101 protein-coding genes, 2 tRNA genes and 1 pseudogene (1 of these 104 only partly in view) are annotated in these 115,343 nt (G+C 69.7%); 53 read left to right on the plus strand and 51 right to left on the minus strand.

Annotated features, from left to right (window positions below):
- Positions 1–127: 127 nt before the first annotated feature.
- The 3 genes from ACIHAO_RS15625 to ACIHAO_RS15635 form a co-directional block, all read right to left on the minus strand.
- Positions 128–1,795, minus strand: coding sequence for a serine/threonine-protein kinase (locus tag ACIHAO_RS15625; RefSeq protein ID WP_396558284.1), 1,668 nt, complete (start codon positions 1,793–1,795; stop codon positions 128–130).
- On the minus strand, positions 1,792–2,574 hold the full coding sequence (locus tag ACIHAO_RS15630) for a hypothetical protein (protein ID WP_396558286.1): 783 nt from the start codon (positions 2,572–2,574) through the stop codon (positions 1,792–1,794). The genes ACIHAO_RS15625 and ACIHAO_RS15630 overlap by 4 nt, the downstream gene beginning before the upstream one ends.
- A 171-nt stretch (positions 2,575–2,745) precedes the next feature.
- On the minus strand, positions 2,746–2,913 hold the full coding sequence (locus tag ACIHAO_RS15635; RefSeq protein ID WP_396558288.1) for a hypothetical protein: 168 nt from the start codon (positions 2,911–2,913) through the stop codon (positions 2,746–2,748).
- Between ACIHAO_RS15635 and ACIHAO_RS15640 the strand changes: the two genes are divergently transcribed.
- Complete coding sequence (locus tag ACIHAO_RS15640) at positions 2,903–3,538, plus strand: hypothetical protein (RefSeq protein WP_396558290.1); 636 nt, start codon at positions 2,903–2,905, stop codon at positions 3,536–3,538. The two genes, ACIHAO_RS15635 and ACIHAO_RS15640, sit on opposite strands and share 11 nt — an antisense overlap.
- Positions 3,539–3,649: 111 nt before the next feature.
- Here the strand turns inward: ACIHAO_RS15640 and ACIHAO_RS15645 are convergent, their stop codons facing one another.
- The 5 genes from ACIHAO_RS15645 to ACIHAO_RS15665 form a co-directional block, all read right to left on the minus strand.
- On the minus strand, positions 3,650–4,633 hold the full coding sequence (locus tag ACIHAO_RS15645; protein ID WP_396558292.1) for a TerC/Alx family metal homeostasis membrane protein: 984 nt from the start codon (positions 4,631–4,633) through the stop codon (positions 3,650–3,652).
- A 156-nt stretch (positions 4,634–4,789) separates the two neighbouring features.
- Complete coding sequence (locus tag ACIHAO_RS15650; protein WP_396558294.1) at positions 4,790–5,593, minus strand: LLM class flavin-dependent oxidoreductase; 804 nt, start codon at positions 5,591–5,593, stop codon at positions 4,790–4,792.
- Between the two features lie 204 nt (positions 5,594–5,797).
- The gene (locus tag ACIHAO_RS15655) at positions 5,798–7,048 is read right to left on the minus strand and encodes a glycosyltransferase (RefSeq protein ID WP_396558296.1); all 1,251 of its coding nucleotides are present in this window, start codon (positions 7,046–7,048) and stop codon (positions 5,798–5,800) included.
- Positions 7,045–7,878: an SDR family NAD(P)-dependent oxidoreductase gene (locus ACIHAO_RS15660; RefSeq protein ID WP_396558298.1), complete on the minus strand. Its 834-nt coding sequence runs from the start codon at positions 7,876–7,878 to the stop codon at positions 7,045–7,047. Before ACIHAO_RS15660 ends, ACIHAO_RS15655 begins: the two co-directional genes overlap by 4 nt.
- Positions 7,875–8,909: an alpha/beta hydrolase gene (locus ACIHAO_RS15665; protein ID WP_396558300.1), complete on the minus strand. Its 1,035-nt coding sequence runs from the start codon at positions 8,907–8,909 to the stop codon at positions 7,875–7,877. The genes ACIHAO_RS15660 and ACIHAO_RS15665 overlap by 4 nt, the downstream gene beginning before the upstream one ends.
- A gap of 447 nt (positions 8,910–9,356) precedes the next feature.
- Here ACIHAO_RS15665 and ACIHAO_RS15670 point away from each other — a divergent pair, with 447 nt between their 5' ends.
- The 6 genes from ACIHAO_RS15670 to shbA all read left to right on the plus strand — a co-directional run bounded on the left by ACIHAO_RS15670 (position 9,357) and on the right by shbA (position 18,943).
- Positions 9,357–10,025, plus strand: a complete 669-nt coding sequence (locus ACIHAO_RS15670; RefSeq protein ID WP_396558302.1) for a hypothetical protein — start codon at positions 9,357–9,359, stop codon at positions 10,023–10,025.
- A gap of 152 nt (positions 10,026–10,177) precedes the next feature.
- Positions 10,178–11,920 carry a fatty acyl-AMP ligase gene (locus ACIHAO_RS15675; protein WP_396558304.1) on the plus strand — a complete coding sequence of 581 codons (1,743 nt, stop codon included), beginning with the start codon at positions 10,178–10,180 and terminating at the stop codon, positions 11,918–11,920.
- Entirely contained in the window at positions 11,917–16,119 is a 4,203-nt protein-coding gene (locus ACIHAO_RS15680) for a beta-ketoacyl synthase N-terminal-like domain-containing protein (protein WP_396558306.1), read from the plus strand. Before ACIHAO_RS15675 ends, ACIHAO_RS15680 begins: the two co-directional genes overlap by 4 nt.
- Positions 16,116–17,612 carry an MFS transporter gene (locus ACIHAO_RS15685; protein ID WP_396558308.1) on the plus strand — a complete coding sequence of 499 codons (1,497 nt, stop codon included), beginning with the start codon at positions 16,116–16,118 and terminating at the stop codon, positions 17,610–17,612. The genes ACIHAO_RS15680 and ACIHAO_RS15685 overlap by 4 nt, the downstream gene beginning before the upstream one ends.
- A 73-nt stretch (positions 17,613–17,685) precedes the next feature.
- A complete protein-coding gene (locus ACIHAO_RS15690) occupies positions 17,686–18,213 on the plus strand; it encodes an RNA polymerase sigma factor (RefSeq protein ID WP_396558310.1) in 528 nt (175 codons plus the stop codon).
- A gap of 181 nt (positions 18,214–18,394) precedes the next feature.
- Entirely contained in the window at positions 18,395–18,943 is a 549-nt protein-coding gene (gene shbA / locus ACIHAO_RS15695; RefSeq protein ID WP_396558802.1) for an RNA polymerase sigma factor ShbA, read from the plus strand.
- 31 nt (positions 18,944–18,974) lie between these two features.
- On the opposite strand, the gene ACIHAO_RS15700 is transcribed toward shbA, so the two are convergent.
- Positions 18,975–19,394, minus strand: a complete 420-nt coding sequence (locus tag ACIHAO_RS15700) for a VOC family protein (RefSeq protein WP_396558312.1) — start codon at positions 19,392–19,394, stop codon at positions 18,975–18,977.
- 89 nt (positions 19,395–19,483) lie between these two features.
- Here ACIHAO_RS15700 and ACIHAO_RS15705 point away from each other — a divergent pair, with 89 nt between their 5' ends.
- Positions 19,484–20,068, plus strand: coding sequence for a TetR/AcrR family transcriptional regulator (locus ACIHAO_RS15705; protein ID WP_396558314.1), 585 nt, complete (start codon positions 19,484–19,486; stop codon positions 20,066–20,068).
- A 71-nt stretch (positions 20,069–20,139) separates the two neighbouring features.
- Here the strand turns inward: ACIHAO_RS15705 and ACIHAO_RS15710 are convergent.
- The 7 genes from ACIHAO_RS15710 to ACIHAO_RS15740 all read right to left on the minus strand — a co-directional run bounded on the left by ACIHAO_RS15710 (position 20,140) and on the right by ACIHAO_RS15740 (position 29,257).
- Positions 20,140–20,211 (minus strand) — tRNA-Val (locus ACIHAO_RS15710).
- A 35-nt stretch (positions 20,212–20,246) separates the two neighbouring features.
- Positions 20,247–20,321, minus strand: a tRNA-Val gene (locus ACIHAO_RS15715).
- A 79-nt stretch (positions 20,322–20,400) separates the two neighbouring features.
- Complete coding sequence (locus ACIHAO_RS15720) at positions 20,401–22,242, minus strand: serine/threonine-protein kinase (protein ID WP_396558316.1); 1,842 nt, start codon at positions 22,240–22,242, stop codon at positions 20,401–20,403.
- 9 nt (positions 22,243–22,251) lie between these two features.
- Positions 22,252–24,135: a serine/threonine-protein kinase gene (locus ACIHAO_RS15725; RefSeq protein ID WP_396558318.1), complete on the minus strand. Its 1,884-nt coding sequence runs from the start codon at positions 24,133–24,135 to the stop codon at positions 22,252–22,254.
- A 46-nt stretch (positions 24,136–24,181) separates the two neighbouring features.
- Entirely contained in the window at positions 24,182–26,410 is a 2,229-nt protein-coding gene (locus tag ACIHAO_RS15730; RefSeq protein WP_396558320.1) for a heavy metal translocating P-type ATPase, read from the minus strand.
- A 428-nt stretch (positions 26,411–26,838) separates the two neighbouring features.
- Entirely contained in the window at positions 26,839–27,954 is a 1,116-nt protein-coding gene (locus ACIHAO_RS15735) for a DUF6801 domain-containing protein (RefSeq protein ID WP_396558322.1), read from the minus strand.
- Between the two features lie 73 nt (positions 27,955–28,027).
- Positions 28,028–29,257 (minus strand): DUF6801 domain-containing protein, encoded by a 1,230-nt coding sequence (locus ACIHAO_RS15740; RefSeq protein WP_396558324.1) that lies wholly within the window; start codon positions 29,255–29,257, stop codon positions 28,028–28,030.
- A 487-nt stretch (positions 29,258–29,744) separates the two neighbouring features.
- On the opposite strand from ACIHAO_RS15740, the gene ACIHAO_RS15745 reads away from it, so the two are divergent.
- The 3 genes from ACIHAO_RS15745 to ACIHAO_RS15755 are packed head-to-tail and all read left to right on the plus strand — an operon-like array spanning position 29,745 to position 32,127.
- Positions 29,745–30,317 carry a hypothetical protein gene (locus tag ACIHAO_RS15745; protein WP_396558326.1) on the plus strand — a complete coding sequence of 191 codons (573 nt, stop codon included), beginning with the start codon at positions 29,745–29,747 and terminating at the stop codon, positions 30,315–30,317.
- A 54-nt stretch (positions 30,318–30,371) separates the two neighbouring features.
- On the plus strand, positions 30,372–31,586 hold the full coding sequence (locus ACIHAO_RS15750) for a lipase family protein (protein WP_396558328.1): 1,215 nt from the start codon (positions 30,372–30,374) through the stop codon (positions 31,584–31,586).
- A gap of 7 nt (positions 31,587–31,593) precedes the next feature.
- Positions 31,594–32,127, plus strand: coding sequence for a GtrA family protein (locus ACIHAO_RS15755; RefSeq protein ID WP_396558330.1), 534 nt, complete (start codon positions 31,594–31,596; stop codon positions 32,125–32,127).
- A 128-nt stretch (positions 32,128–32,255) separates the two neighbouring features.
- On the opposite strand, the gene ACIHAO_RS15760 is transcribed toward ACIHAO_RS15755, so the two are convergent.
- Positions 32,256–33,452 (minus strand): helix-turn-helix domain-containing protein, encoded by a 1,197-nt coding sequence (locus ACIHAO_RS15760; protein WP_396558332.1) that lies wholly within the window; start codon positions 33,450–33,452, stop codon positions 32,256–32,258.
- A gap of 282 nt (positions 33,453–33,734) precedes the next feature.
- On the opposite strand from ACIHAO_RS15760, the gene ACIHAO_RS15765 reads away from it, so the two are divergent.
- From ACIHAO_RS15765 to ACIHAO_RS15780, 4 genes are all read left to right on the plus strand, one after another.
- Entirely contained in the window at positions 33,735–34,955 is a 1,221-nt protein-coding gene (locus tag ACIHAO_RS15765) for a helix-turn-helix domain-containing protein (protein ID WP_396558334.1), read from the plus strand.
- 342 nt (positions 34,956–35,297) lie between these two features.
- Complete coding sequence (locus ACIHAO_RS15770) at positions 35,298–36,287, plus strand: alpha/beta fold hydrolase (protein ID WP_396558336.1); 990 nt, start codon at positions 35,298–35,300, stop codon at positions 36,285–36,287.
- 339 nt (positions 36,288–36,626) lie between these two features.
- A complete protein-coding gene (locus tag ACIHAO_RS15775; RefSeq protein WP_396558804.1) occupies positions 36,627–37,817 on the plus strand; it encodes a helix-turn-helix domain-containing protein in 1,191 nt (396 codons plus the stop codon).
- Between the two features lie 35 nt (positions 37,818–37,852).
- The gene (locus tag ACIHAO_RS15780) at positions 37,853–39,097 is read left to right on the plus strand and encodes a helix-turn-helix domain-containing protein (RefSeq protein ID WP_396558338.1); all 1,245 of its coding nucleotides are present in this window, start codon (positions 37,853–37,855) and stop codon (positions 39,095–39,097) included.
- 236 nt (positions 39,098–39,333) lie between these two features.
- Here the strand turns inward: ACIHAO_RS15780 and ACIHAO_RS15785 are convergent, their stop codons facing one another.
- The 12 genes from ACIHAO_RS15785 to ACIHAO_RS15840 all read right to left on the minus strand — a co-directional run bounded on the left by ACIHAO_RS15785 (position 39,334) and on the right by ACIHAO_RS15840 (position 51,275).
- The gene (locus ACIHAO_RS15785; protein ID WP_396558340.1) at positions 39,334–39,984 is read right to left on the minus strand and encodes a hypothetical protein; all 651 of its coding nucleotides are present in this window, start codon (positions 39,982–39,984) and stop codon (positions 39,334–39,336) included.
- An 11-nt stretch (positions 39,985–39,995) separates the two neighbouring features.
- Positions 39,996–40,499, minus strand: coding sequence for a hypothetical protein (locus ACIHAO_RS15790; RefSeq protein ID WP_125787053.1), 504 nt, complete (start codon positions 40,497–40,499; stop codon positions 39,996–39,998).
- A gap of 5 nt (positions 40,500–40,504) precedes the next feature.
- The gene (locus ACIHAO_RS15795) at positions 40,505–41,605 is read right to left on the minus strand and encodes an MCE family protein (RefSeq protein ID WP_396558342.1); all 1,101 of its coding nucleotides are present in this window, start codon (positions 41,603–41,605) and stop codon (positions 40,505–40,507) included.
- Positions 41,605–42,582 carry an MCE family protein gene (locus ACIHAO_RS15800; RefSeq protein ID WP_396558344.1) on the minus strand — a complete coding sequence of 326 codons (978 nt, stop codon included), beginning with the start codon at positions 42,580–42,582 and terminating at the stop codon, positions 41,605–41,607. The genes ACIHAO_RS15795 and ACIHAO_RS15800 overlap by 1 nt, the downstream gene beginning before the upstream one ends.
- Complete coding sequence (locus ACIHAO_RS15805; protein WP_396558346.1) at positions 42,579–43,583, minus strand: MCE family protein; 1,005 nt, start codon at positions 43,581–43,583, stop codon at positions 42,579–42,581. The genes ACIHAO_RS15800 and ACIHAO_RS15805 overlap by 4 nt, the downstream gene beginning before the upstream one ends.
- Positions 43,583–44,593 (minus strand): MCE family protein, encoded by a 1,011-nt coding sequence (locus ACIHAO_RS15810; RefSeq protein ID WP_396558348.1) that lies wholly within the window; start codon positions 44,591–44,593, stop codon positions 43,583–43,585. Before ACIHAO_RS15810 ends, ACIHAO_RS15805 begins: the two co-directional genes overlap by 1 nt.
- The gene (locus tag ACIHAO_RS15815; RefSeq protein WP_396558350.1) at positions 44,590–45,603 is read right to left on the minus strand and encodes an MCE family protein; all 1,014 of its coding nucleotides are present in this window, start codon (positions 45,601–45,603) and stop codon (positions 44,590–44,592) included. The genes ACIHAO_RS15810 and ACIHAO_RS15815 overlap by 4 nt, the downstream gene beginning before the upstream one ends.
- On the minus strand, positions 45,600–46,823 hold the full coding sequence (locus ACIHAO_RS15820; protein WP_396558352.1) for an MCE family protein: 1,224 nt from the start codon (positions 46,821–46,823) through the stop codon (positions 45,600–45,602). Before ACIHAO_RS15820 ends, ACIHAO_RS15815 begins: the two co-directional genes overlap by 4 nt.
- Entirely contained in the window at positions 46,820–47,659 is an 840-nt protein-coding gene (locus tag ACIHAO_RS15825; RefSeq protein WP_125787047.1) for an ABC transporter permease, read from the minus strand. Before ACIHAO_RS15825 ends, ACIHAO_RS15820 begins: the two co-directional genes overlap by 4 nt.
- Positions 47,660–47,663: 4 nt before the next feature.
- Positions 47,664–48,467, minus strand: coding sequence for an MlaE family ABC transporter permease (locus tag ACIHAO_RS15830; RefSeq protein ID WP_396558354.1), 804 nt, complete (start codon positions 48,465–48,467; stop codon positions 47,664–47,666).
- Positions 48,468–48,469: 2 nt separating this feature from the next.
- Positions 48,470–49,243, minus strand: coding sequence for a hypothetical protein (locus ACIHAO_RS15835; protein ID WP_396558356.1), 774 nt, complete (start codon positions 49,241–49,243; stop codon positions 48,470–48,472).
- A gap of 448 nt (positions 49,244–49,691) precedes the next feature.
- Positions 49,692–51,275: a DUF6801 domain-containing protein gene (locus tag ACIHAO_RS15840; RefSeq protein WP_396558358.1), complete on the minus strand. Its 1,584-nt coding sequence runs from the start codon at positions 51,273–51,275 to the stop codon at positions 49,692–49,694.
- 283 nt (positions 51,276–51,558) lie between these two features.
- Here ACIHAO_RS15840 and ACIHAO_RS15845 point away from each other — a divergent pair, with 283 nt between their 5' ends.
- Positions 51,559–52,503: an ATP-binding cassette domain-containing protein gene (locus tag ACIHAO_RS15845; protein WP_396558360.1), complete on the plus strand. Its 945-nt coding sequence runs from the start codon at positions 51,559–51,561 to the stop codon at positions 52,501–52,503.
- Complete coding sequence (locus ACIHAO_RS15850) at positions 52,500–53,357, plus strand: ABC transporter permease (protein WP_396558362.1); 858 nt, start codon at positions 52,500–52,502, stop codon at positions 53,355–53,357. Before ACIHAO_RS15845 ends, ACIHAO_RS15850 begins: the two co-directional genes overlap by 4 nt.
- 492 nt (positions 53,358–53,849) lie before the next feature.
- Here the strand turns inward: ACIHAO_RS15850 and ACIHAO_RS15855 are convergent, their stop codons facing one another.
- From ACIHAO_RS15855 to ACIHAO_RS15875, 5 genes are read right to left on the minus strand one after another with little or no spacing between them, the layout of a single operon-like run.
- Positions 53,850–54,983, minus strand: coding sequence for a glycosyltransferase (locus tag ACIHAO_RS15855; RefSeq protein WP_396558364.1), 1,134 nt, complete (start codon positions 54,981–54,983; stop codon positions 53,850–53,852).
- Positions 54,980–55,765, minus strand: coding sequence for an alpha/beta fold hydrolase (locus ACIHAO_RS15860; RefSeq protein WP_125787039.1), 786 nt, complete (start codon positions 55,763–55,765; stop codon positions 54,980–54,982). The genes ACIHAO_RS15855 and ACIHAO_RS15860 overlap by 4 nt, the downstream gene beginning before the upstream one ends.
- A gap of 4 nt (positions 55,766–55,769) precedes the next feature.
- Entirely contained in the window at positions 55,770–56,069 is a 300-nt protein-coding gene (locus ACIHAO_RS15865) for a phosphopantetheine-binding protein (protein WP_101608575.1), read from the minus strand.
- Between the two features lie 16 nt (positions 56,070–56,085).
- Positions 56,086–60,108 carry a beta-ketoacyl synthase N-terminal-like domain-containing protein gene (locus tag ACIHAO_RS15870; RefSeq protein WP_396558806.1) on the minus strand — a complete coding sequence of 1,341 codons (4,023 nt, stop codon included), beginning with the start codon at positions 60,106–60,108 and terminating at the stop codon, positions 56,086–56,088.
- A gap of 23 nt (positions 60,109–60,131) precedes the next feature.
- Positions 60,132–66,455 carry an SDR family NAD(P)-dependent oxidoreductase gene (locus ACIHAO_RS15875; RefSeq protein WP_396558367.1) on the minus strand — a complete coding sequence of 2,108 codons (6,324 nt, stop codon included), beginning with the start codon at positions 66,453–66,455 and terminating at the stop codon, positions 60,132–60,134.
- A 303-nt stretch (positions 66,456–66,758) separates the two neighbouring features.
- Between ACIHAO_RS15875 and ACIHAO_RS15880 the strand changes: the two genes are divergently transcribed.
- Both ACIHAO_RS15880 and ACIHAO_RS15885 read left to right on the plus strand, forming a co-directional pair.
- The gene (locus tag ACIHAO_RS15880; RefSeq protein WP_396558369.1) at positions 66,759–67,559 is read left to right on the plus strand and encodes an SDR family oxidoreductase; all 801 of its coding nucleotides are present in this window, start codon (positions 66,759–66,761) and stop codon (positions 67,557–67,559) included.
- 2 nt (positions 67,560–67,561) lie between these two features.
- Complete coding sequence (locus ACIHAO_RS15885) at positions 67,562–68,527, plus strand: aldo/keto reductase (protein ID WP_396558371.1); 966 nt, start codon at positions 67,562–67,564, stop codon at positions 68,525–68,527.
- Positions 68,528–69,081: 554 nt separating this feature from the next.
- Here ACIHAO_RS15885 and ACIHAO_RS15890 read toward each other — a convergent pair.
- From ACIHAO_RS15890 to ACIHAO_RS15905, 4 genes and pseudogenes are all read right to left on the minus strand, one after another.
- On the minus strand, positions 69,082–69,432 hold the full coding sequence (locus tag ACIHAO_RS15890) for a hypothetical protein (RefSeq protein WP_396558373.1): 351 nt from the start codon (positions 69,430–69,432) through the stop codon (positions 69,082–69,084).
- A gap of 27 nt (positions 69,433–69,459) precedes the next feature.
- Positions 69,460–69,642: pseudogene (locus tag ACIHAO_RS15895) on the minus strand (TetR/AcrR family transcriptional regulator); the annotation flags it as partial.
- On the minus strand, positions 69,639–70,844 hold the full coding sequence (locus tag ACIHAO_RS15900) for an MFS transporter (RefSeq protein WP_396558375.1): 1,206 nt from the start codon (positions 70,842–70,844) through the stop codon (positions 69,639–69,641). The gene ACIHAO_RS15900 and the pseudogene ACIHAO_RS15895, both read right to left, overlap by 4 nt.
- Before the next feature lie 50 nt (positions 70,845–70,894).
- Positions 70,895–72,313 carry an FAD-dependent monooxygenase gene (locus tag ACIHAO_RS15905; protein ID WP_396558377.1) on the minus strand — a complete coding sequence of 473 codons (1,419 nt, stop codon included), beginning with the start codon at positions 72,311–72,313 and terminating at the stop codon, positions 70,895–70,897.
- Between the two features lie 80 nt (positions 72,314–72,393).
- Here ACIHAO_RS15905 and ACIHAO_RS15910 point away from each other — a divergent pair, with 80 nt between their 5' ends.
- The gene (locus tag ACIHAO_RS15910; protein WP_396558379.1) at positions 72,394–73,041 is read left to right on the plus strand and encodes a TetR/AcrR family transcriptional regulator C-terminal domain-containing protein; all 648 of its coding nucleotides are present in this window, start codon (positions 72,394–72,396) and stop codon (positions 73,039–73,041) included.
- Between the two features lie 155 nt (positions 73,042–73,196).
- On the opposite strand, the gene ACIHAO_RS15915 is transcribed toward ACIHAO_RS15910, so the two are convergent.
- Together ACIHAO_RS15915 and ACIHAO_RS15920 are read right to left on the minus strand one after the other, a co-directional pair.
- Entirely contained in the window at positions 73,197–73,652 is a 456-nt protein-coding gene (locus tag ACIHAO_RS15915; RefSeq protein WP_396558381.1) for a hypothetical protein, read from the minus strand.
- A 7-nt stretch (positions 73,653–73,659) separates the two neighbouring features.
- Entirely contained in the window at positions 73,660–74,481 is an 822-nt protein-coding gene (locus ACIHAO_RS15920; RefSeq protein ID WP_125789995.1) for a hypothetical protein, read from the minus strand.
- Between the two features lie 362 nt (positions 74,482–74,843).
- Between ACIHAO_RS15920 and arc the strand changes: the two genes are divergently transcribed.
- Positions 74,844–76,646 (plus strand): proteasome ATPase, encoded by a 1,803-nt coding sequence (arc, locus tag ACIHAO_RS15925; protein ID WP_396558383.1) that lies wholly within the window; start codon positions 74,844–74,846, stop codon positions 76,644–76,646.
- A 54-nt stretch (positions 76,647–76,700) separates the two neighbouring features.
- On the opposite strand, the gene ACIHAO_RS15930 is transcribed toward arc, so the two are convergent.
- The gene (locus tag ACIHAO_RS15930) at positions 76,701–77,612 is read right to left on the minus strand and encodes a DMT family transporter (protein ID WP_396558385.1); all 912 of its coding nucleotides are present in this window, start codon (positions 77,610–77,612) and stop codon (positions 76,701–76,703) included.
- Positions 77,613–77,754: 142 nt separating this feature from the next.
- On the opposite strand from ACIHAO_RS15930, the gene ACIHAO_RS15935 reads away from it, so the two are divergent.
- From ACIHAO_RS15935 to ACIHAO_RS15945, 3 genes are read left to right on the plus strand one after another with little or no spacing between them, the layout of a single operon-like run.
- Positions 77,755–78,099, plus strand: a complete 345-nt coding sequence (locus tag ACIHAO_RS15935) for a hypothetical protein (RefSeq protein WP_125678154.1) — start codon at positions 77,755–77,757, stop codon at positions 78,097–78,099.
- Positions 78,096–79,049 (plus strand): aldo/keto reductase, encoded by a 954-nt coding sequence (locus ACIHAO_RS15940; RefSeq protein WP_396558388.1) that lies wholly within the window; start codon positions 78,096–78,098, stop codon positions 79,047–79,049. Before ACIHAO_RS15935 ends, ACIHAO_RS15940 begins: the two co-directional genes overlap by 4 nt.
- A gap of 55 nt (positions 79,050–79,104) precedes the next feature.
- Complete coding sequence (locus ACIHAO_RS15945) at positions 79,105–79,710, plus strand: hypothetical protein (RefSeq protein WP_396558390.1); 606 nt, start codon at positions 79,105–79,107, stop codon at positions 79,708–79,710.
- Here ACIHAO_RS15945 and ACIHAO_RS15950 read toward each other — a convergent pair.
- Positions 79,707–80,225: an NUDIX domain-containing protein gene (locus ACIHAO_RS15950; RefSeq protein WP_396558392.1), complete on the minus strand. Its 519-nt coding sequence runs from the start codon at positions 80,223–80,225 to the stop codon at positions 79,707–79,709. The two genes, ACIHAO_RS15945 and ACIHAO_RS15950, sit on opposite strands and share 4 nt — an antisense overlap.
- A 43-nt stretch (positions 80,226–80,268) precedes the next feature.
- Between ACIHAO_RS15950 and dop the strand changes: the two genes are divergently transcribed.
- The 4 genes from dop (at position 80,269) to prcA (ending at position 83,771) form a co-directional block, all read left to right on the plus strand.
- Positions 80,269–81,771, plus strand: coding sequence for a depupylase/deamidase Dop (gene dop / locus ACIHAO_RS15955; RefSeq protein WP_396558394.1), 1,503 nt, complete (start codon positions 80,269–80,271; stop codon positions 81,769–81,771).
- A gap of 97 nt (positions 81,772–81,868) precedes the next feature.
- Positions 81,869–82,063, plus strand: coding sequence for a ubiquitin-like protein Pup (locus ACIHAO_RS15960; RefSeq protein WP_037319666.1), 195 nt, complete (start codon positions 81,869–81,871; stop codon positions 82,061–82,063).
- A 73-nt stretch (positions 82,064–82,136) separates the two neighbouring features.
- Complete coding sequence (gene prcB, locus ACIHAO_RS15965) at positions 82,137–82,973, plus strand: proteasome subunit beta (RefSeq protein WP_396558396.1); 837 nt, start codon at positions 82,137–82,139, stop codon at positions 82,971–82,973.
- 51 nt (positions 82,974–83,024) lie between these two features.
- Complete coding sequence (gene prcA / locus ACIHAO_RS15970) at positions 83,025–83,771, plus strand: proteasome subunit alpha (protein WP_396558397.1); 747 nt, start codon at positions 83,025–83,027, stop codon at positions 83,769–83,771.
- A gap of 314 nt (positions 83,772–84,085) precedes the next feature.
- On the opposite strand, the gene ACIHAO_RS15975 is transcribed toward prcA, so the two are convergent.
- Positions 84,086–84,724 (minus strand): RICIN domain-containing protein, encoded by a 639-nt coding sequence (locus ACIHAO_RS15975; protein WP_396558398.1) that lies wholly within the window; start codon positions 84,722–84,724, stop codon positions 84,086–84,088.
- 285 nt (positions 84,725–85,009) lie between these two features.
- Here ACIHAO_RS15975 and ACIHAO_RS15980 point away from each other — a divergent pair, with 285 nt between their 5' ends.
- Positions 85,010–85,984 carry an ArsR/SmtB family transcription factor gene (locus tag ACIHAO_RS15980; protein ID WP_396558399.1) on the plus strand — a complete coding sequence of 325 codons (975 nt, stop codon included), beginning with the start codon at positions 85,010–85,012 and terminating at the stop codon, positions 85,982–85,984.
- On the opposite strand, the gene ACIHAO_RS15985 is transcribed toward ACIHAO_RS15980, so the two are convergent.
- Positions 85,981–87,459: a bifunctional phosphatase PAP2/diacylglycerol kinase family protein gene (locus ACIHAO_RS15985; protein WP_396558401.1), complete on the minus strand. Its 1,479-nt coding sequence runs from the start codon at positions 87,457–87,459 to the stop codon at positions 85,981–85,983. The two genes, ACIHAO_RS15980 and ACIHAO_RS15985, sit on opposite strands and share 4 nt — an antisense overlap.
- Positions 87,460–87,606: 147 nt before the next feature.
- On the opposite strand from ACIHAO_RS15985, the gene pafA reads away from it, so the two are divergent.
- From pafA to ACIHAO_RS16025, 8 genes are all read left to right on the plus strand, one after another.
- A complete protein-coding gene (pafA, locus tag ACIHAO_RS15990; protein WP_037319655.1) occupies positions 87,607–88,965 on the plus strand; it encodes a Pup--protein ligase in 1,359 nt (452 codons plus the stop codon).
- 89 nt (positions 88,966–89,054) lie between these two features.
- Complete coding sequence (locus tag ACIHAO_RS15995) at positions 89,055–89,777, plus strand: hypothetical protein (RefSeq protein WP_396558404.1); 723 nt, start codon at positions 89,055–89,057, stop codon at positions 89,775–89,777.
- Complete coding sequence (locus ACIHAO_RS16000; RefSeq protein WP_125794107.1) at positions 89,777–90,100, plus strand: hypothetical protein; 324 nt, start codon at positions 89,777–89,779, stop codon at positions 90,098–90,100. The genes ACIHAO_RS15995 and ACIHAO_RS16000 overlap by 1 nt, the downstream gene beginning before the upstream one ends.
- 281 nt (positions 90,101–90,381) lie before the next feature.
- A complete protein-coding gene (locus ACIHAO_RS16005) occupies positions 90,382–90,888 on the plus strand; it encodes a hypothetical protein (RefSeq protein WP_396558406.1) in 507 nt (168 codons plus the stop codon).
- Positions 90,828–91,448: a hypothetical protein gene (locus tag ACIHAO_RS16010; protein WP_396558408.1), complete on the plus strand. Its 621-nt coding sequence runs from the start codon at positions 90,828–90,830 to the stop codon at positions 91,446–91,448. Before ACIHAO_RS16005 ends, ACIHAO_RS16010 begins: the two co-directional genes overlap by 61 nt.
- A 76-nt stretch (positions 91,449–91,524) precedes the next feature.
- Complete coding sequence (locus ACIHAO_RS16015; RefSeq protein ID WP_396558410.1) at positions 91,525–92,565, plus strand: WD40/YVTN/BNR-like repeat-containing protein; 1,041 nt, start codon at positions 91,525–91,527, stop codon at positions 92,563–92,565.
- Positions 92,566–92,768: 203 nt separating this feature from the next.
- Positions 92,769–93,110 carry a helix-turn-helix transcriptional regulator gene (locus ACIHAO_RS16020; protein ID WP_125787707.1) on the plus strand — a complete coding sequence of 114 codons (342 nt, stop codon included), beginning with the start codon at positions 92,769–92,771 and terminating at the stop codon, positions 93,108–93,110.
- 71 nt (positions 93,111–93,181) lie between these two features.
- Complete coding sequence (locus tag ACIHAO_RS16025) at positions 93,182–94,045, plus strand: TIGR03620 family F420-dependent LLM class oxidoreductase (RefSeq protein WP_396558412.1); 864 nt, start codon at positions 93,182–93,184, stop codon at positions 94,043–94,045.
- Here the strand turns inward: ACIHAO_RS16025 and ACIHAO_RS16030 are convergent.
- From ACIHAO_RS16030 to ACIHAO_RS16040, 3 genes are all read right to left on the minus strand, one after another.
- A complete protein-coding gene (locus tag ACIHAO_RS16030) occupies positions 94,042–94,740 on the minus strand; it encodes an SDR family oxidoreductase (protein WP_396558415.1) in 699 nt (232 codons plus the stop codon). The genes ACIHAO_RS16025 and ACIHAO_RS16030 overlap by 4 nt on opposite strands.
- Positions 94,741–94,899: 159 nt before the next feature.
- Positions 94,900–95,349, minus strand: a complete 450-nt coding sequence (locus tag ACIHAO_RS16035) for an SRPBCC family protein (RefSeq protein ID WP_396558417.1) — start codon at positions 95,347–95,349, stop codon at positions 94,900–94,902.
- Positions 95,350–95,386: 37 nt separating this feature from the next.
- The gene (locus ACIHAO_RS16040; protein WP_396558419.1) at positions 95,387–96,325 is read right to left on the minus strand and encodes an NADP-dependent oxidoreductase; all 939 of its coding nucleotides are present in this window, start codon (positions 96,323–96,325) and stop codon (positions 95,387–95,389) included.
- 103 nt (positions 96,326–96,428) lie between these two features.
- On the opposite strand from ACIHAO_RS16040, the gene ACIHAO_RS16045 reads away from it, so the two are divergent.
- The 7 genes from ACIHAO_RS16045 to ACIHAO_RS16075 all read left to right on the plus strand — a co-directional run bounded on the left by ACIHAO_RS16045 (position 96,429) and on the right by ACIHAO_RS16075 (position 101,381).
- The gene (locus tag ACIHAO_RS16045) at positions 96,429–96,860 is read left to right on the plus strand and encodes a winged helix-turn-helix transcriptional regulator (RefSeq protein ID WP_396558421.1); all 432 of its coding nucleotides are present in this window, start codon (positions 96,429–96,431) and stop codon (positions 96,858–96,860) included.
- A gap of 9 nt (positions 96,861–96,869) precedes the next feature.
- Entirely contained in the window at positions 96,870–97,850 is a 981-nt protein-coding gene (locus ACIHAO_RS16050; protein ID WP_396558423.1) for a helix-turn-helix transcriptional regulator, read from the plus strand.
- Positions 97,847–98,824, plus strand: a complete 978-nt coding sequence (locus tag ACIHAO_RS16055; RefSeq protein WP_396558425.1) for a helix-turn-helix transcriptional regulator — start codon at positions 97,847–97,849, stop codon at positions 98,822–98,824. Before ACIHAO_RS16050 ends, ACIHAO_RS16055 begins: the two co-directional genes overlap by 4 nt.
- Before the next feature lie 9 nt (positions 98,825–98,833).
- Positions 98,834–99,043 (plus strand): bacteriophage holin, encoded by a 210-nt coding sequence (locus tag ACIHAO_RS16060; RefSeq protein WP_125787713.1) that lies wholly within the window; start codon positions 98,834–98,836, stop codon positions 99,041–99,043.
- Between the two features lie 38 nt (positions 99,044–99,081).
- Complete coding sequence (gene tatA, locus ACIHAO_RS16065; protein WP_396558427.1) at positions 99,082–99,414, plus strand: Sec-independent protein translocase subunit TatA; 333 nt, start codon at positions 99,082–99,084, stop codon at positions 99,412–99,414.
- Positions 99,415–99,526: 112 nt separating this feature from the next.
- Positions 99,527–100,498 carry a twin-arginine translocase subunit TatC gene (tatC, locus tag ACIHAO_RS16070; protein WP_396558429.1) on the plus strand — a complete coding sequence of 324 codons (972 nt, stop codon included), beginning with the start codon at positions 99,527–99,529 and terminating at the stop codon, positions 100,496–100,498.
- A gap of 7 nt (positions 100,499–100,505) precedes the next feature.
- The gene (locus ACIHAO_RS16075; protein WP_396558431.1) at positions 100,506–101,381 is read left to right on the plus strand and encodes a diacylglycerol/lipid kinase family protein; all 876 of its coding nucleotides are present in this window, start codon (positions 100,506–100,508) and stop codon (positions 101,379–101,381) included.
- Here ACIHAO_RS16075 and ACIHAO_RS16080 read toward each other — a convergent pair.
- On the minus strand, positions 101,365–101,952 hold the full coding sequence (locus ACIHAO_RS16080) for a hypothetical protein (RefSeq protein ID WP_396558433.1): 588 nt from the start codon (positions 101,950–101,952) through the stop codon (positions 101,365–101,367). The two genes, ACIHAO_RS16075 and ACIHAO_RS16080, sit on opposite strands and share 17 nt — an antisense overlap.
- A 112-nt stretch (positions 101,953–102,064) precedes the next feature.
- Here ACIHAO_RS16080 and ACIHAO_RS16085 point away from each other — a divergent pair, with 112 nt between their 5' ends.
- The 5 genes from ACIHAO_RS16085 (at position 102,065) to ACIHAO_RS16105 (ending at position 109,045) form a co-directional block, all read left to right on the plus strand.
- The gene (locus ACIHAO_RS16085) at positions 102,065–104,842 is read left to right on the plus strand and encodes a DEAD/DEAH box helicase (protein WP_396558435.1); all 2,778 of its coding nucleotides are present in this window, start codon (positions 102,065–102,067) and stop codon (positions 104,840–104,842) included.
- Between the two features lie 475 nt (positions 104,843–105,317).
- Positions 105,318–106,106 carry a DUF4333 domain-containing protein gene (locus ACIHAO_RS16090; protein ID WP_396558437.1) on the plus strand — a complete coding sequence of 263 codons (789 nt, stop codon included), beginning with the start codon at positions 105,318–105,320 and terminating at the stop codon, positions 106,104–106,106.
- A gap of 41 nt (positions 106,107–106,147) precedes the next feature.
- Entirely contained in the window at positions 106,148–107,347 is a 1,200-nt protein-coding gene (locus ACIHAO_RS16095) for a GNAT family N-acetyltransferase (protein ID WP_396558439.1), read from the plus strand.
- Positions 107,348–107,381: 34 nt separating this feature from the next.
- Positions 107,382–107,780 carry a DUF4333 domain-containing protein gene (locus ACIHAO_RS16100; protein WP_125794088.1) on the plus strand — a complete coding sequence of 133 codons (399 nt, stop codon included), beginning with the start codon at positions 107,382–107,384 and terminating at the stop codon, positions 107,778–107,780.
- Positions 107,781–107,824: 44 nt separating this feature from the next.
- Positions 107,825–109,045, plus strand: coding sequence for a GNAT family N-acetyltransferase (locus ACIHAO_RS16105; RefSeq protein WP_396558441.1), 1,221 nt, complete (start codon positions 107,825–107,827; stop codon positions 109,043–109,045).
- 465 nt (positions 109,046–109,510) lie between these two features.
- Here ACIHAO_RS16105 and ACIHAO_RS16110 read toward each other — a convergent pair whose 3' ends face one another.
- From ACIHAO_RS16110 to ACIHAO_RS16120, 3 genes are all read right to left on the minus strand, one after another.
- Positions 109,511–110,488, minus strand: a complete 978-nt coding sequence (locus ACIHAO_RS16110; protein ID WP_396558443.1) for a pirin family protein — start codon at positions 110,486–110,488, stop codon at positions 109,511–109,513.
- Entirely contained in the window at positions 110,485–111,429 is a 945-nt protein-coding gene (locus tag ACIHAO_RS16115) for a 5'-3' exonuclease H3TH domain-containing protein (RefSeq protein ID WP_396558445.1), read from the minus strand. The genes ACIHAO_RS16110 and ACIHAO_RS16115 overlap by 4 nt, the downstream gene beginning before the upstream one ends.
- A 76-nt stretch (positions 111,430–111,505) precedes the next feature.
- Positions 111,506–112,042, minus strand: coding sequence for an NADPH-dependent FMN reductase (locus ACIHAO_RS16120; protein WP_396558447.1), 537 nt, complete (start codon positions 112,040–112,042; stop codon positions 111,506–111,508).
- A 118-nt stretch (positions 112,043–112,160) separates the two neighbouring features.
- Between ACIHAO_RS16120 and ACIHAO_RS16125 the strand changes: the two genes are divergently transcribed.
- The 4 genes in view from ACIHAO_RS16125 to ACIHAO_RS16140 are tightly spaced (at most 10 nt apart) and all read left to right on the plus strand, a layout consistent with a single transcriptional unit that may run on beyond the window.
- Positions 112,161–112,739: an ArsR/SmtB family transcription factor gene (locus tag ACIHAO_RS16125; protein ID WP_396558449.1), complete on the plus strand. Its 579-nt coding sequence runs from the start codon at positions 112,161–112,163 to the stop codon at positions 112,737–112,739.
- Positions 112,736–113,986, plus strand: a complete 1,251-nt coding sequence (locus tag ACIHAO_RS16130) for an MFS transporter (protein ID WP_396558451.1) — start codon at positions 112,736–112,738, stop codon at positions 113,984–113,986. The genes ACIHAO_RS16125 and ACIHAO_RS16130 overlap by 4 nt, the downstream gene beginning before the upstream one ends.
- A gap of 10 nt (positions 113,987–113,996) precedes the next feature.
- Positions 113,997–115,139, plus strand: coding sequence for a M24 family metallopeptidase (locus tag ACIHAO_RS16135; RefSeq protein ID WP_396558453.1), 1,143 nt, complete (start codon positions 113,997–113,999; stop codon positions 115,137–115,139).
- Positions 115,136–115,343, plus strand: the 5' end (the start) of a protein-coding gene (locus ACIHAO_RS16140; protein WP_125787729.1) for an Lrp/AsnC family transcriptional regulator. It continues 245 nt past the right edge of the window; 208 of the gene's 453 nt are visible here — the first part of the coding sequence; it begins with the start codon at positions 115,136–115,138; the stop codon falls past the right edge of the window. The genes ACIHAO_RS16135 and ACIHAO_RS16140 overlap by 4 nt, the downstream gene beginning before the upstream one ends.

The following is a 115,343-nucleotide window of genomic DNA, read 5'->3' on the forward strand; positions in this document are numbered from 1 at the left end:
GGCCCCGCGCACCAGACGATCTCCGGCACGGTGCCCACGCACCAGGTCTAGGTCACGGACGCCGCGGGCAAGCACCGCAAGTAGTGACCGGGCGCGGGGGCGGCCGTCGACGGCCGCCCCCGGGGTTTCAGCGTGCGCGCCGGGCGCGGGCGGCGGCGACCACGAAACCCGTCGCCACCGCGCCCGCGATCGAGCAGCCGGCGCCGAACGACACCGCGGGCTCGTGCACTCGCAGCACCGAGACGCACAGCCACGCCGTCGCGCCGAACAGCAGGCCGAGGATCGGCCCGCTGACGAGCGCGCCCCGCCACCGATGGCCGTTGCGAATCGTCCGGAGCCCGGATTCCAGGTACGCCAACGCGAACAGGGCGAGGATCAGGCTGCCCGCGCCGAGCGCGCTCGCGAGCGGATGCTGCCGGGTGACGACCGTGAAGGCCCGCGGGACGCCGTCCGCCGTCATCGTCGCGGTGACGGCACCACCGACGATCCAGCGGGTGAGCCCGGGAAACCGCAGGTCGGCACGGAAACCGTCACCGTCGGGTTTCGGCACCGCCGACGCGGATCCGAGCGGTATCCCGGCGGCCGAGAGGTCCAAAGTGACCTGCTTCGGGCTGCCCTCACCAGTCACGGTCACCGTCTTGCTGAGGTCCACGGGCGCCGACGAGGCGGCTGCACCGTCGATTCTCACCGTTGTGGCCTCGTGCGGCAGCCGTTCCGGCGTGAGCAGAGTGAGCACCACGAGCGCGATCGCGGCGGCCGCCGCGGCCAGCCGGAACCAGAGCACCGCACCGGGCCGGGAGCCTGGCCGGAAGTTCGCGCGGGTCGCCGACAGCGTCGGATCCGGTGTGGCGCGGTGAACCGGCCGTGTCGGGCCGTCCCCGGCCGGGGACGGCGTGCTGAGCGCGGAGATCACCCGCGGGGTGAGGTGCCGGACCGGCACGCGGGAGCGTTCCAGCCAGCCCTGCCCGTACACGGCGGTCGCGGCCGACGCGTGGTCGGCCGCGAACGTCTCCGCATCGCGGTAACGGGAGTCGAGTTCGCGCGCGAGGCTGCGCATGACGACGTCGGCGAGCGGTGACGGCACGCCCTCGATCGGGCGCGGATCGGTGAACATGTGCTGGCGCATCATGCTGATCGCGCCGCGGGTGTTGTCGAACGGCAGTTTCCCGGACAGCAGTTCGTAGAGCACCGTGCCCGTCGAGTAGACGTCGGCGGCCGGGCTCAGCGCGTTGCCCATCGCCTGTTCGGGTGCGATGTAGGCGGGTGTGCCGAGGACTTCGCCGCCGTGCGTGACGAGGGTGGCGCCTTCGCTGATCACCTTCGCGATGCCGAAGTCGGCCACCTTCATCACGCCTTGCGTGGTGAAGAGCAGGTTCTTCGGCTTGACGTCCAGATGCAGCACGCCCGCTTCGTGCGCCGCGTGGAGTCCGGCGAGCGTCGCCAGCCCGATCGCGCAGGCTTGTTCCCCGCTGATCGACCCGCTTCGGAATCGGCTGTGCACCGTGCCGCCGTCGAGGCGTTCCATCACCATCAGATGCTCGCGGCCGGTGCGCACGTAGTCGTAGACGGGCACGATGTGCGGGTGGTCGAGGCTGGCCAGCACCCGCGCTTCACGGTCGAAGAGTTCGCTGCTGACGGCGTGGTTCAGCACGTCCCACGGCAGTTGTTTGATGGCGACGTCACGGCGCAGCGAACGGTGGACACCGGCGAAGACGACCCCCATCCCGCCCTGGCCGATCGCGGCCCCGATCTCGTACTGCGGCAGTGCGGCGACGACCTCGGCGGGTGCGCTCATCGGTTGAATTCCTTGGTGGCATCGGGAAAACGCACCGTGTCGTCGGCACCGGGCGCCGGATGCGGGGTCAGATAACCGAGCAGGAACGCGAGGACTGCGGCGCCGAGGACCACCGGGATCTCGATCGACGGCTCCGGCGGGACGAGCCGCAGCACCGACAGCGAGACGACGGCCACGAGTCCGGTCCCGAAACCGGCGGGCAGGAAACGCAGGCCGCGGCGCCACCGGTTGGCGGGGAGGCGGTGGCGGGCGAGCGCGAGCAGGGCGGTCAGCCACGCCAGCACGGTGAGCACGAGCATCGCGAGCCCGAAGGCGCCGTAGACGGACCAGAATGATCCACGGATGTCGGCGACCGTGGACGCCTCGCCGAGCGTGCCCCGCTGGGCGTCCAGCAGTTCGATCGTCGACGGGAGCAGGCCGATCGCCTGGCCGGACAGGTCGGCCATGTCCAGCACGAAGGTCCGGGTGACCCGGCTGCGCGCGGGGACTTCGAACGGTGCCGTGGTGTCGTAGGCGAAGAACGTCAGGGCGAGCGCGACGCCGGACACCCGCACGCTGCGGACCTTGACCGAGGTCCCGCCGCTGTTGGTCGCCGTGACGGTGAGTTCGATCTGCTTCACCGGATCGATCACGACCGTGGCGTTGGTGATCGGCCGGTCGTCGAGGGTGACCGCGAGATCGAGCCTGGCACTGCCGTCACCGTCCGCACTGGCCGGTGGTGAGCCGAGGAGGATCGCGCACAGACCCAACGCAACCCCTGCCGCGATGACACGTCCCATTTTGCGCATCCCCTGTTTGCGTATTCCGACTGGTCCGGAATGCTACAGCGAGTACTTACCGGAGAGGGACGTCCCAATGCGTATCGTGGTTCGCCTGATATTCGGCACCGTGACCGGGTTGTTGTTCCTGGTTTCCCAGGTGGGAGCGGGAAACGCGCAGCAGTCCCCTTATCAGTCGACGGTTGGTTTGAAACCTTCGAGCGGACCCGCGGGGAGTTCTTTCACCATTTCCTGGAATTTCTCCCCGTGCAAAGGACCGATTTCTTTCACGTGGGACGGGGCGGCCATTACTTCGGTCAGCGCCCCCAGCGGACAGGTTGCGGCGACGGTGCCGGGCAACGCGACACCCGGCAGTCACACCGTCTCGGGCACCTGCACGAACGCGCGGACCGGTCAGCCGCTGACCGGCGCCGCGAACTTCCGGGTGACCGGGACCGTGACCACGGCACCGCCGACGACGAAGGTGCCTCCGACGACGAAGCCGACCGTCCCGGTGACCACACCGACCCGGCCGGGGACGACCACCACCCCGGTCACCACTACCGCCCCGCCCACGACGACACCACCGTCCACAACGGACACTCCCCCGCCGACCGGCGTCCCGTCGTCGAGCAGCAGCACGCCGCCGGGGCCGAACGACCTCGTCCTCGACCGCCCGAGCGTGCAGCCCGGCGACCGGCTGTCCGCGACGGGCAAGGGCTGCACGCCCGGCGAACGCGTCACCCTGACGTCGGACGGCGAGCGCGTCGGCGGCGCCTACGCCGACGGCACCGGCGCCTTCACCGCGAATGTGGAGTTCACGCGGATCGAGGCGGGCAAGCACACCGTCGTCGCGGACTGCGGCGTGCGCTTGACCGGCGCCGTCGAGCAGGTCGTGACCAGTTCGTCCGGCGGGCACAGCGGCACCATGGTGGTGCTGGTGTTCTTCGTGCTGGCCGGGATCACCGTGATCCGCTTCCCCTGACCCTCAGCGCGGTGGCCGCATCGCCGCGAAGACCAGCAGCAACGCGGCGAGGAAGAGGGCGGCGGCCGCCACGTCGATCAGGAAGCCGACGACGAGTCCGGTGATCATCGCTCACTCCTTCGCCGTCCGGGCGGCTTCGCGACGCCGTGCGTACACGCTGGTGAACGAGACCGTGACGAGGACAGCGACGATCACGCCCAGCGAGACCGGGGTCGGAACCTGCGGCACGCCCGGCCAGATCCCGTGTGCCCAGTGCAGGACCAGCTTCACCCCGATGAAGGCGAGGATGATCGCGAGGCCGTGGTTGAGGTGGACCAGCTTCGCGAGCGCCGAATGGAGCACGAAGTACAGGGCACGCAGGCCCATCAGGGCGAAGGCGTTGGTGGCGAACACGAGGTACGGGTCTTCGGTGATGCCGTAGACGGCGGGCACCGAGTCGACCGCGAAGACGACGTCGGTGGCGAAGACCGCGACGACCACGACAGCCAGCGGAGTGAGCGCGCGGCGCCCGTGTTCACGCACGGTCAGCCGGGTGCCGCGGTAGTCGTCGGTGACCGGCATCAGCCTGCGCAGCAACCGGACCGACCGCAGCTGCGAGAGATCCATCTCGACCGGGCCGTCGGACATGGCCTCACGCAGGATCTTGATCGCCGAGACCAGCAGGATCACGCCGAAGACGAGGAACGCCCAGGTGCCGGCCGACAGCATCGCGGCACCGGCCGCGATGAACACGCCGCGGAGCACCAGCGCGCCCACGATGCCGTACAGCAGCACGCGTTGCTGCACGGCGGGCGGGACCGCGAAGGCGGCGAGCAGCAGCATGAAGACGAACAGGTTGTCCACCGACAGGGACTTCTCGACGACGAAACCCGTCATGAACTCGAGCGCCTGGCCGCCACCGAACTCGAGCCACAGCCAGAGCCCGAACACGACCGGGAGCGCGAGGTAGAAGACCGACCAGCCGGCTGCCTCCCGCATCGACACCTCGTGCGGACGGCGGGTGACGGCGAAATCGGCGACGAGCAGTCCCAGCAGGACGGCGATGCTGATCGCCCACAACCCCGGCGATCCCACGGTTGCCACGGACTCGGGCATGAAGCCTCCTCGAACTCGAAGTTCGAGGTCTCCTTCACCCGATGGGCGGCCTCCCGGGGACACAGCGGAGTGTCCGTATTGACCGGGCAGACCCTTGGGAAGTACTCCCCTCGCCGGTCCAGTATCGCACTTGGTAAAGAGTTATTAAAGGGCGGGTCAAGCGGGGCCCTCCCGCAGCACGCCGCGTACCGCGTCGACGGACAGGTCGTCCCACGGGAATTCGGCCATCCACCAGGTCGCCCCCGCCCGCTCGTACGGCGCGACATCCGTGCCCGCGGGGACGCCGATGGCGAAGTCGTACGGCTTCTCCGCGTCCTCGCGCCACCCGGTGATCGTCTCGACCACTTCGGCGAACTCGTCCGCGTGCGGCAGGTGCACCGGGAAGAACCCGTCGTACCGCGCGGCCCTGCGCATCGGCTTCGTCTTCCCGGGGAAGCCCGCCAGCCAGACCGGGATCGGGCGCGCGGGACGAGGCAGGAAGGTGATGTCGTCGACCGTGTAGTGCGCGCCGTGATGCCGCACCGGCTCACCGGACCAGGCGGCGGTGAGGATCGCGAGCGACTCGTCCAGCATCTCGCCGCGTTTGCGGTCGTCCGGCTCGTCGCCGGTCTTCGAGAACTCGCCGCCGAAGCGGTCGCTGCCGAGGCCCGCGCCGAGGATCAGCCGTCCGTCACCCAACCGGTCCAAGGTGGCCGTCTCACGGGCGAGCTTGACCGGACGACGGCGGGCCAGCGGCGTGACCATCGGACCGAAGACGAGGTTCTCGGTGGCCGACGCTACGGCGGCGAGGGTGATCCACGGATCGGCGACGGCACGCACCGGCTCGCGCCAGCGGACGTGGTCCCAGACGAACAGACCGTGCCAGCCCGCCTCCTCGGCCTCGGCGGCGAGGCGCGCGATGATCACCGGATCGGCCAGTTCGTCGAAGATCGGCAGCCAGAGTGCTGAGCGCAGGTTCATGCCCGCGACCGTACGAGGAAATCCCCCGCCGCGGCGTGCTCGAAGACGGAACACGCGTGTCTCCAGCCGGAACTCGCGTGATTGAAGGCGTAACTCGCGTGTGCGGAGCCGGAAGACTCGTGCGGTCCGGCCTCGGGTGAGTTCCGCCTCCAATCACGTGAGTTACGTCTTCAATCACGTGAGTTCCGTGTCCGGACACGTGAATCACGCCTTCCGGTGGAGAAGGGGAGAACCTTCCTGCAGCACCTCCCGGGCTCGCGCCACCCCGTCCTCCTCGCGCAACCGGCCGGCGACGTACTGCGCGCCGCGGCGGAACAGGAGGTTGCCGGACAGTTCCAGCAGCCGCGCGGTCGAGGAGTCCTCGGTGAGTTCCCGTAACGGGAGCGGACGTGGTCCGGCGCCGAGCCGGGAGACCCGGTCGCCCCAGTAGGGCTGGTCGGAGAAGACCGGGCAGACCAGCGACGGGACGCCCGCGCGCAACGCCGCCGCGGTCGTGCCCGCGCCGCCGTGATGCACCACCGCGGCGGTGCGCGGGAAGAGCCACGCGTGCGGGACGTCCCCGATCGTCAGCAGATCGTCTTCGCCGGCCACGGCATCGGTGCCGAGCAGGCCGCGCAGCCCCACGCGGCGCAACGCCGTGCGGACTGCGGCGAACGTCCGTTCCGCCTCCGACGGCCGCATGCTGCCGAAACCGACGTACACCGGAGGCGGCCCGGAGGCGAGGAAGTCCCGCAAGCGCGGGTCCGGCCGCCAGTCTGCGGGGGTGTCGAGAAACCAGTACCCGGTGACGTGGACCCTGGCGGGCCAATCCTTCGGCCGGGGCACCACGGCGTCGGAAAATCCGCACAGCACCGGGGTTTCCGTCCGCCGGGGCCCGCGTATGCCTGCCGCGGGCAGGCCGAGCGACCGCTCCCGCCACCGATCCACTTCGGGACGCAGCACCTGCCACGCGACGGTGTCGACGGCGCGAAAGCTCAGCCGGCGGCCGCACGGCCCGGTCTTGGCCGCCCACGGCAGCAGCGGATGCGCGAACGCCCCCGTCGGCACGCTGGGCTGATAGTGCAGCTCGACGTCGGGGACGCCGAGCGAGGCACCCAGATGCGCGCCGAGGAAGCCCAGCGTCGGGGCGAGGACGAGGTCCGCGCCCTCCGCTCCTCGGTGGACGTCGGCCAGCAGGCGCTCCAGCACCGGGGCCAGCGCACCTCGCAGCCCGCGCAGGAAGGTCGCGGGATTGCGTCCGCCCTCGGTCCATTCGCGTCCACCGGCCGACCCGAGGACTTCGCCGGGATCGGCCGAGAGCGGCGCGAAGTCCAGGCCGTGCCCGGTCACCAGTGTCCGGAACCGCTCGGCCGCCAGCACCCGCACCCGATCGCCGTCGAGACCACGACCCAAGGCGATACACGGCTGGACGTCACCCCGCGAACCGGGAGCGACGATCACGACGAGCCGGGTCACCGCTTCGCCGCCGTCAGCCGGTAGCGGAGGCGGAACGGCAGGTTCGCCAGCACCGCCGCGACACGCGCGTCCCGGCCGACCAGGTATCGCGGCGCGGGACGGCGTGCGGTGAGCGCGTGGACCACGACCCGCGCCGCCCGCTCGGGCGGTACACCGTTCCGAGCGGATCGCTCCGCGCTGCGTTCGGCTTCCTCCAGTTGCGCCCCATACCTTTCCCGCGCTGCCTCCGGAAGGGCGGCGCGCACCTCCTCGGCGGCGGCTCGGGCGCGCGGCCAGATCGACGTGGTGACCGCGCCGGGCTCCACGAGGACGACGCCGATCCCGGACGGTGCCAGTTCGGCGCGCAGGCTGTCGGTCAAGCCGACCAGGGCGAACTTCGAAGTGTGATACGGCCCGACCATCGGCCCCGCGATGCGCCCGCCCATCGATCCGACGGTCACCACCCTGGCGGCGGACGCGGCACGCAGTGCGGGCAGCATCGCCTGCGTGACGGCGAGCTGACCGGTGACGTTGACCTCCAGCTGCTGCCGGAAATCCGCGAGCGGCACGTGTTCCAGCGGTCCGGGCCTGGCCATCCCGGCGTTGTTCACCAGTCCGCACAGCGGCCCCGCCGCCGCGACCTTCTCCCCGCAGGCCGCGATCGACGCCGCGTCCCGGAGGTCCATTCGCAGCACGGTGACCGCTTCGCCGTACGTGCGAGCAAGTTCCGTTTCGTCCGCATCGGTGCGCACACTGGCCCAGACGTGCGCGCCCCTCCGGACGAGTTCGGTCACGCAGGCGCGGCCGATCCCACTCGACGCACCGGTGACCACAAAGGACGGACGGGTCACGACGCCTCCCCCGTCTTCACCGGCGCTGAGAGCGCGCTCAGCATCCGCGGCCAGGTCTTGTGCAGCTGGTCCTGCCAGTACGCCCAGTGATGCGTGCCGGGCCCGTAGAAATCCGTCTTGACCGGGACGCCGAGACGGTTCAGCCGGTCCGCCATCGCGGTGGTCTGGCCGGCGCAGAGGAATTCGAGCAGCATCGCGCCGGGCAGCACGTCGACCGGGAGTTTCCCGTCGAACGGTCCCGGCAGGCCGTTGCCCGTCGACAGGTACAGCTCGGTGCCGCGCAGGCGGTCGGCGTTCACCAGCGGATCGTGCGCGTCCCAGCGGGACGCCTCGCGCCGCCGGTCGCCCCAGAGCGCTTCGGGATCCTGCCGGGCCGAGGCGACGATCGCGCTGGTCAGCAGCTCGCCGTACGGACCGGTGGGGTTGAGATTGCCGCTGAACGATCCGGCGAAACGGAACACCCCCGGCCGCCGGGCGGCGAGTTCCACCGCGCCGTATCCGCCGAGGGAGAGCCCCGCCGCGACCCGCCTCCCGTCCCCGCGATAGCCGCGGTCGATCAGCTGCGGGATCTCGACCGCGGTGAACGTCTCCCACTGGTTGAGCACGACGTCCTTGCCGTAATTCCACCAGTCGGAAAAGAACCCCGCGGAACCGGAACCCGGCATCACCACCATCACGCCGGCGTCGTCGGCGAGTTTCCGGATGTCGGTGTTGGCCGTCCAGCCGCGATAGTCCTGCAGCCGCGTCTCCCCGGCGAGCAGGTACACGGCGGGCCACTTGCGGTCCGGTTCGGCGGCCCACCGCGACGGCAGGATCAGCCTGACCATCGCGTAGCTCCCGACGCCGATCGAGCGCACGGTGAGATCCAGCGTCCGCGGATCACCGTCCACTGTGGTCTGGGCGACGACGTGCGAGCCGTCGTCGGCGCGGACGTCCGGGACACCGCCCTCGGCCCGTGCCGGGGCGGGCAGCAAACACGCCACGGCCGCCAGCGACGCCACGGCCCGCAGCCGCCTCGAAGTAGTGCGCATACGCAATCCTTTGTCCCGGTCGTCCGATCGAATTCGAAAATGTGACGGCGATTACTCACAAAAGAAATCCGGAGGTGTCGACACATTAAGCGGACGGGCCCCTTCCAGGCAATTGTCCTGCCCACAATCCGGGAGGACAATGTGAATGCCAGGGAAACAAGAAATGCGTCCGCCTCCCCCATCAGGGTGACCCGCCACTCACGGACAGTGAGCGAGTGTGGCACGGTGGTACCAAACTGGCTCGCGCACCAGCGAAAATCCTGGAACTCGCAGGTCACGCCCTGTACACGAAGGACATTTACGTTCTCTTGACGCCTTCCGGTATTCGATTTCCCGTCGTAGCCTTCGTCGTGCCGCCCGGGTTCGGCGTCCACTGACGTGACCCCGGCGCCTGCGTCCCACCGAGGGGACCGCGACTCCATCAGGACCCTTCCGAAAGGGCTATTCATGGCTGCCCGAATTCGTGCGTTCGTCGTCTCCGCCGCCGCGGTGGCGACCATTTCCGGAGCACCGGGAGAATCGATACAGGCGGCCGCGACGCCGCCCGCACCCGCCGTTCCGCCCGCGGCGGTCCTGCCGCCGGAAGCCGTCCCGCACGCGTCCGCGCGGGACGGCTTCGACCTCCGCACAGCACTGTCCACTTCGGACTCGAAGGCGCGGAAGGAGAGCCGGATCGACGTCGACGGCTGCGAGGACGTCGTCCACGGCAGGCTGGTCGGCGCCGACGCCGCCGGCCAGGGTTTCCAGTCCGCCGTACCCGGCGGTCAGGTCTCCGAACTCGTCGCGCGCACGACGAACCCGCCCGACCTGACGGCTTGGGCCGCGCAGGCCGGGCGGTGCTCGAAGGTGACGGTCGACGACGCGGCCGGTACCGCGGTGTCGACCGTCACCGTCCATCCCGCTCCCGTCGTTCCGGGCGCGAAAACCCTTTCCTACCAACAACTCCTGACGCTCCCCGGACAGCCCCCCGAACTGCCGGGACTGCGTCTGCGCACTGTCGCCATCGCCGCCGACGACGTACTGGTCGTGCTTCGTGACGCCGGGACCACCGGCCTCGATCTCGACGCCCTGGCCGTCGCCGCCTGGCGGCACGCCGCCGGACCACTCGGCCGCTGAATCCCCCGAACACCCCCGAACCCGCCCGGCCGAAGGCCCCGCTATCGCGGTGGCGGGGCGCCTAGGCCGCCACCGTGACGTAGCCGACCAAGCAGCGCCCTGCCGACGTCGATCGCGGTCGCGGGTTCACCATCAGACACTGAGGAGACGCCATGTCCCTGGCCCCCGAAAACCTGCCCGTCACGGCCGGCCCCACCCTCCCCGCCTGCCTCCGGCATTGGGCGGACACCGACGGCGACCGGCCCGCGGTGACCTTCACCGACTTCGCGACCGACCGCGCCGGGCGGCGGCGGACCCTGACCTGGAAGCAACTCCAGGAGCGCGTCGACGCCGTCGCGGGGGCGCTGCCCGTCCGGCCCGGTGACCGGGTGGCGGTGCTGTGCCCGCAGAGCGCCGAGTACGTCGTCGCGTTCCTCGGCGCGATCACCGCGGGCGCGATCGCCGTTCCGCTGTTCGACCCCGGGCTGCCCGGGCACGCCGGACGGCTCGCCGCGGTGCTGACCGACTGCTCCCCCACCGCGGTGATCACCACCACCGCGGCCGAGGACGCGGTCCGCGAGTTTCTGGCAGGCCTCCCCGGCGGCGAACGCGTCGCCGTCGTCACGGCCGACAAGCCCGCCGCGGGCCCGGTCCGCGCGTGGCCCGTCCCGGCGCCGGCGCCGGACGAGGTGGCGTACCTGCAGTACACGTCCGGCTCGACCCGCAGCCCGGCGGGAGTGGTGCTGACCCACGCCAACGTGCTGGCCAACGTCAGCCAGGCGGTGCACGGGCTCGGCATGGACCCGGCGGGGACCACGGTGTCGTGGCTGCCGCTGTTCCACGACATGGGTCTCGTACTCGGCCTGATCACGCCACTGGCGTTGGGCATGAGGTCGGTGCTGATGGATCCGCTGGCCTTCATCGAGCGCCCGGTGCGCTGGCTGGAGCTGCTCGGCGACCACAACGGAAGCTGGAGCGCGGCCCCGAACTTCGCGTTCCACTACGCCGCGAGCCGGGTGCGCGAGGAGGACCGCGCCAAGCTCCGTCTCGACCGGGTCGCCGCGATCGTCAACGGCGCGGAGCCGATCAACGCGGGCGTCCTCGACCGGTTTCACGCGGCCTTCGCCGACTCCGGTTACCTGCCGGAGAAGACGCGTCCCGCGTACGGGCTGGCCGAGGCGACGGTCTTCGTCACCACCGGCCCCGCCGCTCCCCCGCGTGTCACGACGTTCGACCGTGCCGCGCTGGGCGCGGGGACGGCGCGCCAGGCGGACATCGGTCTCCAGCTGGTCGCCTGCGGCGTCCCGGTGGGTCAGCACGTCGCGTTGGTCGACCCGGAAACCGGTGTCGCGCTGGAAGACGGCTCGGTCGGCGAGATCTGGGTCCACGGGCCCAACGTCGGCACGGGCTACTGGCAGAAGCCCTTGGAGAGCACCGACACCTTCGGCGCCCGGCTGACCGGGGAGCACAGTGGGCTGCCCGACGGGCCGTGGCTGCGCACCGGCGACCTCGGCGTCCGGCACGACGGCGAGGTCTACATCGCGGGCCGGATCAAGGATCTGCTCATCGTCGACGGCCGCAACCACTATCCGCAGGACGTCGAAGCGACGGCGGCGTCGGCCGACCGCGACATCCGTCCCGGCAGTGTCGCCGCGTTCGCCGTCGAAGGCACCGACACCGAAGCCGCGGTCGTCGTCGCCGAACACCGTGCTCACACCGCACTGACCACCGAGGACGAACGGGCGCTCGCCGCGGTGATCCGGCGGCTCGTCTCCGACGCGCACGGCCTCGCGCTGCGCGACGTCGTGCTCGTCCCGGCGGGACTGGTCCCGCGGACCTCCAGCGGCAAGATCGCGCGCGCCGCCTGCCGCGACCGTTACCTCGCAGGCGACTACGGAAAGGCCTTGGTGCGATGAGAAACCCGACGCTCGACACGCCCGCACTGCGCCGCTGGCTGCTCGACACCGTCGCCGGACACCTCGGCGTCGACCCGGCGCGGCTCGAAGCCGATCGTCCGCTCAGCGACTACGGCCTGTCCTCCCGTCAGGCCGTCGGTATCGCCGGCGATCTCGAAAACCTGCTGGGCACCCCGCTCCCGGCGACCCTGCTGTGGGAAAGCCCGACCCTCGACCACCTTGCCCGCTCCCTGACCGGCGGTGCCGAACCGGAGCCGGAATCGCCGGGCACCGACCGGCGCCGGACCGACCCGATCGCCGTCGTCGGCCTCGGCTGCCGCTGGCCGGGAGCGGACGGCCTCGACGAGTTCTGGGACCTGCTGCGCAGCGGACGGGACGCCGTCCGGACCGCGCCGCCGGGCCGGTGGAACGCCGACGCGGCGCCGATCGTCGGCGGTTTTCTGGACGACGTGGCCGGTTTCGACGCCGAGCACTTCGGCATCACCCCACGTGAAGCGTCCACAATGGACCCTCAACAGCGGATGCTGCTGGAAGTCACCTGGGCGGCGCTGGAACACGCCGGGATCGCCCCGGCCTCGCTGCGCGGCAGCCGGACCGGCGTGTTCACCGGGATCTCGACCCACGACTACGGGCATCTCACGATGGCGGGCGGCGGGGTCGATCTGTGGACGGCGACCGGTGCGGCCGGAAGCATCTCGGCCAACCGGCTCTCCTACGTCTACGACCTGCGCGGGCCGAGTATGGCGGTGGACACCGCCTGCTCGTCGTCGCTGGTCGCGGTGCATCACGCGGTGCGCGCGCTGCGCGACGGCGAGGCGGATCTGGCGCTGGCGGGCGGGGTGAACCTCATGCTGCTGCCCGGACCGACGGCCGCCTTCGCCGCCGCGGGACTGCTGGCCGGGGACGGCCGGTGCAAGACCTTCGCCGCGGGCGCCGACGGCATCGCGCGTGCCGAAGGCTGCGGCGTCGTCGTGCTCAAGCGGCTGGCGGACGCCGAGTACGACGGCGACCGGGTGCTGGCGGTGATACGTTCGACCGCGGTCAACTCCGACGGCCGCTCCCAGGGCATGGCGGCGCCGAACCCCGTCGCCCAGCAGGACATGCTGCGCACGGCGTACCACGGCGCCCGGCTCGATCCGTCCACTGTGGACTACATCGAGGCGCACGGCACCGGCACCCTGCTCGGCGACCCGATCGAGGCCCGCTCCCTCGGCGCCGTCCTCGGCAAGGACCGCCCGGCCGACGGCCCGCTGCTGATCGGCTCGGTGAAGACCAACATCGCGCACGCGGAGGCGGCGGCGGGGATCGCCGGGCTGATCAAGGTCGTGCTCGCGATGACCCATGACGAACTGCCGCCCCAGCTGCATTTCACCGCCCCCAACCCGCACATCCCGTTCGACGACCTGCGCCTGAAGGTGGTGACCGAACCGACGCCGTGGCCACGCCGGTCCGGCCGCGCCACGGCGGGGGTGTCGGCGTTCGGGTTCGGCGGGACCAACGCGCATGTCGTCCTCGAACAGGCCCCTGCCTTGGAACCGGCCCCACACCGCGGGGACGTCCGGATCGGGCTGCTGTCCGCCCGTACCCGCGACCGTCTCACCGAACGCGCGACCCAGCTGGCGAACTGGCTGGAGTCCTCGGCCACGCCGCCGCTTTCCCTCGCCGACGTCACCCACACGCTGTTCCGGCGCGACAACGGCGGACCGCATCGCGCCGCCGTCGTCGCCGGGGACATCGCCGAGCTCGCGGTGCTGCTGCGCGCCGTCGGCACCGGCGCCGACCCCCTGCCCGCGGGCGCTGTCGCCGGCACCACGCGGAGCGGCGACGACCCGGTGTTCGTGTTCTCCGGCCACGGCTCCCAATGGGCGGGGATGGGACGCGGACTGCTGGCCGCCGAGCCCGCCTTCGCCGCCCAGGTCGACAAGCTCCACGACCTGTTCACCGAGCACACCGGCCGATCGCTGCGTGCCCTGCTCACCAGCGCCAAGCCGCTTTCGCTGCCCGGAACCCAGGCCGTCATCTTCGGGACGCAGATCGCGCTGGCCGCTCAGTGGGAGGCGCTCGGGGTCCGGCCCGCGGCCGTCGTCGGGCACTCGCTCGGCTCCGCCGCGGCCGCCGTGGTGAGCGGCGTGCTCACCCCCGACGAGGCCGTCCACCTGGTCGCGACCCGCGCCCGGCTCCTGGGCACCCTCGGCCCAGGAGGGGCGATGGCCGCGGTGGAACTGGCGCCGGAGGAACTCGACCTGTACCCGGACATCGAACTCGCCGTCGAATCGGCGCCGGGTCAGCTGACCGTCGCCGGCGACGCGACCGTGCTCGAATTGCTCGTCGCGGAACTCGAAGCCGCCGGGCTGACCGCACGGCTGCTGCCGGTCGAGGTCGCCGGGCACTCCGCCCGCGTCGACCCCATCCTGCCCGCGCTCCGGGAGGCGCTCGACGAGTTGGGTGGCCGCCGTCCGACAGTGCCTTGGTACGACACGGTTCTCCCCGATCCACGGGAGCTGCCGGACTTCGACGCCGGGTACTGGGCCGCGCATCTGCGCCGTCCGGTGCGGTTCCGGCAGGCCGTGGCGGCCGCCGCCGCGGACGGGCACCGCGTCTTCCTCGAGGTGTCGCCGCATCCGATCCTGCGGGGTTCGGTGGCGAGGACACTCGCAGCCGAGGGAATCCACGACGCCGTCGTCACCGGAACGCTGCGCCGGGGCCAGGACGAGGTCCGCGCGCTGGGCGCCGCGGCGGCCGAACTGTACTGCGCGGGTACCCGGATCACCCCGGCCGATCCGGACGACGGCGCCCGCCTGGTCGACGTCCCGCCGATGCCGTGGCGGCACGAACGGCACTGGTACACCGCTGCCGGGGAACCGCCTTCGTTCGCGGCGCGCACGCCGGAACCCGAACCCGTACGGAGCGGCGGAGGTGACCGGCTGACCGAGATCGTCGCCGCCGTCATGGGACTGCGGCCCGACCGTATCGACGCCGACGTCCCGCTGGTGGAACTCGGACTGGACTCCCTGATGGCGAACCGGATCCGGGAGGCCGTGCGCCGGGAGTTCGGCACCGAACCCGACGCCGTCAGCGTGCTGCGCGGTGCGACTCTCGCGGATCTCAGCCGCGATCTCACGCCGCGAGAGGACGAAGAACCGCTCCCGGCCCGCGGCCGTGCCTGGGACGCGGCCGACCGCCTGGTCCTGCGGCTGTGGCAAGAGCACACCGGGACCGACGCGGGCGGCACACAGGTCCGATTGACCGAGACCGGCACCCCGGACCGGCTGGCCGAACTTCTCGCCGAGGGGCTCAGCGCCGAACTCGACACGCCCGTCGACGCCGCCGAACTCCGGCGGCACGACTCCCTCGCGGCCATCGCCGACGTCGCCCGCGCCGTCCTCGACACGAGGGAGGAGCGGGGGCCGGTCCACGTCCTCGCCCGTGGTGAAACCGGGGTCGCGCCGCTGCTGCTGTTCCACCCCGGCGGCAGCACCTGCACCGTGTACCGGCCGCTGCTGGACCGGCTGCCCACCTCGGTGCCGTGCGTCGGATTCGAACGCGTTCCCGGTGTCAGCATCGAGGAACGCGTCGAACAGCTCCTGCCGTTGGTACGGGAACAGGGTCGCGACCGGCCGTACCGGCTGGCGGGCTGGTCGTTCGGCGGGGCGCTGGCCTACGGCGTCGCCGCGCGACTCGCAGAGGAAGGCGAAGAGGTCGAGTTCGTCGCGCTGATCGACACCATGCTCCCGCTTCCGGAGCCGGATCTCGATCCGCGCGCGTCGTCCGCCCGGCGGTTCCTGCGATTCACCGGCTACGTCGAAGGAACTTACGGCCGCGAAGTGCGGCTCGGGCACGAGGAGCTGGCACCGCTGCCCGAAGAGGAGCAGATCGAGCTGACCATGCGGCGGGTCGCCGAAGCGGGTCTGCTCAGCCCCGGCGTGCTCCGGCACCAGCGTCAGTCCTTTTTGGACACGCTGGCGGCCGAACGCGGTACGCCCCGCCGCTACGACGGCCGGGTCGTGCTCTACCGGGCGATCGAGCAGTACGCGGCCGGACTGGCGATGGAACCCCGGTATTCCCGCACGGATCTCGCGGCGGGCTGGGCGGAGTTGTGCCCGGGGCTGGAGATCGTGCCGGTCGAAGCGCATCACCTGTCGGTGGTCGACCCGCCTCACGTCGACGTCGTCGCGAGGCATCTGACGGGGCTCCTGTGACCACGGCCCGGGCCGAGCGAGCGGTCATCCGCGCCTGGCCGCTGCTGGCGGTGCTCGGTGCCGGGCTCTTCCTCGTGGCGGTGGACGCGACCGTGCTGCACGTCGCGTTGCCCGACCTCGTCCGGCAGTTGCGGCCCGGCGCGGCGGCGCAGGTGTGGATCGTGGCGATCTACCCGCTGACCGCCGCGCCGCTGCTGCTGCCGTTCGGCACCCTCGGCGACCGGTACGGGCGACGGCGGGTGCTGGTCTCCGGGTACGTCGTGTTCGGGGTCGCGTCACTCGGCTGCGCGTTCGCGGCGAACGTCCCGGTACTGCTGGGTTTCCGCGCACTGCTCGGCTGCGGCGGCGCGATGATCATGCCGGTGACGATGTCGCTGCTCCGCGAACTCTTCCCGGAGCAGCGGCACCGCCGCACGGCGATCGCGGTGTGCAGCGGGATCGCGGGCACCGGCTCGGTGTTCGGGCCGATCCTCGGCGGGGTGCTCGTCGAGGCATGGGGCTGGCGGGCCACGTTCCTGCTGAACCCGCCGGTGATCCTGGCGGCGGTGGTCCTGGCGCTGCGGTGGCTCCCCCGCAACCCGCCGGGGCGGCGGCCGTGGGACGCGCTCAGCGCCGCCCTCGCGGCGGGCGGTGTCCTCGGCATCGCGTTCGCCGTCGGGCAGCCGGGTTCCTGGACGACGGCCGCTGTTTCGGGCGTGACCGGCTGTGTCCTCATCGGACTGTTCCTGCGCCGCCAGCGCCGGACCGATCCGCCGCTGCTGGACCTCACCCTGTTCCGCCGGCCGGGAGTGCGGGCCGCGGTCGGCGGGGTGCTGCTGGTGATGAGCACGCTGGTCGGGCTCGGTCTGCTGTTCGCCCAGTACCTCCAGGTGGTGCTCGGTCTCTCGCCGACCGCGGCGGCGTCCCGGCTGCTCCTGGTGCTGGGCGCGTCGGCCGTCGGCAGCGTCGTGGCCCCTTCACTGCTGGGACGGTTCGGCAACACGCGGGTCCGCACGGCCGGCTTCGCGGTGACGGCGGTGTCGTTGGTGGTCCCGGCGGCGGGATCGGCCGCACTGACGTCGCCGATGCTGCTCGGCATCGGCATGACGGGACTGGGGCTGGGTATGGCGCTCGCGCTCACTTCGAGCACCGACACCCTCCTTTCGGCGACCTCGGCGGACCAGGCGGGCGGCGCCGCGGCGGTGGAGAAGACGGGCTACGAACTCGGCGCCGGTTTCGGGACGACGGTCTTCGGTTCCCTGGCGGCCGCGGTGTACGCGGGGCACCTGGCCGTCCCGCCGGGGGTGCCCGAACCGGCGCGGGTGCTCGCCTTGTCGGGGCCCGCTCAAGCCGAAGCGGCCGCCGCGGGCCTGACGTCGCGTTTAGCCGGCGAAGTGCTCGACGCCGCTCGGATCGCTTGCACCACCGGGTTGCAGGTGTCCGCGGGCGTCGCTTGCGGGTTATTCGTCTTGGCAGTGCTCTTCTCCGGAGCTTTCCGACAGCGCGCGGTCTGACGTTGCACGAAGCAAGACGCTCGCTACACCTACTGGTGAGATACGACCGTAGGGGAGGGAGCGGTGATGTTCGGTGAACCAGCACTCGGACTTCGACGAGTTCTTCAAGCACGACTTCGCACCGTTAGTGGGATTCCTGTGCAAGGCCGGCTTCGACCTCGAGACCGCGAGGGACGCTGCCGCCGACGCGATGGTCCAGGCCTTCGAACGCTGGAGCACCCTTGAGCACCCACGTGCTTGGGTGCGCAAGGCCGCACCTCGCATCGCCAGAGCGCAGCTTCATCGAACAGAAGAGGGTGTCCGCCGGGCGGTCAAAGGCGACTGGTCTCAGCCGGTGGATCGGGAAACCGAGCGATTGATCTCCTTCCTCGATGAGACGGCATGGGTCGCGGACCTGGTGAACCAACTTCCGACGCGGCAGCGTGACGTCATCGTCTGGGCGCTCGACGGGTTCTCTCCCACCCAAATCGCGGATCACCTTGGCTTGCCGACGGTGACCGTCCGGTCCAACCTGCGTCACGCCCGCAGGCGGCTGGAGCGGCTCTATCGGCAGCAAAGACCGGTACAGGGCCTGACAGAAGGAGGCAACGACAGTGACTGATACCCGCGCCGTGCCCGCCTGGCTGTCCCAGGCCAACGATGCCTACAACGACTCCCTCAACCGAGGCTTGGACATCGACAAGACCCTGGCACAGGTCAAGAGCCGCGTGCTGACGCGCCGGTTGATCGCCGTGAGCCAGACGACCTTCGTGTCGACGGCGCGCGGCCTCGTCGATGATCCGATCGCGCCGGTCGCCGCTGCTGTTGAGGGTGATCCTCAAGCGGTCGAACGGTTGCTGGCGGCCATCCGTCCTTTGGTAGTGCGGTACTGCCGCGCTCGGGTTGGCAGGCAGGAGCGTTCGTTCGCTTCCGCAGACGACGTTGCTCAGGAGGTGTGTCTCGCGGTGCTCACGGCATTGCCTTCGTACCGTGATCAGGGCCGCCCGTTCCTGGCCTTCGTCTACGGGATCGCCCAGCACAAGGTGGCCGACGCGCATCGCGCCGCGGCCCGTAACCGTGCCGAGCCGGTCGCTGAAGTCCCCGACGAGATCGAGGGCGGCGTCGGCCCCGAGCAGCGTGCCCTCCAGGGCGAGCTGAACGAGCGCATGTCGCAGCTGCTGCGCGTACTTCCCGACAAACAGCGTGAGATCGTGGTCCTGCGGGTGGTCGTGGGATTGTCCGCCGAAGAGACGGCCGAGGCCGTGGGGTCCACCCCCGGCGCCGTCCGGGTGGCCCAGCATCGCGCCCTCGCGCGCCTACGTAAGGTTCTGGCCGCTGAGGAGGTGAGCTGAGTGAGCCACGCGTTCGTGGCGGCCGTCCTCGTCAGTGCGGGCGGGCGTCGTCGGTGAACTGCTCCGCGAACTCGGCGGTCGGCGGGATCTCCTGGATCACGTCGATCAGCACGCCGTTGGGGTCGGCGACGATGAAGTGCCGTTGCCCGAACTCCTCGCTGCGCAAGGAAAGTGCCTCGGGCAACCCCGCCTCCACGACCAGCCGCCGGTGTTCGGCGTCGACGTCTTCGACCTCGAAGTTCAGCAACAGTCCCTGCACGGGTTTGCCCGCCCCCGCGGGAATGGTGTCGTGCCCGGGAGCGAGGATCGCGAGCTCCCACTCGTCGCGTTTGAGGCTGACGTACCAGTCAGCCTCGAAGGTGAGCTCGAAGCCGAAGTGGCCGCAGTAGAAGTCCCGAGTCTCGGTGATCTTCTCGGTCATGAGAACGGGGTAGAAGCTGGTCAGACGCATGATGCCGCCTTGTCTCGCGAACAATACCGACCGTCGGTTTGTTTTGTCGAAGTTAGCCAACCGACGGTCGGTATGTCAAGATTCCGGTCATGGCCCGCACGAAACAGCAGCAGCGCGAAGAGACGATGGAGGCGTTGACCGCCACCGCCCGGCGAATGTTCGCCGAGCACGGATACGGCAAGGTCGGGCTGGAGACCATCGCGCAGACCGCGGGCGTGAGCAAAGGCGCGCTCTACCACCATTTCAGCAGCAAGGCGGACCTGTTCCGGCACGTGCTCGGCGTCGTCCAGCACGACGTCGGCGAGCAGATCGCGCGAGCCGCGGACGCCGCGCCGGACTCGTGGGCGGGGCTGCTGGCCGGATGCCGCGCGTTCCTCGCCGCGGCGACCGATCCGGAGATCCAGCAGATCATGTTGCTGGACGGTCCTTCGGTGGTCGGCTGGCAGGACTGGCGCGAACTGGACGCCGAGTCCTCCGCCCGGCACCTCGCCGAAGCACTGACCGGACTGATGACCGAAGGCGTCTTGGCGAAGCGGCCCGTGGAACCGTTGGTACGCCTGCTTTCCGGCGCGATGAACGAGGCCGCCGTCTGGCTCGCCCACTCCCCCGACCCGAAGGCCGACCTCGCCGCGACGATGGACACGCTCACACCGATGATCGAGTCGCTGCGCTGAGCTCTTATGCCGTGAAGGGCCCCCGCAACGCGAAAAGGCCCCACCCGAGCCGGGTGGGGCCTTCACTGCGGTGGGCGATACTGGGATCGAACCAGTGACCTCTTCGGTGTGAACGAAGCGCTCTCCCCCTGAGCTAATCGCCCGCGGTACGAACTCCGGTTCACCGGGGAAGTGAACCTGGTGCGCGATACTGGGATTGAACCAGTGACCTCTTCCGTGTCAGGGAAGCGCTCTCCCGCTGAGCTAAACGCGCGTGGTGAAGTTGTTCGTACTGAAGCTAGTTTAGCGGACCCGTTTCCGGGCGCGCACAGGGGTTCCCCTTCTCGATCGGCTCAGGGTTTCGGCAGCTTGGAGGCGACCGAGACCGCGATCTCCTTCGCCCGGTCACAGGGGCTTCCGCCCTCGCGCGCGAGCAGCCGGACGGCGACGTGTTCGGCCTCGCGGTCCGACAGCGGACGGTGCTGCCACGTCACGGCGCAGTTCGAGCCGCCGAACTCCCGGATGTCGCCGGTGACTCCGCCGCCGAGGTCCACCGGCGAACCTTCGGGCGCGTACGCACCCCGCTGGAACTCGACGGTCAGCGTGTCCCCGCCGCCCTCCCACTCGCAGATCCGCAATGTCCGCGGAGCCGCCCGCGCGCCTGCCATGTTCTTGCCGAGCACCGCCGGATCGGCGGCCGCGCACGGGTCGAGCGGCAGGATGCTCGCCGGGTCGCCGCCGCGGTCGGCCTCGTGGGTGCGCAGGCGGGTGATGGCGGCGGTGAGCATGTCGTCGGCGCCCTTGCAGCGATCGCCGTCCCGGCCGAGATGGGAGACGACGACACCGAGCCGCCGGTCCGCCGGCAGCTGCGCGACCGAATCGCATCCGCCGCTGATCGTGCTGCGCAGCAACGGAATTCCCTCGACGGTGCGGTCGGTTCGTTCGAGGCTGCCGGCGGTCACCCCCTCGCCGAGCCGCAGCTCGAAGGTGACGCCGTTGAGGCCGGTGTACTTGCAGCGGGCCGGGTGGGTCAGATGCGTGTCCGGTTTCAGCGTGCCGAACTCCTGTACGAACCGGCCGGCGAGCACCTTGCACGGGTCCACGAGCCGCAGACGTTCCGGGCCGAGTGCGTCGGTCGCCGACAGCGAAGTCGTTCCGGGGCTCTCCGGCTTGGCGTGGTCGGCGATGGTGAGACCGAGCGCGACCATCGCCGACATCAGGAGCAGGACGGCCGCGGCGAGCGCGCCGAACAGGATCTTCTTCGTCTTCGGTGCCATCTTCTTCGGCGTCGGCCGCAAGAACGGCAACGGCAGCGCCAGTACTGAGCGCACCTCGGCGTCCTGCCGCTGGATCCGGGCCTGCACGGCGGGCGGCCAGGGCGCCGCGCCGGGCGGGACCGGGCCGAGGAAGTCCAGGATCTGTTCCGGCGTCGGCCGTCGCGCCGGATCCTTGGCGAGGCAGGGTTCGGCAAGCCGCCGGATCTCGTCCGGGACCGCACTCAAATCCGCCGCGCCGTGAACGACGTTATACAGCGTCTGAGGTGCGGTCGGGCCGGTGAACGGGCCGCGTCCGGTCGACGCCATGATCAGGATCGCGCCGAGGGAGAACACGTCGCTCGCGCCGGTGACCTGCCCAATGCCCGCCTGCTCCGGCGACATGAAGGCGGGCGACCCGATGATGGCGCCCGTACCGGTGAGCTCCTGGGCCTCCTCCGCCACCCGCGCGATGCCGAAGTCGATCACCCTGGGGCCGTCACTCGTCAGAATGATGTTGCTGGGCTTGAGATCCCGGTGGATCAGCCCGGCACAGTGGATCTCCGTCAACGCCGCGGCGAGTCCGGACGCCAGCACCCGGACCGACTCGGCGGGCAGCGGTCCGGCGGCGTCCACGGCCTCCTTCAACGACGGACCGGTGACGAAGACCGAGGCGAGCCAAGGGGTTTCCGCTTCCGCGTCGGCGTCCATGACGGCGGCGGTGTAGGCGCCGGAGACCAGCCGCGACGTGGTGACCTCGCGCCGGAACCGTTCACGGAAGCGGGGATCGTGCGCGAACTGGGCGTGCAGTTGCTTGACCGCGACGAGCCTGCCGTCGGGGGCGTGGCCGAGCACGACGCGCCCCATACCGCCTTCGCCGATCTCGGCGATGATCCGGTACGGGCCGATCTGCCGGGGTTCCCCGGGGTTCAACGGTTTCACTGGTCAGCCCTAGGGTTTCGGAAGTTTCGGCAACAACGCCCCGGCGAAGGCCTTCGCCTTCTCGCAGGCTTGCTCGGCGGTCTTCTCGGCACCGCTGGTCCCGACGGTCAGCTCGACGTTCTCCCCGTCGCGGTCGCTGACGAACCGATGCTGCCAGGTCAGCGAGCAGCTCGAGCGGGCGGCGCCGTCGTCCCTTCTCGCCAGGTACACCTTGGCGCCGCCGAGATCCAGGGTGGCGGTCTCCGTGTAGTACGAGTCCTTCGATTGGGCCGGCGGGTACGCCCGCACGAAGCTCAGCCGGACACTGCCCGCCGTGTCGTACCGGCATTGGTGCAGATGTTCGCGGATCGTTTCGACGACCGGGCCGATCAGCCGGTCCGTGGTCGCCGGTCCGAGCAGCGCGCACGGGTCCAGTGGAGCCAGGGTGCCCGCCGGAAGCGCGCGCTCGTGGCCTCCGGCGCGGATCCGCTTGACCGCGTCGGAAAGCGCGGCCTTCACCACCGAACACGCCTCGTCCTTTGTGGACATCGAGTTGACGTCGACGCTGAGTTTGGTGTTCGGCAGGCCGGCCACCGGGACGGCGGCCGCGCACGCGTCGTCGGAGCCCTTGACGCGCAGCGGAAGCCCTTCCAGCTCGCCGCCCGCCACGCCTTCGACCAGATCGCCGCCGACCTGCAGGTCCAGCCATTTCCCCGTGGGCGAGGAGTAGGTGCACGAATCGAAATGGATGTCCATCTCCGTGCTCAGCTTGCCGAACCCCGGCACGTCCCGGCCCGCGAGCACTTTGCACAGGTCGACCCGGCGCAGGTTGTCCGGGCCGAGCGGGTCCTGGTTGACCGGGGTGGCGACCGGTTCGTCCGGTTGCGGTGAGGAACTCGGCGCGATGGCGGCCGGAGGCGGGTCTTCCCCGGACAGCGAGACCGCGGCGACGGTGCCACCGGCCAGCAACACCACGGCGGCCGCGGCCAGTCCGGCATACAGGCCGCGCCGGGATCGCTTCGGCGGAGGCGGGTTCAGCAGCCGCCGGACCTCGGCCTGCTGCGTCTCGATGAGGTGCGACACCACTGGTGGCCACGGGCTGGTCACCGGCGGGATCGGGCCGAGCCGCTCCAGCACCCAGGCCGGGGACGGCCGGTCCGCCGGGTTCTTCGCCAGACACGGCTCCACGATCTGCCGCAGCTCCGGCGCCAGATACCGCAGATCGGGCTGGACGTGCACGACGTTGTACAGAGTGTGCGGAGTGGACGTCCCGGTGAAGGGGCTCGTCCCGGTCGCGGCCAGCACCAGCAACGCGCCGAACGAGAACATGTCGCTCGCCGCGGTCAGCGGCTTGCCCTCGGCCTGCTCCGGCGACATGAACCCGGGCGAACCGATGACGGCGCCGGTGTGCGTGAGTTCGGAGTCGCCTTCGACCGCGCGGGCGATCCCGAAGTCGATCACCCGGGGGCCGTCACTGGCGAGGATGACGTTGCTCGGCTTCAGGTCCCGGTGGATCAGCCCGGCGCGGTGGATGTCGCCCAGCGCCAGCGCGAGCCCCGCGGCGAGATGCCGCACCGCCATCGGCGGCAGCGGCCCACCCGCCGAGACCGCGTCGGACAGAGCCGGTCCCGGGACGAACACCGAGGCCAGCCACGGTGTCGGCGCGTGGGGATCGGCGTCCATGACCGGGGCGGTGTACGCACCGGACACCAGACGGGAGGTTTCGACCTCCCGGCGGAACCGCTCGCGGAAGCCGGGGTCGTGCGCGAAACCCGGGTGAACCTGCTTGACCGCGACCAGGCGCCCGTCGGAGGAGATCCCGAGCAGCACCCGGCCCATCCCGCCCTCACCGAGCGCGGCGAACACCCGGTAGCGCCCCACGCCGGTGGGTTCGCCGGTGTTCAACGGCTTCACGAAGGCCCCCTTGTCCGGGGCGATGGTACAAAACCACCCGGAAGTGTCACGCAGCGCGTCGGTCCGCGCGGCCGAAGTCCTTGAGCCGGAGGCTGTTGGACACGACGAGCACGGAGGACAGCGCCATCGCGGCACCGGCGATCAGCGGGTTCAGCAGGCCCAGCGCGGCCAGCGGGATCGCGGCGACGTTGTAACCGAACGCCCAGACCAGGTTTCCCCGGATGATCCGCAGGGTCCGGTCGGCGAGCCGGATGGCGTCGGGGACCACGCGCAGGTCTTCGCGGACCAGCACCATGTCGGCCGAGCGCAACGCGATGTCACTGCCCTGTGCCATCGCCATGCCGAGATCCGCGGTTGCCAGCGCCGGACCGTCGTTGATCCCGTCGCCGACCATCGCGACCCGCGCTCCCCCGGCCCGCAGTCCTTCGATGACGGCGGCCTTTTCCGCGGGCAGCACGCCGGCGCGCACGTCGGAGACGCCGATCTCGTCCGCGACCACGCGGGCGGCGGCTTCGTTGTCGCCGGTCAGGAGCACGGTCCGCAGGCCGAGCGCGTGCAGGGCGTCGACAGCGGCCCGTGCCGAAGGCTTCACGACGTCCCGGATCGCCAGCTGTCCGGCGACCCGGCCGTCCACGGCGACCAGGATCGCCGTGGCGCCGTCCTCCGCGGTGAAGTCGCCGGGGACGGCGATCCCGCGGTCGGCGAACAGCCGCGCGTTGCCGACAAGGACCGCGTGCCCCTCGACCTCGCCCTTCGCGCCGAGCCCCGGCAGGGCTCCGAAGCGTTCGACCGGGGGCAGGTCCGGCAGTTCGGCCCTCGCCGCGGTCACCACGGCCGCCGCGATGGCGTGCTCCGAACCGGACTCCACGGCTCCGGCGAACCACAGCAGCTCGCCGATGGTGAACCCGTCCGCGGGGCGGCACGCGGTGACGGTCATCTTCCCGGTGGTGACGGTGCCGGTCTTGTCCAGCACGACGGTGTCCACCGTGCGGCTCGCCTCGAGCGCGTCAGGTCCCTTGATGAGGATGCCCAGCTGGGCGCCGCGGCCGACCCCGGCCATGAGCGCGGTCGGCGTCGCCAGCCCGAGCGCGCACGGGCAAGCGATGATGAGAACGGCGACGGCGGCCGCGAAACCTTCGCGGACGGGCGCCCCGCCGAGCAGCCAGACCGCGAGCGTCACCACCGCCACACCGAGCACGGCCGGGACGAACACCGCGCAGATCCGGTCGACCAGGCGTTGCACCGCCGCCTTGCGGGCCTGCGCGCGTTCGGCCAGCGCGGTCATCTGGGCGAGCTGGGTGTGCGTGCCGACCGCGGTCGCGCGGACGACCAGCCTGCCGTCCCGGTTCACCGAAGCGCCGACGACCCGGTCTCCTTCGCCGGCCTCCGCGGGCACCGGCTCACCGGTCACCGCGCTGACATCCACAGTGGACAGTCCGCTGTGGATGACGCCGTCGGCGGCGATCGACTCCCCCGGCTTGACCACGAACAGCTCGCCGACGGCCAGTTCGCCGATCGGCACCATCCGCTCCGCTCCGTCTCGCAGCACCCGGACGTCCTTGGCGGCCAAGGCGTCCAAGGCCGCCAGGAGCCCGGCGGCACCGCGCCGGGACCGGCTTTCGAAATACCGGCCCGCCAGCAGGAAGGTGGTCACCCCGGCGGCGACGTCGAGGTAGATCGCGTCGGCGCCGGCCGCCGTCGGGCCGAAGCCGATCCAGTACCCGGGTTCGGATCCGCCCGCGAAGGCGGACCACGCCGACCACGCGAACGACGAGAGCACGCCCAGCGAAACCAGGGTGTCCATACTGGACGAACGATGGCGAAGGTTCCGCAACGTGGCGCGGTGGAACGGCAGTGCGGACCAGAACACCACCGGAACGGCCAGCGCGAGGCACAGCAGCTCCCAGCCGGGGAACCGCAGCCGCGGCACCAGTGCGAGCGTGATCGACAGGTTCCCCAGCGGGATCGCCAGCAACGCGGCGACCACCAGCCGCCGACGAAGATCCCGCACCCGGGCGAAGCCGCTGTCCGGATCCTCTTCCCCGCGGACCTCCGCCGTGTAACCGGATTTGCGAACCCGCTCGATGAGCACTTCGTCGGCCAGCGCTTCGGGCACCTGCACGGTGGCGCGCTCGGTCGCGTAGTTCACCGACGCGCGCACACCGTCCAGTTTGTTCAAGGTGCGTTCGACCCGCGCCGAACAAGCGGCGCAGGTCATCCCCGACACGGTCAGCTCCACCGTGCGGACGGCGGCCTCCGGCGCGGAAATCGTCATTTCGTGGCACTCCCCGTTTCACCGATGGTTCCTTGGTGGTGGAACAGGTGCCCGGGTGGTGTCGCGAGGCAGATTACCGCCGCCGGGAACCGAACCCGCCATCGGCCCGACTACTGCGGTGGTGGTGGAAACAGGTGTCCCGAGTGACGCGTGGCGGTGTGCCGGCGGCGGTTTCACGTGTCTGGACGGACGACACACGTGTTGGGATGGACGACACGCGTGATTGGACGGACGACTCGCGGCGGAACCCTGGACGCGCGTGTGTCGTCCATCCAGTCACGCGTGGCGTCCGTCTGATCACACGTGTCGTCCCCTCAGTCACGCGAAACCTCTGCGGGAAGGCCTCCTCAGTACATGAAGGACCCCTTCCTTGCGCCTAGGTACAGGAAGGGGTCCTTCATGTACTTCACCCGAGCGCAGGCGCGTGACTAGCGCGGGGCCAGCGTGAGGTCGAAGGTGTTGCCATCTCCCTGGACGAGCGAGCTCACGTACGAGGTGAAGGCGCCGCAGCCGGTCAGGGGCGCCAGCGAATAGGTTCCGGTGAGCGTGCCGCCTGCCGCCATGGTGAAGCCGTCACCGGTGCGCAGTTCCGCCGTCGACGGGGCCGACGTCCGGCAGCCCGGTCCGGTGCTGACCGGCATGCCGACGAGCGTGACGAGCGGCAGGACGGTGGTGAAGCGGGGCCGTGCGACGAAACCGGTCCCGGCGAGATCGCCGCCCTGCGGTCCTTCGGCGACGAACTCGAGATCCGCCGAGCCCGGCAGGAAGCCGAACAGCCGGAAGTCGGCGTGCGCCTTGTCGAACACCGGGCCGCCGCTGAACACCGTGGCCGCGGTGGGGCTCAGGTCGAACGAGCCTGCCAGCGGCGCGGCGGCACCGAGTGCTTTGAGGCCGGTCTTCCCGGCGACCGTGTACCGATGGCCCGCGGGCTTGTCGCCGAGTTCGAACGAGAGCAGCACCGGGTCCTGGCCGGGGTCGAGCGTGCAGTCCGAAGTGAACGAACCGATGCCGGTGAACGAGCCGTCGGCCTTCTTCGGGGTGAGGCGGGTGGTGAAGTCTCCGATGGTCAGGGTGGTCTTGCCCGGTTTCGCCAGCGTGATCGTGGGCACGGAGCCGGTCGCCACCGTGCTGAACGTGCCGGACGGCGGGAGGTCGGTCTTGGCGACGTTCAGCGGGAGGCGCACCGGGAGCGGGTTCGCGTCGCCGTTGACCAGTGTCACGCCGGCGGCCGCGGTGCCTTCGATGGTGGCGGCGCCGACCAGGTTGAGCCCGCGAGCGGCCTTGTCCGGCACGGTCACGGTGATGGTCAGCCCGGAGGTCGTGAGCGTGCCGCCGGGCGCCGTCGGGACTTCGAAGTCGGCCTTGATGTTCACGTCGAGCTTCTGCAGCCCGATCAACGGGAACGGGCAGGTGAACGACAGGTTCTTGGCCACGGGCGTGCTCGCCGCCGCGCTCCGGACGGCGACGAACAGCAGGCTGCCGGCGGTGAGCAGGACGATGAGGCCCGCCGCGAGGAGCATCCGGACGTTGATGCGAAGGGGCATGGTCGCCTTCCTGGACGGCACGGAAACGGCACCGGTCCCCGTCACGGAACGCGACGGGGACCGGCTGCCTGACTTACTTCTTGGTGAGGTTCAGATCGAGCGTGTTGCCGTCACTCTTGGCGAACATGCTGATCATGTCGTTGAACGAACCGCAGTTCTGCAGCGCCGACAGCGAGTAGGTACCGGAGAGCTTCCCGCCCTTGAGCAGGTCGAAGTCCGGACCGGTGGTCATCTCGCTGGTGGACGGGCTGACCGTGCCGCACTTCGGGTCGCTGCTGATGGGGATCCCGAAGACCTGCACACTCGGCAGGAACACGTTGAACTTGATGTGCGCCTTGAACCCGGTGCCGACGAGCTCACCGGTTTGCTTGCCGACCTGCTCGACCTTGATCTCCGAACGTCCGTCGACGAACCCGAACAGCTTGAACTGGGTGGACGACGGGTCGAGCTTCAGGTCACCGGTGAACGTCTTCGACGCGAGGTCCACGTTCGCGTCGAAGCCACCGTTGATCGCGGCCGTGCTGCCGAGCGACTTCAGCGCGGTCTGTCCCTTGATGCCGAACGCGTACTTGATCCCGCCGCCACCGGGTGTGGTGGTGGTAGTGGGCGGGGTCGTCGGCGTGGTCGGCGTCGTGGGGGTGGTGGGCGTGGTCGGGGTGGTGGGCGTGGTCGTGCCGCCACCGCCGTCACCGATCTTGATCGTGGCCAGGGTGTTGTTCTGGCCCGGATCCTGCTTGCACGGCGCGTCGATCGTGCCGTCCGGCGTGATGCCGGTGACCGAACCGTCGGCCTTGCGCGGGGTGACCTTCAGCTGCAGGTCGCCCACGGTGATCTTCGCTTCGCCGGGCTGGTTGAAGGTCAGCGAAGGCGTCTTGCCCGCCGCGTTGATCGTCATCTCGCCCGAGGTGGGGATGTTCTGCTTGGCGATGTCGTTCGGGACGTTGACCGGGAGGTTGAGCCCCGGTGCCGCCACGGTCGCCGCCGCGATGGCCTGTCCTTCCAGCGTGGTCGCACCGATCAGGTTGAGCCCGCTGACCGTGTCCGCGTTGATCGTGGAGACGGCCTTGATGTCGAACGTGCCGGTCGGCTGACCGGTCTTGACCGACAGCGGAAGATCGGTGTTGATCACCACCTTCAGCGACTGTGACCCCACGAGCGGCAGGTCGCAGTGGTAGTTGAGGGGCAGCGAGATCGGATCGGCGACACTGGACTGTGCCCCGGCCACGAGTACCGCGGTGGCAAGCCCCACGGCACCGGCAGCGGCGGCGGCGACCGCCTTCTTGGTTCCTCTACGGTGACTCACGATCGTCCTTCCGTGGTATCAACGATGATACGAAACGGCGTACAATTCCCCAGAGCAATGAATATCGGCCCGAGAGAATTCTCCGGGTAGCGACGATGTCTGACGGATCGCAACCGAACAGTAAACTAACGACGCGGCACTCCCGCTATCAAGTGGTTCCCCGGAAAAGTTGACGCGTCGCCGGTAAATTGTCACCCTGGCACGGTGCGTCCGGCCGGTTCCTAGTAGCGGCACATGGGTTTTCCCAGCACAGGGCCACATCGCGTCCCACGCGGAACCGCTGACGAGGGTGACAATCGTGCGGCGGGAAACTATCTCGCGCGTACCAATCGCCCTTTTCCGGCCGTCGCCCGCCTTGCCTGCCGGAATCTTTCGTGAGTAACCTCGCGTTTCAGCAAGCCGGTCACCGCCGACCACCGCGGAATCCCGCTCCTCGTGCCACGGCCGGCCCTCTTTCGCCGAATTCGACGGGGAAACCATGAAAAGAATGCGCCGCACGGCAGCGCGAATCGCGTTCGCCACCGTCTCCCTGACCGCCTCGGCGGTCCTTCTGAGCGCCTGCGGGTCCGACGAGCCCGCCGACACCGGCAGGCACGCCGACCCAGCCGCGCTCGCCTGGGCGGACAAGGTGTGCTCCGGAGTCGCGACGGGCTCGGCGAAGCTGACCCAGCCGCCCGCGTTCGACCCCAACAACCCCCAAGGCGCGAAGACCGCCATGGTGGGCTTCCTGAACTCGCTCACCGTGGCGCTCGACGACATGGCGGGCGGGATCCGCAACGCCGGGGTGCCGCCGGTCCCGGATGGACAGTCCGCTGTGGACAAGGCCACCACGACGCTCGACGAGACCAAGTCGAAGGTGTCCGCGACCCTGGTGAAGATGCAGGACGCGAAGGTCACCGACCAGGCGAGCCTGCAGAAGGTGGTCGCCGACGCCGACACCACGATGAGCGGGTTGAGCGAGCCCGAAGGCCCGATCAAGCACCTGCGCGCCAACCCGGAACTGGATCTCGCGTTCGCCGAGTCCGCGACCTGCCGCCAGGTCTACGGCGGCAACGCCTGAGTGAGCCCCCTCTCCCGCCCCCTCGACCTGCCCACCCGCTCTGGAGGCCCGGCCGTGCCGACCCCGTTTCCCCGCCCGTCCCGCCGGATACTCGCCGCCGCGCTGGCGATCGTCCTGTCCGCCGGTCTCCTGACCGTGCTGAGCGGGAGCCCGGCGAACTCCGCCGTCACGGCGGAGTCCGACGATGCGTTCTACACCCCGCCGTCCCCGCTCCCCGCGGGCAAACCGGGCGACATCATCCGCTCGCGGGTCTCGAAGGCCGGTCCGCGTAAGGATTCCGTCAACGCCTGGCAGGTCATGTACCTGTCGACGGACGCCCTCGGGCGGCCGGACGCGGTGACCGGGACCGTGCTGGTGCCGAAGAACGCCGACCCAGCGAAGGCGCCCATCGTCTCGTTCGCCGCCGGTACGCACGGTCCGGCGTTCGACTGCACGCCGTCGAAGATGATCGATATCGGCGCTTTCTACGAGCAGTCGGGCCTCGACGACGCGCTCGACGCCGGGTACGCCGTCGCGCTCACCGACTACGAGGGATACCGCCAGGATCCGAAGACGACGTATGTGGTCGGGCGTTCGGAGGGCCCGGCGGTGATCGACGCGGTCCGGGCCGCGCAACGCCTGCCGGAGGCGAAACTGTCCACCGACGCCAAGGTGCTCTTCCGCGGGTACTCGCAGGGCGGCGGGGCGGCGGCCTGGGCCGGCGAACTGCAACCGGCCTACGCACCGGAGATGAACCTCGTCGGCGTCGCCGCCGGCGGTGTACCCGCCGACCTCGTGCAGGTCACCCTGCAACTCGACGGGAAGGCAGGCTTCGGCGTCTTCGCCTACGCCCTGATCGGCCTGGACAACGCCTATCCCGAGCTGAAACTGGACTCGTTCCTCAGCGACAACGGCCGCGTGAAGCTGGCGGAGATGCAGAAGAGCGCTTGCACGTTCGAACTGCTCACCACCTACGCGAACCAGAAGATCGCCGACTACACGACCAGTGCCGGCTACGTGCGGCCGGAATGGGTGAAGCGGCTCAACGAGAACAAGCTCGGCGGCACACCGCCCAAGGTCCCGGTGCTCCTCTACCACGCCACCCAGGACCAGCTCGTGCAGTTCGCGCAGGCAGACGCGTTGCACAAGACCTACTGCACCGCCGGCGTCAAGACGACCTGGAAGACCTTCGACACCGACCACATCACGGCGGTCTACACCGGCAACGCCGACGTGCTCGCCTTCCTCAAGGACCGGGTCGCGGGCGCTCCGGCGACGTCGAACTGCTGAGCCCGCGGTGCTCAGAACCGCGCCTTCGTCCTTTGTGGACGGCGCGGCCGTCGTCGGTGCGCGGGCCGGGAAGCGGCGTGAGCTGCTCCGGTTCGCCACCGTCGGCCTCGCCGCGTTCGGCCTCACGCTCGGCGTCAACTACGGGCTGAAACTCACCGTCCTGCAGGAGAAACCGGTCACGGCGCTGGCCATCGCCACGGTGATGGCGACGGCGTTCGCGTACCTGCTCTCCCGGCGCTGGTCGTTCCACACCCGCGGCGGCAGGCGCCGCTTCCCCGAAGCGGCGTTGTTCTTCGCGGTCAACGCCATCGCCGTCACGATCAACCTGTGCCCGCCGCTGATCTCGCGCTACGTCCTGCGGCTCGAGGTCCCCGAAGTCAGCTTCGTCGCACAGGAGATCGCCGACTTCGTCAGCGGCATGCTGCTCGGCACCGCGGCGGGTTCGGCGTTCCGCTGGTGGGGTTACCGCCGCTGGGTGTTCCCCGTCGCCGACGCCCGTCAGGCTGTCCGCGAGGTGGTGGTGAGTGGCGATTCGGGTTAGGGCCAAGGGTGATTCAGGTACCTACCGCGGTGCGGTTGATCTCAACCCCGAGTCCGTGAAGGCCTCCTTGAGGGACTCTGGATCCCTCAAGGAGGCCTTCACGGACTCGACAATCGCCGGTGTAAGGGTCAGGCTTCGGCTGGCCGCAGCCGTTCGGCGCGCAGCGCCAGCTCGATCCGCAACCGCTGATCCGGATCGTCCAGCCGTTCGCCGAACAATTCCGTGAGCCGCCGCAGCCGGGCCCGCACCGTCTGCGGGTGCACGGCGAGCTGCCGGGCGATCTCGGGCGCGCTCCCCCGCGTCTGCACCTGCGTGAGCAGGGTCGCCGACAATTCGTCGTGCTGGCGCGGCGCCAGCCCCGACAGCGGTTCCAACGCCTCGACGGCGAGCCTGTCGAGCAGGAACTCGTCGGCGAGCAGCAGCAGCGTGGTGATGTGCTCCTCGCACCACAGCACCGGACCGACCGCGGTGATCATCCCCCGCTGGGCCAGTTCGGACGCGCGGCGCGCGATCCGGAACGATTCGGCGGCCTGCGCCGTCGAGACGGACACCCCGACCGTCGCCGACCAGCCGGAAGGCAGTTCCCGCAGGCCGCCGAGGTCGGCTTCCGGGCAGGCGACGAGGGCACCGGGCGCGTCGGAGACGAGGTCCACGGGAATCGACGGCGGCAGCAGACCGGCGGGGAACGCGGGCGCGCCGGGCGCCGCGGTGAAGACGACCGCGGTGATCCGGTCCGGGATCCGCCAGCCGATGGCGACGGCGAGCGCGCCGGCGTCGGCCCGGGTGTACCCGGCGCCGGCGGTCAGCAGCCGGAACAGCCGGGCCCGTTGCTCCGCGGGGCCCGTGGCCTCGGCCCTGGCGGCGTTGTAGCCGTCGGTCAGCGCCATCGTCACCTCGACGACGTCGCCGAACAGGCACTCCGCCGCGCCGTAGAGAACGTCGCCCGGCAGCTGGAGCCGGCGGCCGGCCGCGGCGATCGAACGCCACAGCACCCGGCTCGATACCCTGAACGCCGCCTGCGCGGCCTCGCGGCTGAGTCCTTGGTGGAAGGCGATCCGGCCCTGCGCACGGAAATCCGCCAGCAGGTCGTTCTGCAGCAGTTCGGGGACGCCGATCCGATCGATGGCGCGTTCGATACCGCGCCTGGTCAGCTCGACGGCGGCGGCACGCGCCTCGCTGTCGCTGAACACTTCGGCGCATTCACCGATCTCGGACGCCACGCCTTCGACGCAGTGCCGGGCGATCGCCGGGATCCGCGGGCGGACGGCGTCACCGAGTTCCCTCGGCAGGCGGGCCCACAACGCGCCGACGGGCTGCCAGCTCACGTGTGCGATCCCCCGTAGTGAAGTAGGCCGACGATTCCGGGCACCAATTCCCTTTCGTCCGCGCGCCACCGGCGCACTCGAATGCACGGAGCGTAGAACCGTCGCCACATCCGTGTCAAAAGCCGCCACATCGGCGACTTTTCGCCGTCCATTCAACGTCACATTCGCGGTACACGCGCTCGGCCGATCCAGTAGAAACACTGCGGCACCCGTTCCCGTCGATCCGACGCGGTTGTGCAAAGGGATTCACGTTTCCCGTCCTCGGTTCGAAGAAAATCAAAGGTGGTCTCGGTGGTCCAGTACCGCGGTTTCGACATGCTGGCGACGTTGCCGCGTTCGCTCGGCGAAGAACTGCGTCCGTATACCGGGCACGCCGCGGCGGCCATGGTCAAACAGGTCCAGCGGTCCGTTCCCGCGTATTCACAACCGCTGCGCGGCGTCTTCGGCCGCGTCCTGGTCGTCTCGTGCGATCGCGCGGTGCGGCATTACGTCGACTGCATCGGCGATCCGGACGTGCCCCACGACCGCTGGATCGACTTCTACCGCATGCGCGGGCGGATCGAGTTCACCGAGGGACGGAGCCTGGAACCGTTGCACGACAGCGTGACGGTCGGCGCACGGGCGGCTTGGCGGGCGATGCGGCCCATCGTGCGCGGGCTCGGCGCCGGCCTCGACGTCATCGCGCTCGCGGCCGAGTCCGTCTTCGTCTACGTCGACGAACTGTGCGCCACGACGATCGAGGGCTACCAGGAGGCGGAAGCCCGTGCGGCGGGCGCGATCCCGCTCCGGCGCCGCCGTCTGCTCGAACTGATCTCACAGGCGCCCGAAGGGTCCGCGTGCAGCATCGCCAGCCTGGCCGACGGCGCCGGCTGGCGGGTGCCGGGGACGGCCGCCATGGTCGCGCTCCAGCGCGCTCCCGGCGCGCCCGCCTTCCCCGTCCATCTGCTGGACGACACCGTGCTGGCCGACCTCGACACCGCCGAGCCGTACCTGCTCACCGCGGATCCCGACGCCGACCTCACCCCACTGAAGGACGCGCTGGACGGCTGGCGCGCGGCGGTGTCCCCCGTCGTGCCGCTCGCCGACGCCCCGGCCGCGCTCCGCACCGCCCGGCGCGCCCTGCTGCTGAACAGCGAAGACGCGCCCGGCCCGGTCATCTGGTGCCGGGACCACCTCGCCACGCTGTGGTTGCTCGCCGAGGACTTCCTCGGCGCCGAACTCGCCAAACAGAGCCTCGACCCGTTCACCTCGCTGAGCGCGAAACAGCAGGAGCGGCTCAGCGAGACCCTGCTGGCCTGGCTGGAAACCCGAGGCGGGGCACCAGAGATCGCGCAACGGCTGGGCGTGCACCCGCAGACCGTGCGCAACCGTCTCCGACAACTGGAGGAGCTGTTCGGCGACCGGCTCAGGGACGCCGACGACCGGCTGAACATGCAACTGGCGCTGCGCGCGCAGCGGCTTATGCGCGCCCACCGCCGCGACGAAGGGCCGCCAGGGAACTGACGCGCCGGACCCGCCGTTCCGGTGGTGGCACGGTGGGGAGCACCCAGCGGAGGCCGCGGCGGGCGCGCTTCGCCCTCGGCTGATCGACGTGGAAGTCCGCTCGGCAGGCCATCGCTTTTTCTCCCCGTGGTGACGGGTGTTTACCGACGCTTTCCTGAATACCGGGACGGTGGGAAAATGTCGATGCGCGATTGCCCGCCGGTCCCGGTTTTGGCATCCGTCTCGGGGTCCGCCCCGGCATTCTTGTCACCCCGGTCGCAAATACCGGACGTGTCCCGCGACACGCTGACGGACCGGGCTTTCTTCACGTTATTTTGACGCCTGACAACCGAAAGGCGGGACATGGCCCTCGAAGCGCGCACACTGACCTTGCACGGGCGGGATATCCGGCTGCGGGAATACCTTCCGTCCACAAAGGACGCCATCGGCGAGCCGCTCGTGCTGCTGCACGGGATCTCGGGCAGCAGTGAGACCTGGGCGCCGTTGCTCGACCATTTCGAGCGGACCGGGTCCGGGCGCCGTGTCCTCGCTCCCGACCTCCCCGGCCACGGCGATTCCGCCGCCCCTCGGGCCGATTACGGCCTCGGCGCGATGGCCAGCGTGGTCCGTGACGTCCTCGCGCTCACCCGGAACCGGCACGCGACCCTCGTCGGGCATTCCCTCGGCGGCGGGATCGCGATGCAGTTCGCCTACCAGTTCCCGGAGATGTGCGCCCGGCTGGTGCTCGTGGGCAGCGCCGGACTCGGCCCGCAGGTGACCCCGGTGCTGCGCGCGACGGCGCTGCCGGGCGCCAACGCGACACTCACCCTCGCGGTCAACCCGCTCACCGTCGCGATCGCGCGCGGGCTCGCGGCGGCGGGCCGCTCACTCGGCGGGAAGTTCTCCGCCGAAACCCGCGAGCTGACCCGTCACCTTGCGTCACTGGCCGACCCTGGCAGGCGGCGGGCGTTCCTGTTCATCGCGCGCAGCCTGATCGACCTCCGCGGTCAGCGCGCGAGCGCGATCGACAAGCTCTACCTCGCCCGCGAAGTGCCCACTCTCGTCGTCTGGGGCGCGCACGATCCGCTCATTCCGGTCACGCACGGCCGTAAGACGGCCGAAGTGCTGCCGGACAGCCGCTTGACGGTGTTCGAAAATGCGAAACACTTTCCACATGTGGCCGACCCGGCCCGGTTCGGCAGCGAGCTCGAACGCTTCCTGACCGAGACCGCGCCCGCCCGGTTGACCCTGGACGAAGTCGTCGAGGTGCTCATCCGCGCCAGCGAGGCGGCGGAAGAGCTCGAAAACGCCCCGGAAAAGTTGTCATCCGGACGCCATCTCAGGCCCGCCTAAATGTCACTCACCGCCGGAATGGACCACCCGTTCGGGTGTAGTCCATCCAGGTGGCCGATCAAGGTCCCGCCAGCCGTTGACAGTCCTCTCGGCCGGATTTTATGTTGCGTGAGCCACAAAATCTGGATCGGCTTCACCGTTGAAGAGGCTGATTTTGTTGCTAACAAGGATAAAAACATGACCGACTTGGATACCGGGTTCTCGCGGAACGATCTGCGGACCGCACGGCCAGACCCCGACGTGCGTCACCCCGCCACCCCGCACCGCCAGCCGCCGGGTCCGGTCCAACGACCGCGCGCCTTCACGCCGGCACCGAGAACCCCAGTGGAGAACCGACCTGTGCGCAGCACCGGCGCGAATGGACTGTGGGCGTCACTGCCCAGAGACCTGGGCGAGCGGTTCCGGCCGCGGGCCGACCCTTTGGCACGAGCCATCCTTCAGGAGGTGCAACGAGCCGTCCCCGAATACGCGCAGCCACTGGAAGGCGCGTTCGGACAGATCATCACGCAGGGTATCCGGCAGGCGATCCTGCACTGCCTCGATACCATCGGTCAGGGGACGACGGCGCTCGACAAATGGTCGGCGGTGTTCCGCAACCTCGGCAAGGTCGAGTTCAACGAAGGCCGCAGCCTCGATTGTCTCCAGACGGCCTACCGCGTCGGCGGCCGCGTCGCCTGGCGGCACGTTTCGGAATTCGGGCAGGCGATCGGAGCGGACGCCGATCTCCTGTGCACCGCGGCCGAAGCGATTTTCGCTTACGTGGACGAGATTTCCGCGCTTTCGATCGAGGGCTACACGGCCGCGCAGGAACGGGCCGCGGGCACCAGGGCGAGACGCAGGCGAAGGCTGCTCGAACTGATGCTCTCCGATCCGCCGTCCTCACCGCAGTCGATCGCGTCCCACGCCGCCAACGCCCAGTGGGCGCTGCCCACCGAGATCACCGTCGTCGCGCTGGAGCGGCGGCTCGGCCCGCTGGACCCCGACAGCGCCGACCTGGACGCCGACGTCCTCGTCGACTTCGAGGGTCCCAAGCCCTGCCTGGTCACCGGCGACCCCGAAAAGCACCTGAAGGACCTCGCCGAACGGCTCCCCGGCTGGCGCGCGGTGATCGGCCCCGCCGTGCGGCTCACCGAAGCGCCGCGCTCCCTGCTGTGGGCCCGCCGCACGCTGCGGCTGGTCCAGCGCGGGATCCTGCCGGACAATCCGGTCACGCGGTACAGCGATCACCTGTCCACCCTGTGGCTGCTCGCCGACGAGTTCCTGGTCCGCGAGCTGTGCACGCGCAGCCTCGCCCCGTTCGACGACCTCACGCCCAAACAGCGGGCGCGGCTCGGGGAGACGTTGCTGATCTGGCTCCAGTCCCGGGGAAGCGCTCCGGAGATCGCGAAGAAACTCAAGGTCCACCCGCAGACCGTCCGCTACCGCATGCACCAGCTCATCGATCTCTTCGGCGACCGGTTGAACAACGCCGACGACCGGCTCGACATGGAGATCGCGCTGCGCGCGGAGGCCTTGCTCGCCGAGGACTGACAGATCAGCCTTCCCACTCACAACGAGGTGACGAGGTGACCCGACCGCAGGATGCCCGCAGCGGGGTCGAGGCGACGTACGGCCCGCTCCTCACGCCCGCTCGGCCGGGCGGGTCGAGCGGGCGCCCCGTCCAGCTCTGGGCGCTGCTGCCGAGAGAGCTGGCGACCGTGTTCCGGCCGGTGCTCGCCGACGTGGCCGGCGAGGTGGTCCGCGAGATCCAGCGGACCATCCCCGACTACGCGCGACCGCTGGACGGAGCTTTCGGGAAGGCGCTCAAGACCGGCGTCCAGATGGCGTTCCTGCAGTTCGTGGAACGGATCGGGAACCCGGAGGCGCCCTCGGAAGACCGCCGGAGCGTGTTCCTGAGCCTGGGTGTTCAGGAGTTCCAGCAGGGCCGCAACGTCGACGTCCTCCAAGCGGCGTACCGCGTCGGCGCCAGGGTGACCTGGCGCCGCGTCGCCGAAGCCGGGCGCCGCGCGGGGGTGCCTTCCGCGACGCTCTGCCTGCTCGCGGAAGCCATCTTCGCCTACATCGACGAGCTGTCGGCACTGTCCGTCGAGGGCCACGCGGAAGCGCGGGAAAAGGCCGCCGGCGCACTCGAACGCCGTCGGCACCGGCTGATGGAACTCCTGCTCGCCGAACCGCCGTCGCCGCCCGACGTCATCAAACACGCCGCCGGCCTCGCCCGCTGGCAACTCCCCGACCTGCTCGTCGCCGTCGCGCTCGAGCAGTCGCCGGACGAAACCCCGGCGGTCGCGTCGACCGCGCTGGCCGACTTCGAGACCACCTCTCCCTGCCTGCTGCTCCCCGCGCCGGAACCGGACGACCGGGAACGATTCGCCGAACAATTGACGGGCAGGCGCGCCGCGATCGGCCCCGCCGTCCCACCCGCTTTCGCGGCGCGCTCCTTGCGAGCCGCGCGAGAAGCCCTGCGGCTCGTCGACTCCGGCGCGCTCGTGGACGAACCCGTGACGTGGTGCGTCGACCATCTTTCGCGCCTGTGGCTGCTGAAGGAACCGTTCCTGGCCGCGGAGCTGGTCCGGGAACGGCTCGGGCCGCTGACCGGATTGACCGGCAAGCAGCATTCGCGGCTGGCCGGGACGCTGCTGGCGTGGCTGGAGACCTGCGGGAACGTCCGTGAAGTCGCGGAACGGCTCGCGGTGCACCCGCAGACGGTGCGGTCCCGCGCTCAGGAACTCGAGACGCTGTTCGCGGACGGGCTGCGGGACCCTGAGCGGCGGTTCGAGATGATTTTGGCCCTGCGGGCCGCGCCCTCCTGAAGCTTTGCGCGCTACGAGGGTCGGTTGCGTGAGGGTGAGCTTGCCGGTGCCCCCAATGCGGCATTGGGGTCACTTAATGCCTCCAATGCCGCATTGGGGGCACTCGGCTCAGGGCCGAGAGGACCCCAAGCCTCCCCCAGCCCGAAGTAGTGAAGGCCTCCTTCCCTACCTTGAGAGTAGGAAGGAGGCCTTCACGGAACGACGGCACAGCAAGTAGGTGACTAATTGCGGAAGCGCTAAGCGGCGGCCAGGGCGGTCACCCGCCACCTGCCCTCGGAACGTTCGGCGGTGACGCTCAGCTGAGCCGCGCCCGTACTGCGCTGCCCGTCCCCGCGCACGCCGGTCTGGTCCAGGAACACCAGCAGCGACGCCCGGTCCCCGTCGAGGACCTTGACCCCCGAGACCACGGGAGTCGAGGTCACGACCAGTTTCTGCTCCGCCGCCAGTCCTCTGACCTGCGCGAACAGTTGGTCGTACTGTCCAAGCGCGGGACCGGTGAGGACCTCTTTCGCGGCTTGTTCGCTCTTGGCGGGGTCGTCGTAGCGGTAGGAGAACACCGTGCCGAGCGCCTTGCCGATCTGGTCGCTGACCTCCGCGGTGGTGGCGACGTCGGTCAGCGCGGTGTTGTGCGTCAGTACCGCCGTGGCGTCCCGCGCCTCGATGGCGAACCACCCCGCGAGGCCCGCCATCACCAGCGCGACCGCGCCGAACACCAGCGGGAGACGGCGACGTCGCACCGGCTCGACAACTTCATCAGCAGGCTCGGCGCCCGGATCGGCCAAGTCGGCAGCTTCGGAGGGAGGATCCAGAACCCGGGTGCTCCCGCCCATTTTCCCGGCCACCTTCACCGTGCGCCGCGCGGGTTTGACGGCTCGTTTCGTGGTCATCCCGTCCTCCGTCAGGGCTTTCCGGTGTCGGTCACCGGCACCTGGCCGAGTGACGTGACGCGCCACCCGTCCGGCGTCCGGTTCAGGCCGGCGCGGAACCGGTTGTGCTTGGTGACGGCTTCCCCGCCCTCGGGCCGGACTTCGAGTTCGACCGAGGCGATCACCTCGGCGGTCCCGCCGCCACTGTCCACTTCGGTCACCGCGGCGTCGACGACTCGGCCGGTGGTGACGGTCTTCGCCTGGTTGATCCGGCCGAGTCCGCCTTCCCTGTCCCGCGCCAGCTCTTCGTGCAACGCGCCGCCGGACAGGTTCAGCCAGTTCTGGTAGCCCTGTTCCGCCTGCCGGTAGTCCAAAGTGGTCAGTGCGGTGACCGCCTGCCTGCCCACCTGCAACGCTTCCTCGCGGACCGTGGCCCGGGCGACGCCGTCGTCCCGGCTCGCGTCCCACCAGGAGTGGCCGAACCAGGCAGCCAGCGCGGTCGCGACCGCTGCGAGGAGTGCGGCGATTCGAGTCATGGCCTTCACCTTCCCGGCACGTTCTGCGAACCGCGCACGTTCGTCGGGTTGCCCTTGGGCAGGGCACAGCGCGCCGCGGTGTTCAACGGGCGCGGCGACGTGTCGAGTCCGTCGCGGTAGCCGGTTCCGTAGCCGGTGACGCACGGCGGCGGATCGAAGAACGTCAGCGAGAGGCCGACGCGCGCGCCGTCCGGCCCCATGATCGCGTGCCCCGCGGCGACCGCTTTCGGCGCGGTGACCAGCAGTTGCTCGAGGCCGTCCTGTCGCGTTTCCAGTACGTCCGCGGTGGTCAGCAGGTTCGCCAGCAGGATGCCGAGGCTCGGCCCGGTCTCCCGCAGGAGCGTGCTGACCTCGTTCGCGGCCGCCGGGACGGCCGGGATCAGGCGGCGCAGATCGCCGTCGGAGCTCTTCAGTGTCGCGGCGAGCAGTTTCGCGTTGGCGCCGAACGAGCGGATCGCGTCCGCCTGCGACAGCTGCGTGTCGAGCACGGTCTGCGCGTCGGTCACGAACCTGGTCAGCGGCCCGACGTGCGCGCTCGCTTCCCGCACGAACTCGATCCCCCGCCCGACGAGCTGGTCCAGCGCCGGGCCCGCGTCGGACGTCGCGTTGTACAGCTCGTCGACCACGGTCCGCAGGGCCGGCTTCGGCACCGAGTTGGCGAAAGAGTCCACACTGGACAGCACGACGTCCACCGGCAGCGGGATCTTCGTATCCGCCTCGCTGATCACCGAACCGTCCTGCAGCATCGCGCCGTCGCCACGCCGAGGCCGCAGGTCGACGTACTGCTCGCCGACGGCGGACCGGTTGGCGACGACGGCTTCGGTGTCCGCCGGCACTTCCGGGGCGCCAGGATCGATTTCGAGATCCACCTCCATCCCGGAGGCGGTCAGCCGCAGTTCGCCGACCCTGCCGATCGGCACGCCCCGATAGGTGACCTCGGCGTTGCCGAAGATCCCGCCGCCGGTGGCGAGCCGCACTTTGACGGTGTACCCGCGGTCCAGCACCAGTTTGTCCAGCCCCGCGTACGTCGCGCCGACATACGCGACACCGAGGACCGCGATGACCACGAAGACCACCAGCTGGGCGCGGACGAATCTGGTCAGCATCAGCGGCCACCACTGTTCTTGAAGGTCAGGAAGGTGTTCAGGTAGTCACCGCGGATGGCCTCGAGCGCGGCGTCGGGGAACGGGAAGGTGAAGATCATCTCCATCGCCTTCGGCAGCTTGTCCCCCGAGTCGGCCAGTTTCCGCAGCAGCGGTTCGAGCGCCTTCAGATCCGCGACGAGGTCGTCCTTGCTGCGGTTCACCGTCTCGACCGCGACCGAGGTGAGCCCGTCCAGCGACTTCAGCATCCCGACCAGCGCCTGACGCTGCTGGTTCAGGACCTCGATCCCGGGCGTGAGCCCGTTCAGGGTCGCCTTGATCTCCTCGGTATTCGCGTTCAGTGTCACGGCGAGTTTGTTGACGCTCTCGATGGCGCGGGTGATCTCGGCCTTGTGTTCGTCGAGCCCGCGTACGAACTTGTCCAAATTGGACAGGAGGCTGCGGGCCGCGCTTTCCTTGCCGCGGAGCGCGTCGTTGAGTTCGCGGGTGATGTTCTGCACCTGCGCGACGCCTCCACCATTGAGCAGCAGGGAAAGCGCGCCGAAGACCTCCTCGATCTCCGGGGTCAGCGACGAACGCGCCAGCGGGATCACCGCGCCGTCGGCCAACCGCCCGCTCGGGGTGCCGTCGTCCGGCGGTGCGAGCTCGACGAACTTCTCGCCGAGGATGCTCGCCTGCCGCAGCCGGGCGACGGCGTTGGCAGGCAGGTTCACGTCCCCGTTGAGGAGCAGCCCGACCACCGCGCTGCGTCCGTCCGGCGCCAGTTCGACGGTCCGCACCTGGCCGACCGGGACGTCGTTGATCTTCACCCCGGATTGCGGCACCAGATCCAGCACGTTGCTGAAACTGGCCGTGACGTGGATCGGCCGCTCGCCCAGCGCGGCGCCGCCCGGCAGCGGAATGTCGTAGACGTCGACACCGCCGCTGCACCCGGTGGCGGCCAGCACGAGGATCAGGACGGCAGCGAGCCGGGTTTTCATTTCGCCCCCGAGAATTCGGTGAGGTTCCCTCGGCCGTCCAGCGTTCCGGCGCCCTGGTTGTACGCGCCGAGGACGTTCGCCAGCGCGTTCGGCGCCGCGTCGAGCGCCTCGCTCAGCGAGGCCTTCTGCTGGCTGAGCACCTTGGTGATCTCGGCCAGTTTGTCCACATCGGACTTCACCTTCCCGCGGTTGTCCTTGATGAAGCCCTGCACGATGCCGAGCGCCTCGGTGAGTTCGGTCATCGCGCCGGAGAACTGGTCCCGCTGATCGGCCAGGATCTTGCTGATCGAGGAGATCTGCTGGATCGCCTGTTTCACCTGGCCGTCGTTCGAAGCGAGCATCGCGGTGAACTTGCTGATGTTGTCGACGGTGTTGAACAGGTCGTCCTTCGAATCGCTCGCCGTACGGGCGAATTCGCCGAGGTTCTTGATCGCCTCGCCGAGTTTGCCGCCGTTGCCGTCGAGGTAGGCCGCGGCCTTGGTCAGTACGTCGCTGACCGCGCCGTCCTTGTTGGCGCCCTTCGGCCCCAGCGCGGTCATCAGCTGGTTGAGGCTGCCAAGGAGTTCGTCGACCTCGACCGGGGTCACGGTTCGCTCCGGCGGGATCCGGGCGTCGCCGCCCAGTTCCGGCCCGCCCACGTACACCGGCGTGAGCTGCACGTACCGGTCGGCGACCAGGCTCGGCGTGATCACGACGGCGCCGACGTCGGCGGGCAGTTTGACGTCCGGCCGGACCGTCATGGTCACCTCGACGTTCGTACCCCGCGGCTCGACCTTGGTCACCGAACCGATCGGGACCCCGAGCACGCGCACCTCGGTGTTCGGGTACACCCCGACGGTCGCGGTGAAGAACCCGGTCACGACGCGGTCGGCCTGCCGGGTCAGCAGCGGCCAGGCCGCCGTGACGAGAAGTCCGACGACGACGGCGAGCGCGAGCCGTCGCACCCAGGACCGTCGCCGGGCCTGTCCGCCGAGATCGGCCAGCGTGAAGTGGCGCCCCATCAGCGTCCCCCCTTCCTTGACGGCATGCAGCTGCCCGGTGTGCCACCGGTCGGGACGAGCCCGCAGATGTAGGTGTCGATCCAGCGGCCGTTGCCGACCGCGTTGCCGAGCAACCGGTAGAAGGGGCCGGCCAGCCGCAGGCTCTCGGTGAGCTTGTCCTGGTTGCGTTGCAGCACGGTGGCCACGCGATCGAGCTGGTCCAACGCGGGGCCGAGCGTCTTCTGGTTGTCCGCTACCAAGCCCTTGAGCTGCACCGACAGGTTCTTCACGCCGCTGAACAGTTTCGCGATGGCGTCCTTGCGCGCGTTCAGCTCCGTGAGCAGTGTGTTGCCGTCGCGGATCAGCGCCTCGATCTGCTGTGACCGCTCGCCGAGGGTCTCGGACACCTTGTTCGTGTTCTGGAACAGCTTCACCAGCTCCTCGTCGCGCGACGCGAGCGTCTTGGACAGCGCGGTGATGCCGTCGAAGGCCGTCCGAACCTCCTGCGGTGTGGAGGCGCCGAGCGTTTCCGACATCGTCCCGAACGCCTTCGCCAGCTGGTCGGTGTCGATGGCGCCGACGGTGTTCGCGAGGTCGTTGAACACCGTGGTGACGTCGTAGGGCGAACTGGTGCGCTGCACGGGGATCGGCTCGTCCGGATCGAGTTCCCCGTTGCCGACCGGGTCGAGGACCAGGTTCTTCTGCCCCAGCAACGTCTTGATCTTGATCGCGGCGGTGGTGCGGTTGCCGATCCAGGTGTCCTTGACCCGGAACAGGACCTTGACGCGACCGCCGTCCAGCAGGACGTCGGACACCTCGCCGACCTTCACCCCGGCGACCCGGACCTCGTCGTTGCGTTTGAGCCCGGCGGCTTCGGTGAACTCGGCCGCGTACGTGGTGCCGCCGCCGACCAGCGGGAGGTCGTCGGAGAAGAAGACGGCCGAGCCCGCCGCGGCCATCAGCACCGCCGTGACGGTGCCGACGACGATCGGGTTACGACCGCGGAAGGGTTTGATCCTCGGCGCTTTCACCGGCACCGTCCTTGGGTCGACGGAATACCGACCGGCGGGCCGCCCGGGGCGGGTGGCGCGTCCGATTTGACCGAGCACAGGTAGAAGTTGAACCACGAGCCGTACGAGACCATCGCGCCGATGCGGTCCAGCTTCTTCGGCAGGTTCGTCAGGAACTGCTCGAACACCGGGGTGTTGTCGGCGAGGTTCTTCGACAGGTCCCCGAGGGTGTCGATACTGGCTTTCAACGGCGCGCGGCCGTCCTGCAGCAGGTCCGCGGTGGCGGTGGTGAGCTCGCCGAGCCCGCCGATCGCCTGCCCGATGGGTTTCGCGTCACCGGCCAGCCCGGAGACCAGCTGCGCGGTGACGTCGACGAGTTTGTCGAACTGATCGCCTTGCGAGTTCAGCGTGTCGAGCACCGTGTTGAGGTTCCCGACCACCTGGCCGATCAGCTCGTCCTTGCCAGCCAAGGTGCTCGTGAGCGAGGCGGTGTGTTCGAGCAGGCTGTCGACGGTGCTGCCCTCGCCCTGCAGCACCTGGACGATCTCGAACGACAGCTGGTTGACGTCGTTCGGAGACAGCGCCTGGAACAGCGGTTTGAACCCGTTGAACAACGCGGTGAGATCCAGTGCCGGATGTGTCCGCTCCGGCGGGATCAGCGCGCCCTCGTCCAGCGCCGCCGGTCCGTCCGGGCCGGGATCGATCGACAGGTACCGCTGGCCGACGAGGTTGCGGTACCGGATGGTGACCGTGGCACCCGACGTGAGCCGTCGCTTGTTCTCGATCGAGAACCGCACGTCCGCCAGCCGCCGTTCGACCACCCCGACCGAATCCACCTGGCCGATGCGGACACCGGACATGCGGACCTCGTCGCCGGGGTTGACCGACGTGGCGTCGGTGAACCTGGCGGTGTAGCCGACCGTCGTGCCGACTCCGGAATTGGCGATGGTGATGGCCAGGATCCCGGTCGCCACCACGGTGATCACGAAGAAGATCAGGCCCTTGATCGCCGGCCCCGCGACACCCCTCATCGGACGGTCACCTCCGTACCGCGCAAGGCCGGGCCCACGAGCACGCTGCTCCAGTCCGGGACCTCGGCCGGCTTCATCCCGAGCGACGGCGCCAGCAGCTCGGCGACCAGCCCCCGCTCCCCCTTCGAATTGGCCGGGCCGAGGTCCCCATCGGCGGCGAACGCCACCGCCGCCGAAGTCCCGCCGCCGCCGTAGCACCGCGGGCCACCCTTCTGGTCGAACCGCGGATCGTCCCGGCCGGGCACGTATTTGTCGCGCGGATCGTGGACGGACAGCGTCACGTGCAGCCCCGGCTCGGCGGTGCCCTTGCCCAAGGCCTTCTCCATCACCGGTTTGAGCCGGTTCACCGCGTCGAACAGGCAGGGGAACTCGGGTGAATAACGGGAAAGCAGCTCCAGAGTCGGCCTGCTCTTCACACTGACACCGATGATGTTTTCCTTGTTCTGCACCAGGAACTTGTTCATGTCGCCGCTGGCGGTGGTGACGCTGCTGTACAGCTTGTCGAGATCCGCCCGAGTGTCCACAATGGTCTTCGCCGTCGTCGAGAGATCCGAAAGGGCCTTGAGGATGTCCGGCGCCGCCCCGGTGTACAGGTCCGCCACGTCGGCGAGGCCGCTGATGTCCGCCTTGAACCGCGGCATCAGCGGGTTCACCTGGCCGAGCAGGTCGTTGAGCTGGACGATGCTGTCCCCCAAGGATTTCCCGCGATTGTCGAGGGCGAGCGAGATCGCGCCGAGTGAACTGTTCAGCTTCTGCGGCTGCACCGCCCGCAGCAGCGGCAGCAGATCGCCGAGGACACGTTCCAGCTCGATCGCGTTGGAAGACCGGTCCTGGCCGATGACGTCGCCATCTTGCAGCGAGCCTCCTTCCGGCCGGTCCGGGAGCACGAGATTGACGTAACGCTCACCGAAGACCGTCTTCGGCAGCAGCCGGGCCGAGACGTTGCGCGGCAGCTGATCGATCTTCGCCGGGTCGATCGCAAGGTCGATCTCCGCACCGTCCGCACTGCCCCGGACGGCCCTGACCTCGCCGAACGGGACCCCTCGGACCTTGACCTCGGCGGGCGGGGCCAGCTGGTTGCCGACCCGGTCGGTTTTGAGCGTGACCAGTTCCGCGCGGTCGAAGTCCTTGTTGAAGATGGCCACGGAGAGCCAGCCGAGCAGCACCAGGATGACGAGGAAGATCACCCCGGCCGCCTGCGTCCGTGCCCGCGCGCTCATCCGGAGACCTTCACCGTCGTGGTGGCGCCCCAGATCGCCAGGCTGAGGAACAGGTCGAGCACGCTGATCAGCACGATCGACGTCCGCACCGCGCGGCCGACCGCGACCCCGACGCCCGCCGGGCCGCCCGCGGCGCGATAGCCGTAGAAGCAGTGCGTGAGGATGACGCCGACGCTGAAGACGAGGACCTTGACGAACGACCACAGGACGTCTTCAGGCGGTAAGAACAGCGAGAAGTAGTGGTCGTAGGTTCCGCCGGACTGTCCGAAGAAGACGACCGTGGTCACCCGCGAACCGAGGTACGAGATCAGCAGGCCGATCACGTAGAGCGGGATGATCGCGATGAATCCGGCCACGATCCGGGTGGTGACGAGGTACGGCATGCTGCGCACGGCCATCACTTCGAGCGCGTCGATCTCCTCGGAGATCCGCATGGCGCCCAGCTGCGCGGTGAACCCGGCGCCGACCGTCGCGGACAACGCGAGCCCCGCCGAGAGCGGCGCGATCTCGCGCGTGTTGAAGTACGCGGTGAGGAAACCGGTCATCGCGGAGATGTTGATCTGGTTCAGCGCGCTGAAACCCTGCAGTCCCACCGTGATCCCGGTGAACACGCACAGGCCGACCATCACGCCGACGGTGCCGCCGATCACCGCCAGCGCCCCGCTGCCGAAGGTCACCTCGGCGAGCAGGCGCACCACTTCACGGAAATAACGGGTGACGGCCATCGGGATCGCCGCGAGCGCGCGGATGTAGAACAGCAACTGGTCGCCCAGCTCGAAAAGACTGTTGCCGGGGCGTTTCAACGCTTCCTTGGCCCGTTCGGGGACGCTGGTCACGGGATCAGGTTCCCTTCGCCGGGACGAGCTGCAGGTACAGCGCGGTCAGGATGGTGTTGACGAAGAACAGGAGCAGGAACGTGATCACCACCGACTGGTTGACGACGTCACCGACGCCTTTGGGGCCACCCCTGGGATTCAGCCCCCGATAGGCCGCGACGACGCCGGCGAGGAAACCGAAGATGAACGCCTTGATCGAGCTGACCACGAGGTCGGGCAGCTGGGCGAGCGCGTTGAAACTCGCGAGATACGCGCCCGGGGTGCCGCCCTGCACGATGACGTTGAAGAAGTAGCCGCCGAGCACGCCGACGACACTGACCAAACCGTTCAGCAGCACCGAAACGCCGATGGCCGCCTGCACACGGGGCACGATCAGCCGGTGGATCGGCGAAACGCCGAGCACCTCCATCGCGTCGATCTCTTCGCGGATGGAGCGGGCACCGAGGTCCGCGCAGATCGCCGAACCACCCGCGCCCGCGATGATCAGCGTGGTCACGATCGGGCTGGCCTGCTGCACCACGGCGAGGACACTCGCGGCGCCGTTGAACTGCTGCGCGCCGATCTGGCTCGTGAGCGAGCCGAGTTGCAGCGAGATCACCGCGCCGAACGGGATCGACACGAGGATCGCCGGCGTGATCGACACACTCGCGATGAACCAGAACTGCTGGATGAACTCCCGGACCTGCACCGGGCGGCGGAACATCGCGAGGACGACGTCGATCCCCATGGCGCACATGCGGCCGAATTCGCGCAGCCCCGCGGCGGCCTTCTCCGGCGCGCGGGCGAGCAGGGCGACAGGATTGGACATCGTCAGGCTCCGCATCCGTTGGGCGGCGGGCCCGAGCCGACGCACCGCAGCACGAGGTTGGTGACCAACGTGTTGCCGGGGCCGGAGACCAGGCCGGTGAGCAACGGGCTCAGGTCTTCGCGCACGCCGCACCCGCTGAACGCGGGAGTCGCGAAGGTGCTGGTGACCTTCACCGGCGAGGCGGGGAACGCGAGCGGCACCAGGGCTTTGATGTTCACCACCGCCGACTGCGCGGTCCGGCAGTTCGGGCCGACGTCGAGGACCTTGCCGTCCACTTTGACGTTCGAGAGCTTGATGAACACCTTGTTGGTGACGTCGGTGTGCGCGCAGATGTTGGTGCCGACCTCCTTGCAGTCGCCCGTGGCGCCGGTGTCCACGTCGACGACGCCGGTCGCGTCGCCGTCCGGGATGAGTTCGACGGTGCCGGTGGCGGGCATGAACCGGAAGGAGATGAAGTAGCTCGACGTCGACGGGATGGCGAGCTTGCCGGTGATCGGCGAGGTGTCGCTGAAACCGAGGATCGAGCCGTCGAACCGGCCCTGCGGGAACGTGATGTCCGAGCCGAGTTTCGCGACACGGCTCGTGGTGGGCTGCTTTTCGTCGCCGACGTAGAAGCCGAACTTCAACCCGGCCTGCGCGGCGGCAGGCGGCTTTTCCTGTTCGGCCTGCTGGATCCGCGCGGGCTCCGCGGAGGCGGAAGCCAAGGAAAGCGCCCCCAGCCCCAGCACCACCGGGAGCAGGAAGGCGCGCGGAACGCGCCCGGTCATCACTGACATTCGGGCTTCCTCACTTCGACTTTCTCCGGCCGAACGGCCAACTCGTGCAGCACGCTACTGGCGGAAGATCAGGGACACAAGTAATGCGGGAATGGACGGGCGGAACCGCGGGAATGTTGTAATGGGCGTAACTGTTTCGCGTTGGCGCTCGTGAGTGGTGATGACGGTTATTGAGGGGTAAGGCGAACGTGGCCTGTTGCGTGCGATGGCGGCTCGCGCCGCGGCCTGATGCCCCCAATGTGGCATTGGGGACGCTGACCGTCCCCAATGCCACATTGGAGACATGCCCGGCTTCCGATTCCCCACGCACACCGCCAGGGATGACCAGCCTCCGCAAGCCCGCAACCAGGTGTCGCGAAAGTCGCTTCCGCAACCCAGCCAACCCCAGCGCACGCCACGGTTGCCTTACCCCTCAATAGAACCGTCGTTACCACTCACGAGACCGGGCCTACTTCTTGAGGGTGATCTCCAGGCTGTTCCCGTCGCCGGAGGCCATCGCGCTGATCATCGGCGTCAGCAGGCCACAACCGCGGAACTGCGGCAGCTTGTATTCAGCGGTCAGCTTGCCGCCCTTCAACGGGTTGAAGCCGTGCGACGAAACCAGCGGGATGTCGGCGGGCCGGACGGTCTTGCAGGTCGCGCTCGCCATGATCGGGAACCCGAACAGCCGCACCGTGAGCAGCTTGACGTCGACCTTCGCGTCGGCCTTCACCGCGCCCGCGTCGACGGTGCCCGTCACGTCGCCGACCTGGTTGATCTTCACCATCGCCGAGGCCGGGAAGAAGCCGAGGAAACGGAACTGCACGTTCGACGGCGGCAGCGACAACCGCCCGGTGAACTTGCCCGACTGCGCGTTCAGTTTCGCGCTGAACTCACCGGGGCCGAGCGGGAGCCTCGCGTTCAGGCCGGCGATCGTGGTCTTGCCCTTGACGCCGTAGGTGATCTGGGTGTCGCCCGGCGGCTGCGTCGTCGGGGTGGTCGGCACCGTGGTCGGGCTGGTCGGCTGGGTTGTCGGCGTCGGCTCCGTGGTGGGCGTCGGCTGGGTGCTCGACGTCGGGGTGGGCTCGGTCGTGGGAGTCGGCTCCGTGGTGGGGGTCGGTTGCGTGGTCGACGTCGGCTCGGTGGTCGGGCTCGTTGGCTGGGTCGTGGTCGGAGTGGGTTCCGTCGTCGGCGTCGGCTGGCTCGTGGTCGGGGTCGGCTCCGTGGTCGGAGTGGGTTCCGTGGTGGGAGTCGGCTGTGTCGTGGGGGTCGGTTGCGTGGTGGGAGTCGGCTGAGTCGTGGGGGTCGGCTGGGTCGTCGGCGTCGGCTGCGTCGTGGTCGGGGTCGGCTCCGTGGTCGGGGTCGGTTCCGTCGTGGGAGTCGTCGGCTGAGTGGTGGGAGTCGTCGGGATGGTCGGCGTCGTGGTGCCACCGCCGGCGGGCTTGATCTCGAACGTCCCCAGCTGCTGGTTCTGTCCCGGCTGGACGACACAGTCCGAGGTGAAGGTGCCGAGGTCGGTCGGCTGTCCCTGCGCGTTCTTCGGTGTCATGGTGGTGCTGAAGTTCCCGACCGTCACGAAAGCCGTGCCCGGGCTCGGGAAAGTGACCGCGGGCGCCTTGCCACTCGTCTTGACGTGGAACTCCCCCGATTCCGGCACCGGCGTGACCGGGATGACCAGCGGCAGGCCGAGGTTCAGCGTCTTGTCGACCGGATACTTCAGCACCGCGGCGGCCTTCGCGCTGCCTTCGACGGTGGTGGCACCCACGAGCGCGAGTCCCGCTGTCGCGTCCGCCGGGACGGTGACGTCGACGTCGAACGTGATCGGGGTGGAGGTCTTCCCGGCCACGGCGTCGTCCGGCAGGACGGTGTCGATCTTCACGACCAGGGTCTGGTCGCCGATCAACGGGAACGGGCAGGTGTACTTCAGCGTCAGCGACGCGGGCGCCGCCTCACTCAAGCCGGAACCGGCGACGGCCAGGGTGGCCGCGACGGCGGCCACCGTACCGGCGGCCAAGGCTTGCACGGATCTTTTCGACTTCAGTGGGAACTTCACAACGGTCACTCCCGGGAATCGGAGAATTGCGTGATCCGCCGAAACGGCGCGGACACGAAATCGACAAATTACCTGCGCCCACCCGCACCGGCAAGGACACCGAATCCGCCGCTTTTTCTTTGTCATACGCATGCGGTCGGCCGGTGAATTCACTGGCATCGGCGGCCTCGCGAAATCGTTTTTGTCACCTCCGTCAGCAGCCGCGAGCGAGGAACTGTCACCCGCGCCCGGAGTCCGCCCGCGTTCATTGCGGCCGTGTCGGAACAGCCGCTACGTTCGGCGAATGGAGCAGGCTGCCATCGAGGTGACCGGCCTCGCCAAGCACTACGGTGAAGTGACGGCCCTCGCCGGCATCAGCCTTCGTGTCGGCCGCGGCACCGTGCTCGCGGTGCTCGGCCACAACGGCGCGGGCAAGACGACGCTGATCGACATCCTGAGCACCCGGGTCAAGCCGAGCGGCGGCAGCGCCAAGGTCTGCGGTTTCGACGTCGTGCGCGCCGGGCATCACGTCCGGCGGCGGATCGGGGTCACCGGCCAGTTCGCGGCGGTCGACGACGCGCTCTCCGGCCGCGGCAACCTCGAACTCGTCGCCAGGCTCCTGGGCGCGAACCGTCGCCAGGCCAGGGCCCGCGCGGCCGAACTGCTCGCCATGTTCGGCCTCGACGACGCCGCGGACCGTCCGGCGCGGACGTATTCCGGTGGGATGCGGCGGCGGCTCGATCTCGCCGCCGGGCTCGTCGGCTCCCCCGAAGTCCTCTTCCTCGACGAACCGACGACCGGCCTCGATCCGCTCAGCCGGGCGGGGCTCTGGGACGGCGTCGAACGGCTCGCCGCGCGCGGCACCACCGTCGTGCTCACCACGCAGTACCTCGAGGAGGCGGACAGGCTGGCGGATCACGTCATCGTGCTGGGGCTGGGGCACGTCACGGTTTCCGGGCGGCCGTCGGAACTGAAGGCCCGGCTCGGGGAACGGACCGCGACCCTGACCTTCGGCACCGACCTCGCCGCCCGCCGCGCGCTGGCCGCGCTGCACCGGCTCGGCATGGGCTGCACGACGTCGGCCTCCGGGCTGGTGGTCGGCGTCGCGCTTTCCGGGCCCGCCGACATCACCGTGCTGGTCCGCGCGCTCGACGCGGCGGGCGCGCCGATGAAGGACCTCACCGTCGCCGAGCCGACGCTCGACGACGTCTACCTTTCCCTGCACCGGAATCCGGCGGTCGCGACATGACCGAGGCACGCCACCGCGCGCCTTCGCCGTCGGTGCTGACCGATCCGGCGGGCTGGCCGCCGAGCACCTTCGCCACCCAGGTCCGGGTGCTCGCCGCGCGGTCGCTGAAGACCGCTTTCGGCGACCGGCGGCTGGTGTTCTTCGGTCTGCTGCAGCCGATCGTGCTGCTCCTGCTGTTCAGTCAGGTCTTCAACGGGGTCAGCACGCTGCCCGGGGTCGCGGCCTATCAGGGCTACGTGAACTTCCTCGTCCCGGCGACGCTGGTGAACATCGCGATGACCACGGCGATGAGTTCCGGCGCCGGACTGCTCGCGGAGATCTACAGTGGCTTCACCGGACGTCTCCGGTGCATGCCCATCAGCCTTTCCGCCGTCCTGGTGGCGCGCACCATCTCCGACTCCGCCAGACTCGGCGTGCAACTGCTGGTGACCGCGCTCGCCAGCGTGGTGCTGCTGGGTTTCCGGCCCACCGGCGGTGTTTTCGGTGTCACCGCGGCACTTCTGCTCACGCTCGTCGTCGGCTGGTGCCTCAGCTGGATCTTCGTCGCCATCACGACCTGGCTGCGCAAGGCCGAAACCCTGCAGATGGCGTCCTTCGTGGTCATGTTCCCGCTGATGTTCTCCTCCAGCGCGTACATGCCGCTCGAGACGATGCCGGCCTGGCTGCGGGTGGCCTCGGCGCTCAACCCGCTGACCTACGCGATCGACGCGACGAGGGCGCTCGCGCTGGGCCGGCCCTCGGGCTGGTCGATCCCCGTCTCGCTCGCGATCGCCGCCGTGGCGGCGCTGGCGGGCGGATGGATCGCGGCAAGGACGTTCCGGACACCGCGGGACGTCACCCCGATGGCCGGGTGATGGGTCCTGATGATCGTGAGTGATAGGGACGGTTCTATTGAGGGGTAAGGCAAAGGTGGCAGGTTGCGAAAGTGGCTTTCGCAACCTCGGGAGCTGGGTGTGGCGGCAAAGGGGCCTTCGCTACGGCGGTGCCGTCGCTGAGACCCTTGGTCGAGACGGGTCGCAACGCCACTTTCGCGACACGCTCGCCCCACGGCCGCGAGCGAATCCCCGCGATCCGACACCTTTGCCCTACGCCTCAATGACCGTCTTTACCACTCACGAGGCCCAGCACCGGCGATCTCACGTGACTGACCGGACGACACACGTGATCCGGCGGACGACACGCGTGACTGAACGGACGACACGACCGCGGCCGGGGCCCTGCCACGAGCCGTCCGCCCGAACACGCGTGTCGTCCCTCCAAGCACGTGTGTCGTCCATCCAGTCACGCGAAACCGCCATCCGCGCACCGGCAAGGCACGGATTGGCTCTAGCCGTCCGTACCGACCCTCAGCTCGGCAGGGACTCCAGGTGGTCCGCCGCCGCCACGACTCCCCCGGCCGCCGCGAACGAGGCCCGCACTCGCGCGGCCGCCGCGGCGTAGGCGGGCTCGGTCAGCACTTCGGTGAGCGTGCGGCGGATGTCGGGTGCCTTCGCGCGGTCGAAGCGCAGCCGCAGCCCGGCACCGGCGGCCTCGACCTGCTGAGCGAGCATCGACTGGTCGTCCCGGATCGGCGCGATCACCAGCGGGAGCCCGGAAGCGAGGGTCTCGCTGACGGTGTTGTGCCCGCCGTGGCAGATCACCGCCGCCGCCTTCCGCACCAGCTCCGGCTGCGGAATCCGTTTGGCCAAAAGCACATCGTCGCTGATCAGCTCACCGGTGGGATCGACGACCAGACCTTGGACGGCCGGGATCCCGGCGAGGGCGTCGACGCATTCGGACAGGAAGCGGCGGCCGAGGGCGGCGTTGGCGGTGCCGAGGGTCGCGAGGACGAGCGGACGGCCGTCGAGCAGGTCCCACGAGAACCCCAGCGGGGGCGCGGGGGCCAGCGCGGGGCCGACGAACCGGACCGCGCCCGCGTCGGCGATCGGCCCCGTCAGGGACACGGTCGTGAAGGCCAGGACGAGATCCGGGGAGAAGCGCAGGTCGCCGCAGGACACCTTGTGGCGCTCACGAAGACCGTCCTGCAGGCCGTCGACCCAAGCGGCGATTTTTGGCATGGCGCCCAGCGGATCGCCGAGTTCGGTCGACGTCGACGCCGACGTGACCCACGGCAGAGCGCGGCGGCTCGCCACGAGGGCGCCCGCGAAGGCCTGCTGATCGGCGATCACGACGTCGGGACGGAAGTCGTCGACCGCCTTCTCGACGCCGGGCACCATCGCGTCCGCGAGCGGAACGAGGTACTGCTCCCACAGGAACTTCAGCGCCGCGAACCCGCGCAGGCCTTCGGGACGGCGCTCCACGGCGAACTCCAGCGCGTCGCCGGCCGCGTACACCCGGCCCGCGCGCGTCAGCTCGGACGTCGTGGGTTCCGGACCGCACCAGGCGACGTCGTGGCCGCGCCCCACCAGTTCGGCGGCCACCGCGCGCAACGGCGCCACGTGCCCGGTGAGCGGCGGGACGACCAGCAGGAACCGGCTCATCCGCGTGGCCTCCCGTGCCGGGAGATCCAGTTCAGCAGCAGCTCCCGGACTTCCCGGTGCTGCTCGACGAGCACCGAATGCCCTTGGCCCTCGAACACGTGCAACTCCCCACGCGGCAACAAGGACGTCAGCGCCGTGAGATCGTCGGCCTGATAGCCGTGGCTGCCCAAAATGGACAGTACGGGACAGTCGATCCCGGCCACCTGGTCCATGGTCAGCAGCGGGCCGAGCGGGACCTCCTCGGCCATCGACGTCGCCATGATCCGCTCGGCCGCCATTCGCGCGAGCCGCCGGTGATGGGCGCTGTAGTTGGCCTCGATCCAGTCGAAGCTCTCCTCGACCTTCAAGAACCGCACGGTGTGCTCGAGGATCTGCGCCATTTTGTCGGCCCACAGTTCGGTGGCGGGTTCCGATTCGATGCACACGATGCTGCGCACGCGGTCCGGTTTCGCCACGGCGTAGCTGTAGGCGAGGGTGCCGCCGAAACTGTTGCCGACCAGGTGGACCGGCCGGTCGAGATCGAGCTGGTCCAGCAGGTCGTCGAGGTCGGCGATGAAGTCCGCGATCGTGTACCCGCGCTCGGGGCGTTCGGTCTTGCCGTGCCCGCGCAGGTCGTAGCTGATCACGTCGACTCCGGCGGCGGCGACCGGCGGCGCCAGCGTGAGGTAGAAGCTCGCGAGGCTGTCGGTGCCCATGCCGTGCAGGAACACCACGGTCTCCGTGCCCCCGCCGGGCACGAGCTGCACGTTCGTGCGCAGCCCGTTGACGGTCATCGTCGGCACCGCCTCAGCCCCGTTCGCCGAGGCGGGCGGCGACGTAGTCCGCGATGTCGCCGACGCGGAGTCCGATCACGTCGTCCAAATCCTTCTCGGCCAGGAACTCGGCGAGGTTCACGTCCGCGCCGAAGAACTCGGCGAGGATGCTCGCGAAGGTGACCAGGTCGATGCTCTCCAGCTGGAGATCCTCGTGGAAGGTGGTCTGCGGGGTGATCTCGATGCCGAGGACGTCGGTGTCCCCGACCAGTTCCCTCAGCAACTCGGCCACGGTCCCGAAGACCGACGCCGGGCTCTGCTGTTCGATGGTCATGCTCTGCTCCTTGCTCTTACCCGCGGTTCCAGGCCACCACGTGCCCGGGGATTCCGGCGAATTCCGCCCCGATACCGATCTCCTCGGCGAGCCCGGCCTGCTCACCTTCCGCCCGGATCGCGATCCGGGGCGGCGTCGCGGCCTGCTCGCGGACGAGGGCGACCGCGACCTCTCCCGCCGACGCGACGGCCACCGCCAACGGTGGCACCGTCCGGCCGTGGAGGCCGGTCACCCTGGTCCCGTCGGCGCTCACGCGAAGCTCCGCCGGGTACACGCCGTCCCAGCCGAGTTTCGCGCGGACGGCGTCCTTGATCGCGATCCGTTCCAGCAGCCAGCCGCGCTGCCGCCGGGGCGCGCAGGCGGCGAACTCGGCCCGTTCCTCCGCGCCGAGGTAGACGCCGGCGTAGATGTCGCGCGCGGCGGGGCTCGGCCAGCGGTCGGTGACCAGGGTCCAGCCGCCGTGGTGATCCTCGGAAAGCCGGTGCCGGTCCGGGAAGGCGTAGACCCGGTGTGCGGGCCGGTCGCACGGGAACCGGATGTCCCGCCACTGTTCGATCCTGGCCAGCACGGCGCCGTCGCGTACGAGTTCGGCGTCCATCTCCAGCACGTCCGGCCGCGGCAGCCGGACCCGGACCACGCATCGCAGCCGGGTGCCCGGCGCCGGTTCCGGCCCATACCAGGTGATCCGGCCCATCGACGTCGGGAAGGCCAGCAGTGCGTCCGCCTTGGTGGCCATCAGCCAGCAGCCGAGCAGCTGGCCGACGTTGTCCAGCAGCGCGCCGGGCGCCGACGGCACGACGAGGTCGCCGCGGATATGCCGTTCGCCCAGCCCGATGAGCTTCGCGAGGCCTTGGTACGCGGGCCCATGGAACATCTCGCGGCGCGTGTAGATCTCGGCGGCGCTCAGCGGCGGCGCGGTTTCCGGCCCTGGGAGCGGCGACGGCCGGGGCGCCGTGGGATACCGCTGCGCCAGGTGGACGTCCATACTGGCGTGCGGTCCTATCTGGACACTGATCCGGTCGCCTTCGCGGGTCATCGAAAGCGGGACGCGCACCGCCGGCGCGGCGATCAGCCATCGGGAGAACGCCGCGTTGCTCACGCCGGTCGCGACCGAACCCGGCCAAGCCCGTTCCGCCGCCCGGCACGCCAGGTCGACCAGCGTCGTCGCCGGGACCGTGGGGCGGAAGTCCGCTTCCTCGGGCCAATCCTCGCGCTGGCGGAAGAACCGGTGATCCACCAGGTACGGCATCGTGGCGAGTGAGACGTCCACAGTGGACTCGGAGGTCCGCCGTGCCGCCGCGTTGACGACGCTCGCCGCCGCCTGGCGGGTCTCGGAGAGCAGCGCGGTGAACTCGGCGACGATCGCGTCCGGCACGCCGTCGACCAGCTCGGGAACCGCGCCGTCGAACATGCCTTTGGCGTCACCGTCGACCGCGAGCAGGGTGCCCGCCGTGTCGATCCGGGTCCGGCGTGGTTCCAGCGCGTCGAACGCGGGCCGTCCGCCTTCCACCCAGACCGCGGTGGCCACCCGGCGCAGCTGCGCGAGACCGGGCCGCGTGCCGGAGGACGCCGGGATGACCAGGTGCGGTCGCGAACCCAGCGTGTCCGTCACGAACGAACCGAGCTGACCGGCTCCCGCCTGTACGAAGACCCGGGCGCCGTCGGCGTAGAGCGCCTCGACGAGCTCCCGGAACCGGACCTTGCGCACCAGATGGGCCAGGTAGAGCTCGCGGACCTCCACCGGATCCGCGGGATACGGCCGTGCCGTGGTCGCCGACCAGACCGGGATGCGCGGCGGCTTCAGGTCAAGTTCGGCGGCGAGCCGGGTGAACGGGCCGAGCCGCGAGCGCATCAGCGGGGTGTGGAACCCGGACCGGAACGGCAGTGTCCTGGCGACGACGCCGTGCTGGGTGCACAGCTTGGCGAGCCGGGCCGCGGCCGCCGGATCCCCGCATACGATCGTCTGCCGCGGCGCGTTCTCGTGGGAGATCATCAGCTCCGGTTCGGCGGCGAGCAGCGCCTCCGCGCGTTCGGCGGAGCAGCCGAGAACGAGGAACTCGGCGTCGGGCAAGGTGAATCCCTGTGGCCAGTACTGAGCCAACATGTCCTCTGTGGACTGTCCGGGGTACATCCCCGCCGCCTGCATCGCGGTCCATTCGCCGACGCTGTGCCCGGCGAGCAGATCCGGCGTGATGGCGAGCCGTCGCAGCGCGGTGTCGAGCAGCAACCCGACCTGGGACACGCTGGAAGCACGCGCGAGCACGCTCGCCGTCGACCACTCGGGCCGCTCCAGGCCGAAGTGCCGGGCGACGTCGGCGCAGCGCGGTTCCGCGTCGGCTTCCAGTCCCGGGTAGACGAACGCGGTCTTCGCCCCGTTCTGTTGCAACAGAGGCTCCGTGCCGCACCAGATGTCGTTGGGACCGCGCCAGGATTTGCCCTCGGCCGTGACCTTCGCGAGCACCCTCCGCGCGACTTCCAGCCGCTTCGCGGTCGGGCCGACGATCCCGATCCGGCACGGGCCGTGTCCGCCGGATTCCGGCTCCTGGCGGTCGAGCAGCGCGCGCAGTTCGTCCGGTGTGGGCGCCGCGAGCCGCAGGACACGCTCGGGCTCCGCGGTCACCTTGGCCCGTTGTGGCCGCGCCGGCGCCGGGTCGGCCTCCTCCAGCACCACGTGCGCGTTGACGCCGCCGAAACCGAAGGCGTTGACCGCCGCCCGGCGCGGGACATCGCCCGCCTGCCACCGCTCGGCGGCGGCCAGCGTGCGGAACCGGGTCTTGTCCAGCAGCGGACTGGGATCCGCGCAGTTCAGGGTGGGTGGCAGGACTGCGTGGTGCAGCGCGAGCGCCGCCTTGATCAGCCCGGCGGCCCCGGCGGTCGGCATGGTGTGCCCGATCATCGCCTTGACCGCGCCGATCGCCGCGCGCGGTCCGTCCGGCGGGCCGAACACCTCGGCGAGGGTGGTCAGTTCGGCCGCGTCCCCGGTCGGTGTCGCGGTACCGTGCGCCTCCAGCAGGCCGAGCGCGCCGGGCGCGGTGGGATCGAGGCCCGCCGACGCCCACGCTCGGCGCAGCGCCAGGGTCTGGCCTGCCACGGCCGGGCTGAGCAGGCTCGCGCCCTTGCCGTCGCTCGACGTCCCGGATCCGCGCAGCACCGCGTAGACCCGGTCGCCGTCGCGGCGTGCGTCGTAGAACCGTTTCAGCACCACGATCGCGGTGCCCTCGCCGATCAAAAGACCGTCCGCGTCGCGAGAGAACGGGCTGATCCGCTGGCTCGGCGACAGGGCACCGAGCTGGGTGAACATCGACCAGAGTGTGTCGTCGTGGCAGTGATGCACGCCGCCGGCGAGCACGACGTCGCAGCGGCGACGGGCGAGTTCGCCGATCGCCTGGTCCACGGCGAGCAGCGAGGACGCGCAGGCGGCGTCCACCGTGTACGCGGGGCCGCCGAGGTCCAGCCGGTTGGCGACCCGCGACGCGGCGAGGTTCGGCACCAGCCCGATCGCGCTGTCCGGCCGGAACTCGCCGAGCGGTTCCAGCAGCGCGTCGCGGAGCCTGTCGAGCATCTCCGGACGCGCCGACGGGAGAAGGTCCCGGACGGCGCCGGTGATCTGACGGACCGACCGGACGCGCTGGTCGAACCGCTGGAGCCCGGGCGAGAGGTAACCGCCCCTGCCGAGGATCACGCCGACGCGTTCGAGGTCGCCCAGCCGCCGCAGGCCACCGGCGTCGTCGACGGCGGAAGCGGCCACGGCCAGCGCGACCAGCTGGTCGGGTTCCATCCCGGCGACGGAACTCGGGGCGATGCCGAGCGCGGTCGCGTCGAAGTCCAGGCTGTCGGCGACGAACCCGCCGCGCCGCCCGTAGGTGCGGTCGGGAGTGCGGCCGTCGCGAGCGTGGAAACTCGGATCCCAGCGGTGCGGCGGGATCTCGGTGATCGCGTCGGTGCCGGAAACGATGTTCTGCCAGTACTCGTCCACAGTGGACGAACCGGGAAGGAAGACACCCATCCCGACGATCGCGACCGGCTCCTGGTTCAGCACGGTCTGGTTCACCACGGTTTGGTTCACCACAGTGACGCCGTGTACAGCACGGAGCGGACGTCGGCCGGGCCGAAGGCGAGCTCACGCAAGAGCGCGGCCGTGCCTTCGTCCGGATCGATCAGCGCCACCTCGCGGCGTTCGTACTCGCGCGCCAGTTCCGGCGACACCATGCCCGCGTGGTCCTCCGAGGGGGCCCACGGTCCCCAGTGGACGGTCAGCGCCCGGCAGCCGGTGCGTTCCGCCCACTGTTCGCCGAGGGTTTCCAGCGCGTCGTTCGCCGCCGCGTAGTCGGTCTGGCCCCGGTTCCCCAGCACCGCGGCGATGCTGCCGAAGAACGTCACGAATCCGGGTCGCACCCCGAAATGCTCCAAAGCGTCGAGCAACGCGCGCGCACCATCCACTTTGGTCCCGTAGACCGTGCGGAACGAGTGCTCGTCCTTGTCGGCCATCAGTTTGTCGTCGATCACCCCGGCCGCGTGGACGACGCCGTCGATCCGGCCGTAGCGGGTGTGCAGATCCTTGACCACTTGCCGGACGGCGGCGCCGTCGCGCACGTCGAGCGACCGGTAGGCCGCGACACCGCCCGCCGCGCCGATCTGGTCGAGTGTTCTCGCGATCTCACGCTGGGCCAGCACGGTGCGCACCCGGCGTTCGATGTCCGCCAGCGAACCACCTCGCGCGGCCAAGGCCGAGCGCATCCCCGGCGCGTCGCCGGGCAGGTCGTCGTCGCCGGGTTCGGCGGGCCAAGGGGTGCGCCCGGCCAGTTCGATCCGGCATCCGCTCGCCGCCAGCGCGACCGCCGCCCGTGCGGTGATCCCGCGGGCGCCGCCGATCAGCAGCAGCACCGAATCCTGGTCGAGGCCGAGTGCCTTGACCTCTCCGCCGCCGGGACCGGCGCCCGCGTACGCGATCGAACCGAGAGAGCCCGCGGACGGTTCGAACGCGGCACGCCCCGCGGTGTCGTAGCGGACGGCCACCGGCCCGTCGGCGATCGCCTCTTCCAGCACTATCCGCGCCAAGTCCACTGTGGACTCCAGCTCGACCAGCCTGGTCGGCTCGGTCCGCTCCCGCGCCGCGGCACGGACGAGGCCGCGCAGTCCGGCCGTATGCCCGGCGCCCGGCCTCGCCACCACGACCACCGCGCCCTTGGCTGCTTTGAGCAGGCCGAAGACCTGCGCGGCGACCGGTTCTTCCGCGTCCGACAACGGGTTCAGCACGAGGACGAAGTCGGCCTCGGCCCGCTCCCCCGGCACGGCGCCCGCGTCGATGAACACCGCGCGGACCGACTCGGCCAGTTCCTCCTGGCCGGGTTCGAAGCTCACCGAGACCGTCTTGCCGTTCACCCTGGCGAGATCGGGTGTCGGGAGTGGCGCGGACACGCGGCTGAGCAGGTACCGGCCGGGCGAGGTGCCCGCGGGCGCCGGTGCCACGGCGGCCGGGGCGGCCGGTTCGAGCCACTTCCGCAGCCGCGCGGCAAGCGCACTCGCCGTCCGGTCGCGGCTGAGCTGATCCTGGGCGTCGTCGTGCACCCGTCCGTTGAGGCCGAGCTTCGCGAGCAGCGTGCCCGCGATCTCGGTGCGTTTGATCGAGTCGATGGAAAGATCCGCTTCCAGATCGAGATCGGCGTCGATCATCTCGGCCGGATAGCCGGTGCGTTCGCTGATCGCGCCGATCACGGTGGCCAGGACGTCGGTGCTCGGGGCTTCTCGTGACGGCACCGCGGCGACCGGTTCCGGCTCGACGGCGGGCCGGGACACGACGACAGGCGCCTCGACCGGCAGCGCCGACGGCACGACCGGGACCTGCACCGTGGCCGGGGCGAGCGGCGCGGTGCCGAGGTAGCCCAGCATCACGTCCCGTTGCGCCGCCAGCATTTCACGGCTGGTGCGGAGGAATTCGACGACGGCCTGGTCGCGACCGGGCACGGGCTGGTTCATGGTCGTCCTCGGGATTCGTCGGGCGGGCACGAGCCCATGGGCGGGGACCTCGCCGCCGGGCGCGCGGACGGTCTGGCCGTCCACGGTCCAGGCGGGCGCGGGAAGCGGGCCGACGCGGACGCGGCCGTGGAAGAGCCGTTCGGTGCGCACGTCGACGCCCGTGAGCGCCAGGCGCGCGAGCGCGGTGAGGAACCCTCGCAGCCCTGGCCCACCGGGGTCGCAGGCGATCACGGTATGCGGCCGGTCACCGAGGATTTCCGTGGCCAGCCGGGAAAGCACCTGCCCCGGGCCGACCTCGACGAACGTGCGCGCGCCTGCCGCGTACATGTCTTCGATCAGCTCGACGAAGCGCACCGGCGACCCGATCTGCGCGGCGAGCTCCGCGCGGACGGCTCCGGCGTCGTACGGCCGGGCGGTGCGGTTCGACCACACCGGCGCGTCCGGCTCACCGATCTCGGCGTTGTCGAGATCGACGGCGAACACGTCACTCGCCCCGGCCACCAGCGGACTGTGGAAGGCGCAGGCGACGGGGATCCGCTTGGCCGAGATCCCCTGGCCCCGCAGTACGCGGACGGCCTCCTCCACGGCGGCCGTCGGTCCGGAAAGGACGGTCTGGCCCGGCGCGTTGTGGTTGGCGAGCACGACGTCCGGGTGGTCGAGGGCGGCGGCCAGTTCCTCGCGGGACGCCTTCACCGCGGCCATCGCGCCCGGATCGGAGCCCGCGACTTCGGCGATCGAGCGGGCCCTTGCCCGGCTGAGCGCCACCAAGGTCGGGGTGTCGAAGGCGCCCGCGACCGACAGCGCGGTCAGTTCGCCGTAGCTGTGCCCCGCCAGCAGGTCCGGCCGGACACCGAGATCGGCCAGCAACCGGCACACGGCCGACTCGACGAGGCCGAGCGCGGGCTGCGCGACCCGGGTGTCCTTGAGCGCCTCGTTCTGGGCGGCACGTGCCTCTTCGGTGAACGCGCGCGGCGGGAAGGTGGTCGCGGCGACGTCGGGAGCGAGCCCCAGCACGTCGGCCAGCTCGGGGAAATGCACGAACAGCTCCGCCAGCATCCCCGTGCGCTGGCTGCCTTGGCCGGGGAACAGGAACGCGACCGCGCCGGCTTCGGTGTCCTCCGCGACGAGCCCTCCGCCGTTCTCGGCGGCCTCACGCAGTTCCGCGAGGTCACTCGCGACGACCGCGAGCCGCACCGGCTCGGATCCGCCCCGTTCGGCGGCGAGCGCGGCGATCTCCCGCAGCGGACGGCCTTCGTTCGCCGCGAGCAGGTCACGCAACGCGGTCCGCGCTCCGTCCACATCGGACCCGCGGAGCAGGACCAGCTCGGCGTCCCAGTCACGCGGGCCGTGCCGCCGTCCCGGCGGTACCCCCGGGGCGGCGAGCACCGCGTGGAAGTTGGTGCCCCCGAACCCGAACGCGCTCACTCCGGCGAACTCGCGGCCGCGGCGAACCGGCGTCGGCCGGGCTCCGGTGGAGAAGGTGAAGGGACTGCGCTCGGCGTCCCAGGCGGGGTTCGGTGTGCTCAGGTGCAGCGTGGGCGGCACGACCTCGTGCCAGAGCGCCAGCGCCGCCTTCACCAGTCCCGCCAGCCCCGCGGCGCATTTCGTGTGCCCGATCTGACTCTTCACCGAACCCAGCGCGCACGTGCCCGGTTCGGCGCCCGCGTCGAGGAAGAACTCGGTGAGCGTGGTCAGCTCGGTGGCGTCGCCGACGACCGTCCCGGTGCCGTGCGCTTCCACCAGCGAGACGTCCGCCGGGGACACGCCTGCGTCGCGATACGCCCTGGCGAGAGCGCGCCGTTGCCCCTCGGGGCGCGGCGCGGTGAGGCCCAGCGCCTTGCCGTCGCTGGCGGCGCCGACGCCCTTGACCACGGCGTAGACGCGATCGCCGTCGCGTTCGGCGTCGGCCCGCCGCTTGAGCACGAGACACGCGACGCCCTCGCCGAGCGCGATCCCGTCGGCCGACGCGTCGAACGGGCGGCACCGGCCGGTCGGCGACAGCGCGCCCGCGGAGGTGAACATGAGGTAGTCGTTGACGCCGTTGTGCAGGTCGACGGCGCCGCACAGGACCATCGAGCTCGTACCCGCCCGCAGTTCCTTCACCGCGAGGTCCAGCGCCGCCAGCGAAGATCCACAGGCGGCGTCCACGGTGTAGTTGGTGCCGCCGAGGTCGAGGCGGTTGGCGATCCGGCCGGAGATGACGTTGGCGAGCGTGCCGGGGAACGAATCTTCGGTCAGCTCCGGCAATTGCGCGAGGAGCTCTTCCGGAACGTCTTCGAGATAGCTGGGCAGCAGCGCGCGCAGCACACCCGCGTTCGCGAGGTCGCCCCCGGCCTCGGCGCCGAAGATGACGCTGGTGCGCTCGCGGTCGAAGCCGCCGTCGCCGTAGCCCGCGTCTTCGAGGGCTCGCCGTGCCGTCTGCAGGGACACCAGCTGGGCCGGGTCGATGCTGCCCATCGAGTTGGGCGGGATGCCGTACGCGAGCGGGTCGAAGTCCACGGCAGGCAGGAAACCGCCCCATTTCGACGTCGACTGGTCCGCGTAGACGTCGGTGTCCCAGCGCTGATCCGGCACCTCGGTGACGGCGTCCGCGCCGCGCAGGACGTTGGACCAGAAGGCCGGGAGGTCGGGTGCCCCGGGGAACACGCACGCCATGCCGACGATGGCGATGTCACCGTCCACAACGGACTCCTCGGGCGCGGTACGGCCGGCGAGCAGGTCCGCCGCGCCATCGGTCACTTCCCGGTGCAGAGCGGCGATGTCGGTGCGCCGCTCGCGCAGCACCGTCACCTGGCCCGCCATGTACATGCCCTCGGCGAGCTGGCCGAGCGCGTCGACCTCGACGAGGGCGTCGCCTTCCCGCCGGATGCCCTTGCTCGCGATCCGCAGCCGTCCGGTGTTCAGCTCCTCCAGCCGTTGCCAGCTCTCCTGCGGCGGGACGCCGTCCGCGCGTAGCCCGGCCTTCAGCGCGGCGAACTCGTCGGTGTACGGGCTGGGCAGACAGCGGGTCAGGTGACCGGGCGCGGTCTCCAGGGTGACCGTGGATCCGGCGTCGAGCACCCGGTCCTGGAAGACCTCGGTGATGGCGCCGTGGGTCACGGCTTCCTCGGTGAACAGGTACGCGGTGCCCATCAGGACACCGATCCCCGTCAGCGGCCCCGCCATCGCCGAGACCATGGCGGCGGACCGGGCGTCGTGGATCCCGCCCGCGAACAGCACCTCGACGTCCTCGGCGCCGTGTTCGCGCAGGACGTCCAGCTGCTGCTCCCACAGCACGAAACTGGACCGCGGGCCGATATGCCCGCCGCATTCGGCGCCCTCGAAGACGAACCGGCGGATCCCGGCGTCGAGGAACTGCCGCAGGAGGATCGGGGACGGCACGTGGAGGAAGGTCGCGATCCCGTCGGCCTCCAGCGCCTTGGCCTGCGCGGGTTTCCCGCCGGCGATCAGCACGCAGCGCGGACGCGCCGCGCGGACCGCCGCGAGTTGCTCGGCGCGCAGCGCCTCCGGCACGAAGCCCAGGATGCCCGCGCCCCAAGGCCGTTCGCCGAGCGCTTCGGCGGTGCGGCCGAGCAGTTCGGTGGTCTTGGCGCCGTTCGCGGTGGCCACGGCGACGAACGGGAAGCCGTCGTGCGCGGCGACGGCGGCGGCGAACCCGGGCTGGTCGCTCACCCGCGTCATCGGCCCCTGCACGACCGGCAGGCGGGTCCCCAACGTGCGGCACAGCCGTACGCCTTGGTCCGAGGGGCTCGCCGAAGACGGAGCGGCAAGAGACCGCACGACCGATCGGACGGCGCTTTCCGCGTCCTCGAAGCGGTGCGCGAACAACGCGGTGAGCCCGTCGTCGGCCCTGGCCAGTTCGGCCCGCGCGGCCGCGGGCACGTCGGCTTCCGGGAACAGGCCGAGCCCGTCGAGCACCACACCCGCCGCGCCCCCGGCGATGGCGGCCACCGCCGTCCTCGGCCCGATGCCCCCGTACGCCCACACCGGGACGTCTTCGCCGAACCGCTCCAGCAACCGCTGCAGCAGAACGAACGTGGTGAGGTCCGAGCCGCCCGCCTCGGCTCCCTTCGCCACCAGACCGGTGGCGCCGGTGTCGAGCATCCGGACGGCCTGCTCGACATTGGTCACCTCGGCCAGCACGGGAAGGTCGGCCCTGCCCCGCCAAACCGCTCCCTCGGCCAGGAGGACGAGGCCCGCACCGCTCTCCCGCGCCTCTTCGTCCCGCAGGTGGCGGCCCGCCGGGACTCGGAGACCGAAAGGGAACCTGCTGTCCGATGTGGACATTGTGGTCCCGATGTCCACGATCCCGAGGCCGCCGCCCCTGGCGACGGCGGCGGCCAGCCCCGGATCCGGACGTCCGAGCGGGTTGACGCCGAGTACCCGCGTGCGCGCCGTCGCATGACTCACCGGCGGACCTCCTGTTCGGCTGGGGCTGGTCGAACCTCGCCGGGTTCGGCGATCTTTCAGCGGGATTCCCAAGAAATAACCTACTTGCCGCAGAGAGCGCAATACTCCCGCACGAGAACTCGGAAAACAAGGGATCGCATGCTAAAGTCCGGCGCCGGAAACAAATATGTCGACACCCCGAGAACAAGTCTTTGACCTGCACTTTTATCATCTTCGTCGCAGTTTTGAACAAGGCGTTGCTCACCGGCATAACAAAACAGAAGAATTGTCATCAAAAGCAGAATCGATAACCATGGAGCGCATGTGGAAGTGACAGGACGAGTCGTCGTGCTGACCGGCGCGGCACACGGTATCGGCGCCGCCATGGCCCGGCGGTTCGCCGCCGAGGGCGCCGCCGGGGTGGTGGTCTCGGATCTCGACCTCGACGCCGCGCGGCAGGTGGTCGCCGGGATCACGGCCTCGGGTGGCGCCGCGATCGCGCGGCATGCCGACGCGTCGTCCAAAGAGGACCTGAAGATGCTGGTGACCGAGGCTCGCACGGAGTTCGGGCCGGTGGACCTCTTCTGTTCCAACGCCGGTGCCGCGTTCGGGACGGGCGTGCACGCCGCGGACGAACAGTGGACACGCTCGTGGGCGATCAACGTCATGCAGCATGTGCACGCCGCCCAGGTCGCGCTCCCCGCGATGTTGAGCCGGGGCAACGGATATCTGCTGATCACGGCCTCGGGGGCGGGTCTGCTGGGCACCCCCGGCGACGCGCCGTACTCGGTGACCAAGCACGCGGCCGTCGCCCTCGCCGAATGGCTGGCCATCACCTACCGGCCGCGCGGGGTGCGGGTCAGCGCGCTGTGCCCGCTCGGCGTGCGGACCGCACTGCTGGAACCGGGCATCGCCGCCGGACACCCCGCCGCGCTCGCGATCGCCGCCGCCGCGCCGCTGCTGGAACCGGAGGAGGTCGCGGAGTCCGTGGTGCACGGCCTGGCATCGGAGGAGTTCCTGATCCTGCCGCACGAATCGGTGCGGGAGACCTACGCCCGAAAGGCGGCCGGTCTCGACGAATGGATCGACCGCACCATCCTCGATACCGGCGCGCGGAAGAGGTGACCATGGAGTACCGCAGGCTCGGCGCGAGCGGGCTTTCCGTCAGCGAGATCTCCTACGGCAACTGGCTCACGCACCGCGACGGCGCGGAGTGCGTCCAGGCCGCCCTCGACGCGGGCATCACGACCTTCCACACGGCCGCCGCCTGGGACGGCGGCGCCGCCGAAGAGAACCTCGCCACGGCACTGGCGCCCGCGCGCCGCGACGACCTCGTCCTCTGCACCGGCGTTTTCTGGCCGGAAGGCCCTGGCGTCAACGACGCCGGCCTCAGCCGCAAACACCTGACCACGTCGCTGCACGGATCGCTGCGGCGGCTGCGCACCGACTACGTCGACGTCTACCAGTTGCTGCGGTTCGACTACCGCACACCGCTTGAGGAGACGTTCCTCGCGCTGTCGGATCTGGTGCGGCAGGGGAAGATCCTCTACGCGGGCACCGCGGAATGGACGGCGGAACAGCTACTGGAGGCGCGGCCGATCGCCGAGCGGCACGGTGTCCCGCTCATCGCCAACCAGCCGCACTACTCGATGCTCTGGCGGGTCGCCGAAGCGCAGGTGATGCCGGTCTGCGAACGCGCCGGGATCGGCCAGTTCGCTTCGGTCCCCCTCGCACAGGGCGTCCTGACCGGCAAGTATCGGCCGGGCGAGATCCCGCCGGACTCCCGGGCCGCCAAGTCCGCCGAGGCACGGCCACTGCTCCTGCCGGACCTCCTCGAACGCGTCGGCATGCTGCGCGGCGTCGCCGACGAGGCCGGGCTGACCATGGCGCAGCTGGCACTCGCCTGGACGTTGCAGCACAACACCGTCGCCTCGGTGGTGACCGGCGCGAGCAGCGCCGCCCAGCTGACCGAGAACGCGAAGGCGGCCGGGGTGGTCCTGGACCTCGACACGCTGACGCGGATCGACCAGCTGCTGGGCAGTTTCGTGCAGACGGATCCGCGGCTGACCTGGTCACCACCCGCGATCACCTAGACCGCGGTCGCGGGGATGTCGTGAAGGGCCCCTTTGAGACGATCAAGGTCTCAAAGGGGCCCTTCACGACACGAGAGTTCGACGCGGGAGCGCTGAAGCAGCCGCCCTCTCATCCTCGCGTCTCGTGAGTGGCGATTCGGGTTCTATTGAGGGGTAAGGCGAACGTGGCGTGTCGGCTCGTGCCGCGGCCTGATGCCCCCAATGTGGCATTGGGGACGGTCAGCGTCCCCAATGCCACATTGGGGGCATCAGGCCCGGCTTCCGATCCCTCGCACACACCGCCAGGGTGACCAGCCTCCCGAAGCCTGCAACCAGGTGTCGCGAAATCCACTTTCGCAACACTCACGAGGGCCTGGCCGGTGTCCTTTCCCGCCGGAGTACATGAAGGACCCCTTCCTTGCGCCTGGCGCAAGGAAGGGGTCCTTCATGTACTTGAGGAAGGTGTGAAGGTCGAGTTTCCTCGGCTGAGCCGAGGGAAGGGGGCCTTCACGCGCTCTCCTTGTCCTCCGCTGACGTTGCGAAAGTGGCTCTCGCAACGCGGCTCCCGTCCCCCATCACAAGGCCAAAGCGGTCCGCAGGATGGCCTCGAACCGTTCCGCCGTCGGCGGTTCGTCGCGCAGCAATCCCTGCAGCAGCAACCCGTCCACCAGCCCGACCAGCAGCTCGACCCGCACCGGATCGTCGGTGTTGCAGCGGGCGAAGTCCGCCAAGGCCGCCATCCAGCGATCGGTCGACTCGCGGAGCTTCGGCTCCCGCGCCGCCAAGAGGTACAGCTCGTACTCCGCCAGCAGGTGCCCGGGCTTGGCGACGACGTCGGCCATCAAGGTGGCGAACCTCCGCAGCGCGTCCACGCCGCCGTCGGCCTCGGCGGCGAGGACGCGCATCCGCTCGGCGTCTTCGTCCATGCACTGGGTGAGCGCGGCGGTCAGCAGGTCTTCGATCCCCCGGAAGTGGTACGCGGCCGCCGTCGCGGGCAGCCCCGCCTCACGCGCGACGGTGCGGTGACTGACCCCCGAAACGCCGTCCCTCGCGACGATGCGCAGGGTGGCCTCGATCAGTTCCCGTTTGCGTTGCTCGCCTTTGGCGAGACGGCCGTCGGTGCTCGGCTCGTTCAGCGTGCCGCCTCCTCGCTGATCGTGGTCTTCCTGCTCAGCAGAGGATACGAGAGCAGGGCGATCAGGATGATCAAGCCACCGGCGACGACCGCGACGGCGAACCCGCCGTCCGGCCCGAAGCGGTCGACGGCCTCACCGGACACCGCGGCGCCGAGCGCGACCCCGATGCTGAGGCCGGTGATCGCCCACGTCATTCCCTCGGTCAGCTTCTCCGCCGGGACGACCTTCTCGATCATCCCCATGACGACGATCATCGTGGGAGAGAAGAACAATCCGGCGACGAACACCACCGCGCACAAGCTCACGATACCGTCCACGACCAGCAACGGCACCACGCTCGCGGCCGTGCCCGCGGTGCCGATCAGGAGCAGCCGAGGCGGGGTCATGGCGAGCTTGAGCGTCCCGAAGACCAGCCCCGAGATCGCGGAACCCACCGCGTAGACCGAAACGACGATGCCCGCGGCCGACGGCGACCCGGCCTGCCGGGCGAACGCCACACTGACGACGTCGACCGTGCCGACGATGACACCGCCCGCCACCAGCGTCAGTACCAGCACCCGCACCGCGCCCAGCCGGATCGCCGAACTCCCGGAAGATCCGCTCGGCGGCGGCACGGGCGGTTCCGTCTCGCGTTGCGCGACGAACAGCAGCACTCCGACGACGAGGAACGCCACGGCGACCAACGGCCCGGCTTCGGGGAAGACGATGGTGCACAACGCCACCGACAGCGCGGGCCCGATGACGAAGGTCAGCTCGTCGACCACCGATTCCAGCGCGAAGGCGGTGTGCAGCCGGGGCGAGCCGCGGTACAGCCGCGACCACCGGGCCCGGACCATCGCCGCCATGCTGGGCATGAACCCGGCGAGGATCGCGGACACGTACAGCGTCCAGATCGGCGCCCCGAAACGCGCGCAGAGCAGGAGCGCGCCGAGCGCCATCACGCTGATTCCGGTGACGGGCAACAGGATCCGGCTCTGCCCCCGGCGATCCACCAGCCTCGAGACCTGCGGCCCGAGCAGCGCCATGGACAGCGTGAACGCCGCCGAGACCAGTCCGGCGAGCCTGTAGTCGCCCCGCGTCTGCGCCAGCATCGTGATGATCCCGATCCCCATCATGGGGACCGGGATCCTGGCGACCAGCCCGGCGGCGGAGAACGCGAGAGAGCCTTTCGCGGAGAACAGCTCTCGATATTGGCCTGGCAAGGCGCCCCCACATATTGAACACTCGTTACATTTTGAACGGTCGTTTCACTTTATACACGCGCCCCGCCCGTGCCCGCAACGAGTGCGAGCGCTTCGGTCAGCCCGGTCGTCTCGCCGTGCGGCGCGGCCCAGGCGACGTAGCCGTCCGGCCGCATCAGGAATGCCTGATCGGAGTCCGCCTCAACGAGCCGGACCCGGCCGCTCGCGGCGGCCTGGACCTCGCCGGCGCGAGCCACCAGGAGCGCGCGACCGTCCTCGGACACCAGCGGCAACGGAACGAACCGGCCGATCAGCGGATGCGCGGCGTCCGGCGCGTAGTCGATGTCGGCGCCGTTCCCCATCGCGATGAAATGCCGTCTCGCCGCCGGGATCGCCAACGTCTCCTCCATCACCTCGCGGAGCGCGGCGACCTGCGGGCCAGGACGCAACAACGCGACCTGGGCCCGAGTGTTGCGAAGTACGCGCTCCCCGACGGGATGCCGCTCCGCGGTGTAAGTGTCCAATAAGGACTCTGGCGCCCGTCCGCGGACGACAAGGCCCAGTTTCCAGCCGAGGTTCATCGCGTCCTGGAGCCCCAGATTCAGCCCCTGTCCGCCGATCGGCGAATGCACGTGGGCGGCGTCGCCCGCCAGGAGGACGCGCCCCTGCCGGTAGGTCGCGGCCTGACGCGTGTTGTCGCTGAAGCGGATTCCGCCGCCGAAGCGGACGAGCTCGACATCGACCCCCGCGACACGGCTGATACTCGCCCGCATCTCCTCGGCTGTCAGCGGCGCGTCCCGGCCACCCGGTCCGCCGTCGAACTCCATGGTGGAGATCTCGCCCGGCACCAGCGACGTGTGCACCATCCCGCCGGGGCCGTGCATGGCCGAGCGCACCGCGCCGGGATCGGCGAGCTCCGCCGCGGCGACCCGGCCGGTCATCTTCGCGTCCGTGCCGGGGAACGCGATCCCGGCCCGCTTTCGCACGACGCTGCGGCCTCCGTCGCAGCCCACCAGGTAGGCGGCCCGCTCGGACCGTCCGTCGGCGAGCACGGCCCGGACCGCCGAATCCTCCTGCACGAGGTCGACGACCCCACAGTCCGTCCGGACGCGGACGCCGAGCTCGGTCGCCCAGTCGGCGAGAATCCTTTCCAGCACATGCTGTTTGAGCACGAACCCGCCGGCCGCTCCCGACGGGACCTCATCCTCGATGAGGGGCAAGCCGGCGAAGTGCCCTCTCGCGCGATTCCCCTTCAGCAGCCCGGAGACGCCGGATGCCTCCTTCTGCGCTTTCGAGAACGCCTCGGTCAGGCCGCGCAGCCGCAGGGACTGCGACGTGCGGCCGTTGATCCCGCGCAACCCGAAGCTCCGGCTCCGGCGGACCGCACCGTCGCCCGCTTCCAGGACGAGCGGATCGGCTCCAGCCAGCCGGAGTTCGCCTGCCAGCAGCAGGCCGACCGGTCCCCCGCCCACAATGATCACGTCGTTCACGACACCCCCGTGTTTACAGTGTAAATATACGCTGTAAATATGATAGATACACCGTAAACCTGTCAAGCGAAGGGCGCGGGATGACACGGAGAGAACCGTTGAACCGGGAAAAGGTCCTGGACGCGGCGCTCGCCTTGGCAGGCGAGGAAGGCCTCAAGGGGCTCTCGATGCGCAAGCTCGCCAAGACCCTCGGCGTCGAAGCGATGGCGCTGTACAACCACGTCCGGAACAAGACCGACATCCTCGACGGCATCGCGGAACGCGTCTACAGCGGAATCGAACCGGCCGACCCCGGCGCGCCGTGGCCGGAACGGGTGCGGGTCACCGCACTCAACCTCTATCGCGCGCTCGCCCGGCATCCGGTCGTGCCGATGGCGTTGGCCACCGACGAGGCCAATCCGAACTCGCTGCGCTCTTTGCGGCCGGTCGAGGATCTCGTCGGCGCGCTCTACGAAGCCGGTTTCGAGGACGACGGGATCCGCCAGACGCTGGGCGCCCTGAACAGCCTGGTCTTCGGCTCGTTGCTGCTGACGACCGCCGGTTTCACCACGACGCGCCGCGACGAAACCGGCCAAGACCCTTACCTGCGGCGGATCGATCCGGCGGCGCTGCCGAACTTCAGCCGCGCCTTACCCGCGCTGGCGGCCGTGGATCCCGAGCGGGACTTCACACGCGCGCTGGACCTGCTGATCAGCGGGCTCGTCGCGGCCGCGCCGCGCGGGTCGTGAGTGATCCGGGTCGCCAGAACGGCGAAGGTTTTATTGAGAGGTAAGGCACCAGAAGCACCCGCCCCCGCCCCTCCCAGCCCTTGTGGTCCGTGAAGGCCTCCTTGAGGGACCCAGAGTCCCTCAAGGAGGCCTTCACGGACCAAATCGGCGCGATGTCAGGGCACACACCATTCGCCGTCGCGTTTCTTGAGCGGGAACGGTGTGTCCTTCTGACCGCCCGCGCCCTCGACGTGCACGGTCACGGTCGCGGAGTCGCCCCGCACCGCGGGCGGGTCGGGGACGGTCGCCGAAACCTTGCCCGCCGCCTCCCACTTCCGCTTGAGCTCGGCCAGATCGGCCGAGGACTGCTGGACGCAGGTGAGCTTGCCGAACGCCGTCGCGTCGTGGTCGACGATGGCCGCGGCGATCGCCTTGCCGACGACCTCGACCGCGGCCACGTCCGGATCCACCGGGACCGGACGGGACGAGCTCGGCTGTGGCGAGGGCGTGACGGTGCTCGACGCGGCGGGGTCGGAGCCGGATGGGGCCACCAGCAGCAGCCCCACCACGACCCCGGCCACGACCGCGCCACAAACCGCCGCGGCGGCGGTCAGCTTGTGGCTCACCGTCACCGGTGGGTCACTTCTTGTCGGCCTTGATGTCCTTGAGGCACCACAGTTCCGACTCCTTGGCCGCGGTGATGGTGCCTTCCGCCGTCTTGGTGCCCTGGGTCGCGCGGTAACGGCCGGTCGCCCGGTCGCCGCTTTCCTTGGCGGGCTCGGTGATCTCGAGCTTGATGGGGTCGAGCGGCTTGCCCTCGTCCTTGGTGTTCTCGCTACGGCAGATCAGGTCGAGGAACGCCTTCTTGTCACCCGCGCTGTAGGAGGTCGCCGCACTTTCGAAGACCTCTTGAGGCGTGGCCTTCCCGCCGGGCGCCGGACCGGAGCTCTTGGTCGCCGACGTGCTCGGCGAGCTGGACTTGCTCCGGGTCGAGCTCGGCTTCTGCGACGACGAGGACGGAGCCTCCGACGGGGCCGCGCTGCTGGCCGGCGGCGCGGCGGTCGGGTTGTCGTCACCGGAGTTCAGCGCGATGACGAGGGCGGTGACGCCACCGCCGACCAGCACGACCGCGCCGATCGCGATGCCGACGATCAGGCCCGTCTTCTTTTTCTTGGGCGGCTCGCCTCCGTAACCGCCGCCTTCCTGCGGGTACGCGTTGTAGCCGCCCTGCTGCCCGTAGGGATCCGGCTGGCCGAACTGCTGCGTGCCGCCCGGGTATCCCTGCTGGGGCTGTGGTCCGCTCTGCGGATAGCCACCTTGCTGCTGGCCGTACGGGTCCTGGCCGTACTGGCCACCCCCGGGGTATCCCTGCTGCGGCTGGGGGCCGCTCTGCGGGTACCCGCCCTGCTGGCCGTACGGATCTTGTCCGTAGCCGCCGGGCTGTTGCGGCGGGTAAGTCATGGCTGTTGCCCCCTAGCTGTTCTGCGAAAATGCTCAACACGACGCGCCGGTCGACCTCCCCGGCGAACGTCGCCCGATGCTAGCCATCGACCCGGATCGCCGCTCGATTAGGGCCGAACTGATACCGGAAACCCGTTTGCACCCGGACGGAGCCGGGTATTCCGGCGCAGGTCAGGGTAGGTGGACGGATTGTGACCATGGGAGTGTCGGACCCGGCACCGGGATGGCCCCTTGCGCGTGGTGAAGGTACGTGCTGCGGGATCGTCCGAGACGCGACGCGCCGATCTTGTGATGCGGAAAGGCCTTTTATTGTCGGTGATCGCCGGTACCGTGGAATGAAAAGCACTCCGAGGAGGTGCCCGATGCATCATGACCTTCCCGGAGGTCGGCGCGAGGAGGCCGACCCTTCAGAAACGACCGGAGCCGAGATCACGTCCGACGAGCAGGCACGTCAAGTCCGCTTCCTCGAGGAGGAAGTCGCCCTGCTGCGCCGGAAGCTCACCGATTCGCCACGTCAGAACCGAGTGCTGGAGCAGCGACTCGCCGAGGCGTCGGAACGAGTGAGCCAACTCACGGAACGCAACACGAAACTGGTCGAGACGCTCCGCGAGGCGCGTGGCCAGTTGCTCGCGTTGCGGGAGGAGGTCGACAGGCTGGCCCAGCCTCCGAGCGGTTACGGCGTGTTCGTGACCGCGTACGAGGACAACACGGTGGACGTGTTCACCGCGGGCCGCAAAATGCGAGTCTCGGTCTCACCCGCGGTCGAGGTCTCGTCGCTGCAGCGCGGACAGGCGTTGCGGCTCAACGAGGCGCTCACCGTCGTCGAAGGCGGCGACTTCGAGAAGATCGGCGAGGTCTGCGCACTGCGCGAGGTGCTGGCCCCGGACGTCGAGGGCGGCAGCCCCCGTGCGCTCGTGGTCGGGCACGCGGACGAGGAGCGGGTCGTCCTGCTCTCGGATCCGCTGGCCGAACAGCCCCTCAAGCCGGGCGATTCCCTGCTGGTCGACTCGAAAGCCGGCTATGCCTACGAGCGCGTGCCGAAGGCGGAGGTCGAGGATCTCGTGCTGGAGGAGGTGCCCGACGTCCAATACGAGGACATCGGTGGCCTCACCCGGCAGATCGAGCAGATCCGTGACGCCGTCGAGCTTCCGTTCCTGCATGCGGATCTCTACCAGGAGTACCAGTTGCGCCCGCCGAAGGGCGTGCTGCTCTACGGGCCTCCTGGCTGCGGTAAGACCCTCATCGCCAAGGCGGTGGCCAACTCGCTCGCCAAGAAGGTCGCGGAAGCCCGCGGCGACAAGGCGGACGGGAAGTCCTACTTCCTGAACATCAAGGGTCCGGAGCTGCTGAACAAGTTCGTCGGGGAGACCGAGCGGCATATCCGCCTGATCTTCCAGCGGGCCCGGGAAAAGGCCTCCGAAGGCACCCCGGTGATCGTGTTCTTCGACGAGATGGACTCGATCTTCCGCACCCGCGGTTCGGGCGTGTCCTCCGACGTGGAGACCACGATCGTCCCGCAGCTGCTCTCGGAGATCGACGGTGTCGAGGGCCTGGAGAACGTCATCGTCATCGGCGCCTCCAACCGTGAAGACATGATCGACCCGGCGATCCTGCGGCCGGGCCGGCTCGACGTCAAGATCAAGATCGAGCGTCCGGACGCCGAAGGCGCGAAGGACATCTTCTCCAAGTACCTGTCCGATGGCCTGCCGATCCACGCGGACGACCTCGCCGAGTTCGGCGGGGACCGCAGGGCGACGTTCGACGCGATGATCCAGCACACGGTCGAGCGGATGTACGAGGAGACGGACGAGAACCGGTTCCTCGAGGTCACCTACGCCAACGGTGACAAGGAAGTCCTGTACTTCCGCGACTTCAACTCGGGCGCGATGATCCAGAACATCGTGGACCGGGCGAAGAAGTCGGCGATCAAGTCGGTGCTGGAGACCCAGCAGCCCGGCCTGCGCGTGCAGCATCTGCTGGACGCGATAGTCGACGAGTTCGCGGAGAACGAGGACCTGCCCAACACCACCAACCCGGACGACTGGGCCCGGATCTCCGGCAAGAAGGGCGAGCGGATCGTCTACATCCGCACGCTCGTCACCGGCAAGAACCAGGATTCGGGGCGGGCGATCGACACCGCCACGAACACCGGTCAGTACCTGTAAGGCAAGCCGAAAGGGCCCTTCGCCGCAGCGCATGCGGCGAAGGGCCCTTTCGCGTCACACGGGGGCGGGTTCCCGGACCTTCTTGCGCATGCTCAGCCGCCCGTGCGCGGCCAGGATGCCGAGGACGACGAGCAGCGCGCCGACGGGCTGGTTCCACGCCAAGGGTTCGTCGAGGACCAGGACACCGAGCAGCACACCGACGACAGGTGTGAGGTAGGTCACCGCGGACGCGTTCGACGCGCCCCACGCCGCGATGATCGACGCGTTCCAGGCGTAGGCGAGCCCGGTACCCAGCGCGCCGAGCGCGATCATGCTGAGGACGATCGGCGTGTCGAGGCGCACCGGCGTCGTCGCGATGAACGGTGCGAGCAGCAGCATCACGACGGCGCCGCAACAGACCTGCCCGAGTGCGACGGTCGGCGCGTCGAGGTTCCGCCAGGAGATGAACCGTCGCACGTAGACGAACGAGATCCCGTAACAGGTCGTCGCGCCGAGGCACGCCAGTTGCGCGGTCAGTTCGTGGGAGACGTCGATCCCTTGCCAGACCCCGACGATGGTGAGCACGCCGAGGAAACCGAGGATCAGGCCGGTCGTCCGGGCCTTCGTGAACCGTTCCGACGGCAGGGCCGCGGCGGCGATGAGCATGGTGATCAGCGGGGTCGTCGCGTTGAAGATGCTGGCGAGCCCGGACGAGATGTACTGCTCGGCCCAGGAGAACAGCAGGAACGGGATCACGCACAGCAGCACGGACACCACCGCGAGATGGCCCCAGAGTGCCGGATCACGGGGGAGTGGCTTGCGACGCCAGGCGGCGATGGCGATCAGGGCCACCGCGCCGAGGCAAATGCGCGAAAGCGCCACCTGAGCGGGCGACAGGCCGGTGAGACCGACCTTGATGAACAGAAAACTCGCGCCCCACACGATCGCGAGCGCCGCGAACCGGATCGCGATACTGAAACGTCCCAATTGTCCTTCTCCCGAGTTCGCGTCTTCCGGCTCAGTGAATCGGGAATCCACTGTGTACTCCAGCGGTTTTCGGACGATGTGTTCCACACCTCCGCGTGGCGGTCCCGTACGCCGCGCGTATAACGACCTATACTCATCGGCCGTGAGCGAATCCTCTGGGCGCCCGCGCGCGCCGATCACCGAGGCCGATGTCCTGGCGTGGCTGGAAACGACGGCGGCCGCCGTACGGGCGGGGGAGGTGAGCGCCCCCGAACTCATCGAGATCCTGGGGGAGCTGCGCCGCGCCTCCGCGGCCTGCGCCGACGCCTCCGACTGGGCACTGCTCGCCGCCAGGGAGGAGGGCGCCAGCCTCCGTCAGATCGCGCCCGTCTTCGGCAAGGGTTACGTTCGAGCCCCGGCGGCTCGCCTAGAAAAGCTCCATCGGCAGGCGCAGAACTCGAGCCAGTGGCTCGCGATCCTCCGCCACAAGAACGAAGGAGCCCGGTGACAGACTCGGATGCCCACGCCGGCGACCGGATCGCCGTCGGACTGGCGGCGCTCGGCAGGCCCGCGTACATCAACCTCGGCCGGGCCGGCGCGTTGCCGCCCGGACGCGAATTCGAGGCGATGCGCGCGGCGACCTACGACGTACTGGACGACGCGTACCGCGCGGGCGTCCGGTGGATCGATGTCGCCCGTTCGTATGGTTCCTCGGAGGAGTTCCTCGCCGGCTGGCTCGCCGATCGCGCCCCCGCGGACGTGACGGTGTCGAGCAAATGGGGCTACCGCTACGTAGGGGAGTGGAAGCTCGACGCGGAAGTGCACGAGGTCAAGGAGCACACCGCGGCGCGGTTCGCCGAGCAGTGGGCGGAAACCGTTGACCTGCTGGGTAAAGCGGTCTCCCTCTACCAAGTCCACTCGCTCACTGTGGACAGTCCGCTGTTCGGCGACGACCGGCTGATCGGCGCGCTGGCCGAACTCGCCGCAGACGGTGTCCCGGTGGGGTTCTCCACCTCCGGCCCCGCGCAGGCCGACGCGATCCGCCGGGCGTTCGAGCTGGAGGTCTCCGGAACACCGGTCTTCAGTGCCGTGCAGTCGACGTGGAACCTGCTGGAACCCTCCGTCGGCCCGGCGCTCGCGGAAGCGCACGCCGCCGGGAAACGGGTGCTGGTCAAGGAAACCGTCGCGAACGGACGGCTGGTGGTCGAGCCGCCGCCACCGCTCGCGCGGATCGCGCGGGAGCACGGGGCCGGTCCGGACGCGGTGGCGATCGCTGCCGTGCTGGCGCAGGACTGGCGGCCGGTCGCGGTCATCGGTCCGTCGAGTACCGCCCAGCTCGCGGAGAATCTCCTTGCCACGCGGATGAAGCCGACCGCGGACGAACTCGCGGAGCTGGCCGCGCTCGCGGAAGAACCGGTCGCCTACTGGCGGCACCGGTCCTGCCTCGGCTGGCATTGAGGGGCTGGTCTAGTCTCGCGGCAAACGTCTGGCGGGTCACCGGGGAGGCTTGAGGGTGCGTCATCGGCAGGTGCTCGCGGTGGCGACGGTCGCGCTGTTCGGTTTGTCGGGCTGCGCGGACCGCCCCAACGACCTCGACACCTATTACGACGACCCGGCACCGACGCCCGCGGCCGAACCCGCGCAGCCGTCGGTGAAGCCGCAGGCCGCGCCGGTGCCGCCGCCCTCGACCCGGGCTCGGGTCCCCGCGGCCGTCTCCGCCGCGCTGCTGACCGACGAGGACGTCGCCGAGGAAGAGGTCGTCCCTGGTGAGAGCAAGGTGTCCGGCTGTCTGACCGGACTCACCCGTGGCACGAGCCGCTCGGCGACGTGGTCGTATCCGAGCGGCTCGACGCTGGAGCACCAGGTCACCGAGTACACCGATCGTGACGCTTCGGACGTCGTCACCCAGGCGGACTGCGAAGGCAAGAAACTCACGCTGACGAAGCAGGCCGGCGTCGAGATCCAGCGTGCCTGGTGCGAGGGCACGACGTGCACGGTGTTGCTCGCCAAGGGGAAACTGGTCTCCGCCCTCAGCGTGACGGCCGGAACCGAGGCACGGGCGACGGACGCGGCGAAGCGGCTGTTGCCGATCGTCGCGCAGCGCCTCCGCTCGGCCTAGGGGGCGGCTTCCCGCCGGAACCACTCCAGCGCGCCGAGACGGCCGTCCGGGATGAACCGGCTCTCCGGGTCGTCGAGCCAAGAATGCAACTCGGCCAGTGTCAGCCAACGTCCTTCCACGACTTCGGACGGTTGGTGGACGAAGGGGCCGTCCCAGCGTGTTTCGAACGCGAAGTTGTGGCAGCGGATCGTGTCGTCGTCGGTGACATGGACGAAAAGCGGCCGCAGTTCCACTCCGTGAACACCCAGTTCTTCAGCGAGTTCCCGGCGCGCGCACTCGTCCGGTGTCTCACCCGCCGCGACGATGCCGCCCGCCCAGCAGTCCCAAGTGGAGGGATAGACGTCCTTCGTGGGAGTGCGCAGGTGCACGTAAACGGAACCTCCGTCACTCGAACGGACCAACACCACGCCCGCCGCGTGCCACAGCCCCTCGGCGCGGACCCGGGAGCGGGTCGCCGCCCCCACCGCCGTTCCGTCGAGGTCATAGAGCGCAACGAGTTCGTCACTGCCTGACATGGGGGGCATCGTCGCACGGCCCCGACCCCGTAGGGTGGTGGGTATGCGGCGGATCATGGGAACCGAAGTCGAGTACGGCATCGCGGTGCCGGGCGACGCGACGGCGAACCCGGTACTCACCTCGACCCAGGTCGTGCTGGCCTACGCGGCCGCGGCCGACATCCCGCGGGCGAGGCGGGCACGGTGGGACTACGAGGTGGAATCGCCACTGCGCGACGCCCGCGGGTTCGACCTGACCGGCCCGAGCGGCCCCGGGCACGACCCGGACGTCGAGGACCTCGGCGCGGCGAACGTCATCCTGACCAACGGGGCGCGGCTGTACGTCGACCACGCGCACCCGGAGTACTCGGCCCCCGAGGTGACGAACGCGCGCGACGCGGTCATCTGGGACAAGGCGGGCGAACGGGTCATGGAGGAGGCGGCGCGCAAGGCCGCCACCGTCCCCGGCCAGCCGCCTTTGCAGTTGTACAAGAACAACGTCGACGGCAAGGGCGCGAGCTACGGCACGCACGAGAACTACCTGATGCAGCGTTCGACCCCGTTCACCGCGGTGATCGGAGGGCTGACGCCGTTCTTCGCGTCCCGGCAGGTGATGACCGGTTCGGGGCGGGTCGGTGTCGGGCAGCAGAGCGAGGAAGCCGGTTTCCAGCTCTCGCAGCGCTCCGACTACATCGAGGTCGAGGTCGGCCTGGAGACGACGCTCAAGCGCGGGATCATCAACACCCGCGACGAGCCGCACGCCGACGCGGACAAGTACCGCCGTCTGCACGTCATCATCGGCGACGCGAACCTTGCCGAGTACTCCACGTACCTCAAGGTCGGCACGACGGCGCTGGTGCTGGACCTGATCGAGGCCGGCATCCGGTTCGACGACCTGAAGCTGGACGAACCGGTGCGGGCCGTGCACCAGATCAGCCACGACCCGACGCTCAAGGCGAAGGTGTCGCTGGCCAACGGGCGCAAGTACACCGGGCTGGATCTCCAGTTCGCCTATCACGAGATCGCGTCGGCGAACCTGGAGCGCACCGGCGCGGACGAGGCCTCCAAGGAGGTCCTGCGGGTCTGGGGCGAGATCCTGGACGCACTGGCGCGGGACCCCCAGGAATGCGCGGACAGGCTGGACTGGCCGGCGAAGCTGCGGTTGCTCGAGGGCTACCGCGCGCGGGACCAGCTGGCCTGGGGCGCGCCGCGGTTGCGGCTGGTCGACCTGCAGTACTCGGATGTCCGCTTGGACAAGGGCCTGTACAACAGGCTCGTCACCAGGGGTTCGATGAAGCGCCTGGTGACCGAGGAGGAGGTGCTGGAGGCGGTCACGACGCCGCCTTCGGACACCAGGGCCTATTTCCGGGGCCGCGCGCTGGAGAAGTACGCCAACTCCATCGCGGCGGCGTCGTGGGATTCGGTCATCTTCGACGTCGGCAGGGAATCGCTGGTGCGGATCCCGACGTTGGAGCCGTTGCGGGGCACGAAGGCCCACGTGGGGAAGTTGCTGGACGACTCCGCGACCGCCGAGGAGCTGGTGGAGGCGCTCACCGGTTCGGACTAGCGGGATTTCCTTTCATCGGGGTTAAGCGATCACGGATCCCGCGGAATGTCGGGACCGCTGGGTAGGCTAGGAAACATCGGCCACACCGGGAGGCGAGATGGCTCAGGAAAAGATCGAAAAGCACGGCGGCGGCGACTCGGACGAAGAGTTCGAGGACGGCGGTCCGGCGGGTCAGGAACGGCGCGAGAAGCTCGGCGAGGACGTCGACACGATCCTCGACGAGATCGACGACGTGCTCGAGGAGAACGCCGAGGACTTCGTCCGCGCCTACGTGCAAAAGGGCGGCGAGTAACTCGTCTTCCGGCGGCCCGCGCGGCCGCCTGTGCGGAGCCGGCGGATCACACAGATTGGAACTTTGAGCACGTATGGAACACACCTCGGGTAAGTCGGCGCTGCCCGCCGCGTACTTCTCGTCGGCGACCTCGTCGTTCTCGGACTTCCTTCGGGCGCAGGCGCCCGAGCTGCTCCCGGAGCGGCGGGTCTCGACCGGGGCGGGCGGGCTGGACGCCCCGCACGGGACGACGATCGTCGCGGTCAAGTTCGCGGGCGGGGTGCTGATCGCCGGTGACCGGCGGGCCACGTCGGGCAATCTGATCGCTTCGCGCGACATGGAGAAGGTGCACGTCACCGACGAGTACTCGGCGGTGGGCATCGCGGGCTCTGCCGGGCTCGCGATCGAGATGGTGCGGCTGTACGCGGTCGAACTGGCGCACTACGAGAAGATCGAGGGTGTTTCGCTCTCGCTCGACGGCAAGACGAACAAGCTCGCCGGGCTGGTGAAGTCCAACCTGGAGATGGCGATGGCGGGGCTCGCCGTGCTGCCGTTGTTCGTCGGCTACGACCTCGACGCGGAGGACGCGAAGCACGCGGGCCGGATCGTCTCGTACGACGCGACCGGCGGACGTTACGAGGAGAGCGCCGGCTACCACGCCATCGGCTCGGGGTCGCTGTTCGCGAAGGGCTCGCTGAAGAAGCTGTACGACCCGGACGCGGACGTCGAAGCCGCGATCCGGACGGCGGTGGAGGCGTTGTACGACGCGGCGGACGACGACACCGCGACCGGCGGCCCGGATCTGGTGCGCCGGATCTTCCCGACGATCGTGACGGTCACCGCGGAGCAGGGTGCGGTGGCGGTGCCGCTCGAGCAGACGACCGCGGTGGCCGAGGCCATCGTGGCCGCACGAGCCGAGCGCGGGCGCTAGCCCTCTCCCTGTCCCCTTCCCGATGAGAGCCCGAAAGAGCGGAGCACCACAGTGACGATGCCGTTGTACGCCTCTCCCGAGCAGCTGATGCGGGAGCGTTCCGAGATCGCGCGCAAGGGCATCGCGCGTGGCCGGAGCGTGGTCGTGCTCAAGTACCGCGGTGGCGTGCTGTTCGTGGCCGAGAACCCCTCGGCGACGTTGCACAAGGTGTCGGAGATCTACGACCGGATCGGTTTCGCGGCCGTGGGCCGCTACAGCGAGTTCGAGAACCTCCGCGTCGCCGGCATCCGGCACGCGGACCTGAAGGGCTACCAGTACGACCGGCGGGACGTCAGCGCGCGTGCGCTGGCGAACGCGTACGCCGCGACGCTGGGCAGCATCTTCACCGAGCAGCTGAAGCCGTTCGAGGTGGAGGTCTGTGTAGCCGAGGTCGGCGCGACCGCGGCCGAGGACCAGCTGTACCGGCTGACCTACGACGGTTCGATCTTCGACGAGCCGAAGTTCGTCGTGATGGGCGGTCAGGCCGACACGCTCACCACGAAGCTGAAGGACAGCTACGAGTCGGACATGGAGCTGGAAGCGGCGCTCGGCGTCGCGGTGAAGGCGTTGCGCGCCAACACCCCCACGCCCACGAACGGCGACTCGGACCCGGTGAAGCTCGAGGTCGCCGTCCTCGAACGGGATCGGCGCGGACGTAAGTTCCGCCGGGTCGCCGGCGCCGCGCTCGACGCGCTTCTGCCTCCCGAGCCGGAGGAGCCCGCAGAGGACGAAGCCGAGGGCGAGTCCAAGAAGGACTGAGTCTCAAGTACAGGAAGGCCCCCTTCCTTGCGCTGGTCGCAAGTAAGGGGGCCTTCCTGTATTTCCGGAGGTCGCGTACACAGTAGACGCGACGCGGGTTCCTCGTGGCCGCGCGTCACGCCCCCCATTCGCTGCTCCCAATGTGGCATTGGGGACACTCAGCGTCCCCAATGCCACATTGGGAGCGCCGTGGCCTCCCAGACGGCAGGTGCCTTCCCAAGTCGAACGCCGTGAAGGCCTCCTTCCCTACCTTGAGAGTAGGGAAGGAGGCATTCACGGCATCAGGTGGCTTCGGTCAAGCGACCGGTTCGGCCTCAGGCGGGGCCGTTGCCCCACCACTGGCTGCGGCCACCGGCGATGAAGCTCCACAGCTGGAGCCGCGTGCCGTTGGCGGCCGAGTTGCCTTCAGCGGTCAGGTAACGGCCGGCGCTCGGGTTCTGGAAGCGGACGTAACCCTCGGGGTTGACGGTGCCGCCCCACCACTGGTTCTTGGCACCGGCGATGAAGTCCCAGAGCTGGACGACGGTGCCGTTCCTGTTGATGGAGTTGAGGTCCGCGTCCAGGTAGCGGCCGCTGGCCACGTTCTGGAAGCGGGTGTAGCCCTCGGGGTTGTCGGTGATGTAGAACGCCTGGTGGTCCGCGTCGAAGTTGCAGTCCCAGAGCTGCATCTTGGTGCCGTTGCGGTTGATGGTGTTGAGGTCGGCGTCCCAGCACTTGTTCGTGTCGAGCCCGGACGGGATGAGGAACATGTCCGCGTCGGCGACTCCGGCGGCCTGCGTGCGCGCGCCGGTGGAGGTGCGCTTGACCGGGATGAGCTTCATCCCGTGCACGCTGACCGTCTTGAACCCGTCGCCGGTGGGCTGCGGAGCCGCGGTGGCGGCGGGTGCGGTGACCAGGGTCAGGACACCCGCGGCGGCGGCGATGATTCCCGCCAGGCGCTTCATTTTCGTCATTTTCTTTCCCCTTTGTGGAAAGCGTTTTCTCCCAGTGAGGTGAAGGGAAAGACAGCCGTCGCCGGGCCGCGGCGAATCGCGGCCCGAAGGCACTGCCGGTGAATCCCCCTCGTGGAAGGCGCCGCGTAAACCCCCGAGAAGCGGGCCTTCTCCGAACATCATTCAGGTCTGAACCATGGCCGTCGAGGAGATTTCCGGGAGCGGCAATACGGCAGTTCAGCGATGTAACGGAATGGCCTGGTTCGCGATCACACGGCGACGACTTCGAGCAAGGCGAGGGTATCCGTGCGAATCGAGCTGACGTTGCAGGACCTGACGCGCGTCCGGCTCGCGCCCGAAGCGGATCCCTTGGCCGAGCTGGTTTCCAGTCTTCAGATCCTGCAGCGGCGCGACGCGGGCTCGGCGTTGTTCAACCGGTGGCGGCACCGTGTCCGGCTCGGACTGGTGGAGTCGGCTTCGGTGCTGCTGTGGTTGTGCCGGCCGTACGCGCCGATTCCGGCTTTTCTCGTTCCGGAAGCCGACGAACCGGGGTTGGAGGCGGGGCTCGCGGAGATCGCCCGGACCGACTCGGTCGGCTTGAAGTCGGCGTTGCGCGATGTCGCGGTGAACCGGGAGTTGCCGGCCTGGGCGGCCGGATTGCCGGATGGGGACACCGCCGGGCTGCCGAAGCTCGTCCAGGCGATGCAGGACTACTTCGACCTCTCGCTGGCGCCGGGATGGGAAGCGGCGCGAGCCCAGGTGGACGCGGACCGGGGGATGCGTGCGCAGCTGATGCTGAACGAAGGGGTGGACGCGGCGCTGATGAGCCTGCGGCCGCTGGTGCGCTGGTCGTCCCCGGTGCTGGAGATCGGCGACGGGATCGTCGGTTCCTGCGGCTCGGACGGTGCCGGGCTGATGATCTCGCCGACGTATTTCGCGGTGTGCCCGGTGGTCGTCCCGGCGACGGGCCGGGGACCCGTCCGGCTGCTTTACCCCTCGGTGCGGCAGGGGGCCCCGTCGACCGGGTACGGCCGCGACGTACGAAGATCGCCGGACACCGCCCTGGCCGACCTGCTCGGGCCGACCCGGGCGGCGACGCTGGCTGTGCTCGCGGTCGGCCGCAGCACGTCAGAGCTGGCCGCGCGGCTCGGCGTGACTCCGTCGGCCGCCAGCAAGCACACCTCCGTGTTGCGGCGAGCGGGGCTGATCACCACCGAACGTGACCGCAACGCGGTGCTGCACTCGCTGACGCCGCTGGGCAGTGCCCTGCTGGAGGCTTAGAGCCGGTAGATGGTGAGCGCGCTGGGCCGCGACCGGAAGCGGAAGTCGTTGCCGAGTGGGCCGACCTCGCCGTCGGTGGCGACGCGGCGGTTGCCGTCGAGCAGCCGGACGTGCAGTTCCGGGACGTCGAGTTCCTGGTAGACGTGGCTGGCGTTGAGGCTGTTCGTGATCGTGGCCAGGATGAACCGCGCCCGCGAATACGGCACGTCGGCCCGCAGGTAGCGGACGTCGAGAAGGCCGGTGTCGAGCGCCGGGCGGCGAGAAGGCGCGAGCCCCTTGGGCGAGTAGGTGCCGTTGCCGACGAACAGCAGCCAGATGCTGGTGTGCTTGCCGTTGAGGGTCACTTCGAGCGGCTTCGCGCGCCGGAGGGTGCGGGCGAGCGCGATCGCCGCGGACGGCCACTTGGGATGCCGCTTCTGCAGCCGCTCCCGGATCCGGACCATTTCCGGGTAGCCGCCGAGGCTGGCGGTGTTCACGAAGTAGCGGTGGTCGTCGCCGTCGTTGATCTCGACCTCGCCGAGGTCGACGCCGACGGCGTTGCCCGCTTCGGTGGCGGCGTCCGCGTCGGGCATCGAACGCATGCCGACGTCGCGGGCGAAGTGGTTGAGGGTGCCGGCCGGGATGAGCGCGAGCGGCAGGTCGTGGTCGGACGCGACGGCGGCCACCGCGGCGACCGTCCCGTCACCGCCGGCGACGCCGAGCGCGCGCACGGTGTTGTCGCGGGCGGCGATCTCGTCGCAGAGCTGCTCGCGCAGATCCCGTTTCGCGTCCGGGTACAGGATGGTGGCCTTGGGCCAGGCGAAGCGGGCTTCCTCGGTCGGGTCCTGGCCGTCGATCCCCGAATGCGGGTTGACCAGGACGAGCATGTCCTCCCCGTCGCGCATCTCCGGCGCTTCGGCGGTGTGCGCGGTGCGGCCGGGAACGTCGGGATGCAACGGCCACCAGTGCCGCGTCAGCAGGCCGGCGCCGATACCGATGCCGATGCCCACGCCGACGTCACTGGGCCAGTGGACGCCCGTATGGACCCGGGAATAGGCCACGGCGGCGGCCAGCGGGACGAGTGCGGCGCCGGTCTTGGGCGATTCCATCGCGACGGCCGTGACGAAGGCCGCCGCGGACGCCGAGTGTCCGGACGGGAACGACGACGAGGTCGGCCGCCGGACGAGACGCCGGTGCATCGGCACTTCTTCGGCCGCGGGACGGCGGCGGGGGAACAGCGGCTTGCCGATCAGGTTCGCCGCGGCGCTGGCCCCGGCGATGGCCGCCACGCCGCGGAGCGCACCCCGGCGCGTCGGCCCCTTCTTCGCCGCGAGCGCGACCGCGACACACCACCAAAGCTTGGATTTGTCCGCACTTTTGGAGAGCGAGGTGATCACGTCGTCGGCCCGCGTCCTCGGGAGCGCGGCGCTCCGGGCCATCAGCCTCCGGTCAGTCCGTCCGACCTTGCGGAAAGGGCGTTTGAGCTGCTTTAACACGGATTCACCGCTTCCGGGTCGGGATGTCATGCGCGTGATACCCGATCGGGACTTCCCGCACACCTTTCACCGAATGCAACGTACCGACCGCGTGTCGCCGCCCGAACGGCGCACCGTCACCGGGCCCTCACCGCCTACTCTGGTGGAATGCAGCGGCGGATCTTTGGCATCGAGACCGAGTTCGGGGTCACGTGCACCTTTCATGGGCAACGCAGGCTCTCCCCGGACGAAGTGGCGCGTTACCTGTTTCGGCGTGTCGTGTCCTGGGGGCGTTCGTCGAACGTCTTCCTGTCGAACGGCTCGCGGCTCTACCTCGACGTGGGCTCCCACCCGGAGTACGCGACGGCCGAATGCGACGACCTCGTCCAGCTCGTCACCCATGACAAGGCCGGGGAGCGCATCCTCGAGGACCTGCTCGTCGACGCCGAGCGGCGGCTGGCGGACGAGGGCATCGGCGGCGACATCTTCCTGTTCAAGAACAACACCGACTCGGCGGGCAACTCCTACGGCTGCCACGAGAACTACCTCGTGACCCGTGCCGGGGAGTTCTCCCGGATCGCCGACGTGCTGCTGCCGTTCCTGGTGACCCGGCAGCTCATCTGTGGCGCGGGCAAGGTGCTGCAGACGCCGCGCGGCGCGGTGTACTGCCTGTCCCAGCGAGCGGAACACATCTGGGAAGGCGTCTCCAGCGCCACCACGCGCTCGCGGCCGATCATCAACACACGCGACGAGCCGCACGCCGACGCCGAACGCTACCGGCGCCTTCACGTGATCGTCGGCGACTCGAACATGGCCGAGCCGACCACGATGCTCAAGGTCGGCTCGGCGCATCTGGTGCTGGAGATGATCGAGGCGGGCGTTCAGTTCCGCGACTTCACGCTGGACAACCCGATAAGGGCCATCCGCGAGATCAGCCACGACCTCACCGGCCGCCGCCAGGTGCGGCTCGCCGGCGGCCGCGAGGCGTCCGCGCTCGACATTCAGCGCGAGTACCACGCGCGCGCCGTCCAGCACGTCAAGGAAACCGGTTCGTCGCCGCAGTCCGAGCGTGTCGTCGAGCTGTGGGGCCGGGCGCTGGAGGCGGTCGAGCAGCAGGACTTCAGCAAGATCGACACCGAGATCGACTGGGCGATCAAGCACCGGCTGGTCGAGCGCTACCGCAACAAGCACGACCTCGACCTGTCGAGCCCGCGGATCGCCCAGCTCGACCTGGCCTACCACGACATCCGGCGCGGCCGCGGCATCTTCGACCTGTTGCAGCGGAAGGGCCTCGTGCGGCGGGTCACCGACGACGGCGAGATCGAACTGGCCAAGGACACCCCGCCGCAGACCACGCGCGCGAAGCTGCGCGGCGACTTCATCGCCGCCGCGCAGGCCGCCGGGCGTGACTTCACCGTCGACTGGGTGCACCTCAAGCTGAACGACCAGGCGCAGCGGACCGTGCTGTGCAAGGACCCGTTCCGCTCGGTGGACGAACGGGTCGAAAGGCTCATTTCCTCGCTCTGATCGACCCCCGGCTCAGAGCCGGCCGACACGCGATCGTCACTCCAGGTACCGTGGAGGTCGCTGTGGGTTCTGAGCCGGGGAGGGCGAGGATGGACGACGAGCGGTGGGCGTTCGAGGAAGAGCTGGAACAGGACGACGATCCACCGAGGTCGTCCGCCGCTGAACCGGTTCCCGAAGCCGACCGGATCGCCGGGCGGGATCAGGACGGCGTCGTCACCGTGTTCGTCGCACCGGATGCGGACGTCCTCGCGGTCGTCCTCGCTCCGGAGTGGAAACGGTCGGTCGACCCGCGCGGGCTGCACAACGCTGTGGCAGCGGCGGCGAACGCCGCCACCATCGCCGCTTTGGCCCGGCAAGTGGACGATGTCGCCCGCAACCCGCCTGCCATGCCGACCTTCGGCGCGACACCCGCGTCCCTCGCCGACGAGTCACCCCTCGGCACACAGGACATGCTCCGCCTCGTGGAAGCCGCGACCGCCGAGTTGGCACAGTTCACTCAGCGGGCCGCCGAGGTCGTCGACCGCCGCGTCACCGCGGAGAGCGGTGGTGGCCATGTCCGTGGCTCGGTGACCAAGGGGCAGATCGTCGACGTGGAAATCGACCAGTCCTGGGTGGCACAGGTACGGACGGGCGAGATCGAGAGCGAACTCCTCGACGTGCTGCGCCGGCTTCGCGAGGCCAGTGCTCCACCAGGTCTCACCGACAGCCCGCAAGGTCCCGCGATCGCCGAGATCATGGGCCTGCTCTTCGACCCGCACCGGATGGCGCGCCGCGTCGGTCTCGAACCGTCGATCAGCAAGGAGCGGCCGTAATGGCGGACGACTACGATCTCGCGCTGGCGCTGGACGCACTTCGTTCCGACGCGGACGTGTGGGACAGGGCCGCGGATGATCTCGCCGCTCCTCGCGCGGCGATCGATCCGCTGGGTCTCGGACCCGGCGACGTCATGTCGTACGCGGCGGCGAAGGGACTCGACAAGCAGTACAACCAGGCCCGCGCCCTCATCCAGGACATGATCGACCAAGCGGGAAGCAACTTCCGTGCGCTGTCCACCTCCTTGCGCGCGGCCGCCGATCGGTACGCCCACGACGAGGACCAGCACGCGCTCGACATCGATCGCGCCGGCCGCGGCTAGCGACGCATCCGAGGGGAATCCACCATGACGGCCGCTGGAGCGAATCCGGTCATCGATCAGTCGATGGAAAAGCTTCGTGAAATCGAAGACAAGATCCGTGAGTTGTTCGACCAGGTGAACAGCGTGATGAGCTGGGTGCCGGACATCCTCTCGGATCTGATCGAACCCGTCCGCCGGGGTATGAACGCGCTCAACGGGAAGATGACCGAATTCTGGGATGCGATCAACAGATTCATCGACGACATGGGTGACCCCGCGAAATTGAGGCGGGTAGCGGCCGAGTGGTCGGATCGGATCGGATCGGTAACGGCATCGGCGAGATCGCGGGTTCGGTATCCCTGGACAAGCTCAAGACGAACATCGAATGGGCCGGTAAGGCGGCCGAGACGTACAAGGCCACCGTGCCCGCCCAGGTGGCGGGGCTGAACTCGCTCAAGGACCTGGGACTTCAGATCCGGAACTCGCTCGTCAACCTCGCCAACGGTTTGGACAGCTTCTGGACCCAGATCATCGGTACCTTCGCCGGTTTGCTCATCGCCATCGTGGCGGCCATCCTCAGCGCGATCAGCGTTGTCGGAATCCCGGCCGCGATCGCCATCCTGGTCGGCACGATCGGGGCCGGGATCGCATCGATCTTCACCACCATCAGTGCCGTGGATTCGCTCACCAACAGCATCGCCGTGGAGCAGGCCGCGATTCTGGACAAGGTCAACTCTCTCGGGTCCGCGTGGCCGAGGACCAACACGGAATCGATGTCGCATTCTTCGGACTGGAAGCGGAATTCGTGACATATCCGACTGTGTGGCCGACAGAGGCGTATCGCTGGCTCCCGCCTGGCATGATCGGCAGAATACGCGAAATCGCTACCAGTCTGGGTGCGGGTACGGCCGTCATCGGTGTCGCGATCGCCATCGTGTTGCCGATAGAAGGATACAATCTCCATCCTTCCTACAATTATTTGACCAGTCGAATGACCGTCACCATGGGTGTCCTTGTGGCCGCGTGTCTGATCGGTTCAGGGATCGCAATGCTGACCTCTCGTTTGCACGTCGCTACTGGCTACGTCAGAGTGAAAAGCGCGATCCTCGTACGCGGAGTCGAGGCTGGTACCTTTGCCGGCGCGCTCTTCGGGACAAGTATCTTCTTGGTTTTTCATCTGAGCGAGATCGGCAGTTCCGGTCAATACGACCCGCAAGACCGAATCGAGGTGACGCCCGGCATCGTGATGTACACGCTCCTGCCGGTTCTCGCTCTGATCCTCACGATCGTCAACGCCGTCGTCGCTCACCGGTTGCTGTTCCCGACGGCCGAGAAGGTGCGGAAGCATCTTGAGCGGGAGTCCGGCTGACTCGGGTCTCGCCAGGTCGCCGTCGAGCAGACTAGGGTTGCCCGCGCGGTTCTTCGACCGAGGGAGAGGTGCGCTGATGCGCCGTGCGTTGCTGGTCCTGCTGGGAGCGGTCGTCCCGTTGGCGTTCACCGGGGTCGCGCAAGCCGCGCCGGAATGTCCCGAGCCGAGGTGGACGGAGACTCCGACGGGTACGGACGCGCAGTTGCGCGGACTCGCCGCGGTGGACTCGCGTACGGCGTGGGTCAGCGGGAGCGGGGGCACCATCCTGCGCACCACCGACCGCGGTCGCACCTGGAAGCCGGTCGCACCGGCGGGCACCGAGGCGCTCGACTTCCGTGACATCGAGGCGTTCGACGCCGATCACGCCGTCGCCCTGTCCATCGGACCCGGTGACGCGTCCCGGATCTATCGCACCGACGACGGCGGCAGGAGCTGGCGACTGTCCTTTCAGAACAGTGACCCGGCCGCCTTCTACGACTGCGTCGCCTTCTTCGACCATCGGCGCGGCCTCGCGATGAGCGATCCGGTGGACGGCAAGTTCCGGTTGCAGTCCACTTCGGACGGAGGGCGGACCTGGCAGCCCGTGTCTTCCGAGGGGATGGTCCCCGCGCTGGACGGCGAGTTCGGGTTCGCCGCCAGCGGCCAGTGCCTCACCACCGCGGGCCCGCGTGACGCCTGGATCGCGACCGGCGGTGGCGCCCGCGCGCGGGTCCTGCACTCCGGCGACGGCGGGAAGACCTGGGAGGCCGCGGACACCCCGTTGCCCAGTGGCGCCTCCGCCGGGGTCTTTTCGGTGACGTTCCGGGACCCACGGCACGGCGTGGCGATCGGTGGCGACTACGCGGCGCCGAACGAGCCGGGTCCGGCGGTCGCGCTGAGTGCGGACAGGGGACGCACCTGGCGGACGCCGTCCGAGGCGCCGGTCGGCTACCGCTCCGGGCTGGCCTGGCTGGGGAACACGGTCATCGCAGTCGGCCCCGGCGGGAGCGATCTGAGCCCGGACGGCGGGCGGCACTGGAAGTCGTTCGACACCGGATCGCTGGACTCGGTCGACTGCGCGCGCGGCGCGTGCTGGGCGAGCGGGGCGAAAGGCAGGGCCGCCCGGCTTGGGTCGTGAGTGGCGCTCCGGGTTAGAGGTACCTGCTGGATTCTGACTTGGGCTGATCCCGGGCTCGCGGTCCGTGAAGGACTCCTTGAGGGACCCAAAGTCCCTCAAGGAGTCCTTCACGGGCTTGGCGCACACGCTTCTAGCCCCAGTGGCCCCACCAGCCACGACGAAGGCGCCTTCACGACCGCCTGTACCGATAAGCTCGAAGGATCATGACCGCACAAGCCGAACCCGTTCCGGAGACGACCGAGCACCTCGTCGAGGTGTTGAAGGCGCTCGCCAACCCGATCCGCCTCCAGGTGCTCGGGTGGCTGCGCGAACCGGACCGGCATTTCCCGCCGGAGAACGCGATCGCCGACCAGAACGAGGTCGGCGTCTGCGTCAGTCATCTCCAGGCGAAGCTGGGGCTCGCGCAATCCACCGTGTCGGCGTACATGGCGTTGCTGCAGCGCGCCGGGCTCGTCCGGTCCACCCGCGTGGGGAAGTGGACGCACTACCGCCGTGACGAACAGCGGATCGCGCAGCTCGTCGACCTGCTGGGACGCTCCATCTGAGCTCTGCCGAGTACAACATATCGAACATCTGCGATACTTCGATATGTTGTACTCGACTTGAGGAGAGACAGATGGAACTGGGGCGTTTCGGGATTTGGACGTTCGACTTCGAAGACCAGCCCGCGAGCATGCTGCGGGATTCGGTGCGGGAACTGGAAGAACTCGGCTGGCCGTCGATCTGGATCCCGGAACGGGACGGGCGGGAAGCCCTGACCCACGCCGGATTCCTGCTCGCGTCCACCGAACGCATGGCCGTGGTCAACGGCATCGCGCGTATCGGCTCCCGCGGTGCGCGCTGGACCCGCGGCGCCGCGCTCCTGCTGGCCGACGCGTATCCGGACCGGCACGTCCTGGGGCTCGGCTTCGGTGGCGCGCGTCCCGGCGTCAAGCCGCTGGAGGCCATGAACGGCTACCTCGACGAACTCGACACGGTCACGAGCGCCAACCCGCTGCCCGCCGTGCCGATCCGGCGCCTGCTGGCCGCGTACGGGCCGAAGATGCTCGAACTGGCCCGGGACCGGTCCGAGGGCGCGCACACCTATCACGTGCCGGTGTCGCATACCGCCAAGGCGAGGGAAGTGCTGGGGGAGAAGGCCTTCCTCGGCGTCGAGCACGCCGTGCTGTTCGAAACCGACCCGGGCAAGGCGCGCGGGATCGCTCGCGAGCACCTGCACGGTTACCTGACGTCCGAGTACAACGTCGCCAAGTTCCTCCGTCTCGGCTATACGGAAGCAGACCTCGACGGTGGCCGCGGCAGCGACCGGCTCGTCGACGATCTCGTGTTCTGGGGCGACCTCGACACCGTCACCGCGAAACTGCGCGGCCATCTCGACGCGGGCGCCGACCACGTCGGGATCCAGGTCATCGGCGTCGAACCCGGCGAGTCGGCCATGCCGCACTGGCGACGGCTGGCCGAGTCGCTGCTGCCGGGCTAGCGGACCTGCCCGGTCGGGCGGACCACGATTTCGTTGACGTCGACCGAGGGCGGTTGCTCCAGCGCGTAGAGCACCGCCCTCGCGATGTCGTCGGGTTCCAGTTTCGGCTTGGACTTCGAGTCCTCGGGGATCATCGAGGTGTCCACCAAGCCCGGCTGCACGACGGTGACCCGGACGCCGGTGCCGACGGCCTCCTCGCGGATCGACCCGGCGAGCCCGGTCACCGCCCATTTCGTCGCCGAGTAGAGGTTCCCCGGCCGGTGGTAGCGCCCGGCGACCGAACCGGTGAGCACGAGGTGCCCCTTCGATTCCGCCAGCGACGGCAGGGTCGCCCGTGCGGTGAGGGCGGTGCCGTAGACGTTCGTCAGCACCATGTCCCGCCACTGCTCGGGGTCCGCGCCGCCGTCACCGAAGAACGAGACGACGACGCTTTGCCCCGCGTTGGCGAACACCGCGTCCAGCCCGCCGAAGGTGGACTTCACCGTCTCGACCGCGGCGGACAGCGAACCCCAGTCGGTGACGTCGACCGCGAGCGCGAGGGCGCGATCCTCGCCGAACTCGGCGACGAGGGGGAGCAGCGCCTCGCGGTCGCGGGCGAGCAACGCCAGCCGGAACCCGGCCGCGGCCGCGCGGCGTGCGGTGGCCTCGCCGAGACCGCGGGAGGCGCCGGTGATCAGCAGTATTCGATCGTTCATGCCTCCAAACTAGTGTCGCGTGACCCTGCTTGCCTTACGCCGCTGCGGCCCACGCGGCCCCTGACTGCGTCGGAGAAAAGCCCAAGTACATCCAGTACGAGCTGCTTTTCTCCGACTTGCCAGGAACCACGTGGGCCGCAGCGCCGCAAGGCAGCAGGATCACGCGACACTAGGCGGCGTGTACGTCTCCCATTCGGGCACCGGTTCGCCGGTGAGGGAAGCGCCTAGCCGGTCGAGATAGAAGTGCCAGCCCTTGGCGATGTCCGAGGTGTCCCAATCCGGCTTGGGCATCCGGTGCACGAAGTCGAGCACCGTTCCGTCGCCGCGCGGTGTCAGCGTCAACTCCACCCGCCAGGTCGGCTCTTCGGTGTTGTGCAGATCCATGGCCAGCCGTTTGGGCGGATCGCATTCACGGATGACGGCGGGCGACGGTTCGGAGCCCTCCTCCGCGGTCATCAGCAGCATGATCGTGTTGCCGACCCCTGTTTCGCCCGTCCACGTGCCGATCCAGCGGGCCGTGCGCTCGGATTCGGTGAGCGCCGACCAGACGTCTTCGATCGGGTCCGGGTACTCGCGCCGGAGTTCGAGCCGGGTTTCGTTCTCGTCCATGATGCGAAGATAACCGTAGGCTTAATTAAGCGTCAACTTATTCGTTCGTCAGCACCAGCCGCCCGCGAAGCCCGCCCGTGGCAAGGCGCTCGTGCGCCTTCGCCGCCTCGTCCAAGGGCGACGTGTCCGCGACCCGCAGAGCGAGCGTCCCTTCGTCGACGAGGGCCGCCAGATCGGCCAACGCGGCGCCGTCCGCGCGGATCCAGACGTGCTCGACCCTGATGCCGCGCAAGGGAATCGGGGCCGCTCCGGCCGCGAACACCACGAACCGCCCTCGGTTCGCGACTGCGTCCAAGGCTTCGAGTCCGAGCAACGCGGTGTCGAGTGCCGCATCCACACCGCCGGGGATCACCGCGCGCACGCGATCGGCCAGGAAGTCGCCGCGAGGCACGAAAACCTCCGCGCCGAACCCTCGGACCAGCGCCTCGTCGGCGGAACCGGCGACCGCCACCACGCGGAAACCGCGGGCCTTGGCCAAGGTGACCGCGTAGCCGCCGACGGCACCCGCCGCACCGGTCACCAGGACCGTCGCATCCGGTGGCAGGTCGAGCAGATCGAGGGCCTGGACCGCGGTGAGCCCGTTCAACGGCAGAGTCGCGGCCTCCGCGAGAGACGCCGTCCGCGGGGCGGCGGCGACCGCGTCCGCGTCGAGCACGACGAACTCGGCGTGCGTGCCGAGCGCCGTCGACGGCCGGTCCCGCAGGCCGATCACGGCGTCGCCCGTGGCGAACCCGGTGACACCGTCGCCCACCGCGTCGACCGTCCCGGCGACATCCCAGCCGATCCCGATCACCTCACGCGGCGGGATGATCCCCGCCTCGGTCAGAAAACCCGAGCGGGTCGCGGCGTCGACCGGGTTGACCCCGGCCGCGGCCACCTGCACCCGTATCCGGCCGGTTCCCGGTACGGGCACCGGGATCTCGGTGAACTCAAGGACTTCCGGACCGCCGAACCGGCGGACCACCACTGCACGCATCGTTCTCCTCCAAGGGATCGTTCCCCGCGAACGTATGGGGAGTTACTCTCCATCGGGAAGTACGCACCTCGAGGTGCCCAACCCACGCGGAGGTACGCGCACCGTGGTCACGCGCACGGCACAAGAGCGGCGGAACGAGGAGAAACGGGCCTACGACGCCTATCTCGCGGCCTGCCCTGCCCGGAAGCTGCTCGACGAGGTGTCGGGTAAGTGGGTGAGCCTCATCCTCGTCGCCCTCGGAGACGGGCCCCAGCGCTACAGCGACCTCTCCCGCAGGATCGCCGGCGTCAGCCAGAAGATGCTCACGCAGACCCTGCGGACCTTGGAACGGGACGGCCTGCTGACCCGCACGGTCACCGCTTGCGTGCCGGTGCGCGTGGACTACGAACTGACCGAACTCGGCCGGAGCCTCCGGCAACTGCTGGCCGGGATCAAGGACTGGGCCGAGACGCGCTTCGACGAGGTCGAGACGGCCAGGGATCGTTACGACGCGCGATCGGCGGCTGTCACCATCGGGTCGGACGGCGCGGGCTAGGGTAGCCGGGTGTCCACCGCTCGCGCCGAACGTCTGGTCAACCTGGTTCTGGCCCTCCTGTCCACTCGGCAGTACCTCACCGCCGAGCGGATCCGGGGCATCGTGCCCGGGTACGCCGACGCGGCCAGCGACGAGGCGTACTTCCGGATGTTCGAGCGCGACAAGACCGAACTGCGTGAACTCGGCATCCCGCTGGAGACCGGCCGTAACTCCGCGTTCGACGCGATCGACGGCTACCGCATCGCGCGGCGCGACTACGAACTCGGCGAAATCGACCTCGCGCCCGACGAGGCGACCGCGGTCGGCCTCGCCGTCCGGCTCTGGGATTCCCCGGAATTGACCGGTGAGGCCCAAGGCGCGCTGGTGAAGCTCCGCGCGGCGGGCGTCGAGGTCGACGATCACGCCCCGACGGTCGTCGAGCCCCGCGTCCGAGCCGAACCGGCGTTCGGCCCGTTGCTCGCCGCCGTCCAGGCCGGGCAGGCGGTGCGTTTCGAGTACCGCCGCAGCGGTTCGGCCGAACGCAAGATCCGCACCCTCGAACCGTGGGGCGTGGTGTCGTGGCGGGGCCGGTGGTACGTCGTCGGGCACGACAGGGATCGCGGCGCATCCCGCTGCTTCCGGCTATCGCGCGTGACAGGGAAGGTCGATGCTTTCGGACCGCCCGGCGTCGTCGAGCGCCCGGAAGGGGTCAACCTGCTGCGGATGGTCTCCGCCAGCAGCAGTGAGGACCCGTCCGCCGTGACCACGGCCAGCGTCTGGGTCGCCGACGGCAGGGCCGCCGGGGTCCGCCGCCGCGGCCGGGTGGTCGGCCGCAGCGACGCCGGGGGAGAAGAAGGCGACCTCGTGGAGATCGAGCTGTACTACCCCGAATCCGCCGCCGACTGGCTCACCGCCCACGGCCCGGACGTCCTCGTTCTCGAACCCGAGGTGCTCGCGAAGTCCGTCTTCAGCCGCCTCGAGGCCATCGCGCACGCCGGTGGTGCCCGATGAGCGCCACCGGACGGATGCCGCGGCTGCTCGCGCTCGTGCCGTATCTGCTCGCCAGGCCAGGGATCAAGATCGACGATGCCGCCCACGACTTCGACGTCACGCCCAAGCAGCTCCGCAAGGACCTCGAACTGCTGTGGATGTGCGGGCTGCCCGGTTACGGCCCCGGCGACCTGATCGACCTCTCCTTCGAGGGCGACACGATCGTCGTCACGCACGACGCAGGCATGAACCGCCCGCTGCGGCTCACCGGCGGCGAGGCGACGGCCATGCTCGTCGCGCTGCGGGCACTCGCCGAGACGCCCGGCGTGGTCGACGCCGACGCGGTCCGCCGCGCCATCGCGAAGATCGAGGCCGCGGCAGGCCAGGCCCAACCGTCGGGGATCGTCGTCGGCGGGGGAGTGCGGGAAGGCAAGAAGACCGCCGGCACCCGCGAAGCCGTCCGGGCCGCTCTCACCGCGAAGCGCGCGTTGCGGATCCGGTACTACACGGCGTCGAAGGACGAGATCACCGAACGCACCGTCGATCCGATGCGGTTGCTCATCGTCCAGGCGGTCGGCTACCTCGAAGCGTGGTGCCGCCGAGCCGAAGACGTCCGGCTGTTCCGGCTCGACCGTATCGACGAGCTCACCGTGCTCGACGAACCCGCCGTCCCGCCGGCACACGCGCGGCCCACTGACCTTTCCGATGGTGTTTTTCGGCCGCGTCCCGATCAGCAGGAAGCTGTCCTCATCCTCGACCCCGACGCACGCTGGGTAGCCGAGTACTACCCCTGCGACGAGCTCGACGAGCTCGACGGCGGACGCCTGCGGATCCGGATGCGCTACGCCGACGAGTCCTGGATGGTCCGGCTGATCCTCGGCTTGGGCGGAGACGCGCACGTCGAAAGCCCTGCCGCGCTCGGTGAGGCAGTTCGTCGACGCGCGGCCGACGCGCTGGCCCGGGCTCGTCACCTAACGTCAACCTACGAGCAGTAGGGTGACGCCGTGTCGTACCTGCCGAGCATCGCGCTCGCCGTCGCCGGGCTGCTCCTGCTCTTTGTTCTGCTCATCAAATTACGCAGAGTCTTGCGCGTGCTCACCCATACGATGAGCATGGTGGCTACGAACACCCGAAAACGGACAGGGCTCCTTCGCGCCCGGTCGGCCGCGCTCCGCGTGGCGATCGCGGAACGACGTGGGCTCGAAGACCGGTAACATCACACCTGAGAGACTCGAGAAGGAGGCCGCAAACGATGAACGCGCTGCAGCCGTGGCACATCATCATCCTGGTGCTCGTCGTTGTCCTGCTGTTCGGCGCCAAGAGGCTTCCGGACGCCGCGCGGTCCATCGGCAAGTCCATGAAGATCTTCAAGGCCGAGACCAAGGACATGGCCGGGGACAAGGACAAGGCCGCCGAGACCGAAGAGGTCGAGACCAAGCAGCTGCCGCAGGCCACCACGCCCGCGCCCGCCGCGAACCCGGCGGACAAGCAGGTCGCCGACCTCCAGCGTCAGCTCGACGAGCTCAAGAAGCAGCAGGCCGCCACGCCCGCTCCGGCCGAGCAGGCGCAGAAGAACGCCAGCTGAGCCGAGGTTTCGGTAAGCCAGCTTCCAGCCAGCCCAGCGGAGCCTGTTCGCGGATGAGCGCGCCGAAGTCGCGGCGCGCTCATGGTGGACCCTGACGAGAACGGACTGTCCAGTGGCGGATTCCGCCTCCGGTGAGGAGCGCCGCGGCACGAAGCGGCGCAAGCGCAGCCGTCGGAGCAACCCCGACGGCACGATGACGCTCATCGAGCACATCTACGAGTTCCGGCGCCGTCTGGGCTTCGCGCTGCTCGCCATCCTGGCGGGCGGGATCATCGGTTTCCTCTGGTTCCAGACCAGGGTGGGCCCGATCCCGTCGCTCGGCGACATCATGACCGGCCCGTATTGCGGCATCCCTTGGGAGCGCAGGCTTGGAGCCAAGCCGGACGGCCCTTGTCAGCTACTCCAGACGGTCCCGTTCGAAGCCTTCATGATTCAGCTGAAGGTCGGTATAGCCGCGGGCGCGGTGCTGCTGGCGCCGCTGTGGCTCTACCAGATCTGGGCGTTCATCGCGCCCGGCCTCTACTCGAAGGAGCGCAAGTACGCGCTCACCTTCGTCTTCTTCGCGTCGATCCTCTTCGCCACCGGCGCCGTTCTCGCGTACCTGCTCATCCCGCACGCTCTCGAGCTGCTGATGAACTTCGGTGGCGACCAGTTCATCACCGCCCTTACCGGTGACAAGTACATCTCGTTCATCCTGTCGCTGCTGCTGATCTTCGGCGTCAGCTTCGAGCTGCCGCTGTTCGTGGTGATGCTGAACCGTGTGGGCGTCCTGAAGTACCAGATGCTGAAGAAGTGGCGTCGCGGCCTGATCATGGTCGTGTTCGTCTTCGCCGCCTTCGCGACGCCCGGCTCGGACCCGTTCTCGATGATCGCACTGGCGGGTGCGCTGGTGGTGCTGCTGGAGATGTCGATCCAGATCGCGCGTTTCCACGACCGCAAGCTCGACAAGGAACGCGGCACCGAGGGCTGGGACCAGCTCGACGACGACGAGGCCGCGCCGTTCGACTACACGCCGAGCAAGATCGACGAGGAGCCGTCGGCCGCCACGAACGGCAAGCGCACCAGCACCGACGACGTCACCTGAGCCGGGGATGCACGCGGCACTGGCCGTCCACCCCGCCTCCGGTAACGGGGCCGCGGGACGGCTGATGGAGTCGGTCGCGGCGCGGCTGCGGCCCGTCGTGGACCGGCTCGACGTCCTCGTCGCCGACACGGTCGGGGAATCCCGCGCGCTGATGACCGACTCGCGCGCGGCCGGGCTGGACGTCCTCGTCGTACTCGGCGGCGACGGCGCGGCGCATCAGGGCGTGCAGTTCTGTGCCGAATCCGGCGTCGCCCTCGGGCTCGTGCCCGCGGGCACCGGCAACGACTTCGCCAGGGCACTCGAGATCCCCGAGCGACCACATGCCGCCGCGGATCTTGCCGCCAGGCGGATCGCGGAGGGGAAACGACGGAGGATCGACCTCGGCCGGGCCGGCGGCGAATGGTTCGCCACGGTCCTGTGCTCCGGCTTCGACGCGCTGGTCACCGAACGCGCCAACCGGCTGACCTGGCCTCGCGGCCCGCGCCGCTACGACGTCGCGATCCTGGCCGAACTCGCCGCGTTCCGGCCCCGCCCGGTCGTGCTCCGCACCGACGTCGAGACGATCGAACTCGACGCCACCATGATCGCCGTCGGCAACACCCCGTACTACGGCGGCGGCATGCCGATCTGTCCCGGCGCGGACCCCGAAGACGGCCTGTTCGACGTCACGGTCGTCGGGAACGCGACCAGGCGCGACCTGATCCGCATGCTGCCCGGCGTCCGCTCCGGGCAGCACCTGGCGCATCCGGCGGTGCGGACCCTCAAGGCCGGACAGATCCACCTGGCCGGCAGCGATCTGCCCGTCTACGCCGACGGCGAGCCGCTCGGACGACCGCCGATCGACATCACCTGCGTCCCCGGTGCGCTCACCGTCCTCGGATGAGTCCCGCGTAGTCACCCGCGCGCCACACCTGTCCGCGGAACGCCGCGGCCGACATCAGTTCGCCACGCGGGAAGAACACGCCGCCACAGCGATGGCAGAACCACGCCTGCCGCCAGTACGCGAGCGCGTCCGGGATCCCTCGCCGGATCCGCGCGTTGCGCCGCAGCCTGAGCACGAACAGCACGGCGAACAGCGCGACGAGCGCGAAGGCCCCGAACGGGAAGATCCAGGCGCCGATCGCCGCACCGACGCGGCCGCCCGCGGTCGGAGCGGGATTCTCGGCGAGCACGTCGGTGGCGAACGCGACGAACACGAACGCGGGGATCAGCATCACCAGCGCGAGCGTCAGGAAGCATCCGCCGCCGCGGAGCACCGGGTACGGGTTGAGCGACGCCGCGGTCGCGGTCACCGACACGCCGGTGTGCGTCGTCGCGGTGTAGACCACGCCGTCGCCCGCCGGGATGGCCGTCATGCCGCCTTGCACCCGGTAGGTGGTCTGGCCGCTCTGGAACACCGCCGGCACACTCTGCACCTGGTCGACCTGCGCGCACTGCGGGCAAGCGATCTCCATGGCGTCCCCTCTCGATCTCGGATCCGGCCCTTGGATGCCACAGGCGCCGCCGCCGTTCCCGAGATCGTCACACCGAGTGCGAACTGTCGGTGGGGTATGGAACCCTGACGAAGTGGTCAATAGCCCTCCTCAGACCCCGGCCGAGGCATACGCCGCCTCCCAGCGCCGCGGCCGGTACCCCCAGCTGACCCGCTTCGCGGCGGAATCGTCGTTCGAATTCGACGACTTCCAGGTCCGCGGCTGCGAGGCGCTCGAAGACGGGCACGGCGTGCTCGTCTGCGCGCCCACCGGCGCCGGGAAGACCGTGGTCGGCGAGTTCGCGGTGCACCTCGCCCTCGCCGAGGGCCGCAAATGCTTCTACACGACACCCATCAAGGCGTTGTCGAACCAGAAGTACGCCGACCTCGTCGCCCGCCACGGCGCCGACGCCGTCGGCCTGCTGACCGGTGACACCTCGATCAACGGCAACGCGCAGGTCGTGGTCATGACCACCGAGGTCCTGCGCAACATGCTCTACGCCGGGTCCTCGACCATCGGCGAACTCGCGTACGTGGTGATGGACGAGGTCCATTACCTCGCCGACCGGTTCCGCGGCGCCGTCTGGGAAGAGGTCATCCTCCACCTGCCGGAGCACGTCCGCGTCGTCGGCCTGTCGGCCACGGTGAGCAACGCCGAGGAATTCGGTGAATGGCTCGTCGAGGTCCGCGGTGACACGTCCGTCGTCGTCGACGAGCACCGGCCCGTGCCGCTGTGGCAGCACATGCTGGTCGGCAACCGGCTGCTGGATCTGTTCGCAGGCCAGGAGGAAAACGCGCCGGGCGCGGAACTGCGGATCAACCCCAGCCTGCTTCGCCGCACCGAGGAGATCGGCGGCCGGTTCGCCCCGGCCGGATTGCGCGGACCGAGAGGGCGGCGAGGCGCGCCGTCGCGGATGCCGAGGTACCGGCCGCCGTCCCGCACCGACACGGTCGAGCGGCTGGACAACGCCGGCCTGCTGCCCGCCATCGTGTTCATCTTCTCTCGCGCCGGCTGCGACGCCGCCGTCGGCCAGTGCGTCCGGTCGGGCCTGCGGCTCAACGGTCCCGAAGAGGTCGAGAAGGTCCGCCGCATCGTCGCCGAGCGCACCAAGGACCTGCCCGAAGGCGACCTTGGCGTCCTCGGGTTCTGGGAATGGCGTGAGGCCCTCGAACGCGGTATCGCCGGGCACCACGCCGGGCTGCTCCCGGCGTTCAAGGAGACCGTCGAGGAGCTGTTCGTCCAGGGCCTCGTGAAGGTCGTCTTCGCCACCGAGACGCTGGCGCTCGGCATCAACATGCCCGCGCGCACCGTGGTGCTGGAACGGCTCGTGAAGTACAACGGCGAGGCGCACGTCGACCTGACGCCGGGGGAGTACACGCAGCTCACCGGGCGAGCGGGGCGGCGCGGCATCGACGTCGAAGGCCACGCCGTCGTCGCCTGGCAGCCGGGGATCGACCCGAAGCAGGTCGGCGGGCTGGCCTCGACCAGGACGTACCCGCTGCGGTCGTCCTTCCGGCCCGGCTACAACATGGCGGTGAACCTGGTCGCCCAGGTCGGCGCCGAGGCGGCTCGTGACCTGCTGGAACAGTCGTTCGCGCAGTTCCAGGCCGACCGGTCGGTGGTCGGGACGGCGCGGCGGATCGAGCGGAACAAGGAGGCCCTGCGGGGCTACACCTCCGCCATCACCGGCGATTTCGACGAGATGCTGGAGTACGTCGATCTGCGCGCGAAGATCTCCGCCCGGGAGAAGGCACTCTCGCGGCAGAACACCTCCGCGCGCCGGGCCGGCACCGCCGAGTCGCTGGAGAAGCTCCGCAAGGGCGACGTCATCGCCGTGCCCGCGGGACGCCGCGCGGGGCTCGCCGTCGTCGTCGACCCGGGGCTCGACCCGATCCGCGAAGCGCGGCCCGTCGTGGTCACCGAGGACCGCTGGTCCGGCCCGCTCTCGGTCTCCGACTTCCCGGCGCCGGTGGAGGCGCTGGGGAACATCAAGCTGCCGAAGCACATCGAGCTGCGTTCGCCCAAGACCCGTCGTGACATCGCCGCGAGTCTGCGCAACGCGGGAATCTCCTTGCCCGGCAGGCAAAAACGCCGCGCGGGGGCCAATGAGGACGGTGAGCTGGCCGCGCTGCGGCGTGCGCTGCGCGCGCATCCTTGCCACGGCCTGGCCGAACGCGAGGCGAACCTGCGCTGGGTCGAGCGGTACCAGCGGCTCACCGCCGAGACCGAGCAACTGGAACGCAAGGTCGCCGCGACCACGCATTCGCTCGCGCGCGCCTTCGATCGCATCCTGCGGCTGCTCGGCGAACGCGGCTACCTAGGCCCCGAGTCGAAGGGCGACGGCGAGAACCGCGTCACCGAACACGGCAAGCGGCTCACCCGCCTCTACAGCGAGTCCGACCTGCTCGCCGCCGAATGCATCCGGCACGACGTCTGGAAGGGCCTCACCCCGCCCGAACTCGCCGCGGTCGTCTCGACGCTGGTCTTCGAGGCGCGCCGGGACACCGCGGGGGAGCCTCGCCTGCCCCTGGGCAAGGTGGTCGACGCCTGGCAGGCGACCACGCGCCTGTGGATGGAGCTCACCGAGGACGAGCGGCGCCACAAGCTGGATCGCACCCGCGAACCCGACGCCGGTTTCGCCTGGCCCGTCTACCGGTGGGCCCGCGGCGAGTCGCTGGAGAAGGTCCTCACGGCCGCCGAAGCGAACGGGCAGGAACTGTCCGCGGGCGACTTCGTGCGGTGGTCGCGACAGGTCATCGACCTGCTGGACCAGATCCGCGACGTCCTCGGGAAGGCGGATCCGGTCGGGGCGGCGGCTTCGGACGCGGTGAAGGCTCTGCGGCGCGGAGTCGTGGCGGCCGGCGGCGCGTGACCTGGGCCGGTCCGATGGTGGGGTGAAGGGAGCCTTCGCCGCGTCTGATGCGGCGAAGGACGCCTTCGGCCCTGAAGACCGGTCCCGTGAGGCGACCGTGGCTCAGCACGGTGCGTGGATGGCGGTTTCGCGTGACGGGATGGACGATTCGTGGCGGAACCCGGCCGCGCGCGTGTCGGCCGTCCAGCCACGCGTGTCGTCCGTCGGATCACCGGTGTCGTCCATCCCGTCACGCGAAACCGCCGGCTCGGTACGGCCGGTCGTGAGTGGTACGGATGGTCAGAACCGTCCCGACCACTCACCAGGCGTTGGGCCGACCGGCGGAGTGACCGCGCCGCCGGTGTGAGCACGGTCGCGGCCAGTTGCCCCGACACCACCCGTGAACAGTGGGCAGGGGTGCCAACCTGTGGTTGGATCGCCCACGACGGTCAGTGATCCGGCCGGTGACGATGGCGGAACAGGCGGAGGCGAAACGATGAGCACGCCGTATGGCGGCAACGACCCGCAGCAGCAGCCCCAGTGGGGGCAGCAGCCGGGCTACGGGCAACAGCCGGGCGGCACTCAACCGCCGAGCGGCCCGCAGCAGCAGCCTCAGTGGGGTCAGCAGCCGCAGCACGACCCGTCGCAGACCCAGCAGCAGCAACCCCAATGGGGTCAGCAGCCCGCGCCTTACGACCCGGCCCAGCAGCAGCCGGGATATCCGCAGCAGCAGCCCGGTCACGACCCTTCCCAGACGCAGCAACAGCAGCCTCAGTGGGGTCAGCAGCAGCAATACGGCCAGCAGCAGCCGGGCTATCCGCAGAGCGGGCCCCAGCAGCAGCCGGGCTACCCCCAGAGTGGTCCGCAGCAGCAGCCGCAGTACGGGCAGCAGCCCGGCCAGTACGACTACGGCCAGAGCCAGTTCCAGGGCACCCAGGGCGAGGCGCAGGACAAGCCGAAGTCCAAGAAGGGCCTGTTCATCGGGATCGGCGCGCTCGTGGTGATCATCGCGGCGGTCGGCATCCTCGGGTTCGTCACCCCCGGCTGGTTCAACACCCAGGTCTTCAACAACACGCAGATGCAGACCGACGTGCAGAAGCTGCTCACCGAGACCTACGGGATCAAGGAGATCAGCGCGGTCACCTGCCCCGCCGGCCAGGAGGTCAAGGACGGGGTGAAGTTCGCCTGCACCGCCACGATCGAGGGCAAGCCGCAGGAGGTGCCGATCACCGTGAAGGGTGACACCGGCAACTACGAGGTCTCGCCGCCCGCCGTCACCAAATAAACGACGGGCGCCGGGCACGGTCGTTCCTGCATGATCGGATCATGAGCGACTTTTCCGTGCGGCCGCTGCGGTCCGACGAGGACCGTGCCGCGACCGATCTGTTCAGGCGTGCCTTGCATGTCAAGGAGATGACCGACGAGGAGTGGTCGGCCGCCGCCGGGTCCCTGCAACCGGACCGCGGGTTGGGTGCGTTCGACCCGGAGCTGATCGGTACCGTCCGGTCCTTCGACTCGGAAGTGACGCTGCCCGGCGGCGGCACCACGCCGCTCGCCGCGGTCAGCCTCGTCGGCGTCCGCGCCGACCGCACCCGCCGTGGCGTCCTGACGGCGCTGATGCGCGCCCAGTTCGAGGATTTCGCCGCTCGCGGCATTCCCGCGGCGATGCTGCACGCTTCCGAAGGCGCGATCTACGGACGGTTCGGCTACGGCATCGCGGCAAGGGGCAAGTCGATCGAGATCGACCGGAACCGTGCCCGGTTCCGCCCCGAGGTACCGACGGGCGGGCAGATCTCCTTGCTGGACCTGGAAAGCACGATCGAGCAATGGCCGTCGCTCTTCGACGCACTTCCGCGCACCCGGCCCGGCATGATCGCGCGGAGCCCGAATCTGTGGCCGGGCTACGTCCGGGAGGTGCGCCGGGCGACCACGCCGATCGCGACCGCCGTGCACCGGGGCCCGGACGGGACCGACGGCTACGTCACCTACACCGTCGAGAGGGCCCATTTCGGGGCATCGGCGCAGCTGAAGATCCAGTCCTTCCACTACGCGAATCCCGACGCGTTCGCCGGGTTGTGGCGTCACCTGCTGTCCGTGGACCTGGTCGACCGCATCACCGCGGAGAAACGGCCGCTCGACGAACCGGTCGAGTTGCTGTTCACGGACCCGCGGCACGCGGTCGTGCCGAAGGTCCAGGACGAGGGCTGGCTCCGGCTGGTGGACGTCGCCGCGATGCTCGACGCCCGCACGTATCGGGGCGAGCCGATCGTCCTCGAAGTCGTCGACCCGTTCCTGGAGCACAACTCCGGCCGTTACCGGCTTTCCGAGGACGGCGCCGCCCGCACGACCGACCCGGCGGATCTCGAACTGCACGCCGACACCCTGTCGATGGTGTACCTCGGCGGCTGGCGCCCGTCGGATCTCGCGACCGCCGGACGCGTCCGCGCCACCGGCGAGACCGCACTGGAGCGGGCGGACCTGCTGTTCGGCACGCGAGTGAATCCCTGGTGCGGTACCTTCTTCTGACGTTGGATGATCACACCGGTGGGGGTGGAGAAGCGTGAGCAGGCGAGCCGTCGCGACGGTCGGTCTGTGTGGTGCCGCTTTCGTCGTGCTGGCGGCCTGTTCGGACACCCCGGCGCCCGCGCCGGCGACGAAGACCGTCACGGTCCCGCCGACGACGAGCGCTTCTTCGAGCGCGTCCGGCACGTCGGGCGGTTCGTCCTCCACCGTTCCGGGCAGGGTCTTCGACCCGAGGACCATGCAGGCGGACGTGCGGAAGATCCTGACCGAGACCTATCAGGTGAGCGAGGTCGGTGACGTGCTGTGCCCGCCGAACCAGACGGTCAAGGACGGAAGCACGTTCACCTGCACCGTCCAGGTCGGCGGCGAGGGCAAGACCGTCACGATCACCGTCACCGGTGACGACGGCCGGTACGAAGTCGGCGCGCCGGCCTGAAAACCGGTTGGGTTCGCCGGGACCGGACGGCAGGATCTCCGGCTATGAGCGAATTCCTTGTGCGCGCGGTGGCCGAAGGTGAACAACGGGCCTGCCTCGAAGTCCTGGCGGAGTCCTTGCACGGCAGGCCCGCCTCGGACGAGGTCTGGGCGAAGATGGCTCCGTCCTGGCCCGCCGCCGGGAAATTCGCCGCGTTCGACGACCACGGCACCCCGGTGGGGATCGCCAGCTCCTTCGATGTCGAGCTCACCGTCCCTGGTGGACAGAAGCTCGCCACGGCGGCCGTCGACGGGATCGGTGTCCGCGCGGACTGGACCCGCCGCGGGATTCTCACCTCGATGATGGCGGTTCAGCTGGAGGACTTCGCGGCACGCGGTGTCCCACTGGCCGCGCTGCACGCGTCGGAAGCCGTGATCTACGGCCGCTTCGGCTATGGCGCGGCCACTTTCGGCAAAGGCGTTTCCGTCGAACGTCCACGCGCCCGGCTCCGTGACGGCGTGGGGCGTGAAGGGGCGGTCAGGTTCGTCACCCCTGCCGAGGCCGTGGAGCGTGTTCCCGCGCTGTACAACAGCTTCGAGGGAACGCGGCCTGGGTTCGTCACGCGGCCGGCGCACTGGTGGCCGGGCTTCTTCGACCGGGTGGTCACCGGGAACGACGGCTATCGCGTCGCGGTCCACAGTGGACCGGACGGGGACGACGGTTTCGTCGTCTACCAGACCATCGACGCGCGCGACCGGCTGGCGCCGGAACGTGGAGCGATTCTGGAGATCGGGCAACTCCATGCCGCCACGCCGCAAGCTTGGGCGGGACTGTGGCGGTTCCTGCTGTCGATCGACCTGGTTTCGGCCGTCACCGGACGCCTCCGCCCGATGGACGAGCCGATCGCCGGACTGCTCACCGACCCCCGTGCGGTGAACACCATCGAGGTCATCGACGACCTGTGGCTACGGCTCGTCGACGTCTCCGCCGCGCTGCGGGCACGCACGTACGGCACCGCTGATCCCGTGGTGCTCGAAGTGCTCGACAAGCAGCTTCCGGACAACAGCGGCCGTTACGTCGTCGGCCCGGACGGTGCGGAGCGGACGACCGCCGACGCCGACCTGCGGCTGGACGTCGCCGCCTTGTCGTCGCTGTACCTCGGCCACGGCCTCTTCGGCGATCTGGCGTTGTCGGGCCGGGTCGAGGTGCTGGACGAGACGGCGGTCGCCCGGGCCGACTCCCTGTTCCACACCGCGCGGCCGCCGTGGTGCGGGACGTTCTTCTAGCTCCCCAATACATGAAGGACCCCTTCCTATACCTAGTGTCCCGAGTCGGATGTTCGTGTGGTAGTTCGGCGTGGTGCCGAAGGATCTTGTTCTTGCTTCGCGCGGTGAAGATGGTGTCGTCTGAGGCCGTGAGCATTCCGCTGACTTCGTGGTGTCGGGTCGCGGGGGTTCGCTTGTGGGCTGTGGGGTGACCGTGTCGCGAAAGCCACTTTCGCGACCCCAGGGGTCGCGAAAGTGGCTTTCGCGACGCACTTCATGCCCCCCGGGGCCAGGCGCGAGACGGCCGGATATCGATACGGATTTACGGCGCGAACTTCCAGCGCAGGACACTAGGCGCAAGGGAAGGGGCCTTCACGCGCAGCCGTTGTGACTGCTGGTGCCTGTGGGGCGAACGTGGCGATTGCCGGGTCGTCGGCCAAAGCCGGAATCCACGGAGGTACCTGAGCGCTTTGTCTTTATCCGTCGCTAGGCCGGATTGCGACGAGGTTTGATCCGCACCTGCGGCAGCGTGGGTGCGGGCAACCACGCCGTGTTGCCCTGGTAGCCCTCCACCCGGCCGAACCGGTCCGCCTGTGCCTGCCACGCTTCGCGGTATTCGGCGATCTCGTCGTGGCTGCGGCCCACGAAGTTCCACCACATCACGAGTTCCTCGGTGAACGGAGTCCCGCCAAGCAGGAGCACCCGAGCCGGTTCGGTGCCGGAGTTCGTCAACTCCAGCCGTTCGGCGCCGGGCGCGAGGTAGGCGAGTTCGCCGGTGCCCAATGCCGCTCCGGCGACGGTGACGGAGCCGAGATCCTGCAGGACACCGTGTTCGAAGACCGGGTCGACGTCGAGGGCGAGGGTCGCTCCGGGCTCCACGGTGAGCTCGGCGCCGAGCAGGGGAGTGAACGCCGGGACCGGCGAGGTGGTTCCGGCGAGGCTGCCGAGAAAGACGCGTGCGGTGGCTCCGGGCAGCCGGAGCAGGGGCGGCGCGTAGTGGCGGAAATCCCGCGCGGTGTCGCGATGTTCGTCCGGCAGCGCGATCCACAGCTGGACGCCGTGCAGCGTCGCGGTGTCCGGTGTGGACACTGTGGCGACCTCGGAGTGCGCGATGCCGTGGCCGGCGGTCATCAGGTTGAGTTCACCCGGCCGGACCATGGCCCGCGTGCCGATGCTGTCGCGATGCTCGATCTCGCCGCTGAACAGCCAGCTCGCGGTCTGCAATCCGGTGTGGGGATGCGGCGCGACGTCCATCCCGCCGGAGTCCGACACGTCCTGGGGGCCGTAGTGGTCGGCGAAACACCACGCGCCGATCAGCGATCGTCGCCGTTGCGGGAGTGTGCGGCGGACCCGGATCGCGCGCGGACCGCCGAGCGGGACGTCGCGCGGGGTCAGCACGGTGACACCCTCGCCCGGCCGCTCCCGGCACAGCAGCTCGGCCGGGTCGGCCTCGGTGTTGCTCACGGCTTGGGGAGCGCGGCCAGCAGGCGCTCCACCGAACGGCCGAGATTCCAGCGCTCCGCCAGTTCCGCGACCTTGTCCGGGTCGGCGGGCTCGGACGGGACGGTGTCCGGGCGGGACTGTTCGACCGGCGCGTCGGCCGCGACCCGGACGACGGTCGGCGCGACCGCGAGGTAGTCGGCGGCGTCGCTCAGCCGCAACCGCGTCTTGAGCGGCACCCGCGAGTCTCCGGCGGTGGACGCCTCGACGAGCTCCTGCAGCGAACCGAACTGGGTGATCAGCTTCGCGGCGGTCTTCTCGCCGATCCCGGCGACACCCGGCAACCCGTCCGACGGGTCTCCGCGCAGCGCGGCCATGTCGGCGTACCCGGGGCCGGCGTTCGCGGCCGGGATCCCGTACTTCTCGGCGAGTTCGTCGGGGCCGAGGATCTCGGCCTTGTTCCAGCCCTTGCCGACGTAGATGACCACGGTGGACGTCGGTTCGTGCCGGACCAGCTGGAACAGGTCGCGATCACCGGTGATGACCTCGACGGGGGAGACCTGCTCGCGGATCGCGAGCGCGCCGATGACGTCGTCGGCCTCGTAGCCGGCCGCCTCGGCCGTCGCGAGCCCGAAGGCCTCCAGCAGTTCCAGGATGATCGGCACCTGCGGAGTGAGCGTGTCCGGCACCTCTTCGACGTCGCTGCCCTCCGGGATCTCTTCGGCCACCCGGTGCGCCTTGTAGCTGGGCAGCAGATCGGTGCGGAACTTCGGCCGCCAGTCCGCGTCCAGGCAGGCCACCAGCCGTGCGGGGCGCCGGTCGACGAGGATCCGCGCGACGGTGTCGGTGAACCCGCGCACGGCGTTGACCGGCGTCCCGTCGGGGGCGGTCATCGACTCGGGCAGTGCGTAGAACGAGCGGAAGTAGAGGCTCGCGGAATCGAGGAGAGCGAGTGGTCCGGTCACGCGGACAGCCTGCCATGTCCCGGCCCGGATGTCCGTGAAGGACCCGACCCCCAGCCGAGTCCTCCACGGATACCGGTCAGGCCGCGTACGGCCGCACCTGGCGTGCGTCGCGCAGCGCGTTGGCCCACCAGTTCAGCTGATTCAGCAATGTGGTGGCCGCGATGGAGGCGCCTTCGAAGTCGTCGTGCTCCCCGTCCGGGCCGAAGTGGTTCCACGCGTAGGGGAAGCTGACGGTCTCGCGGATCGTCGCGGCGTGGAGTTCGGCGAAGACCGGGCGCAGGTGCTCCACCGCGCGCAAGCCACCCGAGATGCCGCCGTAGGAAACGAAGGCGACGGGCTTTCCGTGCCATTCGGGGCCGGTGGCGTCGAGCGCGGTCTTGAGCGGGCCGGGGTAACTGTGGTTGTACTCGGGAACGATCACGACGACGGCGTCCGCGGCGGCGACGCCGGGCGAGAGATCGCCGGGTGCTTCGGCCAGGTCGATGACGGTCAGGGTGACGTCGTCGCGCTGTTTGGCGCGATCGAGGAACCAGTTCGCGACGACGGGAGCGAAGCGGCCCTCGCGGACGCTGCTGATCACGACGGCGAGCTGGTAAGGCGAGTTCGTTGTCATGCCCAAGACCGTAAAACCTGCACTTAACTTGAAGTCAAACTCCAGAATCGCGCTCTTCGGCCGAATGACCGCAGAGAACTCTTTGCAAAGAAGTCTCTGCGGTTGTAAGGTCCAAGACATGGGGAAGAGCGAGAGGTATCTCGCGCGGGTCGACGGCCGGGTTCTGCGGGCGCTGTCGCATCCACTGCGCGTCAAGATCCTGGAGTTGCTGCGGGAGGACGGTCCGGCGACGGCGTCCGGACTGGCGAAACGGGTAGGAGAGAGCTCCGGGACCACGAGCTGGCATCTGCGTCAGCTGGCCGAGATCGGGCTGATCTCCGAGGACACCGAACGTGGCAGCAGGCGCGACCGATGGTGGAAGGCCGTGCACGAGGGCGACCAGATGCGCGCCCGGGACTTCATCGACGACCCGGATCTCGCGGGTCCGTTCAACGCCTACGCGCACACGATGATCGAGCGCCGGTACGCCGCCGAAGCGCAGTTCGTCGCCGAAGTGCGGGACTGGGCCGACGAGTGGATCGACAACGTCAGCTTCCACGATTCACCCCTCTCGCTGACGCCGGACGAGGCCGCCGCGTTGAGCGACGAAATCCTCGAGGTGATCGGCCGCTACCGCCGTCCGGAGAAGGACGGCGACACCCAGGTTCGCGTGCATTGGGCGGCCTTCCCGAGGAAGTCCCGGCCGGAGACGCCATGAGCCGGATGCCACTGGGGGCCCTGGTCGTGGCTTCGGGGATCTCCTCGGCCGGGGTGATGATGACGTTGCTCGCGATTCCCTGGTTCGTGCTGCAGAGCACGGGCAGCGGCACCAAGACCGGCCTCGTCACCGCGGCCGAGGTGCTGGGCCTGATGGTCGCCGCGTTGCTGGGCGGGCCGATCGTGGACCGGCTCGGCACCCGCCGGGCCAGCGTCGGCGCGGACCTGCTGACCACCGTCACGGTGCTTCTGATCCCGCTCGCGATGGGCACGACCGGGCTGAGCCTGCCCGGTCTGATCGTGCTGTCGTTCGTGATGGGGGTTTCCCGTGGTCCCGCCGACACTGCGAAGCAGGTGCTGCTCCCCGGTGTCGCCGAACTCGGGGGTGTCGGCGTGAGCAGGGCGGCGAGTGCCGTCGAAGCGGCGATGAGAACCGGCCGGATGGTGGGCGGACCCGCCGCCGGCGCGCTGATCGCGTTGATCGGGCCGATGCCGGTGCTGTTCGTCGACGCGGGCGCGCTCCTGCTGTCCTCGGCTCTGGTGTTCGCGCTGATCCCCGTCGAGGCCGGCCCGCCGAGACCGTCGTCGGGCGGCTACCGCAAGCAACTGCGCGAAGGCCTCGGGTACGTCAAACGCGACGCGGTGCTGCGCGCCGTGGTCGGCATGCTGATGCTCACCAACAGCCTCGACTTCGGGCTGCTCGGTGTCCTTTACCCTGCCTACGGCGACCAGGTCCTGCACAGCACCGCGCTAATCGGCGCCATGATCACCGCGGTCGCGGCGGGCGCCCTGCTCGGTTCTGCGATCTATGGCTGGATCGGCCACCGGTTCTCCCGGCGGACGGCGATCCTCGTCGCCGTGGGAATCGAAGGCGCCCCGAGGTTCGCCTTGCTCGCGCTGGAGCCGGCGCCGGTCGTGCTGCTCGCGGGCTTGGCGGTCGCCGGGATCGGGGCGGGCGCGCTCAACCCGATCGTGCTCCCGGTGGTCTACGAACGGGTGCCGGAGGCCGTACGGGGTCGCGTGCTCAGCCTTCTCGTGGGCGGGGTGCTCGCCGCGATGCCGCTCGGCTCGATGGCGGCCGGGCTGTTGCTCGATGGGATCGGGCTCGTCGGCGCGCTCTCCGTGTTCGGTGGTCTGTACCTGATCGCCGGCACCTTCCCGGCGATCTTCCGGGTTTGGCGCGGGCTCGACGATCCCGCCCCGATCGGGGGTGACCGGCCGGTGAGCCAAGGGGCGCGGACCGACTAGGCTCGGCGTCATGTCGCGCCGTTCCCTTCACAACCCAGCCCCCGACGCTGCCAGTCTCCGCGCCCGCCTCGACCGGGCCCGCGCCGCCGCGGCCGCCGCGGACACCGACGCCTTGCTGATCGCGCCCGGCTCGGATCTGCGCTACCTCATCGGCCAGGCCGGGGGCTCGTTCGAACGGCTGACCACGCTGGTGATCCCGGCCGACGGCGTCCCGGCCCTGGTGCTGCCGAAGCTGGAGGCGCCCGGTTACGCCGACGTCCCCGCCGACGAACTCGGCATCGAGATCGTCACCTGGGTCGACGGTGACAACGCCTACGAACTGGTCGCCGACCGGCTGGGCAAGCCAGGCCGCGTGGCGGTCAGCGACTTCACCCCGGCGCTGCACGTACTCGCCTTCCGCGGCGCGCTCGGCGACGCCGAGCAGACGCTGGCCGGGCCGATCGTGCGCGAACTGCGGATGCGCAAGGACGCCGCCGAGATCCAGGCGCTGCGCGACGCGGGCGCGGCGATCGACCGCGTGCACGCCCGCGTGCACGAATGGCTGCGCCCCGGCCGCACCGAGGCCGAGGTCGGCGCGGACATCACCGCCGCGATCGTCGAAGAGGGCCACACGCACGCAGACTTCGTGATCGTCGGCTCGGGCCCCAACGGCGCCAGCCCGCACCACGACGTCTCCGAGCGGGTGATCGAGCGCGGCGACGTCGTCGTGGTCGACATCGGCGGCCCGATCGCCGAGGGCTACAACTCCGACTCCACCCGCACGTACGCCGTCGGCGAGCCGCGCGACGCCGACGTCGCCGAGACGTACGCGGTCCTGCAGCGGGCCCAGCAGGCCGCCGTCGAAGCCGTCCGCCCCGGCGCCACCGCCGAGTCGATCGACGCCGCCGCGCGCGACATCATCGCCGAGGCCGGTTACGGCGAGTTCTTCATCCACCGCACCGGCCACGGCATCGGCCTCGACGTGCACGAGGAGCCCTACATCATCAAGGGCAACGCGCTGCCGCTCGAGCCCGGCATGGCCTTCAGCGTCGAGCCCGGCATCTACCAGCCCGGCCGCTGGGGTGCCCGTATCGAGGACATCGTCGTGGTCACCGAGGACGGTGTCGAGCCGGTCAACCAGCGTCCGCACGACTTGATCGTGCTCGACGCATGACCGGTGGTCTGGAGCCGCTGGATCAGGCCATCGTCCAGGAGCTGGCCGCGGACGGACGGCGCAGTTTCACCGATCTGGCCGAGCGGGTCGGCCTGTCGGTGTCGGCGGTGCATCAGCGGGTGCGACGCCTGGAGCAGCGCGGGGTCATCCTCGGGTACACCGCGCGGCTCGACGGCGAGCAGATCGGCCTCCCGCTCACCGCGC

Origin of the sequence: Amycolatopsis sp. NPDC052450 (assembly GCF_044547565.1) — a bacterium.
Classification (GTDB): Bacteria; Actinomycetota; Actinomycetes; order Mycobacteriales; family Pseudonocardiaceae; genus Amycolatopsis.

Bases quoted from the DNA above. Each gene is read 5' to 3' on its own strand.
- ACIHAO_RS15745 (WP_396558326.1), top strand. From the start codon at position 29,745: ATGCGCCGCACGGCAGCGCGAATCGCGTTCGCCACCGTCTCCCTGACC.
- ACIHAO_RS15675 (WP_396558304.1), top strand. From the start codon at position 10,178: ATGTCCCTGGCCCCCGAAAACCTGCCCGTCACGGCCGGCCCCACCCTC.
- ACIHAO_RS15950 (WP_396558392.1), bottom strand. From the start codon at position 80,225: ATGTCAGGCAGTGACGAACTCGTTGCGCTCTATGACCTCGACGGAACG.
- ACIHAO_RS15790 (WP_125787053.1), bottom strand. From the start codon at position 40,499: ATGACTCGAATCGCCGCACTCCTCGCAGCGGTCGCGACCGCGCTGGCT.
- ACIHAO_RS15670 (WP_396558302.1), top strand. From the start codon at position 9,357: ATGGCTGCCCGAATTCGTGCGTTCGTCGTCTCCGCCGCCGCGGTGGCG.
- ACIHAO_RS15835 (WP_396558356.1), bottom strand. From the start codon at position 49,243: ATGTCAGTGATGACCGGGCGCGTTCCGCGCGCCTTCCTGCTCCCGGTG.
- ACIHAO_RS16075 (WP_396558431.1), top strand. From the start codon at position 100,506: ATGCACGCGGCACTGGCCGTCCACCCCGCCTCCGGTAACGGGGCCGCG.
- ACIHAO_RS15630 (WP_396558286.1), bottom strand. From the start codon at position 2,574: ATGGGACGTGTCATCGCGGCAGGGGTTGCGTTGGGTCTGTGCGCGATC.
- ACIHAO_RS16000 (WP_125794107.1), top strand. From the start codon at position 89,777: ATGGCGGACGACTACGATCTCGCGCTGGCGCTGGACGCACTTCGTTCC.
- prcB (WP_396558396.1), top strand. From the start codon at position 82,137: ATGGAACACACCTCGGGTAAGTCGGCGCTGCCCGCCGCGTACTTCTCG.
- ACIHAO_RS15820 (WP_396558352.1), bottom strand. From the start codon at position 46,823: ATGAGCGCGCGGGCACGGACGCAGGCGGCCGGGGTGATCTTCCTCGTC.
- ACIHAO_RS15785 (WP_396558340.1), bottom strand. From the start codon at position 39,984: ATGACCACGAAACGAGCCGTCAAACCCGCGCGGCGCACGGTGAAGGTG.
- ACIHAO_RS15700 (WP_396558312.1), bottom strand. From the start codon at position 19,394: ATGCGTCTGACCAGCTTCTACCCCGTTCTCATGACCGAGAAGATCACC.
- ACIHAO_RS15730 (WP_396558320.1), bottom strand. From the start codon at position 26,410: ATGACGATTTCCGCGCCGGAGGCCGCCGTCCGCACGGTGGAGCTGACC.
- ACIHAO_RS15625 (WP_396558284.1), bottom strand. From the start codon at position 1,795: ATGAGCGCACCCGCCGAGGTCGTCGCCGCACTGCCGCAGTACGAGATC.
- ACIHAO_RS15975 (WP_396558398.1), bottom strand. From the start codon at position 84,724: ATGACGAAAATGAAGCGCCTGGCGGGAATCATCGCCGCCGCCGCGGGT.
- ACIHAO_RS16095 (WP_396558439.1), top strand. From the start codon at position 106,148: ATGAGCGACTTTTCCGTGCGGCCGCTGCGGTCCGACGAGGACCGTGCC.
- tatA (WP_396558427.1), top strand. From the start codon at position 99,082: ATGAACGCGCTGCAGCCGTGGCACATCATCATCCTGGTGCTCGTCGTT.
- ACIHAO_RS16105 (WP_396558441.1), top strand. From the start codon at position 107,825: ATGAGCGAATTCCTTGTGCGCGCGGTGGCCGAAGGTGAACAACGGGCC.
- ACIHAO_RS15920 (WP_125789995.1), bottom strand. From the start codon at position 74,481: ATGACTTACCCGCCGCAACAGCCCGGCGGCTACGGACAAGATCCGTAC.
- ACIHAO_RS16015 (WP_396558410.1), top strand. From the start codon at position 91,525: ATGCGCCGTGCGTTGCTGGTCCTGCTGGGAGCGGTCGTCCCGTTGGCG.
- pafA (WP_037319655.1), top strand. From the start codon at position 87,607: ATGCAGCGGCGGATCTTTGGCATCGAGACCGAGTTCGGGGTCACGTGC.
- ACIHAO_RS15845 (WP_396558360.1), top strand. From the start codon at position 51,559: ATGGAGCAGGCTGCCATCGAGGTGACCGGCCTCGCCAAGCACTACGGT.
- ACIHAO_RS16135 (WP_396558453.1), top strand. From the start codon at position 113,997: ATGTCGCGCCGTTCCCTTCACAACCCAGCCCCCGACGCTGCCAGTCTC.
- ACIHAO_RS15960 (WP_037319666.1), top strand. From the start codon at position 81,869: ATGGCTCAGGAAAAGATCGAAAAGCACGGCGGCGGCGACTCGGACGAA.
- ACIHAO_RS16130 (WP_396558451.1), top strand. From the start codon at position 112,736: ATGAGCCGGATGCCACTGGGGGCCCTGGTCGTGGCTTCGGGGATCTCC.
- dop (WP_396558394.1), top strand. From the start codon at position 80,269: ATGCGGCGGATCATGGGAACCGAAGTCGAGTACGGCATCGCGGTGCCG.
- ACIHAO_RS16040 (WP_396558419.1), bottom strand. From the start codon at position 96,325: ATGCGTGCAGTGGTGGTCCGCCGGTTCGGCGGTCCGGAAGTCCTTGAG.
- ACIHAO_RS15800 (WP_396558344.1), bottom strand. From the start codon at position 42,582: ATGAAAACCCGGCTCGCTGCCGTCCTGATCCTCGTGCTGGCCGCCACC.
- ACIHAO_RS16020 (WP_125787707.1), top strand. From the start codon at position 92,769: ATGACCGCACAAGCCGAACCCGTTCCGGAGACGACCGAGCACCTCGTC.
- ACIHAO_RS15805 (WP_396558346.1), bottom strand. From the start codon at position 43,583: ATGGGGCGCCACTTCACGCTGGCCGATCTCGGCGGACAGGCCCGGCGA.
- ACIHAO_RS15890 (WP_396558373.1), bottom strand. From the start codon at position 69,432: ATGGACGAAGACGCCGAGCGGATGCGCGTCCTCGCCGCCGAGGCCGAC.
- ACIHAO_RS15865 (WP_101608575.1), bottom strand. From the start codon at position 56,069: ATGACCATCGAACAGCAGAGCCCGGCGTCGGTCTTCGGGACCGTGGCC.
- ACIHAO_RS15645 (WP_396558292.1), bottom strand. From the start codon at position 4,633: ATGCCCGAGTCCGTGGCAACCGTGGGATCGCCGGGGTTGTGGGCGATC.
- ACIHAO_RS16025 (WP_396558412.1), top strand. From the start codon at position 93,182: ATGGAACTGGGGCGTTTCGGGATTTGGACGTTCGACTTCGAAGACCAG.
- arc (WP_396558383.1), top strand. From the start codon at position 74,844: ATGCATCATGACCTTCCCGGAGGTCGGCGCGAGGAGGCCGACCCTTCA.
- ACIHAO_RS15855 (WP_396558364.1), bottom strand. From the start codon at position 54,983: ATGAGCCGGTTCCTGCTGGTCGTCCCGCCGCTCACCGGGCACGTGGCG.
- ACIHAO_RS15815 (WP_396558350.1), bottom strand. From the start codon at position 45,603: ATGAGGGGTGTCGCGGGGCCGGCGATCAAGGGCCTGATCTTCTTCGTG.
- ACIHAO_RS16080 (WP_396558433.1), bottom strand. From the start codon at position 101,952: ATGGAGATCGCTTGCCCGCAGTGCGCGCAGGTCGACCAGGTGCAGAGT.
- ACIHAO_RS15910 (WP_396558379.1), top strand. From the start codon at position 72,394: ATGACACGGAGAGAACCGTTGAACCGGGAAAAGGTCCTGGACGCGGCG.
- ACIHAO_RS15665 (WP_396558300.1), bottom strand. From the start codon at position 8,909: ATGCGCACTACTTCGAGGCGGCTGCGGGCCGTGGCGTCGCTGGCGGCC.
- ACIHAO_RS16035 (WP_396558417.1), bottom strand. From the start codon at position 95,349: ATGGACGAGAACGAAACCCGGCTCGAACTCCGGCGCGAGTACCCGGAC.
- ACIHAO_RS15705 (WP_396558314.1), top strand. From the start codon at position 19,484: ATGGCCCGCACGAAACAGCAGCAGCGCGAAGAGACGATGGAGGCGTTG.
- ACIHAO_RS16090 (WP_396558437.1), top strand. From the start codon at position 105,318: ATGAGCACGCCGTATGGCGGCAACGACCCGCAGCAGCAGCCCCAGTGG.
- ACIHAO_RS15795 (WP_396558342.1), bottom strand. From the start codon at position 41,605: ATGCTGACCAGATTCGTCCGCGCCCAGCTGGTGGTCTTCGTGGTCATC.
- ACIHAO_RS16125 (WP_396558449.1), top strand. From the start codon at position 112,161: ATGGGGAAGAGCGAGAGGTATCTCGCGCGGGTCGACGGCCGGGTTCTG.
- ACIHAO_RS15830 (WP_396558354.1), bottom strand. From the start codon at position 48,467: ATGTCCAATCCTGTCGCCCTGCTCGCCCGCGCGCCGGAGAAGGCCGCC.
- ACIHAO_RS15850 (WP_396558362.1), top strand. From the start codon at position 52,500: ATGACCGAGGCACGCCACCGCGCGCCTTCGCCGTCGGTGCTGACCGAT.
- ACIHAO_RS16055 (WP_396558425.1), top strand. From the start codon at position 97,847: ATGAGCGCCACCGGACGGATGCCGCGGCTGCTCGCGCTCGTGCCGTAT.
- ACIHAO_RS15995 (WP_396558404.1), top strand. From the start codon at position 89,055: ATGGACGACGAGCGGTGGGCGTTCGAGGAAGAGCTGGAACAGGACGAC.
- ACIHAO_RS15650 (WP_396558294.1), bottom strand. From the start codon at position 5,593: ATGAACCTGCGCTCAGCACTCTGGCTGCCGATCTTCGACGAACTGGCC.
- ACIHAO_RS15680 (WP_396558306.1), top strand. From the start codon at position 11,917: ATGAGAAACCCGACGCTCGACACGCCCGCACTGCGCCGCTGGCTGCTC.
- ACIHAO_RS16120 (WP_396558447.1), bottom strand. From the start codon at position 112,042: ATGACAACGAACTCGCCTTACCAGCTCGCCGTCGTGATCAGCAGCGTC.
- ACIHAO_RS15770 (WP_396558336.1), top strand. From the start codon at position 35,298: ATGGCCCTCGAAGCGCGCACACTGACCTTGCACGGGCGGGATATCCGG.
- ACIHAO_RS15735 (WP_396558322.1), bottom strand. From the start codon at position 27,954: ATGCCCCTTCGCATCAACGTCCGGATGCTCCTCGCGGCGGGCCTCATC.
- ACIHAO_RS16030 (WP_396558415.1), bottom strand. From the start codon at position 94,740: ATGAACGATCGAATACTGCTGATCACCGGCGCCTCCCGCGGTCTCGGC.
- ACIHAO_RS15885 (WP_396558371.1), top strand. From the start codon at position 67,562: ATGGAGTACCGCAGGCTCGGCGCGAGCGGGCTTTCCGTCAGCGAGATC.